General features: G+C 62.2%; 119 protein-coding genes and 1 pseudogene. 70 read left to right on the plus strand and 50 right to left on the minus strand.

Going from position 1 to position 109,321, the window contains the following annotated elements; translation table 11 throughout:
- Positions 1-188, plus strand: a pseudogene (locus tag ATY76_RS08775) (transposase); the annotation flags it as partial.
- Positions 189-287: 99 nt separating this feature from the next.
- Here the strand turns inward: ATY76_RS08775 and ATY76_RS08780 are convergent.
- The gene (locus tag ATY76_RS08780; protein WP_088674378.1) at positions 288-1,715 is read right to left on the minus strand and encodes an MFS transporter; all 1,428 of its coding nucleotides are present in this window, start codon (positions 1,713-1,715) and stop codon (positions 288-290) included.
- Positions 1,716-1,816: 101 nt separating this feature from the next.
- Between ATY76_RS08780 and ATY76_RS08785 the strand changes: the two genes are divergently transcribed.
- Positions 1,817-2,440 carry a MarR family transcriptional regulator gene (locus ATY76_RS08785; protein WP_088674379.1) on the plus strand — a complete coding sequence of 208 codons (624 nt, stop codon included), beginning with the start codon at positions 1,817-1,819 and terminating at the stop codon, positions 2,438-2,440.
- Positions 2,441-2,469: 29 nt separating this feature from the next.
- On the opposite strand, the gene ATY76_RS08790 is transcribed toward ATY76_RS08785, so the two are convergent.
- A complete protein-coding gene (locus tag ATY76_RS08790) occupies positions 2,470-3,681 on the minus strand; it encodes an MFS transporter (RefSeq protein ID WP_088674380.1) in 1,212 nt (403 codons plus the stop codon).
- A 523-nt stretch (positions 3,682-4,204) separates the two neighbouring features.
- Between ATY76_RS08790 and ATY76_RS08800 the strand changes: the two genes are divergently transcribed.
- Positions 4,205-5,212, plus strand: coding sequence for an asparaginase (locus ATY76_RS08800; RefSeq protein WP_088674382.1), 1,008 nt, complete (start codon positions 4,205-4,207; stop codon positions 5,210-5,212).
- Here the strand turns inward: ATY76_RS08800 and ATY76_RS08805 are convergent, their stop codons facing one another.
- Positions 5,213-5,968 (minus strand): DeoR/GlpR family DNA-binding transcription regulator, encoded by a 756-nt coding sequence (locus ATY76_RS08805; protein ID WP_088674383.1) that lies wholly within the window; start codon positions 5,966-5,968, stop codon positions 5,213-5,215.
- A gap of 128 nt (positions 5,969-6,096) precedes the next feature.
- Between ATY76_RS08805 and ATY76_RS08810 the strand changes: the two genes are divergently transcribed.
- Together ATY76_RS08810 and ATY76_RS08815 are read left to right on the plus strand one after the other, a co-directional pair.
- On the plus strand, positions 6,097-6,453 hold the full coding sequence (locus ATY76_RS08810; protein WP_088674561.1) for a DUF4406 domain-containing protein: 357 nt from the start codon (positions 6,097-6,099) through the stop codon (positions 6,451-6,453).
- A 181-nt stretch (positions 6,454-6,634) separates the two neighbouring features.
- Positions 6,635-7,255: a glutathione S-transferase family protein gene (locus tag ATY76_RS08815; RefSeq protein ID WP_088674384.1), complete on the plus strand. Its 621-nt coding sequence runs from the start codon at positions 6,635-6,637 to the stop codon at positions 7,253-7,255.
- Here the strand turns inward: ATY76_RS08815 and ATY76_RS08820 are convergent.
- On the minus strand, positions 7,246-7,605 hold the full coding sequence (locus ATY76_RS08820) for an MmcQ/YjbR family DNA-binding protein (protein ID WP_088674385.1): 360 nt from the start codon (positions 7,603-7,605) through the stop codon (positions 7,246-7,248). The genes ATY76_RS08815 and ATY76_RS08820 overlap by 10 nt on opposite strands.
- Positions 7,606-7,643: 38 nt before the next feature.
- Complete coding sequence (locus tag ATY76_RS08825; protein WP_088674386.1) at positions 7,644-7,841, minus strand: hypothetical protein; 198 nt, start codon at positions 7,839-7,841, stop codon at positions 7,644-7,646.
- Positions 7,842-7,973: 132 nt separating this feature from the next.
- Between ATY76_RS08825 and ATY76_RS08830 the strand changes: the two genes are divergently transcribed.
- A complete protein-coding gene (locus ATY76_RS08830; RefSeq protein WP_088674387.1) occupies positions 7,974-8,870 on the plus strand; it encodes a LysR substrate-binding domain-containing protein in 897 nt (298 codons plus the stop codon).
- A 1-nt stretch (position 8,871) separates the two neighbouring features.
- On the opposite strand, the gene ATY76_RS08835 is transcribed toward ATY76_RS08830, so the two are convergent.
- A complete protein-coding gene (locus ATY76_RS08835; protein ID WP_088674388.1) occupies positions 8,872-9,537 on the minus strand; it encodes a glutathione S-transferase family protein in 666 nt (221 codons plus the stop codon).
- Between the two features lie 215 nt (positions 9,538-9,752).
- Between ATY76_RS08835 and ATY76_RS08840 the strand changes: the two genes are divergently transcribed.
- Complete coding sequence (locus ATY76_RS08840; protein WP_088674389.1) at positions 9,753-9,992, plus strand: hypothetical protein; 240 nt, start codon at positions 9,753-9,755, stop codon at positions 9,990-9,992.
- A gap of 39 nt (positions 9,993-10,031) precedes the next feature.
- Here the strand turns inward: ATY76_RS08840 and ATY76_RS08845 are convergent, their stop codons facing one another.
- On the minus strand, positions 10,032-11,402 hold the full coding sequence (locus ATY76_RS08845) for a TIGR03808 family TAT-translocated repetitive protein (protein ID WP_088674562.1): 1,371 nt from the start codon (positions 11,400-11,402) through the stop codon (positions 10,032-10,034).
- A 248-nt stretch (positions 11,403-11,650) separates the two neighbouring features.
- Between ATY76_RS08845 and ATY76_RS08850 the strand changes: the two genes are divergently transcribed.
- Entirely contained in the window at positions 11,651-13,951 is a 2,301-nt protein-coding gene (locus ATY76_RS08850; RefSeq protein ID WP_088674390.1) for an EAL domain-containing protein, read from the plus strand.
- A 3-nt stretch (positions 13,952-13,954) separates the two neighbouring features.
- On the opposite strand, the gene ATY76_RS08855 is transcribed toward ATY76_RS08850, so the two are convergent.
- Positions 13,955-14,926 (minus strand): glycerophosphodiester phosphodiesterase family protein, encoded by a 972-nt coding sequence (locus ATY76_RS08855; protein WP_088674391.1) that lies wholly within the window; start codon positions 14,924-14,926, stop codon positions 13,955-13,957.
- A 121-nt stretch (positions 14,927-15,047) separates the two neighbouring features.
- Here ATY76_RS08855 and ATY76_RS08860 point away from each other — a divergent pair, with 121 nt between their 5' ends.
- The 11 genes from ATY76_RS08860 to ATY76_RS08910 all read left to right on the plus strand — a co-directional run bounded on the left by ATY76_RS08860 (position 15,048) and on the right by ATY76_RS08910 (position 23,755).
- Positions 15,048-15,854 (plus strand): alpha/beta hydrolase, encoded by an 807-nt coding sequence (locus ATY76_RS08860; RefSeq protein ID WP_088674392.1) that lies wholly within the window; start codon positions 15,048-15,050, stop codon positions 15,852-15,854.
- 46 nt (positions 15,855-15,900) lie between these two features.
- Positions 15,901-16,911 (plus strand): ligase-associated DNA damage response exonuclease, encoded by a 1,011-nt coding sequence (locus ATY76_RS08865; protein ID WP_088674393.1) that lies wholly within the window; start codon positions 15,901-15,903, stop codon positions 16,909-16,911.
- Positions 16,912-17,112: 201 nt separating this feature from the next.
- Positions 17,113-18,738 (plus strand): cisplatin damage response ATP-dependent DNA ligase, encoded by a 1,626-nt coding sequence (locus ATY76_RS08870; RefSeq protein WP_088674394.1) that lies wholly within the window; start codon positions 17,113-17,115, stop codon positions 18,736-18,738.
- 119 nt (positions 18,739-18,857) lie between these two features.
- Positions 18,858-19,781: an alpha/beta fold hydrolase gene (locus ATY76_RS08875; RefSeq protein ID WP_088674395.1), complete on the plus strand. Its 924-nt coding sequence runs from the start codon at positions 18,858-18,860 to the stop codon at positions 19,779-19,781.
- Between the two features lie 225 nt (positions 19,782-20,006).
- The gene (locus ATY76_RS08880) at positions 20,007-20,216 is read left to right on the plus strand and encodes a hypothetical protein (protein WP_088674396.1); all 210 of its coding nucleotides are present in this window, start codon (positions 20,007-20,009) and stop codon (positions 20,214-20,216) included.
- 113 nt (positions 20,217-20,329) lie between these two features.
- On the plus strand, positions 20,330-21,136 hold the full coding sequence (locus tag ATY76_RS08885) for a L,D-transpeptidase (RefSeq protein WP_088674397.1): 807 nt from the start codon (positions 20,330-20,332) through the stop codon (positions 21,134-21,136).
- 175 nt (positions 21,137-21,311) lie between these two features.
- The gene (locus ATY76_RS08890; RefSeq protein ID WP_088674398.1) at positions 21,312-22,046 is read left to right on the plus strand and encodes a L,D-transpeptidase; all 735 of its coding nucleotides are present in this window, start codon (positions 21,312-21,314) and stop codon (positions 22,044-22,046) included.
- Positions 22,047-22,287: 241 nt separating this feature from the next.
- Positions 22,288-22,497, plus strand: a complete 210-nt coding sequence (locus tag ATY76_RS08895) for a cold-shock protein (protein WP_011424508.1) — start codon at positions 22,288-22,290, stop codon at positions 22,495-22,497.
- 226 nt (positions 22,498-22,723) lie between these two features.
- The gene (locus tag ATY76_RS08900; RefSeq protein WP_088674399.1) at positions 22,724-23,011 is read left to right on the plus strand and encodes a cold-shock protein; all 288 of its coding nucleotides are present in this window, start codon (positions 22,724-22,726) and stop codon (positions 23,009-23,011) included.
- Between the two features lie 55 nt (positions 23,012-23,066).
- The gene (gene rpsU, locus ATY76_RS08905; RefSeq protein WP_088674400.1) at positions 23,067-23,303 is read left to right on the plus strand and encodes a 30S ribosomal protein S21; all 237 of its coding nucleotides are present in this window, start codon (positions 23,067-23,069) and stop codon (positions 23,301-23,303) included.
- 218 nt (positions 23,304-23,521) lie between these two features.
- Positions 23,522-23,755 carry a hypothetical protein gene (locus tag ATY76_RS08910; protein ID WP_088674401.1) on the plus strand — a complete coding sequence of 78 codons (234 nt, stop codon included), beginning with the start codon at positions 23,522-23,524 and terminating at the stop codon, positions 23,753-23,755.
- Between the two features lie 31 nt (positions 23,756-23,786).
- On the opposite strand, the gene ATY76_RS08915 is transcribed toward ATY76_RS08910, so the two are convergent.
- Positions 23,787-24,278, minus strand: a complete 492-nt coding sequence (locus tag ATY76_RS08915; RefSeq protein ID WP_088674402.1) for a MarR family transcriptional regulator — start codon at positions 24,276-24,278, stop codon at positions 23,787-23,789.
- A gap of 125 nt (positions 24,279-24,403) precedes the next feature.
- Between ATY76_RS08915 and ATY76_RS08920 the strand changes: the two genes are divergently transcribed.
- On the plus strand, positions 24,404-24,826 hold the full coding sequence (locus tag ATY76_RS08920) for an organic hydroperoxide resistance protein (protein WP_088674403.1): 423 nt from the start codon (positions 24,404-24,406) through the stop codon (positions 24,824-24,826).
- 263 nt (positions 24,827-25,089) lie between these two features.
- Here ATY76_RS08920 and ATY76_RS08925 read toward each other — a convergent pair whose 3' ends face one another.
- Positions 25,090-25,584 (minus strand): MarR family transcriptional regulator, encoded by a 495-nt coding sequence (locus ATY76_RS08925; RefSeq protein WP_088674563.1) that lies wholly within the window; start codon positions 25,582-25,584, stop codon positions 25,090-25,092.
- Between the two features lie 86 nt (positions 25,585-25,670).
- Here ATY76_RS08925 and ATY76_RS08930 point away from each other — a divergent pair, with 86 nt between their 5' ends.
- From ATY76_RS08930 to ATY76_RS08940, 3 genes are all read left to right on the plus strand, one after another.
- Positions 25,671-26,399 (plus strand): thioredoxin family protein, encoded by a 729-nt coding sequence (locus tag ATY76_RS08930; protein ID WP_088674404.1) that lies wholly within the window; start codon positions 25,671-25,673, stop codon positions 26,397-26,399.
- Between the two features lie 92 nt (positions 26,400-26,491).
- A complete protein-coding gene (locus ATY76_RS08935; RefSeq protein ID WP_088674405.1) occupies positions 26,492-26,959 on the plus strand; it encodes a DUF1579 domain-containing protein in 468 nt (155 codons plus the stop codon).
- Positions 26,960-26,995: 36 nt separating this feature from the next.
- Positions 26,996-27,775, plus strand: a complete 780-nt coding sequence (locus ATY76_RS08940; RefSeq protein ID WP_088674406.1) for a VOC family protein — start codon at positions 26,996-26,998, stop codon at positions 27,773-27,775.
- A gap of 78 nt (positions 27,776-27,853) precedes the next feature.
- Here the strand turns inward: ATY76_RS08940 and ATY76_RS08945 are convergent, their stop codons facing one another.
- The gene (locus tag ATY76_RS08945) at positions 27,854-29,374 is read right to left on the minus strand and encodes an ABC-F family ATP-binding cassette domain-containing protein (RefSeq protein ID WP_088674407.1); all 1,521 of its coding nucleotides are present in this window, start codon (positions 29,372-29,374) and stop codon (positions 27,854-27,856) included.
- A 378-nt stretch (positions 29,375-29,752) separates the two neighbouring features.
- On the opposite strand from ATY76_RS08945, the gene ATY76_RS08950 reads away from it, so the two are divergent.
- Entirely contained in the window at positions 29,753-30,250 is a 498-nt protein-coding gene (locus tag ATY76_RS08950; RefSeq protein ID WP_088674408.1) for a metal-dependent hydrolase, read from the plus strand.
- A 7-nt stretch (positions 30,251-30,257) separates the two neighbouring features.
- Here the strand turns inward: ATY76_RS08950 and ATY76_RS08955 are convergent, their stop codons facing one another.
- The 4 genes from ATY76_RS08955 to ATY76_RS08970 form a co-directional block, all read right to left on the minus strand.
- Positions 30,258-31,853: an ABC-F family ATP-binding cassette domain-containing protein gene (locus tag ATY76_RS08955; RefSeq protein ID WP_088674409.1), complete on the minus strand. Its 1,596-nt coding sequence runs from the start codon at positions 31,851-31,853 to the stop codon at positions 30,258-30,260.
- A 206-nt stretch (positions 31,854-32,059) separates the two neighbouring features.
- On the minus strand, positions 32,060-32,389 hold the full coding sequence (locus ATY76_RS08960; RefSeq protein ID WP_088674410.1) for an XRE family transcriptional regulator: 330 nt from the start codon (positions 32,387-32,389) through the stop codon (positions 32,060-32,062).
- The gene (locus ATY76_RS08965) at positions 32,379-32,738 is read right to left on the minus strand and encodes a type II toxin-antitoxin system RelE/ParE family toxin (RefSeq protein WP_088674411.1); all 360 of its coding nucleotides are present in this window, start codon (positions 32,736-32,738) and stop codon (positions 32,379-32,381) included. Before ATY76_RS08965 ends, ATY76_RS08960 begins: the two co-directional genes overlap by 11 nt.
- 145 nt (positions 32,739-32,883) lie before the next feature.
- A complete protein-coding gene (locus tag ATY76_RS08970; protein WP_088674412.1) occupies positions 32,884-34,449 on the minus strand; it encodes a helicase HerA-like C-terminal domain-containing protein in 1,566 nt (521 codons plus the stop codon).
- A 225-nt stretch (positions 34,450-34,674) separates the two neighbouring features.
- Here ATY76_RS08970 and ATY76_RS08975 point away from each other — a divergent pair, with 225 nt between their 5' ends.
- Positions 34,675-35,067, plus strand: coding sequence for a hypothetical protein (locus ATY76_RS08975; protein WP_088674413.1), 393 nt, complete (start codon positions 34,675-34,677; stop codon positions 35,065-35,067).
- 110 nt (positions 35,068-35,177) lie between these two features.
- Here ATY76_RS08975 and ATY76_RS08980 read toward each other — a convergent pair whose 3' ends face one another.
- Together ATY76_RS08980 and ATY76_RS08985 are read right to left on the minus strand one after the other, a co-directional pair.
- On the minus strand, positions 35,178-35,486 hold the full coding sequence (locus ATY76_RS08980; RefSeq protein ID WP_088674414.1) for a type II toxin-antitoxin system RelE/ParE family toxin: 309 nt from the start codon (positions 35,484-35,486) through the stop codon (positions 35,178-35,180).
- A 3-nt stretch (positions 35,487-35,489) separates the two neighbouring features.
- The gene (locus ATY76_RS08985; RefSeq protein ID WP_088674415.1) at positions 35,490-35,756 is read right to left on the minus strand and encodes a type II toxin-antitoxin system ParD family antitoxin; all 267 of its coding nucleotides are present in this window, start codon (positions 35,754-35,756) and stop codon (positions 35,490-35,492) included.
- A 123-nt stretch (positions 35,757-35,879) separates the two neighbouring features.
- On the opposite strand from ATY76_RS08985, the gene ATY76_RS08990 reads away from it, so the two are divergent.
- Entirely contained in the window at positions 35,880-36,335 is a 456-nt protein-coding gene (locus ATY76_RS08990; RefSeq protein WP_088674416.1) for an NUDIX domain-containing protein, read from the plus strand.
- Positions 36,336-36,467: 132 nt separating this feature from the next.
- Positions 36,468-36,791 carry a hypothetical protein gene (locus tag ATY76_RS08995; protein WP_088674417.1) on the plus strand — a complete coding sequence of 108 codons (324 nt, stop codon included), beginning with the start codon at positions 36,468-36,470 and terminating at the stop codon, positions 36,789-36,791.
- 22 nt (positions 36,792-36,813) lie between these two features.
- On the opposite strand, the gene zwf is transcribed toward ATY76_RS08995, so the two are convergent.
- The 5 genes from zwf to ATY76_RS09020 all read right to left on the minus strand — a co-directional run bounded on the left by zwf (position 36,814) and on the right by ATY76_RS09020 (position 42,542).
- Complete coding sequence (zwf, locus tag ATY76_RS09000) at positions 36,814-38,331, minus strand: glucose-6-phosphate dehydrogenase (RefSeq protein WP_088674418.1); 1,518 nt, start codon at positions 38,329-38,331, stop codon at positions 36,814-36,816.
- Positions 38,332-38,445: 114 nt separating this feature from the next.
- A complete protein-coding gene (tam, locus tag ATY76_RS09005) occupies positions 38,446-39,216 on the minus strand; it encodes a trans-aconitate 2-methyltransferase (RefSeq protein ID WP_088674419.1) in 771 nt (256 codons plus the stop codon).
- 103 nt (positions 39,217-39,319) lie between these two features.
- A complete protein-coding gene (locus ATY76_RS09010; RefSeq protein ID WP_088674420.1) occupies positions 39,320-40,594 on the minus strand; it encodes a hemolysin family protein in 1,275 nt (424 codons plus the stop codon).
- A gap of 177 nt (positions 40,595-40,771) precedes the next feature.
- On the minus strand, positions 40,772-41,251 hold the full coding sequence (locus ATY76_RS09015; RefSeq protein ID WP_088674421.1) for a cupin domain-containing protein: 480 nt from the start codon (positions 41,249-41,251) through the stop codon (positions 40,772-40,774).
- Positions 41,252-41,498: 247 nt separating this feature from the next.
- Positions 41,499-42,542, minus strand: coding sequence for a zinc-dependent alcohol dehydrogenase family protein (locus ATY76_RS09020; protein WP_088674422.1), 1,044 nt, complete (start codon positions 42,540-42,542; stop codon positions 41,499-41,501).
- Positions 42,543-42,791: 249 nt separating this feature from the next.
- On the opposite strand from ATY76_RS09020, the gene ATY76_RS09025 reads away from it, so the two are divergent.
- Positions 42,792-43,679 carry a branched-chain amino acid aminotransferase gene (locus ATY76_RS09025; protein ID WP_088674423.1) on the plus strand — a complete coding sequence of 296 codons (888 nt, stop codon included), beginning with the start codon at positions 42,792-42,794 and terminating at the stop codon, positions 43,677-43,679.
- Positions 43,680-44,011: 332 nt separating this feature from the next.
- Here ATY76_RS09025 and ATY76_RS09030 read toward each other — a convergent pair whose 3' ends face one another.
- Positions 44,012-44,914 (minus strand): LysR family transcriptional regulator, encoded by a 903-nt coding sequence (locus tag ATY76_RS09030; protein WP_088674424.1) that lies wholly within the window; start codon positions 44,912-44,914, stop codon positions 44,012-44,014.
- Between the two features lie 135 nt (positions 44,915-45,049).
- Between ATY76_RS09030 and ATY76_RS09035 the strand changes: the two genes are divergently transcribed.
- From ATY76_RS09035 to nadE, 4 genes are all read left to right on the plus strand, one after another.
- Positions 45,050-46,240 (plus strand): HlyD family secretion protein, encoded by a 1,191-nt coding sequence (locus ATY76_RS09035; RefSeq protein ID WP_088674425.1) that lies wholly within the window; start codon positions 45,050-45,052, stop codon positions 46,238-46,240.
- Between the two features lie 70 nt (positions 46,241-46,310).
- Positions 46,311-47,927: an MDR family MFS transporter gene (locus ATY76_RS09040; protein ID WP_088674426.1), complete on the plus strand. Its 1,617-nt coding sequence runs from the start codon at positions 46,311-46,313 to the stop codon at positions 47,925-47,927.
- Between the two features lie 27 nt (positions 47,928-47,954).
- On the plus strand, positions 47,955-49,160 hold the full coding sequence (locus ATY76_RS09045) for an adenylate/guanylate cyclase domain-containing protein (protein ID WP_088674427.1): 1,206 nt from the start codon (positions 47,955-47,957) through the stop codon (positions 49,158-49,160).
- A 125-nt stretch (positions 49,161-49,285) separates the two neighbouring features.
- A complete protein-coding gene (gene nadE, locus ATY76_RS09050; protein ID WP_088674428.1) occupies positions 49,286-50,119 on the plus strand; it encodes an ammonia-dependent NAD(+) synthetase in 834 nt (277 codons plus the stop codon).
- Positions 50,120-50,131: 12 nt separating this feature from the next.
- Here the strand turns inward: nadE and ATY76_RS09055 are convergent, their stop codons facing one another.
- On the minus strand, positions 50,132-50,815 hold the full coding sequence (locus tag ATY76_RS09055; RefSeq protein ID WP_088674564.1) for a glutathione binding-like protein: 684 nt from the start codon (positions 50,813-50,815) through the stop codon (positions 50,132-50,134).
- Positions 50,816-50,931: 116 nt separating this feature from the next.
- Between ATY76_RS09055 and ATY76_RS09060 the strand changes: the two genes are divergently transcribed.
- The gene (locus ATY76_RS09060) at positions 50,932-51,552 is read left to right on the plus strand and encodes a TetR/AcrR family transcriptional regulator (protein ID WP_088674429.1); all 621 of its coding nucleotides are present in this window, start codon (positions 50,932-50,934) and stop codon (positions 51,550-51,552) included.
- Between the two features lie 13 nt (positions 51,553-51,565).
- On the opposite strand, the gene ATY76_RS09065 is transcribed toward ATY76_RS09060, so the two are convergent.
- Complete coding sequence (locus ATY76_RS09065) at positions 51,566-52,798, minus strand: multidrug efflux MFS transporter (RefSeq protein WP_088674430.1); 1,233 nt, start codon at positions 52,796-52,798, stop codon at positions 51,566-51,568.
- A 117-nt stretch (positions 52,799-52,915) separates the two neighbouring features.
- On the opposite strand from ATY76_RS09065, the gene ATY76_RS09070 reads away from it, so the two are divergent.
- Positions 52,916-53,260, plus strand: coding sequence for a nuclear transport factor 2 family protein (locus ATY76_RS09070; RefSeq protein WP_088674431.1), 345 nt, complete (start codon positions 52,916-52,918; stop codon positions 53,258-53,260).
- 20 nt (positions 53,261-53,280) lie between these two features.
- On the opposite strand, the gene ATY76_RS09075 is transcribed toward ATY76_RS09070, so the two are convergent.
- From ATY76_RS09075 to ATY76_RS09085, 3 genes are all read right to left on the minus strand, one after another.
- The gene (locus tag ATY76_RS09075) at positions 53,281-54,012 is read right to left on the minus strand and encodes a sulfite exporter TauE/SafE family protein (RefSeq protein WP_088674432.1); all 732 of its coding nucleotides are present in this window, start codon (positions 54,010-54,012) and stop codon (positions 53,281-53,283) included.
- A 61-nt stretch (positions 54,013-54,073) separates the two neighbouring features.
- Positions 54,074-54,727, minus strand: coding sequence for a class I SAM-dependent methyltransferase (locus ATY76_RS09080; protein WP_088674433.1), 654 nt, complete (start codon positions 54,725-54,727; stop codon positions 54,074-54,076).
- Between the two features lie 195 nt (positions 54,728-54,922).
- Positions 54,923-55,249: a hypothetical protein gene (locus ATY76_RS09085; protein ID WP_088674434.1), complete on the minus strand. Its 327-nt coding sequence runs from the start codon at positions 55,247-55,249 to the stop codon at positions 54,923-54,925.
- A 211-nt stretch (positions 55,250-55,460) separates the two neighbouring features.
- Between ATY76_RS09085 and ATY76_RS09090 the strand changes: the two genes are divergently transcribed.
- From ATY76_RS09090 to ATY76_RS09100, 3 genes are all read left to right on the plus strand, one after another.
- On the plus strand, positions 55,461-56,063 hold the full coding sequence (locus ATY76_RS09090) for a superoxide dismutase (RefSeq protein ID WP_003569477.1): 603 nt from the start codon (positions 55,461-55,463) through the stop codon (positions 56,061-56,063).
- A 199-nt stretch (positions 56,064-56,262) separates the two neighbouring features.
- Complete coding sequence (locus ATY76_RS09095) at positions 56,263-56,940, plus strand: HAD family phosphatase (RefSeq protein WP_088674435.1); 678 nt, start codon at positions 56,263-56,265, stop codon at positions 56,938-56,940.
- Positions 56,941-57,048: 108 nt separating this feature from the next.
- Complete coding sequence (locus tag ATY76_RS09100) at positions 57,049-57,894, plus strand: metallophosphoesterase (protein ID WP_088674436.1); 846 nt, start codon at positions 57,049-57,051, stop codon at positions 57,892-57,894.
- Positions 57,895-57,900: 6 nt separating this feature from the next.
- Here the strand turns inward: ATY76_RS09100 and ATY76_RS09105 are convergent, their stop codons facing one another.
- Positions 57,901-58,596, minus strand: coding sequence for a YafY family protein (locus ATY76_RS09105; RefSeq protein WP_088674437.1), 696 nt, complete (start codon positions 58,594-58,596; stop codon positions 57,901-57,903).
- Positions 58,597-58,725: 129 nt separating this feature from the next.
- On the opposite strand from ATY76_RS09105, the gene ATY76_RS09110 reads away from it, so the two are divergent.
- The 3 genes from ATY76_RS09110 (at position 58,726) to ATY76_RS09120 (ending at position 61,048) form a co-directional block, all read left to right on the plus strand.
- A complete protein-coding gene (locus ATY76_RS09110) occupies positions 58,726-59,361 on the plus strand; it encodes a LysE family translocator (protein WP_088674438.1) in 636 nt (211 codons plus the stop codon).
- A gap of 186 nt (positions 59,362-59,547) precedes the next feature.
- Positions 59,548-59,988, plus strand: a complete 441-nt coding sequence (locus ATY76_RS09115) for a cytochrome c (RefSeq protein ID WP_088674439.1) — start codon at positions 59,548-59,550, stop codon at positions 59,986-59,988.
- Positions 59,989-60,133: 145 nt separating this feature from the next.
- Positions 60,134-61,048 (plus strand): cytochrome c, encoded by a 915-nt coding sequence (locus ATY76_RS09120; RefSeq protein ID WP_088674440.1) that lies wholly within the window; start codon positions 60,134-60,136, stop codon positions 61,046-61,048.
- Positions 61,049-61,116: 68 nt separating this feature from the next.
- Here ATY76_RS09120 and ATY76_RS09125 read toward each other — a convergent pair whose 3' ends face one another.
- Both ATY76_RS09125 and ATY76_RS09130 read right to left on the minus strand, forming a co-directional pair.
- Positions 61,117-61,746, minus strand: coding sequence for a glutathione S-transferase family protein (locus tag ATY76_RS09125; RefSeq protein WP_088674441.1), 630 nt, complete (start codon positions 61,744-61,746; stop codon positions 61,117-61,119).
- 165 nt (positions 61,747-61,911) lie between these two features.
- Positions 61,912-62,406: a GNAT family N-acetyltransferase gene (locus tag ATY76_RS09130; RefSeq protein WP_088674442.1), complete on the minus strand. Its 495-nt coding sequence runs from the start codon at positions 62,404-62,406 to the stop codon at positions 61,912-61,914.
- A 263-nt stretch (positions 62,407-62,669) separates the two neighbouring features.
- On the opposite strand from ATY76_RS09130, the gene dmeR reads away from it, so the two are divergent.
- From dmeR to bla, 3 genes are all read left to right on the plus strand, one after another.
- Entirely contained in the window at positions 62,670-62,942 is a 273-nt protein-coding gene (dmeR, locus tag ATY76_RS09135) for a Ni(II)/Co(II)-sensing transcriptional repressor DmeR (protein WP_088674443.1), read from the plus strand.
- A gap of 25 nt (positions 62,943-62,967) precedes the next feature.
- Positions 62,968-63,960 (plus strand): CDF family Co(II)/Ni(II) efflux transporter DmeF, encoded by a 993-nt coding sequence (gene dmeF / locus ATY76_RS09140; RefSeq protein WP_088674444.1) that lies wholly within the window; start codon positions 62,968-62,970, stop codon positions 63,958-63,960.
- A gap of 116 nt (positions 63,961-64,076) precedes the next feature.
- Positions 64,077-64,967 carry a class A beta-lactamase gene (gene bla / locus ATY76_RS09145; protein WP_088674445.1) on the plus strand — a complete coding sequence of 297 codons (891 nt, stop codon included), beginning with the start codon at positions 64,077-64,079 and terminating at the stop codon, positions 64,965-64,967.
- 57 nt (positions 64,968-65,024) lie between these two features.
- Here bla and ATY76_RS09150 read toward each other — a convergent pair whose 3' ends face one another.
- The 3 genes from ATY76_RS09150 to ATY76_RS09160 all read right to left on the minus strand — a co-directional run bounded on the left by ATY76_RS09150 (position 65,025) and on the right by ATY76_RS09160 (position 69,605).
- Complete coding sequence (locus ATY76_RS09150) at positions 65,025-65,489, minus strand: hypothetical protein (protein WP_088674446.1); 465 nt, start codon at positions 65,487-65,489, stop codon at positions 65,025-65,027.
- Positions 65,490-65,556: 67 nt separating this feature from the next.
- A complete protein-coding gene (locus tag ATY76_RS09155; protein WP_088674447.1) occupies positions 65,557-67,896 on the minus strand; it encodes a glucose/quinate/shikimate family membrane-bound PQQ-dependent dehydrogenase in 2,340 nt (779 codons plus the stop codon).
- A 206-nt stretch (positions 67,897-68,102) separates the two neighbouring features.
- Entirely contained in the window at positions 68,103-69,605 is a 1,503-nt protein-coding gene (locus ATY76_RS09160; RefSeq protein WP_088674448.1) for a protein adenylyltransferase SelO, read from the minus strand.
- Positions 69,606-69,860: 255 nt separating this feature from the next.
- Between ATY76_RS09160 and ATY76_RS09165 the strand changes: the two genes are divergently transcribed.
- A complete protein-coding gene (locus tag ATY76_RS09165; RefSeq protein WP_088674449.1) occupies positions 69,861-71,315 on the plus strand; it encodes an MFS transporter in 1,455 nt (484 codons plus the stop codon).
- 265 nt (positions 71,316-71,580) lie between these two features.
- On the opposite strand, the gene ATY76_RS09175 is transcribed toward ATY76_RS09165, so the two are convergent.
- Positions 71,581-72,528: a homocysteine S-methyltransferase family protein gene (locus tag ATY76_RS09175; protein ID WP_088674450.1), complete on the minus strand. Its 948-nt coding sequence runs from the start codon at positions 72,526-72,528 to the stop codon at positions 71,581-71,583.
- A 221-nt stretch (positions 72,529-72,749) separates the two neighbouring features.
- Here ATY76_RS09175 and ATY76_RS09180 point away from each other — a divergent pair, with 221 nt between their 5' ends.
- The gene (locus ATY76_RS09180; RefSeq protein ID WP_088674451.1) at positions 72,750-73,424 is read left to right on the plus strand and encodes a TetR/AcrR family transcriptional regulator; all 675 of its coding nucleotides are present in this window, start codon (positions 72,750-72,752) and stop codon (positions 73,422-73,424) included.
- On the opposite strand, the gene ATY76_RS09185 is transcribed toward ATY76_RS09180, so the two are convergent.
- Both ATY76_RS09185 and ATY76_RS09190 read right to left on the minus strand, forming a co-directional pair.
- Entirely contained in the window at positions 73,421-73,942 is a 522-nt protein-coding gene (locus tag ATY76_RS09185; RefSeq protein WP_088674452.1) for a DUF1697 domain-containing protein, read from the minus strand. The genes ATY76_RS09180 and ATY76_RS09185 overlap by 4 nt on opposite strands.
- A 202-nt stretch (positions 73,943-74,144) precedes the next feature.
- Complete coding sequence (locus ATY76_RS09190) at positions 74,145-76,253, minus strand: S9 family peptidase (RefSeq protein WP_088674453.1); 2,109 nt, start codon at positions 76,251-76,253, stop codon at positions 74,145-74,147.
- A 252-nt stretch (positions 76,254-76,505) separates the two neighbouring features.
- Here ATY76_RS09190 and ATY76_RS09195 point away from each other — a divergent pair, with 252 nt between their 5' ends.
- Together ATY76_RS09195 and ATY76_RS09200 are read left to right on the plus strand one after the other, a co-directional pair.
- On the plus strand, positions 76,506-76,895 hold the full coding sequence (locus ATY76_RS09195) for a DUF930 domain-containing protein (protein ID WP_088674454.1): 390 nt from the start codon (positions 76,506-76,508) through the stop codon (positions 76,893-76,895).
- 97 nt (positions 76,896-76,992) lie between these two features.
- A complete protein-coding gene (locus ATY76_RS09200; RefSeq protein WP_088674455.1) occupies positions 76,993-77,790 on the plus strand; it encodes a polysaccharide deacetylase family protein in 798 nt (265 codons plus the stop codon).
- A gap of 204 nt (positions 77,791-77,994) precedes the next feature.
- On the opposite strand, the gene ATY76_RS09205 is transcribed toward ATY76_RS09200, so the two are convergent.
- From ATY76_RS09205 to ATY76_RS09215, 3 genes are all read right to left on the minus strand, one after another.
- A complete protein-coding gene (locus ATY76_RS09205; protein WP_088674456.1) occupies positions 77,995-79,284 on the minus strand; it encodes an FAD-dependent oxidoreductase in 1,290 nt (429 codons plus the stop codon).
- An 18-nt stretch (positions 79,285-79,302) separates the two neighbouring features.
- Positions 79,303-80,469, minus strand: a complete 1,167-nt coding sequence (locus ATY76_RS09210) for an AI-2E family transporter (protein ID WP_088674457.1) — start codon at positions 80,467-80,469, stop codon at positions 79,303-79,305.
- Positions 80,470-80,612: 143 nt separating this feature from the next.
- Positions 80,613-81,473 (minus strand): VOC family protein, encoded by an 861-nt coding sequence (locus ATY76_RS09215; RefSeq protein WP_088674458.1) that lies wholly within the window; start codon positions 81,471-81,473, stop codon positions 80,613-80,615.
- A 295-nt stretch (positions 81,474-81,768) separates the two neighbouring features.
- Between ATY76_RS09215 and ATY76_RS09220 the strand changes: the two genes are divergently transcribed.
- The 4 genes from ATY76_RS09220 to ATY76_RS09235 all read left to right on the plus strand — a co-directional run bounded on the left by ATY76_RS09220 (position 81,769) and on the right by ATY76_RS09235 (position 84,502).
- Complete coding sequence (locus tag ATY76_RS09220; RefSeq protein ID WP_088674459.1) at positions 81,769-82,188, plus strand: universal stress protein; 420 nt, start codon at positions 81,769-81,771, stop codon at positions 82,186-82,188.
- Between the two features lie 174 nt (positions 82,189-82,362).
- Positions 82,363-83,031, plus strand: coding sequence for a hemolysin III family protein (locus ATY76_RS09225; RefSeq protein ID WP_088674460.1), 669 nt, complete (start codon positions 82,363-82,365; stop codon positions 83,029-83,031).
- 80 nt (positions 83,032-83,111) lie between these two features.
- Entirely contained in the window at positions 83,112-83,627 is a 516-nt protein-coding gene (locus ATY76_RS09230; RefSeq protein ID WP_088674461.1) for a GNAT family N-acetyltransferase, read from the plus strand.
- 173 nt (positions 83,628-83,800) lie between these two features.
- Positions 83,801-84,502: a pentapeptide repeat-containing protein gene (locus ATY76_RS09235; RefSeq protein ID WP_088674462.1), complete on the plus strand. Its 702-nt coding sequence runs from the start codon at positions 83,801-83,803 to the stop codon at positions 84,500-84,502.
- Positions 84,503-84,563: 61 nt separating this feature from the next.
- Here ATY76_RS09235 and msrB read toward each other — a convergent pair whose 3' ends face one another.
- Positions 84,564-84,977, minus strand: a complete 414-nt coding sequence (gene msrB / locus ATY76_RS09240) for a peptide-methionine (R)-S-oxide reductase MsrB (RefSeq protein WP_088674463.1) — start codon at positions 84,975-84,977, stop codon at positions 84,564-84,566.
- A 189-nt stretch (positions 84,978-85,166) separates the two neighbouring features.
- Between msrB and ATY76_RS09245 the strand changes: the two genes are divergently transcribed.
- The 9 genes from ATY76_RS09245 (at position 85,167) to ATY76_RS09290 (ending at position 92,500) form a co-directional block, all read left to right on the plus strand.
- Entirely contained in the window at positions 85,167-85,382 is a 216-nt protein-coding gene (locus ATY76_RS09245) for a hypothetical protein (RefSeq protein ID WP_088674464.1), read from the plus strand.
- Between the two features lie 128 nt (positions 85,383-85,510).
- The gene (locus ATY76_RS09250) at positions 85,511-87,877 is read left to right on the plus strand and encodes a putative monovalent cation/H+ antiporter subunit A (protein WP_088674465.1); all 2,367 of its coding nucleotides are present in this window, start codon (positions 85,511-85,513) and stop codon (positions 87,875-87,877) included.
- A gap of 4 nt (positions 87,878-87,881) precedes the next feature.
- Positions 87,882-88,301, plus strand: a complete 420-nt coding sequence (locus ATY76_RS09255; protein WP_088674466.1) for a Na(+)/H(+) antiporter subunit B — start codon at positions 87,882-87,884, stop codon at positions 88,299-88,301.
- Entirely contained in the window at positions 88,301-88,678 is a 378-nt protein-coding gene (locus tag ATY76_RS09260; RefSeq protein WP_088674467.1) for a Na+/H+ antiporter subunit C, read from the plus strand. Before ATY76_RS09255 ends, ATY76_RS09260 begins: the two co-directional genes overlap by 1 nt.
- Before the next feature lie 250 nt (positions 88,679-88,928).
- Complete coding sequence (locus tag ATY76_RS09270) at positions 88,929-90,476, plus strand: Na+/H+ antiporter subunit D (RefSeq protein WP_088674468.1); 1,548 nt, start codon at positions 88,929-88,931, stop codon at positions 90,474-90,476.
- Entirely contained in the window at positions 90,473-90,946 is a 474-nt protein-coding gene (locus ATY76_RS09275) for a Na+/H+ antiporter subunit E (RefSeq protein WP_088674469.1), read from the plus strand. Before ATY76_RS09270 ends, ATY76_RS09275 begins: the two co-directional genes overlap by 4 nt.
- Entirely contained in the window at positions 90,943-91,296 is a 354-nt protein-coding gene (locus ATY76_RS09280; protein WP_088674470.1) for a cation:proton antiporter, read from the plus strand. Before ATY76_RS09275 ends, ATY76_RS09280 begins: the two co-directional genes overlap by 4 nt.
- Positions 91,293-91,628 (plus strand): monovalent cation/H(+) antiporter subunit G, encoded by a 336-nt coding sequence (gene mnhG, locus ATY76_RS09285; protein WP_088674471.1) that lies wholly within the window; start codon positions 91,293-91,295, stop codon positions 91,626-91,628. The genes ATY76_RS09280 and mnhG overlap by 4 nt, the downstream gene beginning before the upstream one ends.
- Before the next feature lie 440 nt (positions 91,629-92,068).
- Positions 92,069-92,500, plus strand: coding sequence for a MucR family transcriptional regulator (locus ATY76_RS09290; RefSeq protein WP_008528845.1), 432 nt, complete (start codon positions 92,069-92,071; stop codon positions 92,498-92,500).
- Positions 92,501-92,768: 268 nt separating this feature from the next.
- On the opposite strand, the gene ATY76_RS09295 is transcribed toward ATY76_RS09290, so the two are convergent.
- Both ATY76_RS09295 and ATY76_RS09300 read right to left on the minus strand, forming a co-directional pair.
- Complete coding sequence (locus ATY76_RS09295) at positions 92,769-93,191, minus strand: SufE family protein (protein WP_088674472.1); 423 nt, start codon at positions 93,189-93,191, stop codon at positions 92,769-92,771.
- Positions 93,192-93,455: 264 nt separating this feature from the next.
- Positions 93,456-93,944, minus strand: a complete 489-nt coding sequence (locus tag ATY76_RS09300) for a DUF5330 domain-containing protein (protein ID WP_088674473.1) — start codon at positions 93,942-93,944, stop codon at positions 93,456-93,458.
- Between the two features lie 451 nt (positions 93,945-94,395).
- Between ATY76_RS09300 and ATY76_RS09305 the strand changes: the two genes are divergently transcribed.
- The 4 genes from ATY76_RS09305 (at position 94,396) to ATY76_RS09320 (ending at position 98,805) form a co-directional block, all read left to right on the plus strand.
- A complete protein-coding gene (locus tag ATY76_RS09305; protein WP_088674474.1) occupies positions 94,396-95,931 on the plus strand; it encodes a HAMP domain-containing sensor histidine kinase in 1,536 nt (511 codons plus the stop codon).
- Positions 95,903-96,823: a peptidoglycan-binding domain-containing protein gene (locus ATY76_RS09310; protein WP_088674475.1), complete on the plus strand. Its 921-nt coding sequence runs from the start codon at positions 95,903-95,905 to the stop codon at positions 96,821-96,823. The genes ATY76_RS09305 and ATY76_RS09310 overlap by 29 nt, the downstream gene beginning before the upstream one ends.
- A 123-nt stretch (positions 96,824-96,946) precedes the next feature.
- Positions 96,947-98,395, plus strand: a complete 1,449-nt coding sequence (locus ATY76_RS09315) for a methyl-accepting chemotaxis protein (protein ID WP_088674476.1) — start codon at positions 96,947-96,949, stop codon at positions 98,393-98,395.
- Between the two features lie 62 nt (positions 98,396-98,457).
- Positions 98,458-98,805, plus strand: coding sequence for a DUF1491 family protein (locus ATY76_RS09320; protein ID WP_088674565.1), 348 nt, complete (start codon positions 98,458-98,460; stop codon positions 98,803-98,805).
- 21 nt (positions 98,806-98,826) lie between these two features.
- Here the strand turns inward: ATY76_RS09320 and ATY76_RS09325 are convergent, their stop codons facing one another.
- Both ATY76_RS09325 and ATY76_RS09330 read right to left on the minus strand, forming a co-directional pair.
- Positions 98,827-99,876 (minus strand): DUF2336 domain-containing protein, encoded by a 1,050-nt coding sequence (locus ATY76_RS09325; protein ID WP_088674477.1) that lies wholly within the window; start codon positions 99,874-99,876, stop codon positions 98,827-98,829.
- 247 nt (positions 99,877-100,123) lie between these two features.
- Complete coding sequence (locus ATY76_RS09330) at positions 100,124-100,330, minus strand: hypothetical protein (RefSeq protein ID WP_088674566.1); 207 nt, start codon at positions 100,328-100,330, stop codon at positions 100,124-100,126.
- A gap of 539 nt (positions 100,331-100,869) precedes the next feature.
- On the opposite strand from ATY76_RS09330, the gene ATY76_RS33655 reads away from it, so the two are divergent.
- Positions 100,870-101,037 (plus strand): hypothetical protein, encoded by a 168-nt coding sequence (locus ATY76_RS33655; RefSeq protein ID WP_176538978.1) that lies wholly within the window; start codon positions 100,870-100,872, stop codon positions 101,035-101,037.
- 13 nt (positions 101,038-101,050) lie between these two features.
- Here ATY76_RS33655 and ATY76_RS09335 read toward each other — a convergent pair whose 3' ends face one another.
- The 3 genes from ATY76_RS09335 to ATY76_RS09345 all read right to left on the minus strand — a co-directional run bounded on the left by ATY76_RS09335 (position 101,051) and on the right by ATY76_RS09345 (position 104,552).
- Positions 101,051-101,599: a DUF1254 domain-containing protein gene (locus ATY76_RS09335; protein ID WP_088674478.1), complete on the minus strand. Its 549-nt coding sequence runs from the start codon at positions 101,597-101,599 to the stop codon at positions 101,051-101,053.
- On the minus strand, positions 101,592-102,179 hold the full coding sequence (locus ATY76_RS09340) for a DUF1214 domain-containing protein (RefSeq protein WP_088674479.1): 588 nt from the start codon (positions 102,177-102,179) through the stop codon (positions 101,592-101,594). The genes ATY76_RS09335 and ATY76_RS09340 overlap by 8 nt, the downstream gene beginning before the upstream one ends.
- A gap of 171 nt (positions 102,180-102,350) precedes the next feature.
- Positions 102,351-104,552, minus strand: a complete 2,202-nt coding sequence (locus tag ATY76_RS09345; RefSeq protein WP_245309773.1) for a transglycosylase domain-containing protein — start codon at positions 104,550-104,552, stop codon at positions 102,351-102,353.
- A 178-nt stretch (positions 104,553-104,730) separates the two neighbouring features.
- Between ATY76_RS09345 and ATY76_RS09350 the strand changes: the two genes are divergently transcribed.
- The 4 genes from ATY76_RS09350 to ATY76_RS09365 all read left to right on the plus strand — a co-directional run bounded on the left by ATY76_RS09350 (position 104,731) and on the right by ATY76_RS09365 (position 107,424).
- Positions 104,731-105,210 carry a YcgN family cysteine cluster protein gene (locus ATY76_RS09350; protein WP_088674480.1) on the plus strand — a complete coding sequence of 160 codons (480 nt, stop codon included), beginning with the start codon at positions 104,731-104,733 and terminating at the stop codon, positions 105,208-105,210.
- A gap of 232 nt (positions 105,211-105,442) precedes the next feature.
- Positions 105,443-106,438, plus strand: a complete 996-nt coding sequence (locus tag ATY76_RS09355; protein WP_088674481.1) for a TerC family protein — start codon at positions 105,443-105,445, stop codon at positions 106,436-106,438.
- A gap of 29 nt (positions 106,439-106,467) precedes the next feature.
- Positions 106,468-106,770: a hypothetical protein gene (locus ATY76_RS09360; RefSeq protein ID WP_088674482.1), complete on the plus strand. Its 303-nt coding sequence runs from the start codon at positions 106,468-106,470 to the stop codon at positions 106,768-106,770.
- A 27-nt stretch (positions 106,771-106,797) separates the two neighbouring features.
- Positions 106,798-107,424, plus strand: a complete 627-nt coding sequence (locus tag ATY76_RS09365; protein ID WP_088674568.1) for an exopolysaccharide biosynthesis protein — start codon at positions 106,798-106,800, stop codon at positions 107,422-107,424.
- A 16-nt stretch (positions 107,425-107,440) separates the two neighbouring features.
- Here the strand turns inward: ATY76_RS09365 and ATY76_RS09370 are convergent, their stop codons facing one another.
- Entirely contained in the window at positions 107,441-108,001 is a 561-nt protein-coding gene (locus tag ATY76_RS09370) for a TetR family transcriptional regulator (RefSeq protein ID WP_088674483.1), read from the minus strand.
- Positions 108,002-108,110: 109 nt separating this feature from the next.
- Between ATY76_RS09370 and ATY76_RS09375 the strand changes: the two genes are divergently transcribed.
- A complete protein-coding gene (locus ATY76_RS09375) occupies positions 108,111-109,025 on the plus strand; it encodes an SDR family oxidoreductase (protein ID WP_088674484.1) in 915 nt (304 codons plus the stop codon).
- A 94-nt stretch (positions 109,026-109,119) separates the two neighbouring features.
- Here ATY76_RS09375 and ATY76_RS33660 read toward each other — a convergent pair whose 3' ends face one another.
- On the minus strand, positions 109,120-109,266 hold the full coding sequence (locus tag ATY76_RS33660; protein ID WP_190233623.1) for a hypothetical protein: 147 nt from the start codon (positions 109,264-109,266) through the stop codon (positions 109,120-109,122).
- Between the last annotated feature and the right edge of the window lie 55 nt (positions 109,267-109,321).

The raw sequence follows: 109,321 nt of genomic DNA on the forward strand, positions 1-109,321 counted from the left end.
TTCCTGCCGCCCTACAGTCCCGACCTCAATCCAATCGAAATGGCATTCGCAAAGCTCAAGGCACATCTCAGAAAAGCCAAAGCCAGAACCTTCGATGCTCTCTGGAAAGCCATCGGCGATATCTGCATCTCTTCACCTCAACAGAATGCTGGAACTTCATCAAAGAGGCAGGATACGCGTACACTTAATCGTCCGATGCTCTAAAGCGTGGAAGCGATCTGAAAGATTCGCGGTATGCTTTTAGTATTTGATTTTGAAATAGGCGCCCCGCATCCGAGGCGTCTATTTCAATTTCGGCCGTCTCTCAGCGTCATCACCGCCGCAATCGCGACCATGCCGGGCAGCACCATCAGCAGATAAAGCCAGTGCGCCGCCGACGGTGCGCCCGATATGCCGCCCGGCTCGACGAGGCCAGCGCTGTTGGCGATGACGCCGGCAAATGCCGCACCGAAGGCGCCGCCGAGTGAACTCATGGTCGGAATTGCCGCCGACGCCTTGTCCTGTTCGTTGCTGGCAACGAGTTTCAGCACCATGGCGACGAGATGAGCCCAGCCGAGGCCGATGCCGAAGCCCATCATGAACATGGCGATCGCCGCCGGCACGAGAAGCAGCATATGCCCCTGCGGATTGTCCTTGGCGAGGAAGATTGCGAGCGAAGCGGTCGCGGCCGCCTCGATGAGCGCGCCGCCGACGATGACCAGATAGGCCCGTCTGCCGGTCAGCGAACTGCTGAGGAAGGCGGCGAACGTCCAGCCGACGGCGACCAGCGCAACGAGATAGCCCGACACCAGCGGCGTCACCCCATGCAGGGTCTGCAGGAAATAAGGAATGAAGACGTCGCTGACGAGCACGATGGTCATCGCAAGCATCGCCAGGTAGACGCGGGAAATCGGTTTGGAAAAGGTCACGGCGCCGGATGGCAGCAGCCGATTCCGGCTTCGCCGCTCGATGAGAAGCATGGCCGATACCGCGATGGCCGAGGCGGCGATTAGCGCGACTTTCACACCTGTCGTCTCGCTGGCGCCGGCCGCGCTGATCAACAGGACGGCGGCAAGAAGCAGCCCGATCTGCGCCACCGGGGTCTTCACCTGATCGCGGTCGTCCTTGACGTCAGGCAATAGCCGCGGCGCCAGCGCCGCCATCAGCAGGCCGAGCGGCACCAGCACGATGAAGGCGTAGCGCCAGCTGCTGCCCGATGAAAAGAAGCCGCCGAGCGTCGGCCCGATGACCGTGGAAATACCCCAGATCGCCGCATAGAGCGTCGAGGCCTTCGGCCACAGCGGCTCGGGATAGACGAAGCGGATGAAGGCATAGCCGAGCGCTGCCAGCGCGCCTGTTCCAAGGCCCTGCACGGCGCGGCCGATCAGCACCACCGGCATCGAGGGTGCGACTGCCGCAATCAGGCTGCCCACGCCGAAGACCAGAGCGGCGATCACATAGACGGCGCGAAGCCCGATCCCGCGCGGCCGCATGGCGACGAAGATGGAGCCGAGTATGGCGGCGGCCACGAAAAGGCTCGTGACCCAGGAAAACAGAGCCAGGCCGCCGATATCGCGGACGATCGAGGGCGCGATGGTGGCGGTGATGTAACTCTCGACCGCATAAAGCGTGACACCGCCGGCAAGCATCATCGTTGCTGCCAAATGCTTGGGCAGGAAGAGCCGGAAGACGGAACTCGCGTTCGGAAGGGCGATGGTCTGATCGATATCGGACATGGAATGGTCCTCGATGTTTTTGCTGGCGAGCGATTATTTTCCAAGTTATAAATTGGAAATTACACGTCGAAGCGATTAAAACAAGATATGACTTGGAAAATATGCGCCAGTCTCCAGCCAACCGGATTCTGATCCTGATAAAGACCGAAGGCCCGCAGCTTGCGGCCGCGATCGGCGATGCGCTCGGCATTTCGGGTGAGGCTGCCCGCCAGCAGCTGGCGAAGATGGCGGAGGAGGGGTTGGTCGAACCGGTCACCATCGCCGGCACCGGCAGAGGCCGGCCGCGTCAGCTCTGGCACATGACCGCCGCCGGCAATCGACAGTTTCCGGATGGTCATGCCGAGCTGACGGCAAACCTGCTCGGCACGCTGGTCGAACAGCTCGGGCCCGCAGCACTCGATGCCGTCATCTCTGCTCGCGAGTCCGAGACGCTGAAGCGTTATCGGGAAGAGCTGGAAAATACCGGTGATCTCGCAGCCCGCATCGAAGGCCTCGCCGCCATCCGCACCCGCGAAGGCTATATGGCCGACAGCTGGCAGCAGGATGACGGTTCGTTCATGCTGGTCGAGAACCACTGCCCGATCTGCGCGGCAGCGGCCGCCTGCGCCGGCTTCTGCCGCTCCGAACTCGAAACCTTCCGCGCCGCTCTCGGCGCGGAGGTCGAGCGCAGCGAACACATCCTCGCCGGCGCCCGCCGATGCGCCTACCGCATCACGCCGCATTGACGGATATCCGCGCGCAAGCAGCGCGCGCATCACGCCGGCTGTCGCGCCTGGCGTCTGCTGCTTTCGAGATAGAGCAAGGCCCCGATCGCCGCGACGCCCGCGGCCGCGCCGACGAAGGCCGTGCCGGAATAGTCGATGAGCGATGTGCCGAAGGCGAAGAGCCCGGCGGCGATGCCGGTGCCGATGAAACTGTTGAGCGAGATCAGCGAGCTTCCGAGCCCCGGCCGGTCTGCGATCAGGTCCTGCAGATAGGTGATCGGCACGCTGAGGATCGCCGCCGCCCCGCAGGCGTTCAGCAGCAGCAGCGCATAGACGTGCCAGCGCGCGGAGGCAAAGCCGAGCAGCATCAGATAGCTGCAATAGATCAGCGCGCCGAAGGCGAGCACATGCGCGGTCCGGAAGCGCCGCTGCGCCATGCCCCACATCACCATGAACGGCATTTCGAGAAAGGCTGTCAGTCCGGCCATGAAGCCCACATCGACCACGGTGCCGCCGGCCGCATGAGTGATGACCAGCGGCGAGAGCATGCCGTTCAGCCGCTGCAGTCCGAAGAGCAGCGATATGACGACGACGCGCGCCAGCACATAGGGCATGAAGATCCGTTTCAGCGAAGCGAAGAAGCCGGTTTGATCGGGGGCGGGACCGGCGGTGCCATTTCCGGGCGCGAAGAAGAAATAGAGGCAGAAGCAGATGAGGCTTGCGACGGCCGCGATCCCATAGGCCGGCGTCATCGATGGTGAATTGACGAGATAAAGTCCGATCAGCCCCGGCGCCAGCGCCCAGGAGCCGGAAAACAGCGCCCGCACCGTTGCCGTGATTGCCGCCGCCCGGCCGCGGTCCATCTGGTTGGTCCTGGCGCGCAGGCTGGCGAATAGCAGCGAATAGGTGGAATTGCTCATCGGCACCAGCAGAAGCGTCGAGAAGATGAAGACGGCGGGGCTGTGGATGACCGCAATCGAGCCGAAGCCGATAATACCGGCGACCGACAGCGCCAGCACCAGCGGCCGCCGTTCCTTCAGCCGGTCCGACCAGATGCCGAGCGTCAAGCTCGTGGTGACGTTGACGATCGCCGACAAGAACACCAGGGCTGAATAGGTGCCGTCGCTCAAGCCCAGTTCGTTGATGCCGATGATCGACTGATAGGGCACGGTCGAGGCATAGGTGAAGGCGAGCGCGACGAGTGTCACGGTGGGAATGCGGATCCTGTTGTCGCTGAGGATCAAGGCAAAACTGGATGACATCGGGCGGTTCCTGATGAACCACCTTTAGCCGGATCGGACATATCAGAGAAACGATAGTTTTCGATCGTTTCGGTCAATTCCTGTGATGATTGTTCGCTTCAGATTTGCGTCGTCAGATTGGCGAGCCAGAAATCGATCTGTCCAAGGGGAAGAAGGTTTCCGAGGAAACCGGTGAGAGCTGAGGCTATGGATATCAACAACAATCCCAGAAGCGCTCCCAGGATGATTCCAACGCTTGCCTTTTGGGGCTTGCGCGCCAGCCAGCACGCCAGGATGAGAGAGACGACCGTGAAAAAGACCCACAATATGGATTCTGAAATGGATAGGCCTGATTGCAAGATAATTCCCTGGAATGTGAACGCTGCTGCAGGATAGCGTCTCGATACGTCCGATCTCAAGGCCTTTCGCACCAGACGGATAAAGCCGGGCGCGATCCGAGCATGCGCCGTTCTTCATCAGCCGAGTTGGCTTTCGCGCCCCGACGCTGTATGCCTGCCGCATCCCAGCATCCGGATGAGGACCCATGACCAATCCCGTCACCGTCGAAGTCACCCGCGGCCTGCTCGTCGAAAGCCGCCATCGCGGCTCGGTTGCCGTCGTCGATGGTGATGGCAAGCTGGTCTTCTCGGCCGGAGATATCGAAGCCGTCGTCTTTCCGCGTTCCGCCTGCAAGCCAATGCAGGCGCTGCCGCTGATCGAAAGCGGTGCGGCCGATGCTTACGGCTTCGGCGATAAGGAGCTGGCGCTCGCCTGCGCTTCGCACAATGGCGAGGACGAGCATGTGGCGCTCGCCGCCTCGATGCTGGCGCGCGCCGGCCGCGATGCCGGAGCGCTGGAATGCGGCGCTCATTGGTCGATGAGCCAGAAGGTTCTGATCCATCAGGCCCGCACACTCGATGCGCCGACCGCGCTGCACAACAATTGCTCGGGAAAACATGCCGGCTTCATCTGCACCTGCTGCCATCAGGACGTCGATTCGAAAGGCTACGTTGGCTATGAGCACCCGCTGCAGGCCGAAATCCGGGCGGCGATGGAAAGCCTGACCGGCGCCGTGCTCGGCGCCGAGAGCTGCGGCACTGACGGCTGCTCCATTCCGACCTATGCCGTGCCGCTCCGGAGCCTTGCCCACGCCTTTGCCAAAATGGCGACCGGGACCGGCCTGGAGCCCTTGCGCGCCAAGGCATCCCGCCGCCTGATCGAAGCCTGCATGGCCGAACCCTTTTACGTTGCCGGGACCGGGCGTGCCTGCACGGCGCTGATGCAGATCGCCCCCAACCGCATCTTCGTCAAGACAGGCGCCGAGGGCGTCTTCTGCGCCGCGATCCCGGAAAAGGGCATCGCCATGGCGCTGAAATGCGAGGATGGCGCGACGCGCGCCGCCGAAGCCATGGTGGCTGCCACACTCGCCCGCTTCTTCGAAACGGAAGAGAAGGTGCATGCCGCCCTGACGGCCTTCGCCGCAACATCCATGCGCAACTGGAACGGCATCCATGTCGGCGATATCAGGGCCACGTCCGCGCTCGCCGAATGACTATGCCATGGCGATCGTACCGTTGAGATCGCGATAGGGTTTCAGCCGCTCGGCCGCCATCTCCGCCGGCACGATCAGCCCGGCCACCTCGGAAACTGCAAGCACCGGGCAGGGCGAGACCAAGTCGAACTTTTCCTCGGTCAGCAGGACGTGGGTCTCGGCTGAGCATCGGGCGATATGGCGCTTGATCGCCGCCTCCTCGAAATCGCCGGTGGAAAGCCCGTGCACTGGATGCGCCGCCGTAACGCCGAGGAAGAACAGATCGGGGCGCAGCTGTGAGATCGCCGCCATCGCCGCTGCTCCGACCGCCACCATTGAATGTTTGTAGATCCGTCCGCCGGTCAGGATCACCTCAGCCGTCGGGTGGTGCTCCAGTTCGGCGGCGATCGTCGGGCTGTGGGTCGCAACCGTCAGCGGCATGTCGCGGGGCAATTGCCGGGCGATCTCGGCGGTCGTCGTGCCGCCGTCGAGGAAGATCATCTGGCCGGGTTTGACCATCGCCGCCGCCTTCGCGCCGAGCCGTGCCTTGATCTCTGACGAGACACTGCGCCGCGCGGTGAAATCGGGCAATTCCGGCGCCAGCGGCATTGCCCCGCCATGTACGCGCTTCAGCAGCCCCTCCGCCGCCATTTCCCTGAGGTCGCGCCGGATCGTGTCTTCTGAAAGTGCGAATTCCTCGGCCACGCGCTTGGCGATCACCTGGCCGTCGCGACGCAGGATGTCGAGGATGAGGCTCTTGCGTTGTGTCGTCAGCATTATCTCTCCGCACGAAATTGAATGAGATGGCATGATGTTGCACGAATAGACTCGACATTCAAGAAATATCGTGCATTTTCACGATATCCCGTGCATGAGGCCGGGAATGCTCAGCGATGGAGTGGATCATGCTGATTTTGATTGCCGGCCCGTATCGGTCCGGAACGGGGGACGACCCGAAGAAGATGGCTGCCAACTTGAAGCGGCTGGAAGAACCTTCGCACAAACTGTTTGCCGCAGGCCACATGCCGATGATCGGTGAATGGGTGGCGCTGCCGATCTGGCATGCCGCCGGCGGTCGGTCGGTCGGCGACGCGCTCTACGAAGAAATCTTCCACCCGGTCGCCGGCCGGCTGCTGCAGCTTTGCGAGGGCGTGCTGCGTCTGCCGGGCGATTCCAAGGGTGCCGACAACGACGTGCGCATCGCCAGGGAACGCGGCATCCCCGTCTGGCACCGGCTTGAGGATGTGCCGGGCTGCGGCTGAGACATGTCGGGCGAAATGCGCATCGGTTTGCGACAACGGTATGTGAGCGCAACCCGCCAATCTGAAAGATCGCGAGGCGTTTAGGCGCAACGGAGGGGCCGGAATGCCGGCTCCTCCTCATCTCGCTGGTTACGGCTCATCTCTTCTTGGTATAAGAGCTGCCGAAAGGGAGTCGAGAACTATGCTTAAATTGTATTACGCGTCGGGAACCTGCGCGCTTGCAAGCCTGATCGCCCTGGAAGAATCTGGCCTCGCCTTCGAAACGAAGAAGCTCAGCTTCGCCAATGGCGAGCAGCGTTCGCCGGATTATCTGAAGATCAACCCCAAAGGACGCGTGCCGGCGCTGGTCACCGAGCACGGCGTGCTGACGGAAACGCCGGCGATCCTCGGCTTCATCGCTGAAAGCGCGCCGGCTGCCAAACTGGCGCCGCTCGGCGATGTTTTCGAGATGGCGCGGCTGCAGTCCTTCAACAGCTATCTCTGCTCGACCGTGCATGTAAACCATGCCCATCGCCCGCGCGGCTCCCGCTGGTCCGACGATCCCGCGGCAATCGAGGCGATGAAGGCGAAGGTGCCGCAGAATATGGCCGATTGTTTCACCCTGATTGAAGAGACGATGTTCAAAAGCCCGTGGGTGATGGGCGAGACCTATTCGCTCGCCGATCCCTATCTCTTCGTCATGACCGACTGGCTGCCCGCCGACGGCGTCGACCCCGCCCGCTTCGCAAAGGTCAGCGACCACCACGCCCGCATGCTGCAGCGCCCCGCCGTTCAGCGCGCGCTGGCCTACGATCAGGCCTGATCTCCGAAACGTACCGCAAGCTTCTTCGGCGCCCGGAAAAGCCAGGCGCCGATCAGCCGGAACCGCAATTCCTCGTCGCCGATCATCGCGGCCCGCAGGGGCAGATACGGCCAGCCGACATAATGATCGGTCTGGAAATAGATCTCGGGCGCCATTTCGAGCAGATGCTCCTTGTCGTCGATCGCGATCGAAATCACGATCGTCTCGGCATTCTTCACGGCAACGAAACTCTTGCCGCCTACCTTCAGCGCCGGATTGCCATAGGAGGTGCTTTCTTCGACGTCGGGCAGGCCGGCTTCCGCCGCCAGCCGCTTCAGCCGTTCGAAGATCGCATTGACATCGCCGGCCATTGCTTCGCCCTCTTCTTGGGGCGAAGCCTAGCATATTCTTAGGCGCATTTCGCCAAGGACGGATTGGCCTCGGCAGGAACGCCCGCCTGAATGCTAAGCGGCAGATCGGCGATTTCGCGCATCGACATGCGCTCGACCTCCGGATGCTGAAGCGGATCGCTCCTCCATGGGGGATCTGCAATGTCGGTATTGGCGAAGTTAAGGGCGGGCCTCAAGAAAAACTTCAGCAATGACATGGCATGCCTCGCTTTCTTCAACGGGATTTTGATCGCCTGTGGCCGGCGCCATCGAGCTTGCTTGTTGCAGTATCGGCCGGGGTGGTTCAATTTTCAATTGAGATTGACGCGGCGGCGTTATAGAAAAACTATATGAAGAACTTGAACTCCGTCCATCTCAACGGCCTGCGTGCGCTGGAAGCCGTCGGGCGCCTCGGCTCGCTGCAGGCGGCGGCCGAAGAGCTCGGCGTCTCGGTCGGCGCCGTCAGTCAGCAGGTCATCAAGGCGGAGGCGCAGCTCGGTCAGGTGATCTTCGAGCGCACCGCCAGGGGAATGATCGTGACCGAAGCGGCCCGGCCCGTGCTCTTCGCGCTCGACGAGGGTTTTGCCCGCCTTTCGGCCGCCGTCTCGATCGCCCAGCGTAAGGACGATACGATCCTGACAATCTCCGTGGCGCCGGTTTTTGCCGCCCGCTGGCTCGTCTGCCGGCTCGATCGCTTTGCCGAACGCCATCCCGACATCAAGCTGCGATTAGATGCGACGCACAATCTCGTCAATCCTGCTCTCTGCGATGTCGATATCGGCATTCGCGTCGGCGTCGGCAAATGGCCGGATGTGCGGGCGGAGCTGCTGCTGGAACAGGAGGTCTTTCCCGTCTGCTCTCCTGAGATGGCGGCGAGATTGAAGGAGCCTGCCGATATTCTGGAACTGCCCGCCGTCATCGACGGCCGCGCCATGTTCAGCTGGGAAGTCTGGATGCGCGAGGCGGGTCTGTCAGGCGCCACGCTTCCGACCCGCCATGTCTTCAACGATGCCTCGCTCTGCCTCGATGCGGCGATCGCCGGGCAGGGCGTGATGCTTGCCTGGCAGACCCTTGCCGCATTTTCGCTTGCCGAAGGGCGGCTGGTCGCTCCCTTCGGCATTCGCGCGCGAACTGGCTTCGGCCATTACTTCGTCACCGCGGAAGGCACGCGCGAGCCGAAGAAGGTGCGAGATTTCAAGGCGTGGATCCGGGAGGAAATGGCCGGCACTGTCGCCTTGTTTGGATAATTCAGACTTCGATCGGCTCCTTGCCGCGGGTCGCCTGCATTGCCTTATAGGCCGGGCGGGACTGGCAGCGTTCGATCCAGGCCTTGATGTTCGGATGGGCGTCGAACAGGGCCTCTTCGCTCTGGGCGTAGCGCAGCACTTCGGTGATGTTGAGATCGGCGACGGTGAAGCGGTCGCCGACGAGCCATTGCCTGCCGGCAAGGTGGCTTTCGAGCGCCGCAAGCGGTCTGCGCAGGGAACGGCAGGCCACCGCGATCGTCTGCTTGCCGCCCTCGCTGTTTTCGAGCCCGTTATCATAGGTGAGCACGATCCTCACCGTCTCGGGTTCGACCTGCGATGCCGCCCAGACCGTCCACATCGTCAATAATCCGTCCTCTTCGACGGTTTTACCGGAAAGCGGTCCGCCATGTTTGCGGGCGAGGTAGAGATTGATCGCCAGCGACTCGTGCATCACCACGTCGCCATCCTTGATGCTGGGGATCTGTCCCATCGGGTTCACCGCGAGAAAATCCGGCGAGTGGGTGTTGAGAGGCGCCTCGTCAGAAAGCGGGTTCGCCAGCCGTCTTGCCTGCAGCACTGGCACCGACTGGAACTGGAGCCCGAGCTCCTCCGCCATCCAGTAGACGCGCGACGCGCGCGATCGATAGACTCCGTAAATCGTCAGCATGGCAAGATCCCCCGGTGTTTCGGAGAAACCGTAAACGCCAGCTCGTCCTTGGAAAAGTCCTCGCCGCTGATGGGACGATGAAAGCTTTTGATGCTGTGGCGGTGTTCGGGGAACAATGGCGACGCCGGCAGGTTCGGCCAGGAGACCGGAGCCATGGAGGCTCCAAGGCGACCAGCCGTGTGCGAAGCACAGGTACCAGGGAAAGGAAGAATGTCATGGCGGGGAAGAAGACGCATGAACAGCAGCTTCGCGTGATGGAAAAGCGCGAGAAAACCGCAAATGCCGATGCGTCATTCGACGCTTCGGCCGACCTGCACCGGAACGAACAGGCGAGGGAAGCGCACCAAAAAGGAAGCGACCTGAAGGCCGGCCCGGACACTGGAAACGAGGATCGCAACATGGTGCGCGGCGTCAATCAGGAAAGCGAGCATAGGAAGGGAGGCGGTCGTCCGTAATCGCCGGCCGCGCAATCCCCAAAACGTTCCGGCTCTGCTTCAGGAAGTGCGGTTTCTCTCGACGGTGAGTTGCGCATAGGGCGAGCCGCCGCCTGCCATTTCGCCGGAAACTTTCTTCTCCCATTGAAAGCCGAGAACCGCGCCCTCTGGGATATCCTGGAACACATTGTCGGTGATGACGGCGGTTCCCGCGCCATCGGCGACCGAGACGGCGCAGCCGACCGGCGCCTTGCGCACCACATTGCCGTTGACAATGACGTTGCGGAGATAGGGACCCCAGCCGATCTGCAGACCCCAGCGCGGTGCGCCTTCGATCACATTGCCGGAAACCAGCGTGTCGGCCTCCGCCGCAATGCCGATGCCGAAGCCGACTTCATGCTGGTAAGGGCCCTTCAGCGTCAGGTTGCGCACGATATTGCCGGTGACGCTCGCGAGCCGCCCGCCTTCGTCGAAATTGGCGATCGAAATGCCGTTCGCGGCTCCATCGATCAGGTTGGCGGAGACGCCCGCGCCCTCGAAGGCGAATTCGACATAGATCGCCGTCTCGCCGGAGCGCCTGCATTGGTTGCTGCTGATCTGGATGTCCGAGGCCGAATTGGCGCGGATCGCCGTGAAAGCGCAGTCGGATATGTGGTTGTTCACCACCATCACGCCGTCGGCACGGAAGATATTGATGCCGTTGCCGTTCTGGCCGGTGCCGCCATCATTGGCGCGGATGTTGGAAATGCGGTTTCCTGAGACGATCGTGCCGTCCTCCGCGTTCTTCCAGCGATGCACGAGGATGCCGCCATTGCCGCAATCCGAGACCGTATTCGCAATGATCGAAAGACTGGCGGAATCGACCGCGTAAAGTCCGGATTGCGCAGCGCCGGAAATGCGGCTGCGCTCGATCCGCCCGCCGCAGCGCTCCAGTTGCAGGCCGTGCTTGCGGCTGCCGCCGATCTCGCAATTGTCGATCAGCACCTCGTCGACGCCGGTAAATTGGACGAGCCCGCCGGCATAATCGCCGAGCCAGCGGTTGCCGCCGTCGATGACGAGATTGGAAAGCTCGATGCGCCGCACGTTTTCGGCCGCAAAGAGGTGGCCCTCGCCAGTATAGACGATCCGCGAGGCGCCGGGCACGCCCGTGATGCGCGTATTGTCGGGCAGGGTGAGATTGGAGATCCGGTAGGTGCCGGGCGGCAGGAAAACGGGCACGTTCTCGCGCGCCGCCTGTTCGATCATCTGCTGCAGGTTGCGGGTCTTGCGATCGCCGCTTTCGGGAATGACGCGGTATTCGACGGCGTCGATCGCGCCGCGCAGATCCGGCTCGGCGGCCGCCGTCAGCGGCGAGGCGAGGGCGCGCGGCGCCGTCCATCCGGCAACAGCCGAGGCGGGGAGAAGCAGAAGCATGTCACGGCGTGAAGGCATCCCGATATCTCTTGTCATGGCGCGCCCGAAGCAGGAAATATGCCAGTCCGGCATGTATCCTTTTGGCACAAGCGGCCGGTGTTGCAGTTGCCGCCGCAGACAAAGGCAGGAAATCGCCGCGGATATTGGCGTCTCATTCACCCTTTCATTTAAGCAAGCCGAAGGAAATGCCGAATACTCTGAAACGGAGAGTTTCGCTGAGGGATATTGCGGGGATACGGCCTTCGGCCGCCGGGGAGAATGGGCTCATGCCTGAAGTGAGTGCCAGGCGATGGGAATCAGCCGATGCCCTGACCACTGAAACGCGCCGTATCGTCGCCGCGACGGAGGCAATGATGGCATCGACCGCCCACCATCTCTCCGAAGGCATCGAGAACCTGCGCCTGAAGGCGATCGTCCACGAACTTCCCGACTTTCTCTACGTCAAGGACCGCGATAGCCGTTTCGTCTTCGCCAACGCCGTCACGGCGAGTTCCCTCGGCCTGGAAAATGCCGAAAAGCTGACCGGCAAGCGCGATTTCGACCTGTTCGACTTTGAGACGGCCCGCCGCCACTTCGATATCGAACAGCAGATCATGGCGACCGGGCAAGCCTGTATCGACATGGAAGAAACGGTTGTGCTGCCCGGCGGCGCCAAGCCGATCGTCCGGCTGACCTCGAAGATACCGCTGCGCAACGATCGCGGCGAGATCATCGGCCTGATCGGCGTTTCCCGCGATATCACCGAACGCAAGCTGCAGGAGGATCTCTATCGCGGCCAGGCGAACCTGCTCGAGATGATCGCCCGCAACGAGCCCTTGCCGATGATCCTCGAAGCGCTGGTGCTGATGATCGAGGCGCAGCTGACCGGTATCGACGGCTCCGTCCTGCTGCTCGACAGCGAGGGCACCCGGCTCTATCACGGCGCGGCTCCCAACCTGCCCGGCGGCTACAGCCGTCTGATCGATGGCGTCTCGATCGGCCCGAAAGTCGGCTCCTGCGGCACCGCCGCCTGGCGCGGCCAGACGGTGATCGTCGAGGACGTGATGAGCGACCCGCTCTGGGAGGACTTCCGCGCGCTGGTTGCCCCGTTCGGTTTTCGCTCCTGCTGGTCGACGCCGATTGCCACCTCGCAGAACAATGTGCTCGGCACTTTCGCGCTTTATTCCAGGGAAGTGCGCAGGCCGACCGAACGCGAGATGAAGCTGGTGGCGCTCGCCACCCACATCGCCGGCATCGCCATCGAGCGCAAGCGTGTCGATGACCGCATCCATTTCATGGCTCATCATGACGATCTGACGGGCCTGCCGAACCGTGCCTTCCTGAAGGAACGGCTGGCTAATATCCTCGACCAGGCCCGGCGCAACAATCGTAAGGTAACCGTCGCCTATATCGACCTCGACAACTTCAAGGACATTAACGACGGCCGCGGTCATGCCGCCGGCGACGAAGTGCTGAAGGAAATCGCCGTCCGCATGGTCAACAGCGTGCGGGCTTCGGATATGGTGGTGCGTCTCGGCGGAGACGAATTCCTCGTGGTTCTCGTCCACCAGTCGAGCCATGATGCCGGCATCATGCGCCGCCTGCGCGAATTGCAGAAGGCGATCAACCGGCCGGTCCGCGACGAGGACGGCGAGTTCGCCGTCACCTCGAGCATCGGCGTCGCCTCCTTCCCCTTCGATGGCGCGACGTCGGAAGAGCTTCTCGCCAATGCCGATCGCGCCATGTACCGTGCCAAGGAACTCGGCCGCAGCACGCTGCAATATCACGATGGCGTCGGCAGCACGCCCGTCGGAATGCCGCTCAGCGAACGCGAGGAATTGCATCAGGCGATCGTCGGCGATCAGCTTTTCCTGGAGTACCAGCCGCAGGTCGATGTCGCGACCGGCCGCATCACCGGCCTCGAGGCGCTGGTGCGCTGGAACCACCCGGCAAAGGGCAGGGTGCCGCCGGTCAATTTCATTCCGCTTGCAGAAGAGACGGGCCTCATCGTTCACCTCGGCCTCTGGGTATTGAACGAGGCGTGCCGCCAGGCCCGCCACTGGCAGGACATGGGCCTGACCCCGATGACGATCGCCGTCAACGTCTCCGCCAAGCAGTTTGCCGATCCGGACTTCGCAAAACATGTCGCCGAAGCGCTCGAACGCCACGACCTGAAGTCCCATTGGCTGGAGTTGGAAGTCACCGAGAGCGTGGTGATGCAGGATGCCGAACGCGCGCTCGCCATGATGGAATCGCTGCGTGCGCTTGGGGTGCGCCTGTCGATCGACGATTTCGGCTCCGGCTATTCCAGCCTGGCGGCGCTGAAGACCTTCCCCTTCGACCGCCTGAAGATGGACCGTTCGCTGGTCGAAGCCCTGCCGGCCGACAAGACCGCCGTCGCCATCGTCTCGGCCGTCATTTCGCTGGCGCGGACGCTAAAGCTGTCGGTTCTCGCCGAGGGCGTGGAAACCGACGCCCAGCTGGATTTCCTGCGCCAGGCCGGCTGCGACGAGGCGCAGGGTTACCGCTTCTCGAAGCCGGTCTCTCTCGACGGGATCGCCGCATTGCTGCAGGCCGGCAGCCTCTGAGCTTCATTTCACGAGCTTGCCGATCGCCTCGATCTCGTTCGTCCATATGCCACCCGCATAGTTCTGCGGCAGCCGCGCCAGTTGCGCGGGATCGTCGATGCCGGTGGAAAAATCGCCGCCGCGATAGGGGCCGAGCACGAAGACATCGGTCCCGGCATCCTTCATCCGATTGAGGAAACGGTCCGGCCAGCCCCAGAGCCACGGCGCGATATTCACCGGCACCAGCATCATTCCGTGTTTGCAGGCGTTCGGCAGCAGACCGGTCCAGCCATAGGCGATATAGCCGGTGAGGCAGCCCTTCAGGCTCTTGCGCGAGGCGGTCCTGATATCGGGTGCGCGCCGGCGCAGGACGTCGATCGGCTCGTCCCCGCCATAGACGATGATCTCTGCCCGGCGCTCGGCGGAAAGCCCGTTGAGCAGGGCGGCGAGCTTTTCGCCTTCGGAAGGGTCGCGGCTCTTGACGTTGATGAGGAAGCGCCGGTCCGGAAAGGTCGAAAGCACCTGCGTCAGCGTCGGCATCATGCCGATGCCCCGGCCGCGGAAAGGAAAGCTCTTGCCGCCATCGGCGGTGTAGCCATAGCCGATGTCGAGCTTCTTCATTTCCGCCATCGAATGTTCGCGCGTCACACCGCGCCCGTCGGTGCGGCAGTCGAGCGTCCAGTCGTGAAAGACGGCGAACTCGCCGTCCGTCGTCGGATGCACGTCGATCTCGACGATATCGGCACCGGCTGCAAAACCTGCCTGCATCGACGGAATGGTGTTTTCCAGATAGTCGTGTTTGGGCGGCAGCATGCGGCTCGCCGTGCAGGTGTCATTTTTCAGATCAGTCTCGTCGAAGCGCTGGGCGATGCCGCGATGGGCTAGCAGCACCGGCTTTCCCGGCCGATGTTCGGCAAGCAGGTTTGTATTGTTGAGATAGATGCCAACAGCGGCGAGCGCGATCGCCGCCGCGCCATAGAAAAGCTTCCTGCCCATCCTGCTCTCCCTGATTGCATCGAACGAGGCAACAGCTAGAAAGCGATTCTGGTTGTTCTTGGGCTGTTTTCCGGCTTTTCTATGCGCGCAGTTTATTCCCCGGAAAAGGAGCGGCATCGCCATGGAAGCACAGGACGACGAACTCATCCGTTTCGAAGAACAGGGCGCCGCGCCGTTGCCGCCGGCCGCCGTCGAGGGCCATATCGGACGCGCTGGCGCGCGCATCTGGTATGCGAGCTATGGGAGCGGCCCTGCCGTCATTCTGCTGCATGGCGGCCTCGGCCATAGCGGCAATTGGGGCTATCAGGTCGCGTCGCTGCTCGACAGCGGCCGCCGTGTCGTGCTGATCGACAGCCGCGGCCATGGCCGCAGCACCCGCGATTCCCGTCCCTATACTTATGAGCTGATGGCATCAGACGTGCTCGCGGTCATGGACGAACTGCGCCTGGAAAAAGCGGCCGTCATCGGCTGGAGCGACGGCGCCTGTATCGCTCTTGTCCTCGCGATGACGGTGCCCTCTCGCATCGAGGGCGTCTTCTTCTTCGCCTGCAACATGGATCCGAGCGGCACGCTGGAATTCGTTCCGACGCCGGTCATCGACCGCTGTTTCGGCAGGCACGGCAAGGACTATGCGGCATTGTCGGCGACACCAGACGATTTCAAAGGTTTCGTCGATGCGGTCAGCCTGATGATGAGGACCGAACCGAACTATGATGCCGCCGATCTCGCTGAGATCCGTGTGCCGGTGGCGATCGTGCTCGGTGAGCATGACGAGTTCATCAAGCCAGACCATGCCGAATATCTCGCTCGCAGTATTCCGGACGCTCAGATGATCTATCTCAATGGCGTCAGCCATTTTGCGCCGCTGCAGCGGCCGGCCGAGTTCAACGCCGCAGTGTTGTCCTTCCTCGACGGGCTCCCGTCTTGAAGCGCTCCCTCTAGCCTCGCGTTCATTTCTCGCTATCTCTAGTTTCATGAGAGCTGATGCGCTGCTTTATCCCGCCCCGGAGGGTCTCTACTGCCCGGAAGGCGGCTTTTATATCGATCCTGTGCGTCCCGTCGAGCGGGCGCTCATCACCCACGGTCATTCGGATCATGCCCGGCCGGGCCATGTGAACGTGCTCGCCACCCGCCAGACGCTGGATATCATGCGGCTGCGCTATGGCGACGGTTTCTGCGCCAGCGAGCAGGCTGTTTCCTTCGCCGAGGAACTGTGGGTGAACGGCGTCAAGGTGAGCTTCCATCCCGCCGGCCATGTGCTCGGTTCGGCCCAGATCGCCATCGAAAAGAACGGCACGCGCATCGTCGTCTCCGGCGATTACAAGCGCCGCCCCGACCCGACCTGCGCGGCCTATGTGCCTGTCGCCTGCGACGTGTTCATCACCGAGGCGACCTTTGGGCTGCCGGTTTTCCATCATCCCGATCCGATGGATGAGACCGGCAAGCTGCTGGCCTCGCTCCGGCAGTTTCCCGAGCGCACCCATCTCGTCGGCGCCTATGCGCTCGGCAAGGCCCAGCGCGTCATCCGGTTGCTGCGCGATGCCGGTTATGCCGAACCGATCTATATCCACGGCGCCATGGAGAAACTCTGCGACTATTATATCGGGCAGGGCGTCGATCTCGGCGAACTGCTGCCGGCCACGATCGAAAGCCGCGACAAATCCGCCTTCAAGGGCGCCGTCGTCATCGGTCCGTCATCGGCCTTCGCCGACCGCTGGGCCCGCCGCTTCAACGAGCCGCTGCCGTCCTTCGCCTCCGGCTGGATGATGGTGCGCCAGCGCGCAAAACAGCTCGGCGTCGAATTGCCGCTCGTCATCTCCGACCATTGCGACTGGCCGGAGCTGACGGAAACAATCCGGGAGCTGCATCCGGCAGAGGTGTGGGTGACGCATGGCCGCGAGGAAGCCTTGGTGCGCTGGTGCCAGCTGCAAGGTATCAAAGCGAAACCGCTGCATCTGGTGGGTTATGAGGATGAGGGGGATTGAGATGAGCTGCGTGCTGCAGGAAAACCCCTCCCCAACCCCTCCCCACAAGGGGGAGGGGCTTAACCTGCCGCATCGCCTCGCCAAAGGACCGTCGCCAAGAACGCCGAGGTCGAAGGACGGCAGGGCAGTGCCGCGGGTTAGCCCCTCCCACCTGTGGGGAGGGGTTGGGGAGGGGTCTTTCCCTAGCATGGGGAGGCGCCCATGAAAGCCTTCGCCGATCTCCTCGACCGCCTGGTGCTGACCCCTAGCCGTAACGGCAAGCTGAAGCTGCTCACCGACTATTTCCGCGATACGCCCGATCCGGATCGCGGCTATGGCCTCGCTGCCATCGCCGGCACGCTGGAGGTGCGCAACGTCAAGCCCGCCATGCTGCGCGAGCTGGTGCTGGAGCGCATGGACGAGGTGCTGTTTCGCTATTCCTACGACTATGTCGGCGATCTCGCCGAAACCATTTCGCTCGTCTGGGACAATGAGAGGGATATCGATCGCTCGGCGCTTGCTCAGCCACGTCTCGGCGAGGTCGTCAGCCGCATGAACGCGCTCGGCCGCACCGAAGTGCGCGGCTACGTCCGCGACCTGCTCGACCGGCTGGATTCCTCCGGCCGTTTTGCCTTCATCAAGCTTGCGACCGGCGCCATGCGTATCGGCGTTTCGGCGCGCCTCGCCAAGCAGGCGCTCGCCGATCTCGGGGCCAAGGACGTCACCGAGATCGAAACCCTGTGGCACGGGCTGCAGCCGCCTTACGAGACATTGTTCGAATGGCTGGCGGGCGGCGGGGAAAAACCGGTGCTGGCGACGCCGGCGATCTTCCATTCCGTCATGCTGGCCAATGCGGTGGAGGAGGGCGATCTCGACGGTCTCGATCCGGCCGACTATGCCGCCGAATGGAAATGGGATGGCATCCGTGTCCAGCTCTCCCGCTCCGGCGATAGGCGCAAGATCTATTCCCGTTCCGGCGACGACATTTCAGGCGCCTTTCCCGATATTCTCGAAGCGATCGATTTTTCCGGCGTCATCGATGGCGAACTTTTGGTCGGCGGCACAGCGCGCTCCAACAGCCCGACCCGTACCTTCTCCGATCTGCAACAGCGCCTGAACCGCAAGACGGTGACGGCGAAGATGCTCGACGACTACCCGGCCTTCATCCGCGCCTACGACGTGCTCTTCGATGGTGAGGAAGACATCCGTGGCCGCACCTATGTCGATCGCCGCGACCGCTTGGCCGAAATCATCGAGCGCGCACCCCATGACCGTTTCGATCTGTCGCCGCTTGTCTCATTTTCATCCTGGGCAGAGCTCGACGATCTGCGCGCCGCCCCGCCCGATCCTGTCATCGAGGGGGTGATGATCAAGCGTCGCGACAGCATCTATCAGGCCGGCCGCATGAAGGGGCCTTGGTTCAAGTGGAAGCGCAATCCTTATAATGTCGATGCGGTGCTGATGTATGCCCAGCGCGGGCACGGCAAGCGCTCCAGCTATTATTCCGATTTCACCTTCGGAGTCTGGGCCGATGATGAGGATGGCGAACAACTGGTTCCCGTCGGCAAGGCCTATTTCGGTTTCACCGATGCCGAACTCGAGGTGCTCGACAAGTTCGTGCGCAACAACACCACCGATCGCTTCGGCCCGGTGCGCGCAGTACGCGCCGACAAGGATTTCGGCTTCGTCGTCGAGGTGGCCTTCGAGGGCATCAACCGCTCGACGCGGCACAAATCCGGCGTGGCGATGCGCTTTCCACGCATTGCCCGCCTTCGCCCCGACAAGCCTTCCTATGAGGCCGACAGGCTGCGTACGCTGATCGCCATGATCGACGCGAAGGTGGAGTAAATTTCAGTTCCCTGCGCAACAATGACGCAGGACGATATTTTCAACACGATGTGTATTGGCGGCAACGCGGTTTCCGGTGCAAATCTTGTGTGCGGGGGAATTGATTTGGGTGTTGCGTCATGAGTTCGCATGAACAAAATTCTTTTTTCCGCCACCGCCGCGCCGTGCTGGCGGGGCTCGCCGGTGCGCTTGTCCTGCCGCGCATGGCCGCCGCCTTCGACGTTCCGGACGAGCCGCGCCTTGCCAAGCACGACTATGCCGCCGTCCGCCGCCATTTCCGCACGAAACTGCTGAAAAAGGGTCCGGCGCCCGATAAATACGAACCGCTAAACGCGCCTGCTGACGCCGACAAGATCTTCTATCGTTCCGGCTATGGCGGCGAGCTGGAACTCGCGGCCTGGGTTTCGAAATACAAGCGGGAGCACACCGCCAAGCCCGCCGTGCTTTTCCTCCACGGCGGCAATGCCATGGGCATTGGCCACTGGCAGCTGATGAAGCCCTATATGGATGCCGGTTACGTCGTGATGATGCCGTCGCTGCGCGGCGAAAACGGACAGATGGGCAATTTCTCGGGCTTTTACGACGAAGTGGATGACGTCCTTGCCGCAACCGAACGCCTGGCACACTTGCCGGGCGTCGATCCCCAGCGCCTTTTTATCGCCGGCCACAGCATCGGCGGCACGCTGACCATGCTGACCGCAATGAGCACGCATAAATTCCGCGCCGCCGCGCCGATCTCGGGCAATCCCAATGCCTTCCGCTTCTTCAGCCGCTATCCCGAGGACATCCGCTTCGACGACAGCAATGCGCATGAATTCGAGGTGCGCTCGGCGCTGTGTTACGCTCATAGCTTCAAATGCCCCGTCCGTGTCGTCCACGGCACGGAAGAGTCCCATTTCAACGACCGCGCCGATCTGCTCGCCCGCCGCGCCCGTGCCGCCGGCACGCACATCGAGACGGATACCGTCACCGGTAATCATACCTCAGCGCTGCCCGCCGAGATCGAGCAGAGCATACGCTTCTTCCACGGCGTGGCGGCTTGAGTTCGCCGCTGCTGCTTTGGCATACAGTGGTCAGTCCGATTTGCTGGAGCAAGGACTGACCGCGCGAACACCTTCGACAAGTTGAAGTCGCTCGTTTGGAATCGCGATCGTGTCGGCGCCGTGCTTTCTGCCGAGGCGTCGTGTTACCTCGGGAACTGCGTCCTTTTCATTTGCTGATTTCCGGCTATAAACCGCTTATCTCGCACGCAAAGGTAGTGCCTAATCATGATTGGCAAGTTATTCTTCGTCGCGGCCGCCATGACTTTTATAATTGTGTTCTGGCTCTTGCTTCGGCTCATCACGAGCGGTCGCGATTTGATGAAGCTAACGCCGGCCGAGCATGGTTGGTATGCAAAGCGGATTTTTCCTCTGATGCTGTTGGCGGCTGCCTTTGCCACCGCAGGAAGTCTGGCTGCGAAGTGGGGCTGGCTCTGATGGCTTAGACGGCATCGACTTTCCGCCACCCTGACGCCAGCTTCGCGCCAGCCGCGAATGCCATCGTTCAAGCAGATGTCACTGTCTTGCCGATCGTTGATAAGGGTGGTTCCATGAATTTTCTGCGCCGGGTTTTCCCGATTGCCGGGCTTGTAACGGCCGCCGCGTCGCTGAGTGGCTGCAACATCCTCATTCCCGACGTCGCCGCCGATTCGCCGGCCCGCTTCGTGCAGGAAACCTCGCCGGTCTTCTATCAGCCGCCCGGCGTCGATCCGCGCCGGGTGCGGCCCATCCCCGATCAGCCGGTGCCGCAGACGCGCGAACTCTACAGGACACAGTTCAATCAGACCTACGGCCTGCCGGTCAGCAATCCGGTGAATATGACGATGTACGGCGAACTGCGTGACGAGGATTTCACCCTGCCGTCGATCCCGGTCAGCCGCATACAGCCGCAGTTCCTGCGCCAGGAAGTCGAATATCAGACGCTCGAGCGTCCCGGCACTGTTGTCATCGATACCAAGTCGCGCTTTCTCTATTTCGTCGAGGGCAACGGCAAGGCGATGCGCTACGGCGTCGGCCTCGGCCGCGACGGCTATGCCTGGTCCGGCCGCGGCGTCATTCAATGGAAGCAGAAATGGCCGCGTTGGACGCCGCCGGTCGAAATGGTCTCCCGCCAGCCTGAGGTTCGCCCCTTTGCCGCGGAAAACGGCGGCATGAATCCTGGCCTTCAAAATCCGCTCGGCGCCCGCGCCATGTATATCTTCAAGGACGGGCAGGATACGCTCTATCGCATCCACGGCACCCCCGACTGGCAGTCGATCGGCAAGGCCACCTCGTCGGGCTGCGTGCGCATGCTCAACCAGGATGTCATCGATCTCTACAGCCGCGTCCTCGCAAAGGCCGAGATCGTTGTGATGTAGCGCTGCAACAGCGCTACCCATTCGTCCGCTCGCGGCCGGACACGTCTGCGTGAAGCTATGGTTTATTTGGCGCAAGCCGATAGATTTTCTCATGTCGTTATCGGCAATGGACGAATCATCGGTTATCAGGTGCCTCGTTCGGCTTCCCGCATCAAAAGGAACTCAGTCCCGCGTCATGAGCTTCGATAGACATCTTTCCCGCCGCAACTTTCTTTCCTTATCGGCACTGACCGCAGCTTCCGCGCTCACCGGTTGCGCCTCCTCGGCCAACACGGTGACGGCAGGCGATACGAGGATCATCTACCGTTCGCCCGTTCGCCTGTTCCAGTCCATGGGAACGTCGAGCGTGCCGAGCGACGCCGAGCTTGCCGTCATGTATGGTCCCATTGAGGACGGCGGCTTCCTCATTCCCGCCGTGCCCTACGAGCAAATCGATCCGCGCTACTACCGCCAGCGCGTCGTCGATCCCACGGGCCAGCCGCCCGGCACCATCGTCGTCGATACGCCGTCGCGCTTCCTTTATCTGGTCCAGGCTGACGGCATGGCGATGCGTTACGGCGTCGGCATCGGCCGCGAAGGTTTCGCCTGGCAGGGCTCGGGCGTCATTCAGTGGCGTCAGAAGTGGCCGCGCTGGAAGCCGCCGAACGAGATGGTCGCGCGCCAGCCGGAACTCGTCAAATATTCGATCGAGAACGGCGGCATGGAGCCGGGCCTGAAGAACCCGCTCGGCGCCCGCGCCCTCTATATTTTCTCGAATGGCGAGGATACGCTCTATCGCCTGCACGGCAATCCCGATTGGCGCTCGATCGGCAAGGCCGTTTCGTCAGGCTGCGTAAGGCTGATGAATCAAGACATTATCGATCTCTACGATCGCGTTCCGACGAAGGCGCCGATCGTCGTTTGGCAGTAATGCGCCGGGCGGCCGTCATCCGGCCGCCCCCGCTTTCCGGCCGGCTTTGACTCGCCGGGAAAGGTTTTATTTTCGATTTAGCATTGCTTAATTCGATAAAAAGCCTACATGGTGTCTATCGAATATTGCTTGTGACCTTTGTCCATGCGCGCCCGCGCTTCGTCAGATCTCCTCTCAGCATCGATATTGCCCGCGGATATCCTTCCCCGGGTGCACTCAAACGGTTGAAAAGGAAATCGTTATGAATTCAGGCGTGGTTAAGTGGTTCAATGGCACCAAGGGTTTTGGTTTCATTCAGCCGGATGATGGTTCCACGGACGTTTTCGTCCATATTTCGGCAGTCGAACGCGCTGGCATGCGCGAACTGACCGAAGGTCAGAAGGTTCGCTACGATCTCGTCCGCGACAAGCGTTCGGGCAAGAATTCGGCCGACAATCTTCAGGCCGCATGATTTGTCATTCGCCCCGCAGCGCCGCGCGTCTTCTTAGACGGGTGAATGGCGCTGTGGCATCCTGACTGGCCATGAATGGGACAGCGCGTTGACCACGGATGTACTGGCAGCGCGCTGATCGAACTGGCAGCGGAAGGGCTGAGTGACAGGAAGAGGTCGGGTTCGTGCCCGGCCTTTTTGCTTTGATCGACCTATTGAACAGCCGAAGAGTTGAAGGGACACTGCGATGGGCAGACCAAACTACAAAGTCGGCGATGTGATCGTGCTGAAATCCGGCCTTACCCGCACCGCGGCGGCCGAGAAGCGATGCAGGATCGCCGGCATCCTGCCCAACGACCACGGTCATGTGCAATATCGCGTCCAGTTCGACGCGGAGAATTTCGAGCGCCGGATTACCGAGGCCGACATCGATACCGGGAGATCGCCATGCGAGGCTTCGCCCGAAGCGGTGGCCAAATTATCGGACGGCGCCGGGTCCTGGCTGAAGCCTTCGAGCATCAGGGTTGGGAAGTAATCGCAGGTTTTATTGTGGACAGTGCGGCCTTGCCGCCGAAGAAAGGATATCGTCTTTGCAGGTACTCGTCAGGGATAACAATGTCGACCAGGCACTGCGCGTGCTCAAGAAAAAGATGCAGCGGGAAGGCCTGTTCCGGGAAATGAAAGCGCGTAGCGCCTTCGAGAAGCCCTCTGAGAAGCGCGCCCGCGAGAAGGCCGAGGCTATTCGCCGTCAGCGCAAGCTTGCCCGCAAGAAACTGCAGCGCGAAGGCCTGCTGCCGGCGCCGAAGAAGCTTCTGCGCACCCGCTAGAACAGGATGATTTTAGGCCCGGTTGGCCTAAAATCTGAATCCTGTTCTAAATTAAAGAGTTAGAGCATGATATCGTCCGAAAACCGCTCACACTTTCGGCATCATGCTCTAGTCCGGCTGCGGGAACGGGGCCACTGCGGGATCGCGGTTCCCCACGGCATCATGGTTTGCACTGTGGAGCCGCGCTCCAACACCGTCATCACCTGAGAGAGGGGCACATGACCGCCACCAAGGGAGAATTCTTCAATCCCGCCAAGCTTTCGCCTCGCGACAAGGCGGAAGCCACCGATCACACGGCGCGCGCCATCATCGAGGCTGAAGCCTCGGCCCGCGAGAAGAAGACCGAGAAGCTCAGGGCGCTGCGCCTGCAACAGGCTGCCGAAGCCGAACCCGAGGCGGCGCCTGCAAAAAAGCGCCGGTCCCCGGTCAAATCCGCTTCGCGGCGAGGCTGATCGCCGATAGATTTCTCTTCGGCGCCTGCGTTCAGTCGCCGTCGCCTAAGCCGGCCCGCCCGAGATTATTCCGCAGCCGGTGCAGCATGTCGCGCATCTCGGCCATTTCCTCCAGCGTACAGCCCACAGCTTGCCCGATCGCCGTCATGATCGTGTCGATTTCTCCCTTCATCGCCTGACCTTTCGGTGTCAGCGACACGATCACCTGCCGCTCGTCACGCAGGTCGCGCATGCGCTTGATGAGCCCGCTTTGCTCCAGCCGTTTGAGGAGCGGCGACAGCGTGCCGGAATCGAGGTCCAACTGCTCGCCGATCGTCTTCACCGGCAGTTCGCTGCGTTCCCACAGCACCAGCATCACAAGATATTGCGGATAGGTAAGGCCGACCCTCTCCAGAATTGGCTTATAGGCGCGGGTGAAAGCATGCGCCGTGGCATAGACTGCAAAGCACAACTGCTTCTCCAGCCGCTTCTCCTCCTGCGGTATCTCCATCGTCTTCGTCGTCTGCGCTTTCATATCTATCATCCCTAAGGCGCCGATTGTCCTCTTTTCAAATTCCGAATGCAATTTGCAAAATTCACTTGCGTACGATTTAATTGTGCGATATCAAAAATCCAACCCGATCGAAGGGCCAATCAAAGGAGATCGTCATGCCTATTCTCTATACGACCAATGCCTCTGCTACCGGCGGCCGCGCAGGCCGCGCCGTTTCCGACAACGGCGTTCTGGACGTAACGCTGACCGTTCCGAAGGAACTCGGCGGCGACGGCGCGACCGGCACCAATCCCGAGCAGCTCTTCGCGGCCGGCTATTCCGCCTGCTTCCTTGGTGCCCTGAAATTTGTCGCGGGCCAGCAGAAGGTCAAGATTCCCGAGGACACGACGGTTTCCGCCAAGGTCGGCATCGGCCCGCGCGAGGACGGCACCGGCTTCGGCATCGAAGTGGCGCTGACGGTCAATATTCCGGGTCTCGACCGCGAAACGGCTGAAAAGCTTGCAGCCGCAGCCCACATCGTCTGCCCCTACAGCCACGCCATGCGCACCTCGACCGAAGTTCCGGTCGCGGTTGCCTGATTGGAGTAACAGCTGGAAGATCGGCGAGGCGGCCCCTCATCCGCCTGCCCGCACCTTCTCCCCGTAAACGGGGCGAAGGGAGCAAGCGGCGAACTCTCCGTTCCCCACAGACCTCTCGCAGGGCACGTCCCCTCTCCCCGTTAGAACGGGGAGAGGGCTAGGGTGAGGGACAGCTGTTTGGCGCAAACGGAACGGCTGCAGACATGCTCGAACAGTGGCGGAGTGACGTTCGGCTCGCTCTATTCGCCGATTGCCCGTGCGCCCTAACGTGGCCGGCGCGACCCGGCCGGCTTCGGCGTCTCATCCGTCATCCCCGACACCGTCTGCAGATCCTGCCGCAGCCGCCCGGAACTTCCATCCGGAAGCTTTTGGTCGAGCGCCGCATGCGTCTCTTTCCAAATCGGTAGCGCTCTTGCCAGCACCGCCTTGCCTTCGCCGGTCAGGGCAAGCAGCCGGCCGCGCCGGTCCTTCGGATTTTCCATCACGCTCACCCAGCCCTTGCGTTGCAGTGGCTTCAGGGCCGCCGTCAGCGTCGTCTGGTCCATGGCGAGCAGGCTTGCGACCGGCCCCATCGGCGGCGGCTCCGGCCGGTTCAGTGACATCATCAGCGAAAACTGTCCGTTGGTCAGCCCCGCGGGCCGCAATGCGTCATCGAACAGGCGGGCGAGTGCCCGTGCCGCTCGTTGCGCATGCAGGCAGAGGCAGGTGTCGCGCACCAGCAGCGTTGTAGAGAAGGGAATTTCAACCGAATTTGACATGACCATTTTATATTGATATCAATCTTTTTAGTCAAGGAGAAGGAGATGGGCCGGCTCGCCGGCAGCGCCGGAGGAGGGCGCATCCGATGCAGAACGAGGTTGTTTCCCGCGAGCAATGGCTCGAGGCCCGCCGTGCCCTGCTCTTGAAGGAAAAGGAGGCGACGAAGCTGCGCGACAGCATCAATGCCGAGCGTCTGGCGCTGCCCTGGGTGAAGGTGGACAAGGATTATGTCTTCGAAACGCCGGAGGGCAGGAAGTCGCTCGCCGACCTCTTCGACGGCCGCAGCCAGTTGCTGATCTACCATTTCATGCTCGGTCCGGATTGGGATGCCGGCTGCACCGGTTGCTCCTTCCTGGCGGATCATGTGGATGGGGCCTTGCCGCATCTCAACCACCACGACGTCACCTGGGTCGCCGTTTCACGCGCGCCGCTCGATAAGATCACCGCCTATAAAAGGCGCATGGGATGGAAATTTCCCTGGGTCTCCTCCTTCGGAAGCGATTTTAATTTCGATTATCACGTTTCTTTCAGCCCCGAGGATCTTGCCAAAGACAAGGTCTTCTACAATTTCACTGCCATGGAGCCGGTCGACGCCCACGACGAACTGCCGGGCCTCAGCGCTTTCTACCGCAATGAAAAGGGCGAGCTCTTCCATACCTATTCGAGTTATGCCCGCGGGCCGGAAGAGCTGATCGGCACGCTGATGATCCTCGACCGCGCGCCGAAGGGCCGCAATGAGGATAGCACGATGAACTTCGTGCGCCGTCATGATGAGTATCCGGAGGCTCCGAAGGCGCCATCCTGCTGTCACTGAGCCGGAGCATGATGCCGAACAATATGCAGCAGTTTGCATCGTGCTCTTCGCAATGCGGAAGAACCAATGCCAACATCACCCAAGGGAGAAGGATGATGAAGACTGCAGAAGTGCTGAAGGAACATTCCTTCCTGGAAAGACTCGTCGGCAAGTGGAACGTCACCGCACCCGAGATGGGTGGCAGCGACGATTGGACGGAGACCGTCCGTTCATTGCACGGCATCTGGTTCGTTGCGGAAGGGACCGGCCGCATGCCCGACGGCAAGGAGGCGACTACCGTCATGACGCTCGGCTACAACGCCGAAAAAGGCAAGTATGTCGGCAGCTGGATCGGCAGCATGATGGACTTTATGTGGGTCTATGAAGGCGAGGTCGATGCATCGGGCAACGTGCTCGACCTTTATACCACCGGCCCCGATTTCAATGGCGAAGGGCTTGCCAATTACCGCGAGCGGATCACCTTCGTCGATGCCGATCACCGCACGTTCACCTCCAGTGCCAAACAGCCCGATGGCTCGTGGAAACAGTTCATGGAAGCACATTACGCCCGCAAGACCTGACATTGTCGCGCCAAACGTCGAAAAAGGGAGAGTTTGATGTCTGAGACGCATGGAAAATTCATCTGGTGCGAGCTGATGACCCCCGACACTTCAGCCGCCGCGAAATTCTATAGCTCGGTCGTCGGTTGGACGACCTCCGAAATGACGGTGGAAGGCATGCCCACCTATACGGTTTTCGAGGCCAACGGCATCGGCGTCGCCGGGCTGATGAAATTTCCGGCTGAATTGGAAGGGCAGGGCATTCCGCCGAACTGGACGGGTTATGTCGGCGTCGACGACGTCGACCAGTCGGCGAAGGATTTCGCCGCCAATGGCGGTTCGGTCCGCCGCCCGCCGGATGACATCCCGACCATCGGCCGCTTCGCCGTCGTCGCCGATCCGCACGGCGCGGTGCTCTGCATCATGACGCCGGCGCCGATGGAGCAAACATGGCCGGAACTGGCCTTCGACGCACCCGGCAATATCGGCTGGCGTGAACTCTACGCCGGCAATGGCGAAGAGGCGATGGCCTTTTACTCTAAGCTGTTCGGCTGGAAGAAGGACAGCGATTTCGACATGGGCCCGATGGGCGTCTACCATCTCTTCTCGCATGGCGGCCGGCAGATCGGCGGCATGATGACCAAGCCGGCGGATATGCCGATGACCTTCTGGTGCTACTATTTCATCGTACCGGCCATCGATGCCGCGATCGAACGCGTCACCTCAGGCGGCGGCAAGGTCGTCAACGGCCCGATGGAAGTTCCCGGCGGCAGCTGGATTATCCAGGCCACCGACCCCCAGGGCGCCTTCTTCTGCCTGGTGGCGCCGAAGCGGTAGTGTCTTGACCATTGTTGGCGGCGTGCCGTGAGGCCTCTCTCGGCACGCCGCCGGCCATTTCCCTTCACCAACCATCCATCACCCCGCAACCGACGCAAAGAACCCTTCCGGGCTCTCCACCTCCAGCAGCCGCTTCTTTTCAATCAGCCAGAAGCGGTTTCCCACCGCCCGCACGAAGCTGCGGTCGTGCGAGACCAGCAGGCAGCTCGCCTGGTGCGCCATCAACTCGCTTTCGAGCGCTTCCTGGCCCTCGATATCGAGATGGTTGGTCGGCTCGTCGAGCAGGTAGAAGTTCGGTTCCGTCAGCCTGAGCACCAGCATGCCGAGCCGCGCCTTCTGCCCGCCGGAAAGCTGGCCGATCGGTTTCGCCTGCATGTCGATCGTCATGCCGGCACCAGCAAGCAAAGCCCGCGCCCGCTGATCGCCGACATCGAAGCGGCGGATGATCGTGCCGATCGGCGTATCCTTGTCGGCAAGATCGGCGAGCGCCTGATCGCCATACCCGAGGACGACCGAAGGCGTCGCCTTGATGGCGTCTGCTCCGGCATCCGATCTTCCGATCGCCTGCTTCAGCATTGAGACCAGCCGCGATTTGCCGGCGCCGTTGAGGCCGAGGAGCACGATGCGGTCGCCCTGGCAGATGAACTGCCGGCCGGTCCGGAAGAGCAGGGTCCCATCGGGCGTCGTCACCGCCGCATCTTCCAGCGTCACCAGCACCTTGGCATGCGTACCGCGGTTGGAAAGCCGGATGGCGCCGGCCGAGCATTCGAGATGCGCGGGCTTTGCCGCGTCTTCCAGCTTCTCCGCCCGCTGCTTCAGCTGCTTCGTCTTGACGACCAGCAGATCGCTGCCGGAATTGATGCCGATATTGTTGAGCTTGGCCGCCTGCCTGCGCAACTGCTCCGCCGCCTTCATGTCGCGCTCGTAGCGCCGGGCCTCGGAGGCGTCGACCTCATCGAGGGCGGCGCGCGCCCTCGTATAGGGGAGGGCAAAGACCGGCGATTGCTCCGGCCTTAGGAACAGCGTCCGGTTGGTCGTTGCGTCCAGAAAGGCGCGGTCATGGCTGGAGAGGATGACCGGAACGTCGCGCGGCAGGGCGTTCAGCCAGCCCTCCAGCTGTGCGATCTTTTCGAGGTCGAGATGGTTGGTCGGCTCGTCGAGCAGAAGCACGTCGGGCTCGCAGACCCAGGTGCGGGCCAGCAAGGCCAGCCGCTGCCATCCGCCGCTCAGCTGCTTGAGCGGCCGGCGGCGCATTTCCCCCGGCACTTCGAGCGACTCCAGCACCACATCGACGCGCCAGGCCTCGCTTTCGGCTTGATCGGCCGGCAGCGCCTGCAGCACGGCATCGTAGAAGGGCGCGTCGAAAAGGGCTTCCGGCACATTCTGGGCAACATGGCCGACGGTGAGCCCGCGCGCCTTGGTGATCTCGCCCTCGCTCGGTTCGAGCGCGCCGGTGATGCAGGCAAGCAGGGTGGATTTCCCCCGGCCGTTGGCAGCGACGAGGCCGATGCGGTCACCGGCATTGACGACAAGATTGAGGTTGGAAAACAGCCGATTGCCCAGCGTCACGCCGAGATTGCGGATATTGATGAGGGTCATGATCGTTCTCTGGTCTTGACCGGGGACGCGATCCGGGGCGTTCAGCCATCACGGGATTACGCGTATCGGACCCGGAAGTTACAGGAATGGGCGCGAACCTTGGGATACTGCGCCGCATTGGCCACGAAGGGCAGACCAGGAAGAGATGTCGAGAAACGGTCTCTGGTCAGCCCTGCAAACGCATTTGCAGGGCGTTGACGGGACCACGCTGGCGATGATGCCGGAAATAATATTGCATAGCGTGATCCTCCTTTCTCGAACGGTTGCAGAATTGAGATAGCATTGCTCGTAAAAAGAGGCAAGGAGCCGGAAGCAGCCGATTTCTAGCCATAAATCGTTCCTAGAGGATTCTCGGGGTCATCGGGAGGACCAGACAGGATGCTCATCGCTCATTTGCCGGCAGGCTACCTCCTGGGAAGCGCTGCGCGACGGCGATCCGCCGCACCCGGCATCATGACCGCGGCCCTGATCGGCAGCGTGCTGCCGGATTTCGATATGGTCTATTTCTTCGTGACCGGCGGAAGGGTTCATCACCACGACTTCATCTCCCACTGGCCGCTGTTCTGGCTGGCTCTCGCCGCCATGGTTCTGCCCGCGATCGGCCGGTTGGCGCCGGGACGGTTCCTGATGGCCGCCGTCTTTTTCGCTGCCGTCATGCTCCATATGGTCATGGATACCGTCGCTGCGCCGATGCTCTGGCTGGCGCCGTTCGACTGGTCCAAATTCGAGCTGACCACGGTGCCGGCAACCTACAGCAATTGGGTGGTAAGCTTCATGCTGCATTGGACCTTCGGTCTGGAGCTCCTGATCTGCGCCGCGGCGCTGGCGGTCGCCGTCTGCCGGGCCCGCAGCCTTCGCAGTCGCCAGCAGGCGTGAGCCTGAGCTATATGCCCGCGCCGACAGCGGTCAGTTCCAGCCGCCGCCTTATCCCGATGTTTTCGAGAAACGTTTCGTCGTGGCTGACGACGAGCAGCGCGCCATCATAGGCGCGCAGTCCCGCCTCGACCGCCGATATCGAGTCGATATCGAGATGGTTGGTCGGCTCATCGAGGATCAGCAGTGGCGGCGGAGCAGCACCGAGAACGCAGGCAAGGCCGGCGCGCAACAATTGCCCGCCGCTCAGCGTCGAAACGGTCTGCAACGCCGCATCGGCCCGGAACATGAAGCGGGCAAGCGCGGCGCGGCAGCTATTTTCGTCGGCTTGCGGATTGATCCGGCGGAAATTATCTCGGATCGAGTCCGACGGATGGAGAAGGCTCACCGTCTGATCGAGCATTGCAAAAGCGGTCATGACGCCGACCGTGCCGGTCCAGGGCTTCAACGCGCCGGTGACAAGCGAAAGCAGCGTCGTCTTACCGGAGCCGTTCGGCCCGGTGATGGCGATGCGTTCCGGTCCTGTCATCTCGAAGGAGAGATCGCGGATGACGGGATCGCCCGGCCGATAGCCAACTGTGACACCATCGATCATCAGCACGATCTTGGTGGCGGGCAGTCCCGTCGCGGGCAAAGTGACCGACAGCGGCCGAAGAATCTCGATCTTTTCGCGCGCTGCCTTTGCGTCTTCGGCCGCCTGGGTCCGCCGGCGCTCGGCAAGACGGGCATTGTCACCGCCCGTCGTTTCGCTGCGTTCTTTCATGCCGCCGAGCAGGATACGCGGGATGCCGCCCTTGGCAGCCATCTTCCGGCCGGCGCTATCCCTGCGTGCCTGCCGCTCCACTGTCGCCTGAGCTTTTCTGGCAACCTCGGCAACACGCTTTTCAGCATCGGCAAGCTCGTGTTGGACGGCGGCAAGTTCGAGTGCCTTGCGCTCGCGATAATGGCTCCAGTTGCCGCCGTAGCGCGTTGCGCCGAGCCCTGTTAGCTCGACGATCGCATCGACGCTTTCGAGCAGCTCCCGGTCGTGGCTGACGATGATTGCTCCCGCCCGCCAGCCTGATATCAGCGCGATCACGGCTTCGCGGCCGTCGCGGTCGAGATTGTTGGTCGGCTCGTCGAGCAGCAGGAAATCCGGTTCGCCGAAAACCAGTGCGGCCAGCCCCGCGCGCGTGCGCTGCCCGCCGGAAAGCGCGGCAAGCGGCGTCTGCGGCTCCGCCTCGAGCCCGGTACGATTGAGCGCCGCCGCGATGCGCGTCTCCAGCATCCAGTCGGCGGATGCGAGCTCCTCGGCACTCGCTTCGCCGGCTTCGGCACGGCTGAGAACGGCAAGCGCCTCGGCCACGCCGAAGAGATCGGCGATGGTTTCGTCAGCCGCGATCTGAACGCTTTGACGCAGCACGCCGAGACTGCCGCTGACGGAGATCGTCCCCGATTGCGGCCGGATATCGCCGGAGACGAGCTTCAGCAGCGTCGTCTTGCCGACGCCGTTGCGACCGACAAGGCCGGTGCGTTCCGCACCGAAACTTAGGTCGAGATCGGAAAAAAGCGGCCGTCCGTCAGGCGCGGCCCAAGAGATGTGAGAAAGGGTGATGGATGCAGGCATGAATCTGGATTTCCCCGTTGGCAAGGCGAATTGGCGTTGCGATCGAGTTGAAATCCATTGCGGCACACATCCTGTTAAAATGGTCGATGGCGAGGAATTTAGGGAATGAATGCTTGCGGTTCAAGGCAGGGAACGATCTGCGCTAACGTTTCGAGCTTCCAATATCCGCGCACCAGAAGCAGAGCTACCCATCCGAGTGCCTGCCGCTAGACGATCTGCTTCACATAAATCTCAGGATCAAAGTCGACGCGCCTCGCTTTCCCGTCGGGTGTTTTCAAGACAAGCTCGACCCCGCCTCCGAGCGAATGCATATACCGCACGACGGACGATAGCAGGACATCGTCGGCGCTTTCGATTTTCGAAACAGTGTTTTGCGTCATCGCGGCGCGCGTAGCGACATCCTGCTGCGTTGCCTGCATCGCCTTGCGGACTTCCGCCAAGGCCTTGCCCAGACGGCGCTCTTGCCGTTTCATGTCGAGCCGAGTGCGAACATCTTCTGGAAGTTCGGCGCGTAAAGTCTTCCACTCAGTACTCATTTTTCTTCTCCATCAGCCAAGCACCGAACCGCGTGTCAGCTTTGTTGATCAGCTTTCTGTAAAAAAGCGCTTCATTTATGCCTTGCTTGTCGCCTCCACAAAGAACGATGGCTCTTTGAGCAGGATCGAAGGCGAAGGCAAAACGCCACACCTGCTTTCCAAACCTGACTCTGATCTCCTTCATATTCGCATAATCCGAACCGGAAAGCGTATCGACGTCAGGGCGACCTAAGGAGGGACCGTCGTCTTCGAGGTGATCGAGCACCTCACCGACCAATTCCTTCAATCCCATCTCCAGTGCTTTCCATTCGGGAACGAAATCAGGATGAAACTGCACCTTATAGGTCATCGGCTACCTTAAAATATATATTTAAAGATATTAAAATCAAGGCCGGCGTGATGGCGAGATGGCACTCCGCTTAAGGTCCCGGTCAACCGACCGGGCCTAGCCAAGTCGCGCGCCATCCTTCTGATCCCCGAGAGCAGGAAGAATCCTACCGCTTCAAGCTCCCCAGGATGCCGCGCACCAGCGCCCGGCCGACTTGGGTGGCAACGGTGCGCGCCACGCTCTTCATCGCGGCTTCCATCACCGTCTCGCGCTGATAGCCGGAAGCCCGGCCGCGGGATTGTCCGCGGCCCTGCTGGCTGTCGTCATCACCGCCGAAGCCCGGTATTGTCCAGCCTGAATTCGTGCTGCCCGGCTGCTCCTGTGCCGCCTCTTCCTGCGCCCGCTTGGCGGCATCGGCTTCCGCCGCCTTCTTCGCCCGTGCCGCCAGCATCTCGAAGGCGGATTCGCGGTCGACGTCTTCGTCGTAGACGCCGAGAACCGGGCTCCTGTCCATCACCTGCTGACGCTCGCCATCCGTCAGCGGGCCGACGCGGCCGGACGGCGGGCGGATCAACGTGCGCTCGACGATCGAGGGCGCGCCCTTGGCTTCCAGCGTCGAGACCAGCGCCTCGCCGGTGCCGAGATTGGTAATGACGGTGGCGCAATCGAAGGCCGGGTTCGGGCGGAAGGTGTCGGCGGCCGTCTTCACGGCCTTCTGCTCGCGCGGGGAATAGGCGCGCAGCGCGTGCTGGGCGCGGTTGCCGAGCTGGGCGAGCACCGTTTCCGGCACGTCGAGCGGGTTCTGCGTCACGAAATAGACGCCCACGCCTTTGGAGCGGATCAGCCGCACCACCTGCTCGACACGTTCGACCAGCACCTTCGGCGCGTCGTTGAAGAGTAGATGCGCTTCGTCAAAGAAGAAGACGAGCTTTGGTTTTTCGGGGTCGCCAACTTCCGGCAATTCTTCGAAGAGCTCGGACAGCAGCCAGAGCAGGAAGGTGGCGTAGAGGCGCGGGTTCATCATCAGCTTGTCGGCGGCAAGCACCGAGATCTGGCCGCAGCCGTTATTGCTGGTGCGCATGATGTCGGTGATCTTCAGCGCCGGCTCGCCGAAGAAGTATTCCGCGCCCTGCTGTTCGAGAACGAGCAGCGCGCGCTGGATCGAGCCGACCGAAGCCTTGGAGATCAGGCCGTATTGGTTGGAAAGCTCGGTGGCGTTCTCGCCCATATAGTTGAGGAGCGAGGTGAAATCCTTGAGGTCTAGGAGCGGCAGTCCGGCCTGGTCGGCGATCTTGAAGGCGATGTTGATGACGCCTTCCTGCGGCTCGGAAGCATCCATCAGCCGGGCGAGCAGCAGCGGCCCCATCTCGGCGACCGTGGTGCGCACCCGATGGCCCTTTTGGCCGAACAGATCCCAGAATATGACTGGAAACTGATCGAATTCATAATCGGCAAAGCCGATCTGCTCGGCCCGCTTGGTCAGAAAATCCTTGGCCTCTCCCTTGGCGGCGATGCCGGAAAGATCGCCCTTGATGTCGGCCGCAAAGACCGGAACGCCGGCGCGGGAAAAGCCTTCGGCCAGGACCTGCAGCGTCACCGTTTTGCCGGTGCCGGTGGCGCCGGTGACCAGACCGTGACGGTTGCCGAACTTCAGGTCGAGATATTCCGGCTTGTTGATGCTGTCATCGGGATTGCGGCTTGCGCCGATGAAAATCTTACCTTCCTCGAGCATTCGGAGTATCTCCCTTCGGCGTGGCGCCGTTTGTGTCGGAAGGCATGGGTTCTCCCGCCGCCTTCATCGAACCATCGTTTCCCTGTTATAAGCAGGGAGGAGGATGCGAACAACTGGTTGCATTGAAAGCGAAACCGGACAAAGTGCCGGCAGGAGAGGGCCGCTTGAGTTGCGGCCGAATTTCGATTAACGTTGACGTTAACGTCAAAAAATAGGAGGCTGACGATGAATGAAGTTGTGACCCAGATCGCCGATCGCGTGGGTATTGCGCCGGATCTGGCGGAAAAGGCGCTCGGCATGATGCTTGGCTTCCTGCAGCGCGAGGCCGCCGATGGTCCGGTCGCCCGGATGATCGAAGCGATCCCCGGCGGCGCCGATCTCGTCGCCCAGTTCAACGGTGCCGGCGCCGGCGGCGGTGGCCTGCTCGGCGGGCTGATGAGCTCGCTTGGCGGCGGCGGCATCATGGGCCTCGGCCAGCAACTGATGGGTGAGGGCCTCGGCATGGGCGAAATCACCACGCTCGCCAAGGAAACCATCGCAGTCGCCAAGCAATATGCCGGCGAAGAAGTCGTCGACGAGGTCGTTGCCTCCGTCCCCGGCCTCAGCCAGTTCGTCTGAGGGACGCATACAACAGAAGGGCCTCGCGGTATTCGCTGCGGGGCTCGATAGCGTGGCGAAGTGAACGGAGACGCTATGGCTGAGCATCTATTCGCCGCGTCGCGTTACCGCTATCGTGCTTCCAGGAGCTCGTCGGTGATATCACGGCCGCGCGCAAAGACGCCCAGTATATTGACGTCATCGCCATTGACCGAGAACGCAACGCTGACACTGCGGCGGTAGCCGATGACTCTGAGGCCAGGAATTCGACTTTCCCGAACGGTGCCGCGTTCCGGGAAGGTCTTCAGGTCCTCGATGAAGGCGATCACTGCGTGGACAAAGTCGCCGGCGATGCCGGTCCCCGCCTCGACGGCGATATCGGCATAGAGCTTGTCGAGTTCGGCTTCGGCCTTCGGATGGTAGATGATGCGGTAGCTCACGGCCTATTTGGCCTTCGCAGCATCATTCCGTCGTTTGGTTTCGAAGCGAGCGCGCACCGTTTCGGCCGGGATGCCGATGCCCGGGTTGTTCATGAGGTCCTCGTAGCGTGTGGGAATCTCCTCGTTGAGCCACCGCTCTCGGGCAGCCTCGTGATCCTCGAGCAGCCGCAGCCCCGCGCGGACGACCTCGCTGGCATTGTTGTAACGGCCGGACTCCAGCTGCTTCCGGACAAATTCCTCATAGTGGTTGCCGAGCGCGACGTTGGGCATGATGATCCTTTCGTTGCTATCAATATGAGACAGCCGAACCGCTATAGCAATAGATGTCAATTATGGACCTAACCACGGCGCTGAGATTGAACGACTGGCCCCACATCGAACAAGGAAATCCGCATGACCGTCTGGCGCCCGCCGCAGCAGATCAGAGTGAAAGTGATCGGCCTTGCCTGGCGAGGGGACCGGCTGCTCGCCGGGGAAGTGGAAGATGACAGTGGGCGCATCAAGGGCGTCCGGCCGCTCGGCGGCTCGATCGAATTCGGCGAAACGCGTGAAGAGGCGCTGCATCGCGAAATCAGGGAGGAGCTGGAGACGGAAATCCGCATCGTCGGCCCATGGCACCTTCTCGAAAACATCTTCGAGCATCACGGCGCCATCGGTCACGAGTTCATCTTCGCCGCCGAGATAGAGCTGGTCGATTCATCGCTCTATCAGCGTGATGAAATCCACTATTCCGAGCAGGATGAGACGGCGGCGACGGCGCGCTGGTTCGGCCGCGACATGCTGCGGGATGCCGGCATGGAGCTCTATCCAACTGGTCTCGCAAAGATGTTGTCGCGATGGGAATGCTGAGCCGCAAGAGGCACTCTCGCAAGGCCCATATTCTGATCGCCAAACTTTGATCGTCGACCCCCGTTCAAGCGGAACAAGGACGATCGAATTTCTGTTATTATCGGCATCGCTCAAACCAGAAGGAACAGCATCATGCGCAGGCTTATTGCAGCAACTTCGATCGCTTTCCTCAGCCTCGCCGCCCCGGTTCTTGCCCAGTCGAACATGGGCATGGACGCCAGCGGCCGATTCGACGGCACGCCGCCGCTCGGCACTGCGCCGGGAGCCGAGACGCAAAGCGGACTGACGATCCCGCTCGACTCGATCGAAACGGGCAGCATCGACAATGGTGTCCCGAGCGGTCCCGTGGATTGGGCGCGATGCCCGCCACGCAAACCGCGCGGCGCGCTCGCCACTGAGGGCGGCAATAGCGGTGCCTCCACCAACCCTGCCTGCCGCGACAACAGCGGAAACTAAACGGGAGCAGGGGAGGACGGCGCTATTTGCCGTTCTTCCCGTCCGGGTGCATCAGGACGCCAAGTTCATGCCATTGCCGCCCGTCGCGCTCGATGAGGCGGTCGGCGCATGCAGGTCCCATGCTTCCCGGCGCGTAGGCATCCGGTACGCTCTCGTCCCCAGCCCAAAGATCAAGGAAGGGCTGCACCGCCGCCCAGCCGGCCTCGATGCCGTCGGCGCGCTGGAACAGCGTCTGATCGCCGATGAAGAGATCGTAGAGCAGTGATTCATAACCCGTCGTCTTGCTGATATCGAACTTGTCGGCATAGCGGAAATCGAGTGAGACGGGCGTGGTATCGACTGAAAGCCCCGGCGACTTGATCGAGATTTCCATGCTCATGCCCTCGTCCGGCTGCACCTGGATCACCAGCCGGTTCGGCGGCAGGCGGCGGTTGACCTCCGTCTCGCGGAACTGCGCGAAGGGCACTGGCTGGAAGGTGATGACGATCTCGGTATCGCGCGCCGTCAGCGCCTTGCCGGTCCTCAAGTAAAAGGGCACGCCGGCCCAGCGCCAGGTATCGGCATAGAGCTTCAGCGCCACGAAGGTTTCCGTCCTGCTGTCGGGCGAGACGTCCTTGGTATCGCGATAGGCCGGGAGCTCGGCGCCGTTGAGCGGGCCTGCCGCGTATGCGCCGCGTACGCCGTGCGTCTTCGCCTCTTCGGGCGTGTAGATGCGCAGCGCCTTCAGCACCTTGCTCTTCTCGTTGCGGATCGCTTCGGCGTCGAAGCTGTTCGGAGGCTCCATGGCGATCATCGCGAGCAGTTGGAAGAGATGGTTCGGCACCATGTCGCGCAGCGCGCCTGTCGTGTCGTAGAATTTGCCGCGGCTGCCGACATCGACGATTTCGGCAGCGGTGATCTGCACATGGTCGATGTAGCGGCTGTTCCATAAGGACTCGATGATCATATTGGCGAAACGCGCCGTCATCAGGTTCTGCACCGTCTCCTTGCCGAGGAAATGGTCGAGCCGGTAGACTTGGCTTTCGTCGATCTGGGCGAGGATCTGCGCATTGAGCGCCCGCGCCGAGGCGAGATCGGTGCCGAACGGCTTCTCGATCGCGACGCGGCGGAAGGTGCCGTCCTTTTCATCGGTCAGCCCATGGGCCGCGAGCTTTTCGACGATCGTGCCGAAGAAGGATGGCGGCACCGCGAGATAGAAGGCGGCATTGGCATCCGGCCCCAGCCGCCTGCCGATCTCGAGGAAGATATCCTCCTTGGTGAAGTCGCCCGCCATATAGGAAATGCGCCGGCGCAGGCTCTCCCAGGCCTCGTCCTCCACCGCCTGCTCCTCGCCGTGCAGATGGTGCAGGAACTCGTCGAGCCGCTTGCGCAGGAATTCGTCGTCGCCCGGTTCGATGCCGACACCGAGAATGTGGAGATCCTCGCCGACGAGACGGCTGCGGGTGAGATTGATGATCGCCGGCACCAGCAGGCGGCGCGTCAGGTCTCCCGTGGCGCCGAAGATGACGAGGGTAACCGGCGGGGTAGGGGCAGTGTCCATGATGTCATCTCCCTGAGATTTTCCGGCCGACTATAATGCCCGCCGTTTTTGCCGCAACATATGGGGCGAGGGATAACAGGCATTTGACAGCATGTGGAACGTCTTGGGTGCTGCTTACCCCTTCACCGCCACCATGAAGATGCGGGGGAAGCGCAGCAGCACCCGCCCGTCCGACATCTTCGGATAAGCCTTTTCCACCCGTGCGAGATAATCCGCCAGAAATGCCTCGCGATGCTCTTCACCGGCATGGGTGAGATAGGGCATCAGCCCGGTGCCCTTCACCCATTCGACGATATCAGCCGCATCCGCCATCGGATGGTTGTAGATCGTGTGCCAGATATCGATGCGAGAGGCCTTGGCGATCAGTCTGGAGTAGTAGGTCGAGGGCGCCGGCAGTCCCTTGCGGCGTACGCTCTTTTCCTCGAAGGCGGCTTTCCAGGGGCCGGCATGCGCCGTCTCCTCCATCAGCAGATGGGTGGGCTCGCCGAGATTGTCCGGCATTTGCACCGCCAGCGCTCCGCCAGGGGAAAGCCCGTCCATCAGCCGGTCGAATATGTCGAGATGATCCGGCAGCCATTGGAACACCGCATTGGCAAAGAGCAGGTCGACCGGTTCCCGAGGCTGCCAGCTGGCGAGATCGGCCTCGACGAAAGCGGTGCCGGGAAGCCGCTTTCGGGCCGCCTCCAGCATGTTCAAATCGCTGTCCAGGCCCGAGACGCCCTCTGCCCCGTAGCGGTCGATGATGAGTTCGGTCGAATTGCCCGGTCCGCAGCCGAGATCGACGGCGCGGCGGATGCTCTGCAGCGGCACCTGCGCCAGAAGATCGCGGGCCGGCCGCGTGCGCTCGTCCTCGAATTTCACATATTGGTGGGCGGACCATGCCATGGCGTTCACTCCTGCTGTCGGACCACATCTTCCATGTGGCGGATTCGGATCTTGTCGGTCTTGCCGCTGCCGCGCCTGACGGGCGAGGAACGCACCCGCAGGTTCACTCCGCAGACACGAGTATTTTGTCCACGCGCCTCCCGTCGAGATCGATGACTTCGAAGCGCCATCCGTCTCTCGTGAAGCTCTCGCCCAGTTCTGGCAGATGTTTCAGCTCTTCCAGCACCAGGCCGGCTACGGTCTGATATTCGAGGTCGTCATCGAGCTTGAGATTTAAGAACTCGGCGAATTCGTCGATCGGCGTCCAGCCGGACACCAGGTAGGACCCGTCGTCCCTGCGAACGATCGCCTGTTCGTCGACCGGTCCCTCCTGGAGAGCCCCCATGATCGCTTCGAGAATGTCGCCCGACGAAACAATCCCCTCGAAATGGCCGTACTCGTCAAAGACCAGCACCATGTGGACCGGCGATTTTCTGATTGCTTCAATCACATGAATGGCGGTTGAAAGGTCTGAAACCACCGGCACGTCCTGCGTCAGGGCCTGGATATCGGCGCTGCCGTGTTCGGACATCGAATCGTAGAAATCCTTGACCGGGAGAATGCCGATCACCTCGTCCGAACTGCCTTTGCGGACGGGCAGCCGGGACCGCTTCGTCCGGTGCAGCTGAGCGCGAATTTCGTCAAGGCTGTCGTCGATATCGATGATTTCGACGTCCCGCCGCGGCGTCATAAGCGCTCGGGCGGTGCGGTCCGCCAGCCGCATGACGCCTGATATCATCGCGGACTCTTCGCTTTCGATCACGCCGGCCGACTGCGCCTCGGCCAGAACGGTTTTGATTTCTTCGTCGGAGACGTTATCGCCGCCTTTTCCTGTCTGGCCCAGCAGCTTGAGAACAAGATTGCCGGAGGCGTTCAGAAGCCAGACGAGGGGCAGCGCAATTTTCGAAAGCACCGCCATGGCGGGCGCGACCTTCGCCGCGACTGCTTCCGGCTCTCGCAACGCGATCTGCTTTGGAACAAGCTCGCCGACGATCAGAGAAAGATAGGTGATCGCGACGACGACCGAACCGACGCCGACGGCGTCAGCGGCCGTCGAAGACATCCCCTGTGTTTCCAGCCACCCCGCCAGGCGGCCCCCGAGCGTGGCCCCTGAGAAGGCGCCCGAGAGGACGCCGACCAGCGTGATGCCGATCTGAACCGTGGAGAGAAAGCGGCCGGGATTTTCGGCAAGTCTGATTGCCTGAGCCGCACCCTTGCTCCCATTGTCGGAGAGAACCTTCAGGCGGGCTGTCCGAGAAGACACGACGGCCAACTCCGACATGGCGAGCACACCATTGAGGATGGTGAGAAGCGCCACAATTCCAATTTCCAGAAACACAGGGACCCTATTCGTTGAGGTTTTGATGCTGCGTCGAGTGGTGACGCGAAGCGTTCGAAGAGACGCTATATAAACGCATCACCCATCGTCTTTCCATCATCGTCTTAACATCAGCGTAGGTTCCATCAGCCTCTGGAATTTCTGGGGTGGCAAGACCGCCCCAGGCGGAGGGGCGCATCAGGCCGCGAGGATCGTAATCCCGTAGGCATTGGCGGCCGCGGTCATGCGGGCGATGGTCTCCGGCGAGGGGCTGGCCTTGGGCGGCTCCGTCGCGCCTTCCGCTTCGATGAATTGGGCCATGTCGCGGCCGACGATCGCCGAAAAGACCGCGGGGACGGTGCCGCGATTGGCGTAGCCGTGCACCATGAAGGGTGCGATGCTGACGATGTCGCCGGCGCCCGCCTCGATCTCTTCGGGGCCGCTGTCGGTCAGCCGCCAGATCGTCAGGCGACCTTCCAGAATGCGGAATACCTCCGGGCTCGCATGCGCATGTCTAGGCGTCCGACTGCCTGATGGTACGGTGACGTCAAAGATATTGAGCCAGTTTCCGCGGATCCGAAGCCGCCGCTCGATCCGCTCGCCGAGGACGAAGAAGCGTTTCGTCCTATCACCGGTTTCGTCACCGGCATGCATGTTCACAAATGAGTTGGACATCATGTCTCTTTCTTTTTCTTGCAGGCTTTTCTTGTTGGCCTTTCTTCGGCCGCAGCCGTTAGACCCTTGCGCCATCTTTGGCAACCACCGCGATCCAGGCGGCGGTAAGCCGATTGCCCCGATATCGGTGCGGCGGACAGGTTCCGCAAGGCCTGTCCGGCTGCGGCAAATATGCGCCGGCCGCACCGTGTCGGAACGCTCTGCGCCTATTTAGCGTGGCTGAATAAGGCTGGCGGCCTGTGCCGCCGCCTTATGAGAACCGTGTGATCACGCTGATGCCCGTCGCTTCCGCCTTGTCGAGCGCCATCAGCGCCGGCACAGCTTCTTCCAGGCTGACGTGGCGTCCGATCAGCTTCTGCGGGGCGATCTTACCGGCGGCAAGCATCGACAGCATGGCGTCGTAGCGCCAGGCCTGCATGCCGTGGCTGCCGTAGATCTCAAGTTCGTGGCCGATTACCTGTGCCATCGGGATCTGCGGCGCGGCATGTTCGCCGAGCATCAGCCCCACTTGCACATGTCGGCCGCGTCGGCGCAGATTCTTGATCGAATTAAAGCAGGTGGCGGGATGGCCGAGCGCGTCGATCGAGACATGCGCACCGCCCTTGGTGATCTCGCGCACGGCCTCCGCGACGTCCGCGACACCGGATGCGTTGACCGTCGCCACCGCCCCGCATTCGCGCGCGAAGGCGAGCTTCTCCTCCGAGATGTCGATGCCGATCGCATTGGCCCCGAGTGCGGTGGCGATCATGATCGCCGACAGGCCGACGCCGCCACAGCCATGCACGGCAATCCATTCACCGGGCCCGGTGCGGGCCTGGTCGGCGACGGCGCGAAACGAAGTGGCGAATCGGCAGCCGAGGCTTGCCGCTGTCGCATCGTCGATCGTATCGGGCAGGTGCACCAGATTGGTGTCGGCATAGTCAATCGCCACATATTCGGCGAAGGAGCCCCAATGGGTGAAGCCCGGCTGGAACTGGTTGGGGCAGACCTGCTGATTGCCGGAATGGCATTCGCTGCAATGGCCGCAGCCGGAAACGAAGGGCACGGTCACCCGGTCGCCCACCTTGAAACGCATCACGCCGCGGCCGGTGGCGACGACCCGCCCGGCAAGTTCGTGGCCCGGCACATGCGGCAGGCGGATATCCGGATCATGCCCCATCCAGCCGTGCCAGTCGCTGCGGCAGAGCCCGCTGGCGCCGACCGCAATGACGACGCCGTCCTCGGCAGGCGTGGGGTCGGGCAGGGTGCGAATCTCGGGCGCCTTTTCGAAGGCTTCGTAGTACATGGCTCTCATCGGTGTTTTCCCTTGCTGCTCCCTGCGACTGCTCCATGATGCCATGCGGCCGACCGCCGTTCCAACCATCCATTCCATCACTTTTGCTGATGCACCCATCGCTTCAGCGCGTGCTGCTGCGCAGGAATATTGCGGCCTGACGCCGTCCTCCGGCATTTTCTTGCTTCCGCATTTTGTGGCCGGATTTCTTCTTGACCCGGCTTGCCGCGGCGGTTTTGCTTTTTCCAGCTTTAAAAAAGGGAGGGCAACATGGCCGTCGATACATCACCCCGCTCAACCACCTGGACGCATGTCGACGGAGAGTGGCTTCCCGGCAATCCGCCGCTGATCGGGCCGACGTCGCATGCCATGTGGCTGGGCTCCTCGGTCTTCGACGGAGCCCGCTGGTTCGACGGCATCGCGCCGGACCTCGAGCTGCACTGCCAGCGTGTCAACCGCTCGGCGCTTGCCATGGGCTTGAAACCGGTGAAATCGGCCGAGGAGATCGCAGCGCTCGCCTGGGAAGGCGTTGAGAAATTCGATGGCGCGACGGCGATCTACATCAAGCCGATGTATTGGGGCGAGCACGGTTCGCCGGGCAGCGTCGTCTCCGTCGACGCCGAATCGACCCGCTTTGCGCTGTGCCTGTTCGAGGCGGCGATGGGTGGCCATGGCGGCACCAGCCTCACCGTCTCGCCCTATCGCCGGCCATCACCGGAAACCGCGATGACCGAGGCGAAGACCGGCTCGCTCTATCCGAACAGCGGCCGCATGATCGCCGAGGCCCGCAGCCGCGGCTTCGACAATGCGCTGGTGCGCGATCTGAACGGCAATGTCGTCGAGACCGCCTCGTCCAACGTCTTCCTGGTGCGCGACGGCGTGGTAATGACGCCCGCCGCCAACCGCACCTTCCTTGCCGGCATCACCCGCGCCCGGATCATCGGCCTCTTGCGGAAGGCCGGTTTCGATGTCGTCGAGACGACGCTCTCCGTCGAGGATTTCATGCAGGCCGACGAGATCTTCACCACCGGCAACTATTCCAAGGTCGTCGGCGTCACCCGCCTCGACGGCCGCGATTTTCAGGAAGGCCCGGTCACCCGCAAGGCGCTGGACCTCTACATGGACTGGGCCCACGGCAGAAGCGAGAGCGAGGAGTGAGCAGCGGTTCGGCGAAGCCGAAGCAATCGATCCAGTGAATCGATTGCAGTGGCGAACGCCCGGAGCGCAAGTGCAGGGCCGGCGCGGTCTAGTCGGCAGAATTGAGATCAGGACACCCCCCCTCTGCCCTGCCGGGCCCGGGCTCGAGCCACGGGTCTCGACCCGTCCTTCGGACCCCCACAAGGAGGGATATCGGATGGGCGCGATGGCTTCCCCAAACAACAGGCCGTCACATGAACCGTAGTTCGGGGCGAGGGATGGCTTCCTGCCAATCTCCCCCTTGTGGGTGAGATGCCCGGCAGGGCAGGAGGGCAATCCCCACCCGCACCCCCTCACGTCATCCACTTGCGATGCTCCGCAAATCTCTCCGCCAGGAGATCAATGAACAAACGCACCTTGGTCGCCAGATGGCTGCGGTTGGGGTAGACGGCGTTGATGTTGAATTCGACCGGCCTGTAGTCCGGCATGATCTTCACCAGCCGTCCTTCGGCGATGTCGTCGAAGACCACGAAGCTCGGCGCCAGGAAGATGCCCTGGCCATTCAGCGTCAGGAAACGCAGCATCTCGGCGCTGTTGGAGACGACATTGCCGGCGATCTTGACGCTTTCCTGCCGGCCTTCGCCATCCTCGAAGCGCCATTCCTCGCCATAGGGGTAATAGGCATATTGCAGGCAATTGTGATCGGCGACCTCGGCCGGCCTTTGCGGCATCGGGTGGCTGTCGAAATAGGCCGGCGAACAGACGAGCATATGGCGCCAGGGTGTCAGCTTGCGCGCGACGAGCGAGGAATCCGGCGGCGGCACGGTGCGGATCACCAGATCGTAGCCGTCCTCGATCATGTCGACCATTCGTTCGCCGACGCTGAAATCGAGCGCGATGGATGGGTAGAGTTCCATATATTCGCTGACGACGGGCAGCAGGAAGCGCACGATGGCGCTGCTGGTGTAGACCTTCAGCGTGCCGCGCGGCGTGGTGCTCAGCGCGCCCGCCGTCCGGTCGGCCTCTTCGAGCTCGGCAAGGATCTGCGAGGAGCGTTCATAATAATATTTGCCGGTTTCCGTCAGGCTCACCTTGCGTGTGGTGCGGTTGAGCAGCCTGACGCCGAGCCGATCTTCCAGCGATTGCACGTGATTGCCGACCATGGTGACGGACATGTTGAGCCGGCGCGCGGCGGCGGAGAAGCCGCCGCATTCCACTACGCGGCCAAAGACTGTGAGGCTTGTCAGCCGATCCATATTGCCCTCGGATTATCCGCTGAGAGTTGATGATCCTTCCCGATATAAGCAGATTATCACGGTGAACGGCAGGGTGCATTTTCTTCGCAACGAACAGGACCTCGTACCGAGGGGCTGGATTGAAGGAGAAGCACGATGGTTGAGTTACCGCGCAAGGATGTTTTCGACACCGCACGGCAGGCCGATTCCGCGCCTGTTGCCGAGGTGCCTGTCGTCGAAGCGCCGGCTGCGGAAGCACCGAAGAAAACCGGCCGCAGGGCGGTCAAGCGCGCGGTCATCGCCGCTGCGCTGCTTGCGGGCGTCGCCTTGTCAGGCGATTTCGGCTACCGCTACTGGACGGTTGGCCGCTTCATCGAATCCACGGACAATGCCTATGTGAAGGCCGATTACACGACGGTGGCCCCGAAGGTCGCGGGATACATCAAGGAAGTGCTCGTCAACGACAATGACCCGGTCAAGGCCGGTCAGGTTCTTGCCCGCATCGACGACCGCGACTTCCAGGCCGCCCTTTCGCAGGCACGAGCCGATGTGAAGGCGGCTGAAGCCGCCATTGCCAATATAGATGCCCGGATCGCCCTGCAGCAGTCGGTCATCGGACAGGCCAAGGCGACGATCGAGGCCTCGCAGGCCTCGCTGGATTTTGCCGTTTCCGATGCGGCGCGCTCGGCCCGGCTGATCACCAGCGGCGCCGGCACGCAGTCCCGCGCCGAACAAAGCCAGTCGGCCCGCGACCAGGCCGCAGCCGCCGTCGAGCGCGACCGGGCGGCTCTCGTCGCGGCTGAGAACAAAGTGCCGGTGCTTGAGACGGAGCGCCAGCAGGCGGTTGCGGAGCGCGACCGGGCGGCGGCTGCCGCGCGTCAGGCTGAGCTTAACCTGTCCTATACCGATATCGTCGCCGCCGTCGACGGCACACTCGGCGCCCGTTCGATCCGCGTCGGCCAATATGTCACTTCCGGCACGCAGCTGATGGCCGTCGTGCCGTTGCATACCGTTTATGTCGTCGCCAACTTCAAGGAAACGCAGCTGACCTACGTCCGCCCCGGCCAGCCAGTCGAGATCAGGGTCGACAGTTTTCCCGGCGCGACGATCAAGGGCCATGTCGACAGCGTTTCGCCGGCGAGCGGCCTCGAATTATCGCTGCTGCCGCCTGACAACGCCACCGGCAACTTCACCAAGATCGTCCAGCGCATTCCGGTCAAGATCGTCATCGACGACGAGGCTCTGCGCGGCCTGTTGCGCTCAGGCATGTCTGTCGAGCCTGAAATCGATACCAAAGCCGCGCAGACCTCCGCGGCCGAGGAGGGATTATTCAGCTCGGCTGGATAATCCCGATCCCGAATACCGCCCGAACCCCGTCATGAGAAGGTTTTCCGTGAGAACCGGAAAGAGATCAGCCATGGCCACTCTTCAGATCGCCGCAAACAGCAATTCGGCTGCGCGTCCCGCCGCGGTGCCCGCCCAACCCGCTGCCATCAGCCCGCTCCGCATGTGGATGGCCGTCGTCGGCTCCACGCTCGGCGCCTTCATGGCGGTCCTCAACATCCAGATCGTCAACGCCTCGCTTGCCGATATCCAGGGTGCCATCGGCGCCGGCACGGATGACGGCGGCTGGATTTCGACTTCCTACCTGATCGCCGAGATTGTCGTCATTCCCTTGAGCGGCTGGCTGACGCGGGTCTTCTCACTGCGCAACTATCTGCTCGTCAACGCCATCCTCTTCCTGATCTTCTCCGTCGCCTGCGCCTTTGCGGCCAATCTGCAGCAGATGATCATCCTGCGGGCCATTCAGGGCTTTTCCGGCGGCGTGCTGATCCCCATGGCCTTCACCATCATCATCACACTGCTGCCCAAGGCGAGGCAGCCGGTCGGTCTCGCACTTTTTGCCCTTTCGGCCACCTTCGCACCGGCGATCGGCCCGACGATCGGCGGTTATCTTACCGAGAACTGGGGCTGGGAATATATTTTCTACGTCAACCTAGTGCCTGGCGCGCTGATGATCGGCCTGCTCTTTGCTTCACTGGAGCGGGCGCCGATGAACCTGAAGCTGCTCGCCAGGGGTGACTGGCCGGGCATCGTCACTATGGCGATCGGGCTGGCAGCCCTGCAGACCGTGCTGGAAGAGGGCAACAAGGAAGACTGGTTCGGCTCCGATTTCATCCTCCGCCTGGCTGTTGTCGCCACCGTCTCGCTGACGCTGTTCATCGTCATCGAGCTGAAGACCGCCCACCCGCTCCTGAACCTGCGTCTGCTGTTGCGGCGCAATTTCGGCTTCGGCATCGTCGCCAACTTCCTGCTCGGCATCGCGCTCTATGGTTCGGTTTTCGTGCTGCCGATCTATCTCGCCCGTATCCAGGGCTATAATTCCGAACAGATCGGTATGGTCCTCGCATGGACCGGCATCCCGCAACTGCTGCTGATTCCGCTGGTGCCGCGCCTGATGAAGCGTTTCGACGTGCGGCTGCTGATCGTCGTCGGCTTTGCCCTCTTTGCCGCCTCGAACTTCATGAACATTCATATGACCGGCGATTATGCGAGCGACCAGCTCTTCTGGCCGAATATCGTGCGCGCCATAGGCCAGGCGCTCGTCTTTACCCCGCTGTCGGCCATCGCCACATCAGGTATCGAGCAGGAGAATGCCGGAACGGCATCGTCGCTCTTCAACATGATGCGCAATCTCGGCGGCGCGGTCGGCATTGCCTCGCTGCAGACCTTCCTGTCGAAGCGCGAGCAGTTCCACTCGAACATCCTGACCAACTCGGTCTCGGTCTTCGAGGAAGCCACGCGCGATCGCGTTGCAAGGCTGACAGCCTATTTCATGAACCACGGCGTCAGCGATCAGGCTCTCGCCGGCCACAAGGCCGTCGTCGCCATCGCGCTCAAAATACGCAGGCAGGCCAATATCATGGCCTTCAGCGACACCTTCTTCCTGCTTGGTGTCGCCCTCGTCGTCGCCCTGCTGGCAAGCCTGCTGCTCAGCAAGCCCGGTCAACTCTCCGGCGGCGGCGCTCACTAGCACCGTGCCCTCAAGGAGGAGAAAGCCATGACATCAGCGATCCATGCTCCCGATCTCGACCGGTCTCCGCCGAAGGCCACCGGCAACGCCGTCAGCACGGGCGCGCTGCTCTCGATCATCGAATGGCTCTCCGGCGACGAATGCCACGCGCTCGACGAAGCGGGCCTGGTGTCCGGTCTCGGCCGCAGGCTTCAGGCGCTTGGCCTGCCGGTCGACCGGCTGACCCTGCATCTGATGACGCTGCATCCCGAGTTCATCGGCCGCACTATCGCCTGGGCGCCGGGCGAGCCGGTCGAGATCCATGACCGCGAACACGGCGCCCGCGTCGCGATCGCCAATACGCCGCTGCGCAAGGTCATGGACACCCGCGAACCGCTGGTCGTCGGCGCCGGTGAAAGCGCCCACGGTCGCTGGCAGCATATCGATGTCTTTGCCGATCGCGGCCTGATGCAGCTCGTCATCGCGCCGCTCTGCAATGGCGAAGGCCCGGTCAGCGCCGCCGTGTTCGGTACCAGACGGCCGGGCGGCTTCACCGCTTCCGAGCGGCAGCTGATCGAACGTATCCTGCCGGCGCTGCGAAACACCAGCGAGTTGCGCACTCTTCGCCAGGTCGAACTCAGCCTCCTCGATACATATATCGGCCCGCTGACGGCCAGCCGGATCCTGGCCGGCCGCATCCGCCAAGGCGAGATCGAATCCATGCAGGCGGCCCTGCTGCTCTGCGATCTGCGCGGCTTTACCGAGCTGTCGAACCAGCTGCCCGGCAGCACCGTGCTCGGTCTGCTCAATGCCTATTTCGACAAGATCGTGCCGGCGATCACCCGCGAGGGCGGCGAATTGCTGAAATTCATGGGTGACGCTGTCCTCGCCTTCTTCCCGGGTTACGACGCCGCCCAATCCTGCGGTGCCGCCCTGGCATCGGCCGGCGCCGTCCTCGATGAGATCGATGATTTCCGATACGAAGGCGTCGGCGTAAAGGCCGGCATCGCGCTTCATTACGGCGAGGTCAGCTATGGCAATGTCGGCTCCGGCCGCCGCCTCGATTTCACCCTTATCGGCCGCGACGTCAATCTGGTCAGCCGCATCCAGACCGCCTGCAGCGAGCTCGGAGAGACCCTGTTGATGTCGAACCCATTCAGCCAGGAGGCGGGGGAGGAAAACGCGGTCTCTGTCGGGGCACATCAGCTGAAGGGTTTTGCAGAGCCGGTGGAGCTGTTTACGATTGTGCGGTAGGCGTGCTGCGGACCGCCCTGCCGACAGAAGATAGACGGGTTGCCCGATGAACAGGGTACCACACGTCTTTCTTTCCCCTATCTTCGCCGGGATTATGCATAGACTTCACAATGAGGAAAAGACCCATGACCGTGCTGTCCGACGAACAAGGCGAGATCATCCGCGAACTGGGCGTTGCCGCCGAGATCGATCCTGAGCACGAGATCGACCGCCGCACCGCTTTTCTCAAGGATTACCTCGTTGCGTCGGGCATGCGCAGCTATGTCCTCGGCATCAGCGGCGGTGTCGATTCGCTGACGGCGGCCCTGCTGGCCCAGAAGGCTGTGCGCGAGCTGCGTGACAGCGGCCATACGGCGGAATTCATCGCCGTGCGGCTTCCCTACGGTGTCCAGGCGGATGAGGCCGATGCTGCCAGGGCGCTGGAAACGATCGGCGCTGACCGCAATATGGTGGTGAATATCAAGGCGGCCGCCGATGCGATGCTTGCAGCCGCTCAGGGCGGCGGCCTTGCCTTTACCGATGCCGGCCGGCAGGATTTCATCCTCGGCAACATCAAGGCCCGCCAGCGCATGATCGCCCAGTTCGCCCTTGCCGGCGCGCTTGGCGGCCTCGTCATCGGCACGGATCATGCGGCCGAGGCGGTCATGGGCTTCTTCACCAAGTTCGGCGACGGTGCGGCCGATATCCTGCCGCTCGCCGGCCTCAACAAGCGCCGCGTCCGCCTCTTGGCAAAGCGACTTGGCGCACCTGACGAGCTGGTCTTCAAAGTCCCGACCGCCGATCTCGAGGATCAGCGGCCGCTGCGCCCCGACGAGGAGGCCTATGGCGTCACCTATGACGAGATCGACGATTTCCTCGAAGGCAAGCCGGTCGGCGAGATCTCCCGCCGCCGGATTCTTGCCGCCTATCGCGCGACTGCTCACAAGCGGGCGCTGCCGGTCGCCGTGAACGCTCTCTGATGACCGCCGCCGTCACGGCCGCACCGGTGAGCCGCTGCGTCCGGCCGAGGCGAGATAGGCATGCGGTGCGAAATAGACGCCATCGGCATCGAAGGCCTCCAGCTCTTCTATCTGCAGCGCCTGACGCACCTTTGGGCGCGCCGCAACACGGGCCATGAAGCCGTGCAGCGTCGGCCACTGCTTGAGATCGATGCCGGTCCAGGGCGACCAGTTCAGGCAGACAAAGAGATAGGCATCCGCTACCGTGAAGGCATCGCCGGTGAGATAAGGGCCGGCAAGACGGCCGTTCAGCCAAGCGAGCCGCTTCGATATCAGCCGGCGGATCTCCTCATGCACGCTCGAATAAAGCGGATTGAAGAGCAGCACCATCGGCTTGTGCAGTTCGGCGGTGATGAAGTTGAGATAGGATTGGATTTCGTTGCGGCGGAAGTCGCCGGCCGGCGGCAGCATGGCTGCTCCATCGGGCGTGCTGTCGGCAAGGAACTGCGCGATCGCCGGTCCTTCCGTCAGCACCTTGCCGTCGTCGAGCACCAGCGCCGGCACATAACCGTTGCCGTTGATGGCGAGAAAATCCTGGCCGTCGCTCGTTCTATGGGTTTCCCGATTGACCTGCACCAGTTCGATGTCGAGCCCCAGTTCGCGGCAGATGATGTGCGGCGAAAGCGAGCAGGCTGCGGCGTGCATATAAAGTTTCATGGCGGATCTCCTCTCCGATGCAGGCGCTTCATGCCGCCCGCCGATGGCGTTGAACATTTGTACTGTTTCGCATAAAATGACCTTCGTCAAGAATTTAATGCGGAACGGTACAGAATATGAAGGATGAGAAGAAGCGCGGCCGGCCGAGAGGTTTCGACGCGAAGACAGCGATCGCCAAGGCCCGGGAGGTCTTTTGGGACCGGGGCTTTGCGGCCGCTTCGCTCGATAATCTCAGTGCGGCGACCAACTTGAACCGCCCGAGCCTTTACGGCGCTTTCGGCGACAAGGAGGATCTCTATCTCGATACGCTGGAGGCCTATCGGCAGGACGGCATGGATGTGCTTGCCGAAGCGCTCGACCCGTCATTGCCGCTCTGCGACAATCTTGCCCGCGTCTATAGCGGCGCGCTTGATATCTATCTGCACGGGGAAATCGCCGCCCGCGGCTGTTTCCTGATCGGCACGGCGACGGCCGAGGCGATCCAGCATGAGCGCGTTCGCGAGGTGCTCGGCCGCAGCCTCAACGATTTCGACGGCGAGATCGAAAAGCGCATGCATCTGGCTGTGGAAAGGGGCGAGCTGCCCGGGGACGCCGATCCGCAGACGCTCGCAAGGCTTGCCTCCGCCATCATGCATTCGCTCGCCGTCCGCGCTCGCGCCGGCGACAGCCGCGAGACGCTGGAAGCGATCGCCCGCTCAGGCGTCGAGCTGATTTGCGCGAGCGCCGCGCGACGCTGATAAGACATCGTCCTCAGGCGGCTGCGGTTTCCGTTTCCCTCGGTCGCACCAGCCACGCATAGGCGGCGCCGGCGAGAAGCAGCACGGAGGTGCCGAGGAAGACCGCCTGCATGCCAATATGCCCGCCGATGAAGCCGCCGAGGATGGGGCCGGCCACCTGGCCGACATATTGCGAGGAGATGGAAAGACCGAGAATACTGCCGGCGGCGCTATCGGGCACGCTGTGGCGGATGACGGCCGCGATGCAGGGCAGGAGCCCGCCGAGCGCTGCGCCCATCAGGAAACGCAGGAGGATGAGCTGCCAGGAGCTGGTGACGAAGGCCTGGGGGATCAGCAGCAGTCCGGCGACGGCGAGCGCGCCTGCGATGACAGGCCAATGGCCGATCCGGTCGGCAAGCTTTCCGAGCCACGAGGCGGAAAGGATGCTGCCGAGCGCTGCGGCTGACATGACGAGGCCTGAAATCATCGTCACTCGGCTTTGCTCGGGCACGATCTGCGCGACATAGACGGTGATGATCGGCTCGATCGACATGTTGGCGAACATCAGGAGCATGCCGGTCGCCAGCATGGCGATGACAGGCCGCCTGTCGGCAACGGATTTCCAGCCGCCGCTTGCTTTTGCGGCCTGTTTGCGGGCCGGGGACTTTTCCTCCTTGATCAAAAACGCCGTCGCGAGAAAGGCGAGGAAGATCATGCCGCCGGCGGCGAGAAATGTGCCGCGGATGCCGATGATGGGCGGCAGCGCCCCGCCGACCAGAGGGCCGACGAGATTGCCGGCCATGATGCCGGAAGACAGAACGCCGAGCGCCCAGGCCGAACGATCCTTCGGCGTCTGCGTCGCCACCAGCACCATCGAGCCGGAGGCATAGCCGCCGGCAAGCCCGACGAAGAGGCGCAGCGCCACCAGCTGCCAGACATTGCCGGCCATGCCCATCAGCGAGATCGCCAGCGTCATGCCGAGGCTTGCGCGCACCAGCATCAGCTTGCGGCCGTAGATATCGCCGAGCCGCCCCCAGAGCGGCGCGACGAGGGCTGCGGCGAAGAAGGTGGCGCCATAGGCGATGCCCGACCATTGCACGATCGCCGCATGGTCGCTGACGCCGAGTTCCTCGACATAGAGCGGCAGGAACGGAAGCAGCAGCGTCATCGCCACGATCGTGGTGAAGGAGCCGATCAGCGAGATGGCCAGATTGCGCTTCCAGTAAATCGAGCCGGACCTTGCGGCGTCCCATTGCGTGTCTGTCATTCCTTGCCTCGGCATCGAACCTGTGGCGCAGTTGCGCCGCAACCTGGATCATCTCAAATAAAAGTGCTAGAACATAACCGATTGCGATACGCAATCGGTTAATCGGAGGACATCGCCTTGGACGCCATGGACTCATCCCGCGAGCGGATCGTCCGCGATCTTTACGCCGCCTATCTCGGCGACCGCAAGGATCTCGTCGGCGCCATGCTGACCGAGGACTTTACTTTCTCCAGTCCGCGCGACGACCATATCGACCGGGCTGCCTATTTCGACCGTTGCTGGCCGAAGGAACCGCTCTTCCGCGATATCGTGATCGAGTTCCTGGCGGTTGGCGGCGATGAGGCGGTGGTCCGCTACCGCGCCGAGAAACTCGAGGGTGGCAGTTTCCACAACATGGAGAGCTTGCGCTTCCGCGGCGAGAAGATCGCGTCGGTTGAGGTCTATTTCGGCCGGAATCTGTAACCGGGCAAGGCGGCCACGCGTTACAGGAGCCGGATCGCCGAAGTCGCGATGATGATCATCGAAACCGCCACCATCAGCGGCCGCACCGGCAGCCGTTTGACGAGGATGGCGCCGAAAGGGGCGGCGATGACGCCGCCGATGATGAGGCCGATCGCCGAATTGAGTTCCGACCAGCCGAGGGTCACGACGAAGGTCACGGAAATCGTCAGCGTCACCGCGAATTCGGTGAAATTGGTCGAACCGATCACCCGCTTCAGGTCGTGGCCGCGGCCGACGAGCGTGCTGGTGACAATCGGGCCCCATCCGCCGCCGCCGATCGCATCGAGCACGCCGCCGCAAAGCCCGACCGGCGGCACGGCCCAGTCACGCACCTCGCGCTGCAGCGGCGGGCGGAAGGCCTTGTAGAGGATCAGCAGTCCGATCGCGACCAGGTAGGCCGACACGTAGGGTTCGATCGTCTTGCCGTCGATATTGACGAGCAGATAGGCGCCGATCGCCCCGCCGATCATGCCGGCCGGCGCAAGCCGCGCCACCAGACGCCAGTCGACGTTGCGATGGTAGGCATGCGAGAGCCCTGACGCGGCGGTCGTGAACATTTCCGTCACATGCGTCATGGCGCTGGCATTGGCCGCCGGCACACCGAAGGCGAGAAGGCTCGTCGTAGAAAGCACGCCGAAGGCCATGCCCAGTGCGCCGTCGACGATCTGTGCGCAGAAACCCACGACGATGAAGAAGAAGAAATCCGATGTCATGCAGTCCCCTCGGACGAACGGTAGCATCAGAACATGCGACGCGGGAAGAGAAGTTTCGGTCTCAGGCGGCAAATCCGCGCTGCTTCAGCCGGACGATCTTGAAGAAGCCGTTCGGAAAGACCGGCAGGATATCGGCAGCAGCAAAATCGCCGCGGCGTTCGGCCCACGCAAGGATGCGGTGGATGCGAAAGGCGGAGGACCAGCCGATATGGCGCACCAGCGGCGCCACCGCCGCCTCGATCCTGCCCTGCAGGCCGGCGCCGTCGCCGAGCTTGCTTGCAAGAATGATCTCGCCGCCCGGCCGCAGCACCCTTGCGCATTCGTCCAGCGCCCGCTCGGGGTCGGGGATGAGGGTGATGACGAAAGGCAGGCAGACCGCATCGAAGGACCGGTCGGCAAAGGCGAGCGCATGTGCGTCCATCACCTCCAGCGCCTGCACATGCTGCAGGTTTTCACGCCTGGCTTTTTCGCGGGCGCGGGCGATCATGTGTTCGGAAATGTCGATGCCGGTCACCCGGCAGCGGCTGGGATAGTGCCCGAGCGTCAGGCCGGTGCCGACGCCGATCTCCAATATGTCGGTGCCGGCATCAGCGGCGAGTGCGGCAAGCTTGCGGTGGCCGTCGCGCAATATGCCGCGATAGACGCGGTCATAGACAGGTGCCCAGCGCTGATAGATTTTCTGCTGATCTTCCGCGCTGTTGCGAAGCTCTGACATCCGGCACCTCCCTACCGCATAACCCCGAAAGTCCGAATCGGTATCCGGAAGTTACGCGCCATTTCAAGCAAATTAGAGTGCCTCGTGCGGCCGGCCACAACGTCCGGCGCTCTAAAGCCCAATCTTCAACTCCTAAGAGTGGGTTTCGGTTCCGTCAGTACATGACGCAACGGCATCAAACCGGTGCGGCGGCTGCTATTTTGCCGGTGTGAACCCAAGCTTCCCGGCGTCCAGCTCGCTGCCGATCTCGACGGTCTTCTTTTGCTTGTCGTACACACAGATCTGGGCGACCAGCCCCTTGGCGCCTTTCGGCTTGCCGGTCAGCAGGGCGAGCCCGTAATGGGACGTGCCGAAAGGATCGACGGCAGCGACGGGTTTCTCGATTGCGACCGCCGCCTTCTTGCATTTGGCTTCCACGTCGGCGGCAAGCTGCTGCCAGGCCTCGTCGGAGGAGGCGTGCGCGGCGCCGGCAGCAGAAAGAAGCGTGGCCGCGGCCAGAAGCTGGATTATATTCCTGTTCATCTCGGTTCTCCATTTATTGAGCAGCTGACGAAACCATTTCGCGGCGGGTATGTCAGGCGATTTGCAGGCGCAATTCCAACCCTGCAACTGAGGCAAATTTTCCTCCGGTTGATCGTTTTTTGATATTTCGCCGGTTGCCTCTCCCACGTTCCCCTCCTATGTTCCGGCTCACCTGCCGATGACGCAATCTATTGCCAAGAGGAGACCTGACATGGCTTTCGAATTGCCTGAACTTCCCTATGATTACGAAGCGCTTGCTCCCTTCATGTCGAAGGAAACGCTGGAGTTTCACCACGACAAGCACCATAAGGCCTATGTCGACAACGGCAACAAGCTCGCCGCCGAAGCCGGCCTTTCGGATCTCTCGCTCGAAGACGTCGTGAAGAAGTCTTTCGGCACCAATGCCGGCCTCTTCAACAATGCCGCCCAGCACTACAACCACATCCATTTCTGGAAGTGGATGAAGAAGGGCGGCGGCGGCAACAAGCTGCCCGGCAAGCTCGAAGCAGCCTTCGCCTCCGATCTCGGCGGCTATGACAAGTTCAAGGCCGATTTCGCCAACGCCGGCGCCACCCAGTTCGGCTCCGGCTGGGCCTGGGTTTCCGTCAAGAACGGCAAGCTCGAAATCTCCAAGACCCCGAACGGCGAAAACCCGCTCGTTCATGGCGCCACCCCGATCCTCGGCGTCGACGTCTGGGAACACTCCTATTACATCGACTATCGCAACGCCCGCCCGAAATATCTCGAGGCCTTCGTCGATAGCCTGATCAACTGGGACTACGTCCTGGAACGCTACGAAGAAGCCACGAAGTAAGCGGCACCTGCTTTTGAGTTCTGCACCCGGCGCCCAAACGCCGGGTGTTTAGTTTTTTGCGCCTGTCGCGAAATCTTTAAGTTTTGAGCGTCCAAAGATGGATCATCTGATACGCGCGAATTTCCGATTTTGGTGACAGCTGTGCTCCTGTTTCACCTTTCCACACGGCTTTGTTATGCCTCTGTCGTATCGTCAACGGATGAAGCAGCTTCCATTCAAGCCTGAAGCCGTCCTGTTCGACATGGACGGCTTAATTTTCGATACCGAAGCTTTGTATCGGGACGCAGTTATCAAGGCCGCTGAGGAAGAAGGGTTTAACATCCCAGTGTCCGTCTATCTGGAAACGATTGGATTACCCAGCACGTCGGCCAGAGCGCTTTTGGCCATGCACATTGGCGGAGAATTTCCCATTGAGGACTTGTGGAAACAAGCCTCAGATCGGTTCCGGACGATGGTCGCAACAGAGCTGCGCCTCAAGCCTGGGGTCATTGAAATATTGGACTGGCTGGAAAAAACTCAACTTCCATGGGCCATCGTCACCTCCTCAGACCACGACACAGTGCTTAGCCATCTGCTGGCGGTGAATCTGAAGGATCGCTTCATGCACATCATTGCCCACGGAGACTACACCGCGCCGAAGCCTCATCCAGAGCCGTATCTGAAAGCCGCAAGCCGATTAGGGGTGAACCCGAGCCGGTGTGTTGCACTTGAGGATTCTCGTAACGGTGTTCTTTCGGCGTCCAGTGCCGGTCTGATGACCATAATGGTGCCCGACCTCGTTCAACCAACGCTGGATATTCAAAGTCTCTGTGCATATGTCGCACCAGATTTACATGATGTTCTTGCTGTCTTGATCGATAGGCTTCAGGCAAAATGAGCACGTCGGATCTGCCATCAACGTCGGCGATCTCGGCAGCTGACGCAGTTCGATCATGCGTTGGGACACCGTCACATCCCTGTCACCGGCCGCTCCTAATCACGCCTCATGTCTTCTTCCGCTCTTCCCCTGTTCCGTTTCGGTATCATCGCCGACCCACAATATGCGGCAGCCGCGCCACATGCGGCGATGGACCGCTATTACGCCAACAGTCTCGCCAAGGTCGCCGAAGCGATCGAGGTCTTCAACGGCTGCGAATTGAGTTTCGTCATGACGCTCGGCGATGTCATCGACCGCAGCTTCGCAAGCTTTGACGATATTCTTCCGGTCTATGGAAATTTGAGGCACGAGGCGCTGTTCCTGCTCGGCAACCACGATTTCTCGGTTTCCGAAGGGCATCTCTCCGAAGTCTCCGCGCGCTTGGGCATGCCGTCGCCCTATTACAGCTTCTCGCGTCATGGCTGGCGTTTCGTCGTGCTCGACGGCAACCAGGTCAGCATTTTCGCTCCGCCCGAAGGCCATCACCACCGTGCCCTTGCCGCGCAGATGCTGGCGGAGCTGCAGGCCAGGGGCGCCCGCAATGCTCACCGCTGGAACGCGGCGCTGAGCGACGAGCAGTTCGCCTGGCTTGGCGATCAAATCGCAAGCGCGGCGGCGGCCGGGGAAAAGGTGATCGTCATGAATCACTATCCGGTCTATCCGCCCGGCGAGCATGGCATGTGGGACAGCGAGCGCATCGTCGCGCTGCTCGCCTCGCAGGGCAATGTCGTCGCCTATCTCAACGGCCATGACCATGTCGGCAATTATGGCGTGGCCGGCGCCTGTCACTTCGTCAATTTCAAGGGCGTGGTCGACACCGAGAAGCAAAACGCTTTCGCGATCGTCGAAGTCCACGCCGACCGCATCGAAATCCGCGGCTTCGGCCGTGAGGAGAGCCGGACGCTGTCCTACTAAGCCGCATCACACCGGCACGGCCTTTTCCATCCAGCCGCTGGTCCAGAGTTCCCGCAGCCTGTCGCCGTCGCCTTTGAAGAAATCCTCGGCTGCCGCGCAACGCTCCACCCGGTCGCTGCGGAAATTGCGGATCGCCTGGCGCAGCTCGCACCAGGCGACGATGTTGGCGGTCTCAGAATAGTAGATCAGCGCGATCGGTCGGATCGTCCTTTCGGTCGCACGGCCGAGTTCGTCACGGTAGCCGAGCTCGAGCTTGCGTTCGTCGCGGATCGCGCGCCGCACGATTGCAAGATCGAGCCCGACAGGCGGCTGGGCGATCGTGCCCCAGGCATAGAGCGCTTTATTGTCCATCGCCTGGCGCAGCGGTGCCGGCACGGCCCCGGCGATCTTTTGATTGACGCGGCGGGCGGCCTGCTTGAGTTCCTCGTCGGCGGTGCGTTCGAGCAGCGCCAGCGACAGCACGATCGCCTCCATCTCCTCGATCGAAAACATCAGCGGCGGCAGATCGAAGCCCGGCCGCATGATGTAACCGATGCCGCGCCCGCCTTCGATCGGCACCCGCATCGCTTGAAGGGCCGCGATGTCGCGGTAGATCGAGCGAACGGTCACCTCCAGCGCCTCGGCCATCGCTGCCGCCGTCATCGGCTTTCTCGCCAGCCTGAGGATCTGAATGATCTCGAAAAGCCGTGAGGCCTTGCGCATTTTCCTGACTCCGCTCCCAACGCTCCTGACAATACACTGTCAGTTGGGTTTCGCTATAGAGCCGCCTATCGAATTGAAATCAATCACAGTCTTTCAAAGATCCAGAAAGACGCAGGGCGGACAACTGACATGAACTACCATGAAAACCTCTGGCTCTTCTTCACCCTTCTCTTCGGCATCATCATCGTGCCTGGAATGGACATGCTCTTCGTGCTGGCCAATTCGCTGACCGGCGGTATCAAGCGCGGCCTGGCGGCGACCGGCGGCATCATGGCGGGCGGCGCCGTCCATTCGGCCTATGGCGCGGCCGGCGTCGGCATGCTCGTCACCATGCTGCCACAGCTTTTCAACGTTCTGCTTTTTGTCGGCGTCGCCTACATGATCTGGATCGGCATTTCGCTGATCCGCAGCTCGATCACCGTCGAGGCGATCGGTCCGGGAACGGCACATTCCAGCTGGCGCGCCTTCCGCCAGGGTGCAGTCACCTGTCTCGTCAATCCGAAGGCTTATATTTTCATGTTTGCGGTTTACCCGCAGTTCCTGAGGCCGGAATACGGTCCGGTCTGGATGCAGGGCCTGATCATGGGCGCCATGACTGTCGCCACCCAGTTCGCGATCTACGGCACACTCGCAATGACGGCCGGGCGCAGCCGTGACCTCTTGGTCGCAAATCCCGACGCCACGGCTCTTGTCGGACGTTGCGCCGGATTGCTTCTGGTTGCAGTCTCCGCGCTTAGCCTCTGGCAGGGCTGGAAGAGCGCCTGAGCCTTGTTGCCTGTCATCGGAAAGCGCGTCGCATGAAGCAAATTCGACGCGGCGCACTTTCGCTGCTTATCACATTGTTTTTATGGTCATCCGGCAAAACGTGACCACCTGGACGCATGGATTTTGTCATGCTCCCGGTGCAGATTGGCCACCGGCCGTCCCGGCCGAGGAAAATGGAGAGGAAATATGAATTGGAAAGCAGTAGCTGCCGCCGCAGCGATGGCCGGCATAGCCTTGGGTGCGGTGAACGCCGCCGACGGCACCCATGATTCGCGTGTGGCGCTGATGAAGCAGATCGGCGGCTCGACCGGTGCGCTTGCAGCGATCGCAAAAGGCGAAAAGCCCTACGACGCCGAGGCGGTGAAAATGGCGCTGACGAAGATTGCCGCTACATCCAAAGTCTTCCCCGACCAATTCAAGCCGGATAGCGACAAGAGCGATCCCGGGGTGAGCCCGAAGGTCTGGGAAAACATGGACGACTTCAAGGCTCGCGCTGAAAAGCTCTCCACCGATGCCGAAACGGCGCTTGCCCAGCTCCCGGCGGATGCCGCTGCCGTCGGCGCCACCCTCAATACGCTCGGCGCCAATTGCGGCGGCTGTCACAAGGCCTATCGTCTCAGCAAGTGAGCGATAGGCCGACCGAGCAATTCCAGCGGAAATGCTGCGGATAACCGATCCGCGCCGGCCTTGCCGCCGGCGCGGTTCACTTTATCTCCGCGCACGCGTCGCGGAATTGACCGGCGGGAATTGTCATTAAAGGGGGAGGCGGTGCATGGTCCGCAGGTTCATCCGAGTTCTGCTCTGTCTGATTGGCGTCGCTGTCCTCGGCGGTGGCGCCTTCTATCTCGTCACGGCTCCCGATCCTCTGCCGGAGAGCCATTGGACTGGTCTCGGCGCGCCGGACACGGCAAATGGCGAGATTGTCTTCTGGGCGGGCGGCTGCGTCAGCTGCCATGCCGCGCCCGGCTCGGAAGGTGATGCCAAGCTGACGCTTTCAGGCGGGCTGGCGCTGAAGAGCCCCTTCGGCACCTTCCACGTGCCGAACATCTCGCCGGATGAAAAAGCCGGCATCGGCGCCTGGACGCTTGCCCAGTTCGGCAATGCGATGAAGCGCGGCGTTGGTCCCGATGGCCAGCATCTCTACCCGTCTTTTCCCTATGGCTCCTATGCCCGCATGAGCGACAAGGACGTCAACGATCTCTTCGCTTTCATGAAAACCCTGCCGAAGAGCGCAAACGTCACACCGCCGCATGAACTGCCATTCCCCTTCAACATCCGGCTCGCGCTCGGCGGCTGGAAGTTCCTCTATTTCAACGATCAGCCGCGCGTGGCGCTGGCAAGGAGCGACGACAAGGTCAAACGCGGGCAATATCTCGTCGAAGGCCCGGGCCATTGCGGCGAGTGCCATACGCCGCGCGATGCGCTCGGCGGCTTCGAGGCCAATATGTGGTTGGCCGGCGCGCCGAATCCGGAAGGCGAGGGCCGCATACCCGATATCACACCGGCCTCCAAGAGCATAGGCAGCTGGAGCGAAGCCGATATCGCGAGCTACCTCGAAACCGGCTTCACGCCGGATTTCGATAGCGTCGGCGGCTCGATGGTCGACGTGCAACAGAACATCGCCCATCTGCCGGCCGCCGACCGCGAGGCGATCGCGGCCTATCTGAAGGCTGTGCCGGGGAAGTAGGGCTTATCGCGGCAAATTGTGCAGCGGTTCTGCGGCCGCTTCATTCCGGAAGTCGATCTCGATCCTGTTTAGAGGGACGTGGGACCAGGCATGAGATCATAGGGGTGGCGCCAGCCGGGCATGCTGCTGATACGATCTTTCCAGGCTGCGATAGCCGGAAAGGCGCTGTGATCAATTCCGGTATTCTCCGGCATGAAGACGTAACCCGCCAAAGAGAGATCTGCGATCGTCAGCCGGTCGCCGACCATAAAGGCCCGATGGGCTAGGTGTTCATCAACAATCGCATAGGCAGCTTTGGCTCTCATCCTCAAAAACTCGACGACGGGCGTCTCGCCGCTCTTCTGGAGGCCATACATGAACCGCAGCGTCGCGTAATAGCTGGTGAATTTATGATTGTCGAAGAGGATCCAACGCATGATGTCGCGTCGTTCTTCGGCTGTCTGCGCCCCAAAATGGCCTGTCACCTCTGACAGATAATCCAAGATAATCCCCGATTGGCTGATCTTCGTTTGCCCATGTTCGAGCACCGGCGCTTCGCCCTGTTCGTTGACAGTTTTTCGCCATTCTTCATTTCGCGTCTCGCCGCCCAGATAATCGACGAAGATGCTTTCCCATTCGATGCCGGCAAGTGCAAAAAAGAGCGCGACCTTGTAACAGTTTCCAGAGAGAGCGAAGCAATGAAGTTTGAAATCAGGCATGAAAGCTCCTTAGGCGATTGAATAAAGTGTCAGCAGTACCGAAGCGAGCTCAGGCCGACTCGACCGGAACCGTAGAAATCTGAGATATGCCGCGCTTGAGCTGGCAAGGATAACAGACAGCTCCCCCTATCGAGCCAGGCAAGCAGACCTTCGATGCATTCAACCCTAAGCGATCGACTGCATGTAACGCATGCCCGTCACGGGGCGCGGCGTGAAATCCATTTGTTCGTAGAATCGATGTGCCAGCACGTTTCCGGTCGCTGCGCTGACGGAAAGGTAGCCGCAGCCGGCATTGCGCGCGGTCTCGCGGGCGCGGTCGACGAGCAGCTGGCCGGTGCCGTGGCCGCGATGGCCGTCGCGCACGAAGAGATGATGTAGGTCCATGCCGCGCTTGCCTTCCTGCGCCCTGTAAAGCGGCACGAGAATGGCGTAGCCGATCAGCCCTTCGCTGGTTTCCGCGACCAGCGCATGGATCCAGGGCAGGGGGCCGAACAGATCGCGCTCCAACTGCTCCGGTGTCGTGCCTGAGGGGTCGCCGTGATGGGCGGCCAGCAGGGCGATCATCTCGTTGAGCTCGGGCAGGTCGCGCGGCTTGGCGGCACGGATCGTCACCACCGACGGGCGCATCAGTGAAATTTCGCTGTCTTCGATTTCGGTCATGGTCTTCGCGTCCTTTGATATTCTGCCGTCAGGACGCTGCCGATACAACAAAGCCGCCTGACGGCGGCTTGTTGACAATATGATCTGTCCAGCCGCCCTTTACAGGTACATCCAAAAATACGAGCGGCTCTGGTGCGCGTTCTTGATCATGGGTCATCAATCGTCGCAAACGCGGCTTTTGTCAATGGCGGATCAACATGCAAAGGCATCGCCCCAATTTTTCCGCTTGATAATATACCCCCCTATCCTATAGGAAGCCGGCCATGTCTCACACCACCCTGCAGAAGAAGAAGCTCATCGCCCGCATCAACCGCCTCAAGGGGCAGATGGAAGCGGTCGAGCGCGCACTCGAGGCCGAGCGCCCATGCGGCGAAATCCTTCAGCTCCTCGCATCGGTGCGCGGCGCCTTGACGGGGCTGACCGGCGAGGTGCTGGACGACCACCTTCGCGAACATGTGCTGAATGCCGAAAACGATGCGGCCAGGGCGGAAGCGGTTGAGGAAATATCGGAAGTGCTGAGAACCTATATCCGCTGAGTGTTTCGCGTAGAAGGAGCCTGCAATGAGTGCCGTGATCGAGAAGGCTGGAATGGAAGCTCTGGAACATGATCATGTTTTCCTCGGCGCCGATCACGCGGCGAACGAGCGGCGTATCTGGCTGGTGATCGCCCTGACGGCTGCGATGATGGTGGCCGAAATTGCCGCCGGCACCGTCTACGGCTCCATGGCGCTCGTCGCCGACGGCTGGCATATGTCCACCCATGCCAGTGCCCTGCTGATTTCGGCGCTCGCCTATCTCTTCGCCCGAAAGCAGGCGCGCAATCCGCGTTTCACCTTCGGCACCGGCAAACTCGGCGATCTCGCCGGCTTCGCCAGCGCCATCGTTCTGGCGTTGATTGCCTTGTTGATGGCCTGGGAAAGCGTGCTCCGCCTGACAAATCCCGTGCCGATCGGTTTTGCCCAGGCGATCGCCGTGGCGGTCATCGGCCTTGCCGTCAATCTTGCCAGCGCCTGGTTGCTTGCCGGCGGTGGCCACGCCCATGGTCATCATGCGCATCACCAAGGCCACCACCATCACGCTCATAGCGGCCACGATCACCACGGCCACAGCCACGAGCATCACGGAAAGACCGGCGACAACAATATCCGCGCCGCCTATCTGCACGTCATCGCCGATGCTTTGACTTCGGTTCTAGCCATTGCCGCGCTGACGCTTGGCAGCCTCTATGGCTGGCTGTGGCTCGATCCCATCATGGGAATCGTCGGCGGTTTGGTGATCGCCAATTGGTCCTGGAGCCTGATGAAAGCTTCGGGCGGCGTCCTTCTCGACGTCATGCCCGAAGGCGAGACGCTGCCGGCGGAAATCCGCGAGGCCATCGAGACGGAGGATGACAAGATCACCGATCTGCATGTCTGGCAGGTCGGCCCCGGCCATCATGCCGCCATCGTCGCCGTCATCACCCCGCAGCCGCGCGATCCGACCTTCTACAAGGGCAGGCTGTCGGCGCTCGAGGAGTTGTCGCATGTGACGGTCGAGGTCACGCGCGCCGCGTGACAGGTGCGGCGGACGGCAGGCTTGCGGTGGTCGGATGAAAAGACGAAGTCGCCGCGTCGACGAGATCCCGCCGCAATCGCGCCTTAGCTCTGTCCGCCTCACCGCCGGAGGATTTCATGGATCTCAACCTTACCCGCCGCATGCTGATCGGCTCGGCCTTCTGCCTGCCTGCGCTTGCCCTTCCTGTCAGGGCTCAGGAAACGAGCGAGGGGGGTGACGACAATGTCGAGCGCCGCCTTGCCGCGCTGGAGAAACGCACCGGCGGCCGGCTCGGCGTGTCGGTCCTCGACACCCAGACGAGCATCACCTTCGGCTATCGCGGCAGCGAGGCCTTTCCGATGTGCAGCACCTTCAAGGCGCTGGCTGCAGGCTTCGTCCTTGCCCGCGTCGACAAGGGCGATGAGAGCCTCGAGCGGCGGGTGAGCTACGGCAAGGAGAAGCTCGTCGACTATTCTCCGATCAGCGAAAAACACGCAGGCGCGGACGGCATGACGATCGCCGAACTCTGCGAGGCGGCGGTGACGGTCAGCGACAACACGGCCGGCAACCTGCTGCTCGAAAGCTTCGGCGGACCGCCTGGTTTGACCGACTGGCTGCGCTCGATCGGTGACGGCACGACGCGTCTCGACCGCACCGAGCCCACTTTGAACGAGGGCAGGAAAGGCGACCCACGCGATACGACAACACCGGATGCCATGCTCGACACGCTCGGCAATCTGACGCTCGGCTCGGTCCTCACGGAAACCTCCTGCAGCAGGTTGATCGCCTGGCTGGTGGCAAGCACCACAGGCAAGGAGCGGCTCAGGGCCGGTCTGCCTCAGGATTGGAAAGTCGGCGACAAGACCGGCACTGGCCAGAACGGCTCGCTCGGCGATATCGCCGTCATCTGGCCGCCGGATCGCGGCCCGATCGTCGCCGCGGTTTATATCGCCGAAGCGACCGCGCCGGCGAAGGATCTCAATCCGATCTTCGCCGAGGTCGGGCGGATGATTGTCGAGATGGTTTGAATAAAAAAATGCGGCGGAGAGAGCCTTCCGCCGCATGTGAAGTTCGGTTTCTCCCGATCAGGTCGCGGGAACGTCCTCTGCCGTCTCGGTGCCGTCATCTTCGACACCTGCCATCTCGCGCTTGATCTGCTCCGCGATTTCTTTCTCGATCGCAGCGCGCTGATCGGCGGGCATTGCGGCGAGATCGGCTTCGGTGAGATCGTGCTGCTCGAGATAGCGGGCGCGGATATATTCCGCCGGCGTCATGTTGCCCCATTTGGAGAATTCGTCGACCAGTGAGTCGTGAGCAGCCTTCGCTGCCGCTTCTTCGTCCGAAGGCGGATTGATGTAAGGGCCTTCGCTGCTTTGAAGGGCCCAGATGGTATTGGCGATCGACGGCGGCGTGCTGCTCGGTTCGAGTGCCGGTCCGCCACCCCGCGCCGTCGAGGCGAATTCGGTGGTCTGCTGATTCCTGGATTTGGCCGGCTGATCGAAAAGACCGCCCACTCCGTAATAGTTGCGAAGACTGCTGCTGATTTCCATGAAAAATCTCCCCGAAAACGGGGAGATCATGGCGCCGCAACCCTGCCTAGAACTTGTGGGATGCCTTTCAAGGAAGCGTATAGGCGATCACATAATCGCCGGGCTTCGTGCCGACCGACCCGTGGCCGCCGGCGACCATGACGACATATTGCTTGTTGTCATCGGTCGTATAGGTCATCGGCGTCGCCTGGCCGCCGGCGGGAAGCCGTGCTTCCCAGAGCTGCCGGCCATTCGTCACATCGTAAGCGCGCAGGTAATTGTCGACCGCGGCTCCGAGGAAGGCGACGCCGCCCTTGGTCAGCATCGGCCCGCCGATGCCGGGCACGCCGACTTTGAAGGGCAGGGGCAATGGCGTCATGTCGCGCACGGTGCCGTTCTTGTGCATATAGGCGATCTTGCCGGTGCGCAGGTCGACGCCGGCGACATAGCCCCATGGCGGCGCCTGGCAGGGGATCTTGAGCAGCCCGAGGAACGGCCCCATGAAGACGCCATAGGGTGCGCCGTCATTGCGGTTGAGCCCCTGTTCGCTGCCCTTCTCGTCCTGGCCCTTCGGCGGAATCTCGGCGGCCGGCACCAGGCGGGAGGTGAAGGCGAGGTAGGTCGGCATGCCGAACATGATCTGCCGCTCCGGATCGACCGCGACGCTGCCCCAGTTGAAGGTGCCGAAATTGCCGGGAAAGACGATGGTCCCTTCAAGCGAAGGCGGCGTGTAGCGGCCCTCGTAACGGTAACGATGGAAATCGATGCGGCAGGCGAGCTGATCGAACAGCGACACGCCCCACATGTCCTTCTCCTTGAGCGGCTCGGGCGAGAAGGTGAGATCGGAGATCGGCTGCGTCGGCGACGTATGATCGCCGGAGATTGCTCCGCCGGGTGCTGCGATTTCCTTGACCGGAATGATCGGCTCGCCGGTGCGCCGGTCGAGCACATAAATATCGCCCTGCTTGGTCGGCCCGACGAGGGCGGGGACGACGGTGCCGTCCTGCTTCGTCAGGTCGATGAGCGCCGGCTGGGCCGGAACGTCCATGTCCCAGAGATCGTGATGCACTGTCTGGCGCACCCAGCGCAGCTGACCGGTGGCGATATCGAGCGCGACGATCGAGGACGAGAACTTCTCGACATTTTCGCTGCGGTTGACCCCGAGCTGGTCGGGCACCTGGTTGCCGAGCGGGATGTAGACCATGCCGAGGCTCTCGTCGACGCTGAGGACCGACCAGCTGTTCGGCGAGTTGGTCGTATAGGTTTGGCCCTCGGCAAGCGGCGTCGTCACATCAGGATTGCCGGAATCCCAGTTCCAGATCAGCGCGCCGCTATTGATATCGAAGGCGCGTATGACGCCGGACTGCTCCTCAGTCGAATAATTGTCGTTCACCGCCCCGCCGATGACGATCTTGCCGGCCACCGCGACCGGCGGCGAGGTGGAATAATAATAGCCGGCCGGATTGTAGCGCATGCCGGCTTCGAGATGCAGCACCCCTTGGTCGGCAAAGCCGGTGCAGACCTTCCCGTCCGCAGCATCGAGCGCAATCAGCCGGGCGTCGGAGGTCGGCAGATAGACGCGCTCGGCGCAGGGCTGGCCGGGGGCGGCTGCAGGATCGGCATAATAGGTGACGCCGCGGCAGGTCTGGTGCTGCCGGTTGGGGTTCATCCCGGAATTGGAATCATATTTCCATTTCTCCTTGCCGGTCTTGGCGTCGAGCGCGATCGCCCAGTTATGCGGCGTGCAGAGATAGAGCGTGTCCTTCACCTTGAGCGGCGTCACCTGATAGGTTGTCTCGCTGATATCCTCCGGCCGCTTGACGTCGCCGGTCTGGTATCGCCACGCCTCCTTGAGGGTGGAGACGTTATCGACGTTGATCTGGTCGAGCGGCGAATAGCGCTGGCCGAAGGGGGTGCGGCCGTACTGATGCCATTCTCCATCGGGGACGCCGCCGCCGAAGCCGGGATTGGCCGCGACCTGATCCTTCGGCAGATCGCCGGCGAGATCGTGCGGGTCCGTCGTCATCGAATAGAGAGCGACGAGGATGGCTAGGATCACGGGCAGGGCGAGCGGCCAGGGATTGGCGCCATAGGTGATGCCCGTCGGGCTGCGAAAGCCAAGGGGCCGGCGGATCCATGGCGTCAGCAGCCAGATTCCGAGCAGGATGATCACACCGCCGCGCGGGCCGAGCTGCCACCAGTCGAAACCGACCTCCCACACCGCCCAGACAAGTGCCGCGACCACAAGCACCGCATAGACCCAAAGCGCCACCGCCTTGCGCATCAGCAGCAGTCCGGCGGTGATAAGGAACATCAGGCCTGCGAACAGATAAAAGAAGCTGCCGCCGAGCGTGACGAGCCAGAGCCCGCCGCCACCGAGCGTAAGCCCAATGATGATGAAGAAGATCGAGGTGATGACGATCGCCATAAGGCTGTCTCCCGAAAAGGTTTAGCCGGGGTGGAGGAACGGCGGAAAATCCCCGCCGATCAGGCAGGTAGCGCAAGAGAGACGCCTTTCAACCGCCGCGTTTGCCGCAGGTTGGCGCCAGGTTCGGATGCATGGAATCGAACCGTCTTGCCGGAGGCAAACAGTTATCGCGGCCATATGCCCAATGATGCAGGCGAAACCGTCCGTTATGTTCCGCAGAAGGTCGCAAGCACCCGTTCGTGCGGCTGTGGCGGTTCGCTATAGGCGGCGGAATCCGGCTGGTGGTCATAGGGCTTGGCGAGGACTTTCAGCAGCGCCTCGAACAGCGAGAAATCGCCGTTTTCAACCGCGGCATCGATCGCCTGTTCGACCCGGTGGTTGCGCGGAATGAAGGCCGGATTGACGCTGCGCATCGCAGCGGCGCGCTCGGTCGCGGTTTGCGGATCGTGTGACAGTCTCTCCCGCCACCGCGCCAGCCATTCGCGGGAGGCATCCGGTTCCCGAAAGCTTGCCGTGAACGCGGGTTCGGCGGCGTTATCGCCCGCAAGATCCGACAGCCGCCGGAAGGTCAGCGTGAAATCCGCTGCTTGCGCCTGCATCAGCGCCAGCAGCGCCTGGACCAGTTCGAGATCGCCGTCCTCTTCGCCGGCAAGCCCGATCTTTGCGCGCATTCCCTTCAGCCAGTGCGCCTGGAACCGTTCGCCATAGGCGCGGATCACCACATTCGCCTTGTCGACCGCGCCGTCCTGGTCGGTGTCGATCAGCGGCAGCAGCGTTTCGCCGAGCCTTGCGAGGTTCCATTGGCCGATCGCGGGCTGATTGGCGTAGGCATAGCGTCCATGCTGGTCGATCGACGAGAAGACGGTGGCGGGATTGTAGCTATCCATGAAGGCGCAGGGCCCGAAATCGATCGTCTCGCCGGAGACGGTCATATTGTCCGTGTTCATGACGCCATGGATGAAGCCGACATGCAGCCAGCGGGCGATCAGCGCCGCCTGGCGCTCCGAGACGGCTTCGAACAGCGCGAGATAGGGATTTTCCGTTTCTTTCAATTCCGGATAATGCCGCTCGATCACATAGTCGGCCAGAGCGCGCACGCCGTCGATATCACCTCTTGCCGCAAAGAACTGAAAGGTACCGACCCTGATATGGCTTGCCGCCACGCGGGTGAAGACGGCGCCGGGCAGCACCTCTTCGCGATAGACTGGCTCGCCCGTCGTCACGGCCGCGAGAGCCCGCGTTGCCGGAATACCGAGCGCAAACATTGCCTCGCTGATGATATATTCCCGCAGCACCGGCCCGAGCGCTGCCCGCCCATCGCCGCGGCGGGAAAACGGCGTCTGCCCGGCGCCCTTCAGCTGAATATCGTAGCGCTTGCCGTTGCGGTCGACGACCTCGCCGAGCAGGATCGCTCGCCCGTCGCCGAGCACCGGCGAAAAGCCGCCGAATTGGTGCCCGGCGTAAGCCATGGCCAGCGGCTCGGCTCCTTCGGGAACGAGGTTGCCGGAGAAGATTGCCGCCCCGTCGCGGCGCAATGCCTCGACGTCGAGCCCGAGCTCTCCCGCCAGCGGCTCATTGAGCTTGATCAGCCAAGGTTCGGTAACCGGCGTTGGCGTTTGCGGCGCAAAGAAGCGCTGGGGCAGGCCGGCATAGCTGTTGTCGAACGGAAAGGCCGCGCCGGGCCGGTTTTTCTCAAGGGCGGAGGTCATCGTTCATAGGTAGGGCCGGGGTGCCTGCGGTGCAAGCCGGTTCTGCTCAAGCGGAAAGCTTCACGAAGATCGGGCCGGTGCAAGGAATCGTGATCTACCTTTCCCTCTCGTCAAAGCTGCTTTGCCATAAAGGACATAGCGCCGCCACGATCGCAGGCGTATAGCAGATCGTCTCCCCTTGGCCTTGCGCCATATCATCCCCGCGGCCTTGCTGCCTTCTGTGCTCCGCCGCGCCACCGCGAGTGATCCCGGACGATGTCGGATCAGATTTACCAGGCGCCGATGGTTCGGCGCGCCGCGCCCAATTTCCGGGTGATCGCGATGATTATCGCGAGCGCGATGCTGATGGAAAACATCGACGCCACAGTGCTGGCGACCGCGCTGCCCACCATGGCGCGCGATTTCGGGGTCAGCGCCCCGGCCATGTCGATCGCGCTGACCTCCTATCTCCTCAGTCTTGCGATCTTCATTCCGGCAAGCGGCCGCATGGCCGACAGTTTCGGCTCGCGCACCGTGTTCCGCGCGGCCATCGCGGTCTTCGTCGCCGGCTCCGTCCTCTGCGCGCTCGCGCCGACGCTGTCGTTCCTGGTGCTGGCGCGGCTGCTTCAGGGCTTGGGCGGCGCGATGATGATGCCGGTCGGGCGCCTCGTGCTGATGCGCAGCGTCGCCCGCAAGGATATGGTCAGCGCCATGTCCTGGCTGCTCGTGCCGGCCTTGATCGGTCCCATCATCGGCCCGCCACTCGGCGGCTTCATCGTCACCTATCTCGACTGGCGCTGGATCTTCTACATCAACGTGCCGATCGGCATCATCGGCATGATCTTCGTCTCGATCTATATCGAAGAGGTGAAGGGCAAGGCGAGCGGCCCGTTCGATACGATCGGCTTCATCCTGTCGGGCATCTCGCTCGGTTCTCTGCTCTTCGGCTTCGAAATGTCGAGCCATCAAGGCGAGGCCGCCTTCTCGATCTTCCTCATCGCTCTCGGCCTGATCTTCGGTATCGGCTACCTCAGGCATGCCCGTAAGCACCCGTCGCCGATCATGGATTTCTCGCTGATGAAGGTGCCGAGCTTCGGCACCTCGGTCATCGCCGGTTCGCTGACGCGCATCACCCAGGGCGCGCAGCCCTTCCTGCTGCCGCTGCTCTTCCAGATCGGCTTCGGACTGTCGGCCGCTGCGGCCGGCCAGATCGTCATCGCGACCGCGCTTGGCGCTCTCGCCATGAAGCCGATGGCGAAATTCGTCTTCAGCAGATTGGGTTTCCGCCGCAGCCTCGTCCTCAACGGCATTCTCGGCACAGCGGGTTATGGCCTCTGCGCCGCCTTCCGGCCGGACTGGCCGATGCCGCTCATCTTCATCGTTCTGGTGCTCAGCGCCTTCTTCCTGTCGTTCCAGTTCACGGCCTACAACACCATCGCCTATGACGAGATCGACAAGGAGCGGATGAGCTCGGCGACGAGCTTCTACACCACCTTTCAGCAGCTCATGCTGTCGCTCGGCATCTGCATCGGGGCCTTGGCGCTGCACGGCTCCATGGCCTTGTCAGGTGCGCAAATGCCCACGCTCGACGATTTCTCCGCCGCCTTTGCCGTCGTCACCATCATCTCGATCACCGCGACCGTCTGGAACCTGCGCTTCTCGCCGACCGCCGGCGAGGAGATCAGCGGCTATAAGGCCAAACGGACGAAAGGCGCCGCCGCCGAAGGCTGACGCCGCCTTTCCTCTCGTTAGAAGCCGACAGGCCCCCCGCGGCGGCTTGCGTCGCAATCGCCTGCCCTCGTGCCGGTCGGCCTCGAGTCCGTAGGCGGCCGGCCCGCCGAAGGCCGCAAGATCGATATCCCGCAACGCGACCTCCACCATAGCCTCGGGCTCGGCGCGTCCGCGCCGCCCCGTAATCGCAAGCCACAGACCGCGCCAGCCTTGCCGGCGCGACATCGCCCCCACCACCGTCATCGTCCCGTCCTCCCTTTTGGGCTCATGCCGCCTGCGGCAGGCACGCCTCGCAGATTGCCGCGACGTGACGATGATCGGTGCCACAGCAGCCGCCGAGCACCCGCAGTTCAGGCATGCGATCGAGAAGCTTGCGGTATCGCCGTCCAAGATCTTCGGGATCGCCGGCATCGAGCGTCTCGCTGTTATCGAGCTGCTCGTGGCTCATGGTCGAGGCATTGGCGCGGATGCCGGAAATGCGCTTCACCCATGCGCTGCCATGATCGAGAGCGCCTTCGAAATGCGTCGGATGCGCACAATTGATCATGTAGTAAACAGGTGCTCCGCCGGTTGCCATGTCGGTCGTCTCGATGGCGTCCTGAATGCTGCGACCCGTCACCAGCCTGCCGTCCGTCTCCAGCGTGAAAGAGATGGCGCAGGGCATGGCGAACGACTTCGCCGCGCGCGCCACGCCGATCGCCTCGTCGATATTCGTCAGCGTGAAGGCGCTCACCATATCCGCTTCGGTGCCGGCGAAGGCCTCGATCTGGAAGGCGTGGTAATCCTCCGCTTCGTTGGCGCTCATCATGCCCGCCTTGTAGCCGTCGCCGCGCGGGCCGATCGCGCCGCTGATGACGATCGGCTGCCCCGGCTGCTCATAGCTGCTGCGCAAGCCGGCCAGCAATTCGACGGCTTCTTCGTTTGCCGCCTTCAGCGCTTCGCTCGTGTAACCGAGCTTTCGCCCCCAGTCGGGGTTAGCCCGCCATGTGGCCGTGTCCAGCACGAAGCCCGTGCCGTGCCGCCGTGCGATATCGAGATAGCGGCGATAGTAATTCCGCGTGCGGTTCCGGCCGTCTTCGGAAGCCAGCAATACGAAAGCGGCGAAATGCGGAAGCGCGATCCCTTCCTGGAAGATCATCGTCGTTTCCATGCCACCATCGGTCAGGAAGGTGCCGCCTTTGAGTTGCGGCAAATCATGTCTGTACTTTCCCATTGTTGTGGTCTCTCCCGTTGCGGCGCCTGAAATGGCGGCCGTCGATGAGTAATGTTCTGCCGCTTAATCGGCTGCCAAACTAGGCGACTTGAGGTATACTGGCGGAAGTTTCGATTTTAGCGGATTGAAATCAATCGCTTGGCTCAGCCGATGCTGCCGGGAACCGAAGCGGGTGCGGACCTTCGGCGCTCGAAACTGTACCGCCGGTACAGGAGGGAGAGATGCGAAAGGGAGAGGAAACGCGGACCCGCATCCTCGATGTGGCCGAAGCGGCGGTATTGCAGAAGGGTTTCGGCGGCACCTCCATCGAGGAACTGATCGCCGAGACCGGCATCACCAAGAGCGGTTTCTTCTATCACTTCAAGGATAAGAACGAGCTCGCCAAGGCGCTGCTCAACCGCTACATCGAAAACGACGAGCGCATTTATGACGAGATATTCGGCCGTGCCCGCGACCTCATGGACGATCCGCTGCAAGCCTTCCTGCTCGGCCTGAAGCTGCTTTCCGAACTTCTCTCCGATCTGCCAAACGGCCATCCCGGCTGCCTCGTGGCGACCGTCTGCTATTACGAGCGGCTGTTCGACCGGGAGATACAGGAGACCAACCGGAACGCGGTGCTTGCCTGGCGTCGCCGCTTCGGCCGCATGCTCAGGGAAATCATGGACGTCTATCCGCCGCGCGAACCCGTTGATGTCGATCAGCTTGCCGACATGGTTTCCTCCGTCCTCGAAGGCGGCATCGTCCTGTCGAAGACGCTGAAGGAGCCGAATACGCTGGCCGAGCAGGTGCTGATGCTGCGGACTTTCGTGCGCCTGCTCTTTCTGCCGGCTGTCGAGCAGCCGCTTGCCGTCGTCAGGCAAGGCCAGGCCTTTGGCGCCGCCGGCGGCCAGCCTTAGCCGGCCTCGATGTCGGCCGCCATTTCGGCGAGCTTGCGCATAGTGTTGAGGTTGCGGGACGTTCCGGGCTTCAGCGCCGGCAGCTTCAGCTTCGACCGGCCGGAGCCATTGGGATAGTGCACATAGATTTCCCGCCCGGCGAGCTTCACCTCCTCGCCGTCGGGCGCCACCATCTTGTCCAGCGCATCGCCGGGCGCCTTTTCGGGCAGAAGATAGACGAGCAGGAAGTTCGGCTTGGCGTCGGGGAAGGGGGCGCTGGCGACGATGTCGCTGAGTTCCTTGCGGGTCCTCACCATCACGCCCGGCCGCTTGCCCATCTTCTGCCCAAGGGCTTTGTCGAGCTTCTCCTCGACTGCTTTTTCGGATTCATCCGAGCGGAAAAGCACATTGCCGCTCTGGATATAGGTCTTCACATCCGCAAAGCCGAGACCTTCGCAGATCGCCTTCAGCTCGGCCATCGGCAGCGAACCGGTGCCGCCGACGTTCACGGCGCGGAGGAGGGCGATGTAGACGGGCATTTCTCTCTCCTCTTGGAGCATGTGCCGTGTGACACCCCCCTCTGCCCTGCCCGGCATCTCCCCCACAGGTGGGGAGATTACAACGCTTCGCCGTGCTGAAACGCGAGTTGTTGAGCAAGTCGGTGCGCCTAGCCAATCTCCTCCTTGTGGGGGAGATGCCCGGCAGGGCAGAGGGGGGTGCAACATGATACACCCTAACCTCTCACATCTTCCCCGCCACCTTGATCGCAAACGCATATTCGAACGCGGTTTCCTCCAGTCGCTGGAAGCGGCCGGAGGCGCCGCCGTGGCCGGCGTCCATGTTCGTCTTGAGCAGGATCGGAGCACTGCCGGTCGTCTTGTCGCGCAGCTTCGCGACCCACTTGGCGGGCTCCCAATAGGTGACGCGCGGGTCAGTCAAGCCGCCGAGCGCCAGGATCGGCGGGTAGGCCTTGGCGCCGACATTGTCATAGGGCGAGTAGGAGGCGATCTGCTCGTATTCTTCCTTGCTTTCGATCGGGTTGCCCCATTCCGGCCATTCCGGCGGGGTCAGCGGCAGCGTGTCGTCGAGCATGGTGTTGAGCACATCGACGAAGGGAACGGCGGCGATGAGGCCGGCGAATTTTTCCGGCGCCATGTTGGCAACGGCGCCCATCAGCATGCCGCCGGCCGATCCGCCCTCGGCGATGATCTTCGCGTAAGAGGTGAACTTCTGTTGATTCAGATAGTCGGCCGCGGCGATGAAGTCCTTGAAGGTATTTGTCTTCTTCTCCATCTTGCCGTCTTCGTACCAGGCGAAGCCCTTGTCTTTGCCGCCGCGGATATGGGCGATGGCGTAGACGAAGCCGCGGTCGGCAAGCGACAGGCAGTTGGTGTTGAAGCCGGCCGGAATGGTTATGCCGTAGGCGCCGTAACCGTAGAGCAGGCAGGGTGCCGAGCCGTCGAGCGGCGTATCCTTGCGGTAGAGCAGTGTGACCGGCACCGTCTCGCCATCCCAGGCCGGCGCGAAGACGCGGCGGGTAACGTAGTCGTCGGGATTGTGGCCCGACGGCACGTCCTGGGTCTTGAGCAGCGTGCGCTCGCGCGTCACCATGTTGTAGTCGTAGAGCTGCGACGGCGTCGTCATCGAGGAATAGGAAAAGCGGATGACATCCGTGTCGTATTCCGCCGCGCCCGAAAGCCCCAGCGAATAGGCTTCCTCGGCAAAGGCGATCGCATGTTCCTCGCCGGTCCGTCGGTCGCGGATCATGATCCGCGGCAGCCCGTCCTTGCGCTCCAGCCATAGGAGATGGCGGGCATAGGCCATGTGGCTGATAATAAGCGTGCCCGGCTTGTGCGGCACCACTTCGCGCCAGTTTTCCTTGCCCGGTCTGTCAACCGGCGTTTCCATGATCTTGAAATCCTTGGCGCCGCCGTCATTGGTGAGGATGTAGAAGACGTCGCCGCCCTCGGTCAGCGAATATTCGATGCCTTCCTCGCGCTGTGCCACCAGTTTCGGCTCGGCGGTGAGGTCCTTGGTCGACAGCAGCCGGTATTCGCTCGTCTCATGGTCGTGAATGTCGATGTAGATGAAATCGTCGAGCAATGAGCCGCCGACGCCCATGAAGAAGCCGGCATCCTCCTCCTCATAGACCAGCCGGTCTTCGGACTGCGGCTGGCCGAGAATATGATGAAACACCTTCGAGGGCCGGTGGTTCTCGTCGAGCGCCGAATAGAAGAAGCTCTTGCCGTCGGGCGCCCAGACGCCACCACCACCGGTATTCTCGATCCGGTCATCGAGGTCTTCCCCGGTCGAGAGGTCGCGCACCTTCAGCGTGAAGAATTCCGATCCCTTGTCGTCGTAGCCCCAGATGCCGCGGCTGTGGTCGGTCGTGTGATCGAGGCCGGCGAGACGGAAATAGGCCTTGCCGGATGCCTCCTTGTCGCCGTCGAGCAGCACGCTGCGGATCGTCTCGTCGGCGACGTTGCCGTCGCGCGGAATGCGAAAGTAACGCGGCTGTTCGCCGCCGGTCACATAAAATGTGCCGTAGGCGTAGGCGCCGTCCTTCATCGGCACGGAACTGTCGTCTTCTTTGATGCGGCCGCGCATCTCGGCAAACAGCACCTTCTGCAGCGGCTTGGTATCCTCCATCGCCGCGTTCATATAGGTGTTTTCGGCTTCGAGATGCCGGCGGATCTCCGGATCGAGGATCGACGGATCCTTGAACATCGCCTGCCAATTGTCGGCGCGCAGCCAGGCATAGTCGTCCGTTCGGGTAATGCCATGGCGCGTATTGGAGATCGGCTTTTTCGGTGCGGCGGGCGGTGTCGGCAGGCTCTTGAAGACGGACAAGGAATGGCTCCGGGTCGATAGGTCGGGATAGGAAGAGATAGAGGCGCGCCGACGCCGGATCAAGCGGCAAGGCTGCGCCAAAGACCGAGATGACCTTCCACAGACAAGGAGGCGGCTGTGTCCGCGCTGCCTTGATGTCACCACAATGTTTAAGAAAGTCCGCTATCTCCGCGAATTTGCACGTTGCCAAGCCTCCGGCAAGCTGCCGGCGGCAGAGTGAAGATTGCATAGCAGTAAGGGATTTTCTTCGACATGCCGAAACGTCTGCTCCTGTTTGTATCCCTCGCCGGCCTCGCTGCCCCCGCCTTTGCCGTCGATCCCGCCATCAAGAAGCAGCTGGAAAAACTCGACCCCTCGACCCGCCTGGAGCAGAGCTGCGATACCGAGGCAATGAGCCGCATCAACAGCGACAGCACCGGCTTCAAGCCCGACAAGGTCATCGCCTATACATTCAAGGATCCGATCCCGGGCGACAACTCGCTGAAGGCGCCGGGCGCCGTCTTCCGCAGCAAGGGCGATTGGTATCATCTCTCCTACACCTGCATCACCGGCCCGCAGCACATCAACGTGCGCCAGCTCGACTATCAGATCGGCGAAAAGGTGCCACGCGAGAAGTGGGACAAGTATTATCTCTATGATTGATGCCTTTGTCTGCGCAGTTGCGGTGACATCCGGCCACATGGCGCCGGACGACCGCCATCGGTAGAATCCACGGATCGAAACATAGAATTCGCGCGATATGAAACGCATCCTGCTCGCTTCGGCGCTCCTTTTGACCGTCACCGTCAACGCATTCGCGACTGACGCGCCGTCAGCATCGGCAGTGCCGCCCATGGCCGCCGTCGCTCCGACTCCAAAGACACCAAAGCTCGTCGAACCGCATCTCCATATCGCCCGCTCCAACGTTGCCGGCCATGCGCGTATCGCGTTGACCTTCGACGCCTGCATGGGGCAGGCGGACGAGCGCATCCTTTCCACCCTGGTGCGGGAGCGCATTCCGGCGACGATCTTCGTCACCGCCCGCTGGTTGAAGCGCAATCCCGCCGCGGTTGCCGTATTCCTGCAGCATCCGGATCTCTTCGAGCTCGAAAACCACGGCGAGAACCATATCCCGGCCGTCGACACGCCGGCGCTGATCTATGGCATCGCCTCGGCCGGTTCGCCGCAGGCGGTCAGGCAGGAGGTCGAAGGCGGTGCCGCCGCCATGGTCGCGGCCGGCATCCCGGCGCCCCATTGGTTTCGCGGCTCGACCGCCAAATATGATCTCTCCGCCATCGGCGAGATCCGTGCCATGGGCTATCGCATCGCCGGTTATTCGGTGAATGGTGACGGCGGCTCGCTGCTGGGGGCGGTTATCACCGAAAAGCGCATCGCCTCCGCTAGGGATGGCGATGTCGTCATCTCCCACATCAACCAGCCCACCCATGCGGCGGGCGAGGGGGTGGTCAAGGCACTGGTCGATCTGAAGGCCAAGGGTGTTGAATTCGTTCGCCTGGAGGACGTCGAGGATATGGGCGACGAGAGGACGACGGAGTAGTTTGTAGGACGTGCCGTGTGGCACCCCCCTCTGCCCTGCCGGGCATCTCCCCCACAAGGGGGGAGATCGACTCGCGGATAGCATCTCCCCAAACAATTGATGTAGAGCGAGCGGGTCCGCCCAGCCGATCTCCCCACCTGTGGGGGAGATGCCCGGCAGGGCAGAGGGGGGTATCCCACGGCAAGACAGCCAATATGCGACGGCTTACCTCAACTCCTCGCCAGCCCGCACCACGTCCTCTCCAAAGCCCCGCACCCCCGGTCCTTCCCGATCGAGCGCGAAATCCTCGAACCAGTCGCGATGGATCCCGGCGATCATCGCGCCGATCATCTGCGCTGCCAGATAGGAAAACGTGATGCCGTTGCCGCCATAGCCATAGGCGGCGAGCACATGCGGCATGCCGGGCACCGGGCCGATAAGCGGTAGGCCGTCAACGGTCTCGCCGAAGGTGCCGCACCAGGCATGGGCGACACGCGTATCCGCCTTCGGCCATAGGCGTTTCATCTTTTCCAGGATCGCGGCTGTTTTCGCCGGCAGCTTCCGGTCGCGCGCTTCGGCATCGATCGTCTCATCGTCCTCGCCGCCGACAACGATGCGATTGTCCGGTGTCGTGCGCATGTAGAGATAGGGGTGGCTGGCTTCCCAGATCAGCGCCCTGTCGCGCCAGAACTGCGCTGGATTCTGGATCACGGTTGCAAGCGCCCAGCTCGAAGTCGTCCGGTGCAGTTTCGGCATGTCGATGCCAGGCATCGAATAGCCGGTCGCCAGCACGGCATGCCGGGCCTCGACGACCCGGCCATTGGCATCCGCCGACACGTGATTGCCTTCGATATGAAGCGCAGTCACGGAAGCGCTGACCAGCCGCGCGCCGCGCCGGACGGCCATCTCGATCAATGCCCAGGTCAGCAGCAGCGGGTCGGCCTCGGCCGAACCCGGCGAATAGATTGCGCCGTCCCGGTCGAGCTCGAATTGAGTGAAGAGATCCGGATGTTCCAGATAGACGCCGGGCAGGCCGGCCCGGCGACGAAGCTGCCGCTCCTCCATGAGATCGCGCGCGCCTTCGCGATTTGCGGCGAGGTAGAGCGTGTTGCGCGGCCGGAAGCCGCAGGCAATGCCGTTTGCCGCGATCAGCTTGGACAGGCCGGCGACCGACGCGGCGCTGCGGCGGTAGATGCCGGCGGCGCGCTCGAAGCCGTAATAGGCCTCTAGTTCGCCGAGCGTGCTGTCGATTTCCCATTGCAGCATGGCCGTGCTGGCTGCCGTGCTTCCGAAGCCCGGCTCTTCCCTGTCGATGATCGCCACGGAAAAGCCGCGCGCCGTGAGATGTTCCGCAACCAGCGCGCCGGTGATGCCGCCGCCGATGACGACGACATCTGTGGAGAAGCTCTGCTCGATTGGCTGCCACGCGGGTCTTATACCGCTTTTTCCCCAAAGCGACCGGCCGCTCGTCATCTGGCCGTGATCGGATTCGCCAAGGTCGAGATCGGATGCCACGAGCGTCTCCCGTTCTGTCTATTTCGGCAATTGCGGCTGCGGTTTTTCCTCGATCAGCAATTCCTCGATAACAGTCATGACGATCAACGAAAGCGGCAGCGCCAGCATCGCGCCGACCGCGCCCCACATCCACGTCCAGAACAGGATGGCGAGGAAGACGATGAAGGGATTGATTTCCAGCCGCCGTCCCATCACCGCCGGGAAGATCAGGTTCTCCATGACGAGATGCACGGTGAAGAAGGCGACTGCCGGCATCAGGCCGACGACGATGCCGTCATGCGTCAGGATGCCGGCGATCGCGACGGAAAGCGTCATCAGCGTGATGCCGAGATAGGGGATGAAGCTCGATACGAAGGCGAAGAAGCCCCAGAGCACCGGTGCGGCCAGCCCACCCGCATAGGCGATGAACGTCATGACGACGCCGAGCCCGATATAGATCAGCGAGGCCGTGGCAAAATAGAAGCCGAGCACCTGCTCGACCGCATTGATGACGCGGATCGCAGCCAGACGCTGCGTGCGGGTGCGGAAGGTCATGATGACCGTCTTGCGCAGGTTCACTCGGCTGGCGAGGAAGAGCAGCAGGGCTGCGAAGAAAATCAGCCCCTGGACCAGCGCCGGCGTCAGGTTTGTTGTCACCACGTGCAGCACGTTACCGGTGTTTTCGAGCAGCGCGCCGATCGACATTGGCCCGCTTTCGAATGTCGCCGGCGTGATATGCAGCCACTCGATGCGTTCGAGATAGGGCATGATGCGGTTGATGCTTCGCTCGATGAAAGCCGGTGCTTCGTTGACAAGCACCATCAACGGGTCGGCGAGCGAGTTGACCAGCAGGAAGATCACCAGCGCCACGGCGCTCGACAGGAGGACGGCATTGGCCAGCCGCGGCACGCCCATCTTGCTCAGATTTTCCGCAACCATGCCGAGGATCATGCCGACGACGACGGCAAGCGTGATCGGGATGAGGATCAGCGACATCATGTAGACGGCGGCGAGGCCGAGTATGGCGAAGATGCCGATGATCGCCCAGGCCATGCTGATATCGAGCCCGTCCTTCTCCAGCCGATGGAGCGGCGGAGGCGGCAGCTCTTCCGCCGCTTCCCGCAGCGTTTGCGCCCAGGCGCTGGTGCGGCGTTCGCCGATCACGATCTTCTTTGCTTGTTTGCGGATGCCGTTGGCGATGCCCATGCGGAGGAGGTCCCCGAAGCCCCATTGCTTCGCGACGGAAACGCACTGGCGCGGTTCCGGTTCCCTTGGGACCTGGCGGCTTGGAAGAGACCGTCCGATAAGGCGTCACCAGGGCGGTTTCGCGCGCATCGCCCGGCGGAAAATTACGCCGAAAGCGTCAGGCCGATGCCCCACGGATCCTTCAGAAACACGCCGCCGTCGCGCTTCTCGCTCTTGATTTCGAGGTCGTCGAGCTTGGCGACGGCCTTGCTCAGCGTTTCGGCGTCGTTGAAACGGATCGTATAGTCGGAGAGCCCGGTCATATTCTCGGCGCGCGCGGCAGCGCCCCGGCTGTTCCAGATATTGGCGCCGAGATGGTGATGGTAGCCGCCGCTCGCAAAGAAGCTGGCGCCGGGATAACGCGCCATCAGCTTGAGGCCGAGCACGTCGCGGTAGAAGGCGTCGGCCTGGGGGATGTCGCCGACCTGCAGATGCAGGTGGCCGATCGCCGTCCCGTCAGCCATCCCGCCCCAGCGGTCTTCGGGGGCGCTGTCATAGAGCGCCTGCAGGTCGAGTCGCTGTGTTGCCATCTGCACCATGCCGTCCGGCTGGAACTTCCATTGCTCGTGCGGCCTGTCGGCATAGATCTCGATGCCGTTGCCTTCGGGATCGGAGAGATAGATTGCCTCGCTGACCAAGTGGTCCGAAGCGCCGTCGAGCACAACGTTGTTGTGAGCGGCATGGCGCAGCCAGCGCGCCAGTTCGGTACGGTCGGGCATCAGGAAGGCGGTGTGGAAAAGGCCGGCGGCATTGCGCGGCGCGACGCGGGCATTGCTGGCTGTCGTAAGCGTTAGCAATGGCAGATCGCCCGCACCCAGCACTTCGCCGCTTGCCGTCTTCTCGATAACCTTCAGACCGAGCATCGATTGATAGAAGCCGGAAACGAGACCGAGATCGGTGACGATGAGATGCGAACGGTCGATATAGGCGGGCCGCGTCAGCGCATAGGAAGTTTCGGTTGTCACGGATTTTTCTCCTGCCTCTGAATTGGCCCTTGAAAGGGAAGGCGTACCGACGGTGGCGCCAAGAATGCCGCCTGTAGCAAGTCCGAGAAAGTTTCGCCGGTTCATTCGCCTCTGATGTCCTCTCGGATGCTGTACTTGATCGCTATATGGCGGATTCCGATTGTTCACAGAAGATCTGTTTTTGAGGATGAAGCGTTGAGCAGACGTTGACGATCTCTTGCGTCCACTTGATCGCGGTCAATGCGCTCATATCTTCTTTTAAGGAACTTACGCATGCATCGTCATGGAGGGCAGCATGTATAGGAAAATCATAGTAGCGATCGCGCTCGGCGGCATCGACAAGGGTGAATTAATCCTGCGCAAGGCGGCGTCCCTGCTGGACGAGGGCGGTGAGATCGTCACGCTCAACGTCATCGAGGACGTGCCGACCTATGTCGCGGTCGAACTGCCGGCCAATATCGTCGAGGACGCGATGAAGGAGGGCCGCGACAAGTTGGGAGCCTTGGTCGCCCGAACCGGCATTCCGGCAACGATCGAGATTCGCAACGGGCCACCCGCCAAAGCCATCATCTCGACCGCCGAAAGCCTGGGCGCCGATCTCATTATCGTCGCTTCGCACATCCCGGACTTTTCCAACTACTTCATCGGCGCCACGGCCGACCGCGTCGTGCGCCATGCCAAATGCTCGGTGCTGGTCGACCGGCAGAAGGTTTGATGTCGCGCAGTTGGATTTTTTCGGACTGCCGCCGGTTTCATGCCGGCCCGCTGTCGAAGGCGCGCCGGCTTGCGGCCTGTCACGAAGATTTACCGGCCGCGCGGTTCGCCGCAGTTGCGCCTCTCACCGTTCGATGAGACGATCTCCATCGAATTGTGAGACGGATGGGCGTGCATGGGCGAGTTCAACGGCATTCGCTGGGCTTACGATAGATATGAACTGATCGCCGACGGTATCGTGCACGGTGTCGGCCTCGTGCTGGCGCTGATCGGGGCGACCGCGCTGATCTTCTACGCGACCGTCTGGAGTTCCCAAGGTGCGCTCGCCGCTGCCTGGATCTACAGCGTCGGGCTGGTGCTGACGCTTGCCATTTCGTTTTCCTACAATGCCTGGCCTGTCTCGCGCACGAAATGGTATCTGCGCCGTCTCGATCATTCGGCGATCTTCATCCTGATCGCCGCCACCTATACGCCGTTCCTCGAACGCGGGGCGGACGATCCGCTGCTGATGTTCATGCTGGTGGCGATCTGGCTCTTCGCCGCCGCCGGCATCTTCGTCAAATGCGTCTTTCCCGGGCGCTATGACCGTCTCGCCATTCTGCTCTATCTCGCCATGGGCTGGAGCGGCGTGCTGGTTGCCGAGCCGGTGGCTTCGCGCATTCCCTTCGCCTCTATGTTGCTGATCGTTATCGGCGGCCTCATCTATTCCCTCGGCGTCGTCTTCCATGTCTGGGAGAAGCTGCGCTTCCAGAACGCCATCTGGCATGGTTTCGTCGTGACCGCCGCGGCGGTGCATTATTCGGCAGTCTTCACCTGTTTCAGCTCCCCCGCACCTGGTCTCTGAGCTCCTTTTTCGCATCCGGCGTTTACATCTTTCGAGGCGAGGCGTATGCCGCCTTCGCAGACAATACGAGCCGGGCAATCATGACAGACGCCGTCCTCCTCCGCGACGCCACCGAAGCCGACCTATCCGCCATCCGCGATATCTACAATCACGCCGTCGAGCACACGACGGCGATCTGGAACGATACGCTGGTCGATCTCGACAACCGGCTGGAATGGTTCAAGGCGCGTAAAGCGCGGGGCTTTCCCGTCATCGTCGCCGAAATGTCGGGCAAGGTCGCGGGCTACGCCTCCTATGGCGACTGGCGCGCCTTCGACGGCTACCGCCACACGGTCGAGCATTCCGTCTATGTCGACAAGGACTGCCGGGGTGCAGGCATCGGCGAACGCCTGATGCGGGAACTGATCGCGCGGGCCGCCGCCGGCAATATCCATGTGATGATCGCCGGCATCGAGGCGGAAAACACGGCCTCGATCAGGCTTCACGAAAAGCTCGGTTTCCGCGTCGCCGGCAGATTTTCCGAGGTCGGCACCAAATTCGGCCGCTGGCTGGACCTCACCTGCATGGAGCTTCGGCTGCCGGTCAAGGCGGAGTAACCGCCTGACTGGGCAAGGCGGATGAACCGTCTGCCCGGGGTAAGATGTTGCTCCGGCAAATCCATTCCGAACGGGCGCTCGCCATCTTTTTATTGTATTCTGAGCTGTGTAGAAAAGTGAGGCAGCCTGCTTCGCAGATGCGGCCTGGGAGCATCATGGAGGTGAATATATCAATGGCAATGCACAGATCGCCGCTCGGCCTCCTTGCCTTCGCCTTTCTCGCCTTTGCCCCGATCTCCACGCGTGCCGCCGATTGCGGCAGCACGGCCTCGCCAAAGCTCGACTGGCAGGAATGCACCAAGAAGAACCTGATGCTGCAAGGCAGTGATCTGGAAGGCGCCAATCTCTTCGGCACCGATTTTTCGCTGACCGATCTCGCCGGCGCCAACGTCAAGTCCGCCAATCTCGAAAAGGCGACGCTGGTGCGCGCCTCGCTCGAAGGCGCACAAGCCGGCGGCGCCAATTTCGCGAAGATCGAGGCCTACCGCTCCAGCTTTGCCAAGATCGTTGCCGAGGGCGCGTCCTTTGCCGGGGCCGAATTGCAGCGCGCCAATTTTGCCGGCGCCAAGCTGACCGGCGCGAGCTTCGAGAAGGCCGAACTCGGCCGCGCCGATTTCGACGAGGCGGTGCTGACCGGAACGAAATTCTCTTTCGCCAACCTCTCTCGCGCCGATCTCTCCAACGCCACCTTCGAAGGCCCGGCGATGTTTGACCGCGCCTTCATGTTCCTCACCCGCATCGAAGGCCTGGATCTTTCGGCCGCCACCGGGCTCGAGCAGGCGCAGATCGACCTTGCCTGCGGAGATGCCTCGACCAAACTGCCGTCAGGCCTCGCCGCGCCGGCAACCTGGCCATGCCCGGCCGAGCACGAGTGATCGCGCCAACGGCGTATCGTCGAGTTGCAGGCCTGGGTTTATTGCAATAGCTGCAGCGGACTTACTTCCCCGGCTCGAACACCATGGCGTGGCCATTGATGCAGTAGCGCAGGCCGGTCGGCGGCGGGCCGTCGGGAAAGACGTGGCCGAGATGAGCTTCGCAGGTGCCGCAGCGGATTTCGGTGCGCACCATGCCGTAGGTCGTATCGCGATGTTCGGTCACGGCATCGGGCGACACCGCTTCGAAATAGCTCGGCCAGCCGCAGCCGGCGTCGAATTTCGTGTCCGAGCGGAAAAGCGGCGCGTTGCAACCGACGCAGCGGTAAAGCCCGGTCTCGAAAGAATCCCAGTAGGGGCCGGTGAAAGCGCGCTCCGTGCCGTGCTGGCGCGTGATGCGATATTGCTCGGGAGTGAGCTGCTCCTTCCATTCGTCATCGGTCTTGTGGATCTTGGCGGTGGTTGCAGTTTCGGACATGACGTGCTCCTTTTGCCGAGGGGCGGTTCCGTTTCGCAAGAAAATGTGGTGCCTCGTCCTGGCTTCATCAAGTCTGCGGCGCCGCGCCAGGAGATTCGCGGCATACCGCAATTGGGGGAAGACGCTTGGTTTTACATCCGTTAAGAATTTTCCGTTAGGGTTAATGTTACGTGCATTGAGGAATCACTGGTGTTTGAAGCCGCAATCTTCCTGCTCTATGGCCTGGTGGCCGCGGCCGCCATGGCGGTCACGATGTTGGAAGGCTGGGCCAACCACGACGGATTGACGCTGCATCGTCTCGCCGGGCTTCTCGCTTGCCTCGTCTGGCCGCTGACGCTCCTGCTCTTCATCCTGCACGGCTGTATTGCGCGGCTGCTGACGCGCCGTTCCCGATCAATGGCCTGAACGGCCGCGATAGACTGACGCAATTTCACCTTGCGCTCGAAATTGCTTGAGAGGCCCTACCATTTCGCCTAAGTCAGAGGACGGGCCGGTTTGATCGGCCTTCGTCTATTGCCGGTAGAGGAGGAGACATGGCCGATGTCACGGCTCTGACATTTCTGGCCTTGTGTCTGCCGCTCGCCGGCGCTCTTGCTGCTCCCTTCGTCATTCGCATCTTCGGCGCAAACGGTGCCTGGCTGCTGGCGGTTGCCCCCTTTCTCGCCTTCCTGCATTTCCTGCGTTTCGTGCCTGTCGTCGCGCGCGGCGAGGTGGTTACCGGCGGCTATCCATGGGTCCCGAGCTACCATCTTTCCTTCTCCTGGTTCCTCGACGGTCTATCGCTGGCTTTTGCGCTTCTGATCACCGGCATCGGCACCCTGATCGTGCTCTATGCAGGCGGCTACCTGAGAGGCCACAGGGATCAGGGACGCTTCTTCTCCTTCGTCTTCCTCTTCATGGGAGCGATGCTCGGCGTCGTCGTCTCCGACAGCTTCCTGATGTTCTTCATCTTCTGGGAGCTGACATCGATCACCTCCTTCCTGCTGATCGGCTTCGACCATGAGCGCGAGGCGGCTCGTCGCGCCGCCCTGCAGGCGCTTGTTGTCACCGGCGGGGGAGGGCTCTGCCTGCTGGCCGGTCTGCTGCTTCTCTGGAATATGTCGGGCGTCACGGAGATGTCGCGGCTGATCCGGTTCGGCGATGCCGTGCGCGAAAGCCCGCTCTATCTCGCTGCCCTCATCCTGGTGCTGGGCGGCGCCTTCACCAAGTCCGCGCAGTTTCCCTTTCATTTCTGGCTGCCGAACGCCATGGAGGCGCCGACGCCTGTCTCTGCCTATCTGCACTCGGCCACCATGGTGAAAGCAGGCGTCTATCTGCTGATGCGGCTCAATCCGGTCATGGGGGCAACGCCTGCCTGGGAATTCCTTCTGCCTTTTTTCGGCGGGCTGACGCTGGTCGCCGGCACCGCGCTCGCCATCCGCCAGACCGATCTCAAGCTCAAGCTCGCCTATACCACCGTCTCTTCGCTCGGCCTGCTCGTCATGCTTATCGGCTTCGGCGCGGATTATGCGGTGGAGGCGGCGGCGCTGTACCTTGTGGCGCATTCCCTGTTCAAGGGCGCTCTCTTCATGGTCGCCGGCATCATCGATCACGAGACCGGCACGCGCGATATCACCAGGCTCCGCGGCCTGCGGCGGGCGATGCCGCTGACCTGGATCACAGCGCTTGCGGCGGCGTTTTCGATGGCCGGCTTGCCGCCGTTCTTCGGATTTCTCGCCAAGGAGGAGATCTATACGGCGCTTGCCGGCGGCGATATCCGCGCGCTCACCTTTGTTTCGATCGCCGTGTTCGGCAATGCGCTGATGTTCGCCATCGCCTTTGCGGTGGCGCTGAAACCCTTCCTCGGCCGGCCGATGGAAACGCCGAAACATCCGCATGAGGCCCCCGCGCTGCTTTGGCTCGGCCCCGCCATTCTCGCCGGCCTCGGCCTGCTCGCCGCGATCTTTTCGGCCGACACCCACGCCGCCATATCCTCGCCGATATCAGCCGCCATCCGCCAGTCACCTGTCCATATCGACATTTCGCTCGCGCCGCATATCGGCGTGCCGTTGGCGCTTTCCATCCTGACCGTGCTGCTCGGCATCGGCGTCTATTGGCAGCTGGATCGCGCCCGCTTCCTGATGGCCGCTTTTCTGCGTGCGGCCGGTCCCGGGCCGGATCGTGGCTTCGACGTCGCCCTATCGGGCTTGGTCCGCTTCGCAGGCCGCGTGATGCGTATCCTTCAGCCGGGGCGACTCGAGATCTATATCACCTGCGCCTTCCTCTGCGTCGCAGCCATCCTCATCGTTCCCCTCGTCCTTTATGATGAAATGCCGCGTCTTCCTGCTTGGCCTGCCGATGTCAGGCTGCATGAATGGGCGGTCTTCCTGATCGCTGTCCTGGGCCTTGCCGCCGTGCTCGTCGCCCGCGACAGGCTGACGGCAGTGGTTTCGCTCGGCATCCAGGGTTTCGCCGTCGCCATCATCTTCCTGTTGTTCGGCGCCCCGGATCTCTCCTTCACCCAATTCATGGTCGAGACCCTGTCGGTCGTCATCCTCGCTCTCGTCATGACAAGGCTTCGGCTTTCCCCGGCCGATCGACGCCCGCGCAAAGGCAGGCTGTTCGACGGCGCGCTTGCACTTGCCTGCGGCCTCGGTTTCACGCTTCTGCTGATGCGGGCGACGCAAGTACCCTTCGACAGCGCGTTGACGGATTTCTTCAATGCCTATTCCAAATCGATTGCCCATGGCGCTAACGTCGTCAACGTGATCATCGTCGATTTCCGCGGCACCGACACGCTCGGCGAAATCGCCGTCGTCGCGGTCACCGGCCTTGCCATCCTGGCGCTGATCCGCATCCGCGCCGGCACCGAGCGCAAGCTTGCCGCCAATGATCCCGATGCAATGGAAGCGGAGGGATGATCGCGTGAACACCCTCATCTTCCGCACCGTTGCCCCGTTTCTTACCGCGCTGATGCTGCTTTTTTCGGTCTTCGTGCTGCTGCGCGGCCATAACGAGCCGGGCGGCGGCTTCATCGGCGGCCTGATCGCCGCCTCGGGACTGGCGATTTACGGCATTGCCCGCGGTGTTGCCGCCGTTCGCCGCGCGCTGTTCTTTCATCCGTTGACGATCGCCGGCGCCGGCTTGCTGCTGTCGACGGTGGCGGGCCTTCTCTCCATCCTCTTTGCCGTTCCCTTCATGACCGGCCTCTGGATCTATCCGAGCCTTTTGGGCACGGAGGTGCCGCTGTCGAGTGTGCTGCTCTTCGATATCGGCGTCTATCTCGTCGTGCTCGGCGCCATCACCTCGATCGCGCTGGCTTTGGAAGAAAAGGAGGTGGAATGATGGAGCAGCTTCTGGCGATCCTCGTCGGCCTGTTCTTCGCCGCCGCCATCTATCTGATGCTGTCGAAATTCTCGATCCGCATCATGCTCGGTATCGCCATCCTCGGCAACGCCGTCAACCTGCTGCTCTTCACCGGCGGCCGGCTGACGCGCGAGGTGCCGCCGATCATCCCGGCGGGTCTCGACGCCTTGCCGCCGGGCACGGCGAACCCGTTGCCGCAGGCGCTTATCCTCACGGCGATCGTCATTTCCTTCTCCTTCCTCGCCTTCCTGCTGGTGCTGACCTACCGCGCCTATCAGGACCTCGGCACCGACGACACCAGCGAAATGCGCGCCGCCGAGCCCGACGACCGGCCGTTGCCGCCTTTGGGGTATTGATGCTGATGTCGGTGCGGATATTCACCTCCCTCTGCCCTGCCGGGCAGCTCCCCCGCAAGGGGCGAGATCGGCAAGACGCACCCGCTTGCCGACAGATTAATTTCACGTCGGGCCGCTTCGCCCATCCGAGACATTTGATTGGGGCGAGCCTTCACTCCCAGCCGATCTCCCCCCTTGTGGGGGAGATGCCCGGCAGGGCAGAGGGGGGTAACCCACGGTACGCCCCCACCCATCCCGGAGGCCACCTCTGATGGCCGCCCCATCCATCGATCTCTCCGCCGCTCTGGTCACCGCCCCGGTGCCTGTCGAGAATTGGCTCGTCATCCTGCCGGTTGCCCATTGCATCACGCTCGGCGCTATCCTCCTGATGGTGCGGGCACATCTGCGTCTGCAGGCCTGGCTTGCCATATCGGGTCTGGTGCTTCTGGCCCTCATGGACGCGGCGCTGCTTGCCAAGGTCGCGACCGAGGGACCGCTGACCATGGTCATGGGGCGCTGGCTGCCGCCTTTCGGAATCGCCTTCACCGTCGATCTGCTCGGCGCGCTGATGGCGTTCACGGCAACCCTCGCCGCGCTCGCCGGCGGCCTCTATGCGCTGGCCGATATCGGCGAAAGCGGCCGGCGATACGGTTTCTTCCCGCTGCTCCTGCTGCTGATGGCGGGCGTCACCGGCGCCTTTCTCACCGGCGACATCTTCAATCTCTACGTCTGGTTCGAGGTGCTGCTGATCTCCTCATTCGGGCTGATCATTCTCGGCTCCGAGCGCGAACAGATCGACGGGGCGCTGAGATATGCGGTGCTCAATCTCATCGCAACGACGCTATTCCTCATCGGCGTCGGCATTCTCTATGCCGTCTTCGGCACGCTCAACATGGCCGATATTGCGGCGAACGTCGCGGACTTGCGCGGCACGGCGCCGCTGATGACGTTGGCGAGCTTGTTTCTGCTCGCCTTCGGCATGAAGGCTGCGGCCTTTCCGGTCAATTTCTGGCTGCCCGCCGCCTATCATACGCCGCGCATCGTCGTCTCGGCGCTGTTTGCCGGCCTGCTCACCAAGGTCGGCATCTACGCCCTGATCCGGGTGATGGTCATGCTGTTGCCGGTGGAGCGCGAGGAACTGAGCCTCGTTATCGCGCTTGCCGCCATGGCAACCATTCTGGTCGGCGCCTTCGGCGCGCTCGCCGAAAACGATATCCGCAGGCTGTTCGGCTATGTCGTCATATCGGGCATCGGCAACATGCTGGCCGGCGTCGCGCTCGGCAGCCCCGGCGGCATCAGCGGCGCGGTCTTCTACGCGCTTCATTCCATCGTGCTGATGACCGCGCTTTACCTTGCCGCCGGGGAGATCGCCCGGCGGGGCGGCGGTTTTTCGCTGTCGGGCCTCGGTGGGCTCTATCGGCAAAGCGGCGGTTTTGCCGCGCTTTCCCTCGTGCTCTTCCTGGCTGCCTGCGGCCTTCCGCCCTTTGCCGGATTCTGGCCGAAGGTCATGCTCGTCAAAGCCTCGCTCGATGCCGGCGCCTGGTGGCTGGCGGCTTCGATCCTCGCGGGAGGGTTTCTGATGACGATCGCCTTCGGCCGCCTTTTCCTGCTCGCCTATTGGCGTCCCGCACCGATGGCGCTCCTCCCGTCGAAAGCATGCTGGCGCATCGGCCTGTCGCTTGCCGCACTGACGGCGCTCACCATCGGCTTCGGCATCCTGCCGGAACAATTGCTGAAACTGTCGCAATCGGCTGCTGCCGGCATTGCTGATCCGCAGGCCTATCTTCACTCGGTTTTCCCGGAGGCAGGCCCGCCGTGACCGTCTTTCTTTTCAACCTGCTGCTTGCCATTGCCTGGGTTGCCGTCACCGGCAGCGCCTCGCTGCTCAATCTCGTCTTCGGTTTCCTGCTGGGCACCCTGGCGCTCATCATCATCCGCGAACCTTTCGGCAGCACAGGATATCTGCGTCGCGTCCGTCTTGTGCTGTCGCTTGCCGCCTTGTTCCTGAAGGAATTGTCGCTGTCGGCCTGGAAGGTCACGGTCACCGTTCTCTCGCCTGACATGAAGCTGAAGCCCGGCATTTTCGCCTTTCCGCTGACGGTAACGACCGATTTCGAGATCACCTTGCTGGCAAACCTCATCACCCTGACGCCGGGAACTCTTTCGATCGATGTCTCGCCCGATCGCCGCACGCTCTATGTCCATGCGCTCGACTGCTCCGATCCGGAAGCGACGAAGCGGGACATCGCCAACGGGTTCGAACGCAAGATCATGGAGGCCTTCCGGTGATTACGCCCGCCGCCATCATCGCGGCCGCATCTTCGGCCGCGCTCGTCATCCTCGGTCTGGCGCTGCTTCTGACCGTCTGGCGCGTCGTCGTAGGGCCGACCTTGCCGGACCGCATTCTTGCTCTCGACATGCTGACCGGGATCGCCATCGGTTTCATCGCCGTCATTGCGGTCAAAACGGGCTTTTCGCTCTATATCGATATCGCCATTGCGCTCGGCCTCGTCGGCTTCCTCGCGACCGTCGCCTTCGCCCGCTTCGTGCTGGCGCGCGGCAGCATCAAATCTGCGCCTTCTCCAACTGCGGCAAAAGCTGGCGCGAAGATCCGCCGGGCAGGGAGGAAGCGCAAATGATCGATTCCATCGTCGCTGCCATCACCGCTTTGCTGCTGATATCAGGCGCGCTGTTTGCTCTTTCGGCGGCGATCGGCCTGATCAGGCTGCCCGATCTTTATACGCGCATGCACTCCGCCTCGAAGGCGGGCACTGTCGGCTCCGGCCTGCTGCTCTTTGCCGCCGGCCTCTATTCGCAGGATCCGGCGATTCTTCTCCGCGCCATTGCCGGCTTCGTCTTCTTCCTGCTGACGGCGCCTGTTTCCGCCCATCTGCTCGCGCGCGCCGCTCACCGCTCGGGATATGATCTCGGCGGTGTCTCGGTACGGGACGATATGCGCGATGGCGGCTGAAAATATATCCTCTTCGGCGCCTTGATCAGTTTTACGCGAACTTATGCACAGGATGGAACGAGTAAACCTTGCCGCAGGCCTGTTCAATTCTTCATTGGCCATTTTTTCTCAAGAAAAACGACAAATAATAATTGGCGTTTCGGCCAAACGATGGTATTTGAAAATGTAAGTAGAGTTCTGATTGTGAATGACAATCGTACTGCTTCCAAGTCCCTCAGTTTTGATTTTTCATGTCTAACTGGGGCCATCGCCTGGGGCATGACGTAGTGGTTTTCCGTCAGGCAGTATAAGAACAGGTCTCGCTCTTCGGAATCTAGGGGTGGATTTCGCGTTTTTCGGAACAGAAGGTCGCTTCCTGTGCTTTTGCTGTTCGCTTCTACGAGGCGGGTCTTTGACGAGTCAGTCATAGACCGTTTGTGCATGCTAACAGGAGAAAGAGTATGACGGATATAGCGACCGGCAATGGGCCGGAGCTGCTTGTGGAACTGACGGCCGACATCGTCGCGGCTTATGTCAGCAACCATGTTGTGCCGGTCAGCGACCTGGCCAACCTGATTTCCGACGTCCATTCGGCATTGAGCAACACGTCCGTACCGCAGCCCGCTGCGGCGATCGTCGAAAAGCAGAAGCCTGCAGTTTCTGTCCGCAAGTCCGTGCAGGACGAGCAGATCACGTGCCTGGAATGCGGCGGCAATTTCAAATCCCTCAAGCGTCACCTGATGACGCACCACAGCCTCTCGCCGGAAGAGTACCGCGAGAAGTGGGACCTGCCGACCGATTACCCGATGGTAGCGCCCGCTTATGCCGAAGCGCGTTCGCGCCTCGCAAAGGAGATGGGCCTCGGGCAGCGCCGCAAGCGCGGCCGCGGCTGAGCTTTTCCGAAAGCAACCAACGACAAAAGCCGGGTCCTGTGCCCGGCTTTTTTTGTATGCATTCAGGACGAGGAAAATAATCTCTCCAGTATTTCGAGCCCTTCGCAGATGATTCGTCTGCACGGCGAGATATTATGAGAGCGCCAGCCTTATGCTTGCGTGAGGGCGTAGAATGTATTCCCATACTATCAGCAAGTGTTAATATACTGGATTCGCGGCTGCATTTCCGAATCGATGGGTCTGTAAATGCTTGCGAAATCAGTCGCGTTCAGGCCGCAGCCCGAACCCTTGCCTCTTCCCGGATTCTGTTCACCATCGACCGCAGCCCGTTCGAACGCTGCGACGATAGGTTCTCGACCAGGCCGATCCTCGAGAATATCTCGAAGGCATCGAGGCCGGCAATTTCGGATGCCGCCTTGCCGGAATAGGTGGCAAGCACGATGGCGACGAGCCCGCGCACGATATGGGCGTCCGAATCACCCTCGAAACTCATGATGGGATTGTCGGGATCACCCGCCGTATGCGTGACCAGCCAGACCTGGCTGGCGCAGCCCATCACCTTGTTCTCCGAGGTGCGCTTTTCCTCGGCCAGTTCAGGCAGCGCCTTGCCGAGCTCGATGACATAGCGGTAGCGGTCTTCCCAATCATCCAGGAAGGTGAAGTCGTCGATGATCTGGTCGAGGGATGCCATGCGAGAGCCTTTCACTATTAAGAGTGCATATAGGTGAAAGACCGGCGAATTTGAACCGTTAAAAAGAAACGCCGTGAGGGATGGGCATCCTCACGGCGCAGCAATATGCTGAATTGAACAGGGCAGGCACGTCAGGCATGGGGCATTTCCGCGTCATGCGGACCACCGATGCAAGCTCGAACAATTCCGGCAATGGCGTGAAGCGGTTTGGGCTCGGAATTGTGTAAAAAAGAAATGCTGTGCGGAAGACCCGCGGAAATTTCGTCAGATCGCCGGCTTCGGCGTCGGCAGCGGGATCGCGCCGGTCACCACCGTCTCGGCCGTCTCATCATCCTCGACCGGCGGGCGGTAAGGCATCGGCTGGTTGAGCGCGGCCTTCGCCTCGCGCACCTTTTCCTGGAGCGAGGGCGAGGCGAGGGAGGGCAGGGCCGCCGGGGCTGTCGGTTCGGCAAGCTTTGCGGTCGCCGGCGCCTCGTCCTGGAACTGGCTGTCCAGCAGTTCATAGGCAACGCGGGCGCCTTCGCGGGCCCGGTAGCCGAGTGCGGTGAAGGTCTCTGCGCCCTTGACGCAGACTTCGGGCTTTTCCGAGCACATGCCTGTGAGATAGTCATAGGCGCCGCTGGCCGCCGTGAACGCGTCGGAAAGCTGCAGTTGCGGGCCGTTGGCGTGCTTGTCGGAACCTTCCGTGCTGAAGACGGAAAGAAGCACGAGCACAAGGCCAAACCAGAAGGATCCTTTGATCAGAAACCACATTGTCGTTGCCCATCCTGTTGTCCCCGTTCGGTCTTGTCGCCGAATCAGGCCGGTTGTCCGGTGTGTTTTCACCCTACCGGCAAGTTGCGAATGCCGCTTTTCGAAACTCACGCGCATTTGCGGCAAATTTAGTTCAAATTTTAGCGACCGGTATTTGAGCCGCATTTTAGTCGAATGCGAGCGATCGCCGTTAAGCATCAGGGCAGCACCTCCTTGCAATTGCAGGGCTTTTGCGAGCTCGCCTTGCCACAGGAGTTAACGCTATGCTGAAATATGAGGAAAATCCGTCGCTTACCTGCTATTAACCACAAAAGGCAAAGAGCCTGCCAGATGCCTCAAAACGGGATTTTCGGCTCTTTCCAGCTGTGAAGAGGGCTTTTGCCTTATCCTTTCTTTAAGCCGCCAAGGCCTATTGTCCGGATCAACAGACAGCCTTTTCGGCGGGTATTGCGTGCGTGTATTGGGTGACATTGGCGGCTGGATAACGGCCCTCGTAGACCGGGCGGCGACAAGCTGGCTTTCCCGGACGGGAGGCGGCGAAGCCGTGCGCCAACGCGAACTCGCAATCCTGCGCCGCCTCGTCCTGCTCTCTTCGGCCGCCCTCGTCGCCGCTCCGATCGGCCTTTCGACCGTCACCAGCCCGGCCGTCGCCCTGCCGGCGGGCGTCGCCATGGTTTGCGCCGCTTTTCTCTTTTCCGCCGTCGGCAGCATCGCGCTCGCCCGTCAGGGTTCGCCGGCTGGCATTGCCAATCAGTCGGCCGAGGATTTCTTCCTCGCGGTTACACCAGGCCTCGTCTTCTTCCTCGACGCGCACGGCAGCGTGGCGACCTTCGGTGGCCGCGACCGCTGCGATTTCCTCGCCTGGATGCGCGATCCCAAGGGCAGAGGCTTCATTGAACAGGTGCATGTCTCCGACCGCATCCTTTTCCTGCAGGCGCTCGATGAGCTGCGCCGGGGCGAGGAGACGGCGAGCGTCGATCTGCGGCTCGACCGGCCCCCGGTCGGGCGCGGCCAACGCCAGTTCGCGCATCTGAGGATGGATATGACCGCTCGGCGCGACGCCGACGGCGAACTTGCCGCCGTCATCGCCCAGTTGCGCGATGTCTCCGTCGAGCAGCAGCTGCGTGACGAAGCCCAGAACCGCGCGGCCGATGCCGAATCCGCAAACGACGCCAAATCGCGCTTCCTTGCCGCGGTCAGCCATGAGCTGCGCACGCCGCTGAACGCCATCCTCGGTTTTTCCGACATCCTGATCGGCGAATATTTCGGCAAGTTCGAAAACGATCGCCAGCGTGAATATGTCGGCCTGGTCCGCGAATCCGGCGCGCATCTGCTGTCGGTCGTCAACACCATGCTCGACATGAGCAAGATCGAAGCCGGCCGCTACGAGCTGATCCTGGAACCCTTCGATATAGGGGGCTCCGTCAAATCCTGCGAATCGATGCTGGCATTGCAGGCCAAGACCAAGGGCGTCACCCTGACGAGCCGCATCCAGCGCGGCATCGGCGAGATCGTTGCCGATCAGCGCGCCATCCAGCAGATCCTCATCAATCTTGTCGGCAATGCCGTGAAGTTCACGGAAGCCGGCGGCGTCGTCTCCCTCGATGCGGCGGTGCGTGACGGCATCCTGAAGCTGACGGTCAGCGATACCGGCATCGGCATCCCGGCCGACAAGCTGGCACTGCTCGGCCAGCCCTTCGTCCAGATTCAGAACGATTACACCCGCCGGTTCGAAGGCACCGGCCTCGGCCTTTCGCTGGTCAAGGGACTGGTATCGCTGCATGGCGGAAACTTTGCCATCGCCAGCCAGCCGGGCGAGGGCACGATCATCACCATCGAGATCGCAGCCGACGGCTCGGGCGCCACGTGCACCGACGATGCCGGCCATGGCGCAACTGTCGAGTTTCCGCCGCGGCTGAAGGGCGCGGTCAATACCGGCGTAGAAGAGGGGCATTTCGATGGCCGCGCGCAAGCGAAAATCGCCTAAGGGAAAGAGGGGACGGCAGCAGCCGGGCCTTTTGATGACGGGTGCAGCTGCCCTCGGCGGCCTCAGCCTGCAGGGCGCGTCCGTGCTCGGCGGCGTCATCGGCCGCAATCCGTCCGTTGCCGGCGGCACCATCGCCTTCGTCGTCATCTTCTCTTTTGTCGCCGCCAATGCGCTCTGGTATCAGCCGGGCCTACATCCGCACCCGATTTTCCGCACCCGCGATCCGCAATCTCCGAATGTGCTCGGCGCCCGCCGCCCGGCCGAGGAGCAGCAGGGCGACGTCACCACCTTCCGGATCGAACGGCCTGAGGATGCAACCGCCACCAACGCGACGCCGGCTGCGGCCGCAGCCGGTCAGCAGTCGAGCCAGCTCGTTATGGATATCCAGCAGCAGCTGGTTCGCCGGGGCCTCTATAACGGCACGCCCGACGGCATCATCGGGCCTCGCACCAGCGCGGCTATCCTTTTCTTCGAAGAAACCGTCGGCATGGCCCAGAGCGGCGATGCGACGCCGGAGGTTCTGGCGGCGCTGAAGACCGATGCCGCCGGCCCCTCGACCGTGCCTGCCGAAAAGCCGCTCGAGGATGTGAGCTCGAAAGCCTCGTCGGAAGATCCGGTCGCAGCGGCGATCCGCAGCGCCGAGAAGACGATCAAAACGGCTCCCGCTGCCGCAAAGCAGGTTCCATCAAGCGAAATCTCCAATGTCGATCTGGTGCTGAAAATCCAGAAAGGCCTTTCCAACATGGCCTACGCCAATGTCGGCGTTGACGGCGTTGCCGGCGAGCAGACCCGTGCGGCCATCCGCCATTTCCAGAAGCACTATAATCTGCCCGAAAACGGCGAGCCCAACGAGGCGGTGCTGAAGAAGCTCAGGGAAATCGGCGCGATCTAAGCGAAGTGTGCGCCGTTGCGCTTTGTGTCGTCCTGCAACCTTAGTCTAAGGCGCAGGCACCGTTTGCAACTTATTAACCATGTTGCCTGAAGCTTTTCTGATTGGGGCGGGGGAGCGTCGGTCATGCATGCGCTGAGGGCGGTAGACGATCTGGCCGGTGAAGCGCCAGACGAAGCGGAGGGTCTTGATCGCGAGGCCTTGCGCCATATCCTCCGGCGCCTTGCCGAAGAGGCCTCCACTCTTGGCATCGATCTTGTCGACATTGCCGGCGCGATCCAGGACATGGCGGCAATGTCGGCCCGACATGCTTCTTCCTTCGATCATGTTACCCGCACAGCACTTTCGATTGCCGAGACCAACCGCGCTGTCGCCGTCTCGCTCAGAGAGACCGACCGCACGGCGACCGAGGCCCGCCACATGCTGAAGGAATCGGCCGACCGCCTGTCCGGTTCGGTCGCCGAGATCGGTCACATGGTCCAGTCCTCCAACGAGATCGGCACCGAAATCGCCGGTTTTTCGAAATCGCTTGCTGATGTCGACAAGATCGCAGAGGAGATCAGCACCATTGCCCGCCAGACGAACCTGCTGGCGCTGAACGCCGCGATTGAGGCCGCACGCGCCGGCGATGCCGGCAAGGGTTTTGCGGTGGTCGCCGCCGAAGTGCGCGCGCTCTCGCTGCAGACGTCGAAGGCGACCGGCTCCATCCAGGACACGCTGGACGAATTGCGCGTGAAGATCGACCGGCTGTCGGTGGTCGGCAGCGATGCGCGCAAGAGCGCCGCCGGCGTGCGCGACAAGTCGGAGGCGATGAGGGGAGCCTTCGACAGCATGGAAAATGTCATTACCCGCATCCTCGACAGTTCGACGGTGATGGCAAACACCACCGAGGCGGTCGATCAGCAATGCGCCGGCTTCGTCGAAAAACTCAGCGAAATGTCGTCCGAGGTCGCCGGCTCGAATGTCAGGCTGCAGCAGGCTGCCAAACGCGTCGATAGCGTCGTCGGCCTCTCCGAAACCCTGATTCAGTTAACAGCGAGCGCCGGCGTCAAGACCGCCGACAGCCATTGGATCGAAGAAGCGCAATCGGTCGCAAGGCAGATCTCCGGCGCCTTCGAACGCGCCGTCGCCGAAGGGCAGATCGGGCTCGACGCTCTCTTCGACCGGCGCTATCGCCCGGTTGCAGGCAGCGATCCGGCCCAGGTCATGGCCGCCTTCACCGAACTCACAGACCGCCTGCTGCCGCCGATCCAGGAACCGATCGTCGCGTCCGACGAGCGCATCGCCTTCTGCGCGGCGATCGACGAGAACGGTTATCTCCCGACCCACAACCGAAAATTCTCCCAGCCGCAGCGCCCCGGCGATGCCGTCTGGAACACCGCCAATTGCCGCAACCGCCGCATCTTCGCCGATCGAGTCGGCCTTGCCGCCGGCCGCAGCACCGCGCCCTTTCTCGTCCAGACCTACAGGCGCGACATGGGCGGCGGCAATTTCGTGATGATGAAGGATATTTCGGCCCCGATCACCGTCCGGGGGCGGCATTGGGGAGGGTTGCGGCTGGCGGTCAAGGTCTGAATTCGACGGTCGAGATTTCACCCCGCATTGTCGCCGCCCGCGCGCCGGTCTATATCGCGCCGATGAGATTGCGCGCCGACATTTTCGTTTCCGCCCTCCTGCGCCGTGTCTTTGCCAGCGGCGATTTCGCCGCTGTGGAGAAGAAAGGCGCGGAGGAGGCGGGCGCGATCTTCATCCGCCAGCACTTCCGCGATGGTCTGGAGACGCTTTACGCGCCTGCGCCGCAGACCGCCTTCGATGACGGACAGGCCGGCGACCGCCTGTTCGAGATCCGCCTGTCGCGCAGCGAGCCGGAAGCGGTGCGCGCGATGCTGGAGCGCGAACGCAGGTTCGACTCCGATCTCTGGATCGTCGAGCTGGAAATGGAGGAAGTGGGCGACCTGATCCCGCTTGCGCGGGATTTCGGCTGACTGCCGAAGACGCCTGTCGGTTCAGCGGGACCGCCGCCCCATGACGCGCATGTCACGCTGTTGCGGCGCCTGGCGGATGAAGCGATAACCGGGTGTTTCCTGAAGCGCGGGGGCAGCGGGCGCCTCGGGCTTGTAGGTGTAGCGATCGGCGCGCCGCCAGGCTTCCACGCGGTCGTGGCATTCCTCCGGGTCGAGCGCATCAAGCACCATCCAGGCGCGGGTGACGCTGTGCTGCTGTTCGGCAAGATGCGGATAGAGCTTTTCGAGCACGAAGACGGCATCGAGAAAGCCCATGCCGAGGCTGGTCAGCGTCGTGGCGAGCTGCTGGCCGGACAGATCGAGCATGATTCGCTCGGCAAGCCAGCGGCTGGCGGAAAGCGCATCGGCAAGCGCGGTCGCGAACTGCGTCGCTTCGCGCGAGCGGGCAAAACGCACCAGCAGCGCCTCCTGAATGTCGGTAAGCGTGCGCAGGCCGAGCCTGTCCTCATCGCTGCGGCCGAGATGGCCGGCAAGGCCGAGGATGCGCTCGCGCAATGCCTCTTCATTGGCAATCCGCTGTTCCTCCAGCGCATCCGCCTCGGTGGTCTCCACCGGTATCGGTGCAAGCGGCACGGTGGGTGGCTCGATGTGCTGAGCCACCGTGGCCGCCGCCCGCGGACCGGCCTGGCGCAACGCCACCAATGCATCGATGACCTTGGGCGAGAGGCAATCGCGGCTGACGATCGCCTTGACGTGGTCCTTCCCCTGGGTGCGGGCGATGATGATCAGCGTTTCGTCGGCGATCGCCTTGGAGGCCGCGAGAAAAGGCGCGGCGATATCGATCGGCTGGCTGCCGATGAACAGCGCCACGGCTGCCGGTATGTGATCGCATTGAGACAGGGCGGCGACCGCCTGGCGCTTGGCCTCTTCGGAGGAAGCCTGGAACAGCGGCGTGAAAAGCTCGGCGAACTGGCGCAGCTCGGATCGTGTCGGATGCGACAGATTCTCGAAACTGCTGACGGTCGCCATCAATACCACGTCCTTTTTCCTGACGGCCAACGGGCCTTCTAGGTCTCGAAACCGGTCACGCACACGAACACCCTGAAAACGCACGACAAGGGGAACCGCGGGTCGATATGCGCTGGCGGAACGCATGTCAGGCCATACGGTTATGAACAAATCCTACACCGGTACGGTTAATGCATGCTGAAGATTTTATTAAAATGCGACACAAATTTACTCGCGTAACGTGCTGCGGATGGCTGGTCCGCAGTTGAATGCGTTTGTCCGGAAAGGGGATGATGACGGCGTTCCGCCGGCTGCCTGACGGTGGAAACGGCTAGGCGGCCCTGTGATCACGCAGCGCGTGCAGAAGCTTTTCGCGGCTGTCGTAGCCTTCCTGATAGAGGTCGAGCGCCGTGGACGCCGCAGACTGGGCCTCGACGCTGACGATGTCGATATGCCGCTCGGCGCACCATGCGTCCAGTGCGCTGCACAGCACGTCGAAATCCTGGGATGAGAAAGACGCATTCACGAGCAAAGACACCGTCTGCCCTCCGCATTTCCGGCAGGAGCGTGGATGATCCCCGATCGATCGGAGCCGGAAACGTTTGATCGACATGGCGAACATACGCTCATCCACTTGGGCCGCAATGAATATTTTCGTGACGTATATTTGCAACATCTGCCCTTGGCGGGGCGCGTTGGCTGCTGCATTATAGCCAACTATATGAATCTCTTCTAATTTTATGCTTCACCTCCGCACCGCATTTTTGCGCGGGCGGCGTGAAACCAAAACAACTATCCGGACGTTACAAGCAAATGACGTGAACTGTGTTTGGCCTCGGCCGAATATTAGGAATCTGTTAACTGTCATGTGTCTCAATTCGGATAGGAACGACGCGATTTGAGTATCTGGATCGTTGAAACTCCGCATCACGGTATTTCAGTCAGGTGCCGTGGGAAAGGCGCGAATGCCCTCGGTCCGGTCATCCCGGCGCCGCAGGACGCGCCGGCCCGCAGATTGGCGGGCAGGGTGAAATCCTTCGCAAGTTCATCCGTCTCGGGCAGTGCATGGAGACGAGAATGGCAATAGTAGTCGCATTGGCGGATCGGCGGCCGCGGGCGCCGCGTCGCCTGGACAAGGAACCCCGCGAAGCCAAGATTCTTTGGTTCACCGGCGTCCGCTATGAGCGGCTGGCCGAGAGCCCGAAACGGCGTCCGGCGCCTGCGCCGCGCGTCAATAAAAAGTAACGCGCTTTCAACTTCAGCGTGTGTCGAACTGTTCGCAGCCAGCTTCCGTCAAGAAGTTGCGCGCAGCTTCATCGAAACTCGCCTGCGGCGCCAGCGTGCGCAGCACGGCATAACCGTCTGGCCGCGCCATCTCCACCAGGATCGTCTGCTGCAGCTCCTGCGGCAGGTTCTTGCGCAGGTCCGTCAGCTGGATCGGACCGCCCGCCAGCACATCGAGCGCGCCGCCGACCGATGTCCGGTCGTTCATGCTGAAGATCTCGTTGGAGGCGCTGTCATAGATCGCGATCGACCAGAAGGGCACGTTGCCTCTCGCCGTAAAGTGCATCGGCGCATCCTCGACGTCGAAGGAGCAGACGGCGGTGCGCACAAAGGGGTCGCCATTGGCAAGGCCTGCCTCGTCATACTGGTCGTTCAGCAGGTAGAAATTGTTGAGGTCGCCTTCAGCCGCGACGCGGGTCGCCGCATCCCGGCCGGTGAAGTGCGGCAGCGACAGGATGATGACGAGATGCAGCAGCGCTGCGCCGAAAAGGCCGGTGAGAACGGCGAATATTATTCTAAGCATTGCCGCATCCGGTCTTGGTGAGCTTCGGCATGGCGAGATCGATCACGCCGGAACTGCCGGCCGTCGGCGTGTCGAACAGCGTCAGCACGAGCCGGAAGGTGCCGGCTTGCGGTAGCGCCAGCCAGTTGCCCGGCTGCGCGACGGCGGAGATCTCGATCGAGAAGCTGCTGTCGGGCTGGCGCAGCACCGTCCAGGAATTCAGGGCCGAGGGAAGCCCGTTTTTCACCGCCGCCGGATTGCCGCCATTGTCGGCGGTGAAGAGGGTCCAGAGGCGGGCAGGCGGCGTCTGCCCGCTGATGCGGTAGCGGCAGCCGGCATTCAGCCGCGTGCCCTCGTCGTCGACGCTCGCCGTGAAGGTCAGGCCCTCGGCGCTGCCATAGAGCAGTTTGCCGGCGCGCGCCCGGTGCGACTTGGCGTAAGGGTCGGCGTCAACCGTCTGCAATGCCGGAAAGGCTTCCCAGGCGCCGAGCTTGATGGCGCCGAAACCCTGTGTCGCATCCAGCGCATAGAGCGTGATCATGATGCCGCCGCCGAAGGCGACGATCAGCGTGATCAGGATGAAAAGGGGAAACCGAAACACGTCATGACCTTGGAAACCACATTGGATGAAAGGGTTACCACTGATTCTGGCAGGGTGGAATGCCGCGCCGTGACACGAGAGGCGATCTATCCACGGTTCATGCCGCATTCGCAGCGGCAAACCGGACCGGCGATCCATCGATGTCAGGATCTCGGCATGATTGCGGTCGAGCTATTCGGCGCTCGCCACCTTCTGCGGCGCCAGCGGCGCGGCGTCTTTCAGCTTCTCGCCGAGATCCTTGAGGATGCCGGTCGATTGAACCGAAAGCATGCGCGGCCGGATGAGCTGCGGCAATCCGTCCTGCGGCTTGGCGGCTGCGGTCTTGGCGACGTCCTCTGCCGAGGGCAGGGGGTTTTCGATGCCGGGAATGGCGCGCAGCGTCACACCCTGGTGGGCGTAGTCCATGGCGCGCTTGAAGGTCATCGCCGGCAGCGAGCCGCCGGTCATGTTGTTGGTCGAGGTATAGTCGTCATTGCCGAACCAGACGGCGCAGGTGTAGTTGCCGGTGAAGCCGACGAACCAGGCGTCGCGATAGGCCTGGGTCGTGCCGGTCTTGCCGGCTGTCACGATGCCGTTGTCGAGTGCTGCCTTGCGTGCCGTGCCGACATAGGGAACGCGTGACAGCATCTGGTTCATATAAGCGTCTGCCTGTTGGGACAGTACGCGTTTGGCCGCCGGCTCGTCGCGGTCGAAATCGTAGAGCACGTCGCCGTCGTAGTCGAGGATCTGGGTAATGCCGTGGCGGCGCGACTGGTAGCCGCCGGCCGGGAAGGTGGCATAGGCGGTCGCCTGGTCGAGCACCGTCACCTCCGACGTGCCGATCGGAATGGTGACGTCGTCGCGGATCGGCGTCTCGACACCGAGGTTCTTCGCCATCGCCCGGATCGGCTGGATGCCGAGCTTCTCCTTGGCGAGCCGCACCGGGATCGTATTGATCGACTGGGCGATGGCGGTCTCGAGCGTTATGCGGCCGACATAGCGGTTTGCATAATTGTGCGGGCTCCAGTTGCCCCAGTAGATCGGTGCGTCGACGACCGTCGTCTGCGGTGTCATCCCGCTCTCCATCGCCACCGCATAGGTGTAGACCTTGAAGGAGGAGCCCGGCTGGCGCAGCGCCTTGGTGGCGCGGTTGAACTGGCTTTCGCCATAATCCCGCCCGCCGACCATGGCGCGCACGGCGCCGCCGTTTTCGATCATGACCAAGGCGCCCTGCTTGGCGTGATAGGCCTCGCCATATTCACGCAGCGAGGTCTCGACCGAATCCTCGGCCGCCTTCTGGATCCCCATATCGATCGTCGTGCGCACGATCAGCGAATGCTGGTGGAAGCGCGGCGAAAGCCGCTGCACCTCGTCGAAAGCCCAATCGAGGAAGAAATCAGGCGCTTCCATCTCGTTGCGGTCGACGACGGTCGCCGGGCTGCGCCTGGCGGCGATCACCTGGCCTTCGGTCATCAGCCCGCTCTGCACGAGATTGGTCAGCACCTCGTTGGCGCGCGCACGCGCGGCCGGCAGGTTGACATGCGGCGCATATTTCGCCGGCGCCTTGAAGAGGCCGGCGAGCATGGCGGATTCGGCAAGGTTCACATCGGTGATGTTCTTGCCGAAATAGAACTGGGCGGCCGCCGCGGCGCCGAAAGTGCCGCCGCCCATATAGGCGCGGTCGAGATAGGTGGAGAGGATTTCCTTCTTCGAAAGGTTCGCCTCGAGCCACAGGGCCAGGAAAGCTTCGGTGACCTTGCGGTCGATCGAGCGCTCGTTGGAAAGGAAGAGGTTCTTGGCGAGCTGCTGGGTCAGCGTCGAGCCGCCCTGGACGACTTCGCCGGCGCGCGCATTCTCGCTCATGGCGCGGAAGAGGCCGATGAAATCGATGCCGAAGTGCTCGAAGAAGCGGCGGTCTTCCGTGGCGAGCACCGATTTGATCAGGGAATCGGGCAGCTCGTCGATCGGCACGGAATTCTGGTGGATGACGCCGCGATGGCCGATGACATTGCCATAGCGGTCGGTGAAAGTGACGGCGAAATCGCCGCGATTGCGCCAGTCTTCCTTGGTTGCCTCGAAGGCCGGCTGGGCAAGCACGAGCATCAGCACGGAGCCGGCCGCGCCGAGCGTCAGCCCTTCGCCGGCAAGTTCGAAGACCATGCGTTTCCAGCCGCGCACGCGGAAGCGGCGGAAGAAGATGGTGGTGTCTTCCCAGATCTCGGCGGCGCGGAAGCCGGCGTTCCAGACGGTCGAATCGATCCATGAATCGATGCGCAGAAGGATGTGACGTCTCTTCGCCGGCCGCTTGCCTGGCGCGTCCCCTGTCTCTTTTCCTGGCCCGTTTTCTGGCTTGTCCGGATCCTGCACGTCCTGTATTCCCGCCTGATCGCGCATCGGTCGTTCCGGCGGCCGGAAGGTGATGAAAGCGCGAGGCCCGCATGGGGCCGAAAAGCTCTCCGGTATCTCCGATACCAGGAGTATGCTGAAGAATTGATTGATTTCTCAGTCGATAACAAGAGAGATACGTCGGCGGTCACGTGAATTTGCGGGCGGCTGTTGCAAGAAACGAACGATGGACGATCTAACCTTCTGGAAGAGCAAGACTCTTGCCGAAATGACCGCCGCCGAGTGGGAAAGCCTCTGTGACGGCTGCGGCCTCTGTTGCCTCAACAAGATCGAGGAATGGGATAGCGGCGATATTTATTTCACCTCGGTCAGCTGCAAGCTGCTCGACGGCGAAAGCTGTCGTTGCTCCAGCTATCGGAACCGCTGGGATTTCGTGCCCGACTGTGTGCAGCTGACGAAGGAGAACGTGCCTGATATCGCTTGGCTACCGCCCACTTGCGGCTACCGACTGGTCAACGAGGGGCGCGATCTCTATTGGTGGCATCCCCTGGTTTCCGGCGATCCCGAAACCGTCCATGCCGCCGGTATTTCCGCGCGGGGCCGCACGATCAACGAAAACGAGATCGATATAGAAGATCTCGAGGACTACGTCGTCGACTGGCCGCTGACCGTCGGCGAGGATAAGGACGATCCGCAAGACGGATAGGGCGGCGTCTGCATGCGCCGCAAGCCGGCTTTCCCACGGGGAGCGAGGCGTTCGGGCTGGGACACTCAAAGCCCCGCCACATGAGAAATTGCTATCGGCCGCTGCTTGAATCCTGAAAAGCGAGATCCCATCTGGGGTGCGACCCGCTGGTCCGGGCCCCTCTGGCGAGAGCTTCGGCACTCTTGCGATGTCGGACCTTTTTCCGACAACCCGTGCCGATAGGGGACCATCTTTGGATTTCTCTTTTTTGTTCGTCGAGTGGCTGGGAACGCCGCTCTGGATGTGGTTGAGCTTTTTCGTCCTCGTCCTCGCCATCCTGTCGTTCGACCTTGGTATTCTTCATAAGCAGAACAAGGAAATCGGCGTCCGGGAAAGCGTCAAGCTTTCCGCTCTCTATATCACGCTCGGCCTCGCCTTCGGCGGCTGGGTGTGGTGGTATCTCGGCTCGGAGCCCGGCCTTGCTTATCTGACGGGCTTTGTCGTCGAAAAGACGCTCGCCCTCGACAACGTCTTCGTCATCGCCCTGATCTTCTCCTTCTTTGCCGTGCCGCGCATCTATCAACACCGCGTGCTCTTCTGGGGCATTCTCGGCGTCATCGTGCTGCGCGCCATCATGATCGGCGTCGGCGCGACGCTGGTCGCCGAATTCGCCTGGGTTCTTTATATCTTCGCAGCCTTCCTGATCGCGACCGGCATCAAGATGCTTGTCGTCAAGGAAGCTGAGCCCGATGTCTCGAAGAACGTGCTCGTTCGCTTCATGCGCAACCGCTTCAACGTCACCGAGGAGCATCACGGCGAGCGGTTTTTCGTCAAAAAGGCGCATCCGGCGACGGGCAAGACGACCTGGTTCATCACGCCGCTCTTCATGGCGCTGGTGATGGTCGAAGTGGCCGATGTCATCTTCGCCGTGGATTCGGTTCCAGCGATCTTCGCGATCACCACCGATCCGTTCATCGTCTACACCTCGAACATCTTCGCGATCCTTGGTCTTCGCGCGCTCTATTTCGCGCTCGCGGCGATGATCCATCGCTTCCGCTACCTGAAGCCCGCACTTGCCATCGTGCTGGTCTTCATCGGCTCGAAGATCTTCCTCGCCGATCTGCTGGGCCTGGAAAAATTCCCGGCTGCTCTCTCGCTTGGGATCACCTTCGCGATCATTGCCTCGGGCGTGGTCTGGAGTCTCATCAAGACGAGGGATCCGCAGCAGCCGTCTGAGCAGACGCTGTAGAGAAACGTTAGCGAAGGAAGGAAACAGATATGATCTCGGATTTCATCGGCTGGATTTTTGCCCTCTTCGTCGTCGATCCCTTGCACGCCCAGATACAGGAACAGGTTGAGCGTGCCCGGCTTCCCGCCGCGATCGTCAGCCAGTCCCAGGCCTGCCTGACATCTCAGGGGCCGCAGCTCATCAAGCGCGCAGCTGACGATTATGGCTGGGCGGCGGCGACCGTCGTCAGCATGGCGATCGGCCACACCTCGCCGGCCGAGCTTCTCGATGCGAGGGATCCGCAATGCGCAACTCTGATTGGCGTCTTGAAGGGGGCCGATGGAGATGCGTGACGGCCACCCGCTGGAATGGGCTTTTTGATGTCTGATCGAAATGGAAGTGCACGGCCATCCCAAGGGATGGCCACCGCGCGGCTCCGGGAGATGCTGGAGCTCGCCCGGGAGAAAGGCGGCCTCTCCATCGGCGAGGCGCTGGAGACGATGGGCAGGACCAGCATCGCCTTCACCATCCTCTTCCTGGCAATCCCGGCGCTGACGCCGATTCCCGGCCCGTTCGGAATGGTGTTCGGCACCGCGCTTGCGCTGGTCTCCCTCCAGATCGTCGCGGGTGGCCGGAAGGTGTGGCTGCCCGCCGTCATCCGGAATCGCCAGGTCTCCCTGGTAGCGCTCGACCTTGTCGTGCGTCACGCGGTTCCCGTCATTGCCCGGGTGGAGAAGGTGGTCCGCTCCGGCCGGCTGAAGGCGCTCACAGGCCCGACGGTGCAGGTGCTTCTCGGCATTCCCGTCTTCCTGCTCGCGGTGGTGATCGCGCTACCGATCCCTTTCGGCAATATCCTGCCGGTATTCTCGCTGGTGGTCCTGGCTGTCGCCTTGATGGAGCGCGACGGGCTCGTCACCCTGATTGGACTGCTGCTGACAACGGTGACGATCGGCGTGACCGCCGCCCTGCTTTATTTTATCCAGGCCATGATCGTCACAGCCTATTAGGCGGAGCACGGCAGGTTCAGGGTTTCACCACGGCGAGGAAGCGCCGCAGCTCGGTCTCCACATAGGCGTCCACTGGTTCTTCCGAGCCGAAACCCCACCAGGTGAGCGAGCCCTGCCACTGCGACAGCATCAGCCGGGCGATGGTCTCGGGCGCTTTCTCCGATCCGAAACAGCGGGCAATCGCCGCCGTCAGAGCCGTTCCCCAGGCCGCACCCCGCGCACGCAGCACCGGATCGCGAAAATCCTCGCGAAGCACCAGCAGTCCCTCGCCATAGGCAGCGGCATTGTCGCCATAATCCTGCGACAGGCCGACAAGCAGTGCGACGGCGCCCTCGGGGGTCTTCGGAACGGCCTCGGCAAGCCGTGCCGTTTCCGCGTCCAGCCTGTCCCAGGCATGGAGCAGTGCCGCGCGCAGCATCGCTGCCTTCGTCGCAAACCGCTGCACCAGCGTCGAGCCGGAAAGGCCGCTGGCTTTCGCCACCGCCGCAAAGGTCGCCGCATCCGGCCCCTCGGCGTGGATCAGAGCCAGCACCATGGCGAGAAGCTGCTCATCGGAAAGCGTGCGGTGGCGCGGCATGAAATTCCTCTTGCATTCGTGATAAATATGAACGAACGTTCGTTTATATTCAATAGGGCGTGAGTCATGGTCTGGCCCTTCCAGCCGTTCTAGCGTGGAGGATAAAGAAGTGACAGCAGACTTGCGGGATAAAGTGGCTTTGGTCGCAGGCGCGACGCGTGGTGCGGGCCGCGGCATTGCGGTGGAACTCGGCGCGGCCGGCGCGACCGTTTACGTCACGGGGCGCACGACACGCGCCCGGCAATCCGAATATCAGCGACCGGAGACGATCGAGGAGACCGCCGAACTGGTCACATCGGCGGGCGGCAGGGGCATTGCGGTGCGCGTGGATCACCTCGTCAAGCAGGAGGTCGAGGCGCTGGTCGCCCGCATTTGCCGCGAGGCCGGCCGGCTCGATATCCTCGTCAACGACATCTGGGGCTGCGAAAAACTGTTCGAATGGGACAAGTCCGTCTGGGAGCATTCGCTGGACAAGGGCCTGCGCATGCTGCAACTCGGCATCGAAACGCATCTGATCACTGCCCATTACGCCCTGCCGCTGATGATCGAACGGCCAGGCGGCTTGCTGGTGGAGGTGACCGACGGCACCACCGAATACAATGCCACCCATTACCGGCTTTCGCCTTTCTATGATCTCGTCAAGACGAGCGTCACCCGCATGGCCTGGGCGCATGCGCAGGATTTGGCGAAACACGGCGCCGCTGCCGTTTCGATCACGCCCGGCTGGCTGCGCTCCGAAATGATGCTGGAAGCTTATGGTGTGCGCGAGGACAACTGGCGCGACGCGACCAAGGCACAGCCGCACTTCGCCATTTCCGAAACGCCGCGCTTCCTCGGCCGCGCCGTCGCGGCGATCGCCGCCGATCCCGATCGCGCCCGCTGGAACGGTCAGTCGCTGTCGAGCGGCGCAATGGCCAAGGCCTATGGCTTCGACGACGTCGACGGTTCGCGGCCGGATTGCTGGCGCTACCTGACCGAGGTCCAGGAGGCGGGCAAGCCGGCCGATGTGACGGGTTATCGATGACACAGCCGCTTGCGCGTGTCGCCCCTAAGGCGATTTTGGGGCGACATGCAAGACCGAGGCTTAAACTGCTTCGATGATCAGGTTCGGAATCCCGCTATTTCTTCGGCGCACTGCTTCCGTGCGGAGCGGTTTCGGCCGCCGTCTTCATCTGGCTTGCGAATGTTCCTGCCGTCTTCGGCGCCAGCTTGTCTTTCTTCGGTTTCCGAACCTCGCGATTGCTTCTCAGCTGTCCTTTGGCCATGGATCGATCTCCTCTGTTCAGACGAAATTATGAGCTGCGGTCTGCGCCGTGTTCG

The organism is Rhizobium sp. R339 (assembly GCF_002211395.1).
GTDB lineage: Bacteria > Pseudomonadota > Alphaproteobacteria > Rhizobiales > Rhizobiaceae > Rhizobium.

Bases quoted from the DNA above. Each gene is read 5' to 3' on its own strand.
- ATY76_RS08780 (WP_088674378.1), bottom strand. From the start codon at position 1,715: ATGTCCGATATCGATCAGACCATCGCCCTTCCGAACGCGAGTTCCGTC.
- ATY76_RS08785 (WP_088674379.1), top strand. From the start codon at position 1,817: ATGCGCCAGTCTCCAGCCAACCGGATTCTGATCCTGATAAAGACCGAA.
- ATY76_RS08790 (WP_088674380.1), bottom strand. From the start codon at position 3,681: ATGTCATCCAGTTTTGCCTTGATCCTCAGCGACAACAGGATCCGCATT.
- ATY76_RS08800 (WP_088674382.1), top strand. From the start codon at position 4,205: ATGACCAATCCCGTCACCGTCGAAGTCACCCGCGGCCTGCTCGTCGAA.
- ATY76_RS08805 (WP_088674383.1), bottom strand. From the start codon at position 5,968: ATGCTGACGACACAACGCAAGAGCCTCATCCTCGACATCCTGCGTCGC.
- ATY76_RS08810 (WP_088674561.1), top strand. From the start codon at position 6,097: ATGCTGATTTTGATTGCCGGCCCGTATCGGTCCGGAACGGGGGACGAC.
- ATY76_RS08815 (WP_088674384.1), top strand. From the start codon at position 6,635: ATGCTTAAATTGTATTACGCGTCGGGAACCTGCGCGCTTGCAAGCCTG.
- ATY76_RS08820 (WP_088674385.1), bottom strand. From the start codon at position 7,605: ATGGCCGGCGATGTCAATGCGATCTTCGAACGGCTGAAGCGGCTGGCG.
- ATY76_RS08825 (WP_088674386.1), bottom strand. From the start codon at position 7,841: ATGTCATTGCTGAAGTTTTTCTTGAGGCCCGCCCTTAACTTCGCCAAT.
- ATY76_RS08830 (WP_088674387.1), top strand. From the start codon at position 7,974: ATGAAGAACTTGAACTCCGTCCATCTCAACGGCCTGCGTGCGCTGGAA.
- ATY76_RS08835 (WP_088674388.1), bottom strand. From the start codon at position 9,537: ATGCTGACGATTTACGGAGTCTATCGATCGCGCGCGTCGCGCGTCTAC.
- ATY76_RS08840 (WP_088674389.1), top strand. From the start codon at position 9,753: ATGGCGGGGAAGAAGACGCATGAACAGCAGCTTCGCGTGATGGAAAAG.
- ATY76_RS08845 (WP_088674562.1), bottom strand. From the start codon at position 11,402: ATGCCTTCACGCCGTGACATGCTTCTGCTTCTCCCCGCCTCGGCTGTT.
- ATY76_RS08850 (WP_088674390.1), top strand. From the start codon at position 11,651: ATGCCTGAAGTGAGTGCCAGGCGATGGGAATCAGCCGATGCCCTGACC.
- ATY76_RS08855 (WP_088674391.1), bottom strand. From the start codon at position 14,926: ATGGGCAGGAAGCTTTTCTATGGCGCGGCGGCGATCGCGCTCGCCGCT.
- ATY76_RS08860 (WP_088674392.1), top strand. From the start codon at position 15,048: ATGGAAGCACAGGACGACGAACTCATCCGTTTCGAAGAACAGGGCGCC.
- ATY76_RS08865 (WP_088674393.1), top strand. From the start codon at position 15,901: ATGAGAGCTGATGCGCTGCTTTATCCCGCCCCGGAGGGTCTCTACTGC.
- ATY76_RS08870 (WP_088674394.1), top strand. From the start codon at position 17,113: ATGAAAGCCTTCGCCGATCTCCTCGACCGCCTGGTGCTGACCCCTAGC.
- ATY76_RS08875 (WP_088674395.1), top strand. From the start codon at position 18,858: ATGAGTTCGCATGAACAAAATTCTTTTTTCCGCCACCGCCGCGCCGTG.
- ATY76_RS08880 (WP_088674396.1), top strand. From the start codon at position 20,007: ATGATTGGCAAGTTATTCTTCGTCGCGGCCGCCATGACTTTTATAATT.
- ATY76_RS08885 (WP_088674397.1), top strand. From the start codon at position 20,330: ATGAATTTTCTGCGCCGGGTTTTCCCGATTGCCGGGCTTGTAACGGCC.
- ATY76_RS08890 (WP_088674398.1), top strand. From the start codon at position 21,312: ATGAGCTTCGATAGACATCTTTCCCGCCGCAACTTTCTTTCCTTATCG.
- ATY76_RS08895 (WP_011424508.1), top strand. From the start codon at position 22,288: ATGAATTCAGGCGTGGTTAAGTGGTTCAATGGCACCAAGGGTTTTGGT.
- ATY76_RS08900 (WP_088674399.1), top strand. From the start codon at position 22,724: ATGGGCAGACCAAACTACAAAGTCGGCGATGTGATCGTGCTGAAATCC.
- ATY76_RS08910 (WP_088674401.1), top strand. From the start codon at position 23,522: ATGACCGCCACCAAGGGAGAATTCTTCAATCCCGCCAAGCTTTCGCCT.
- ATY76_RS08915 (WP_088674402.1), bottom strand. From the start codon at position 24,278: ATGATAGATATGAAAGCGCAGACGACGAAGACGATGGAGATACCGCAG.
- ATY76_RS08920 (WP_088674403.1), top strand. From the start codon at position 24,404: ATGCCTATTCTCTATACGACCAATGCCTCTGCTACCGGCGGCCGCGCA.
- ATY76_RS08925 (WP_088674563.1), bottom strand. From the start codon at position 25,584: ATGTCAAATTCGGTTGAAATTCCCTTCTCTACAACGCTGCTGGTGCGC.
- ATY76_RS08930 (WP_088674404.1), top strand. From the start codon at position 25,671: ATGCAGAACGAGGTTGTTTCCCGCGAGCAATGGCTCGAGGCCCGCCGT.
- ATY76_RS08935 (WP_088674405.1), top strand. From the start codon at position 26,492: ATGATGAAGACTGCAGAAGTGCTGAAGGAACATTCCTTCCTGGAAAGA.
- ATY76_RS08940 (WP_088674406.1), top strand. From the start codon at position 26,996: ATGTCTGAGACGCATGGAAAATTCATCTGGTGCGAGCTGATGACCCCC.
- ATY76_RS08945 (WP_088674407.1), bottom strand. From the start codon at position 29,374: ATGACCCTCATCAATATCCGCAATCTCGGCGTGACGCTGGGCAATCGG.
- ATY76_RS08950 (WP_088674408.1), top strand. From the start codon at position 29,753: ATGCTCATCGCTCATTTGCCGGCAGGCTACCTCCTGGGAAGCGCTGCG.
- ATY76_RS08955 (WP_088674409.1), bottom strand. From the start codon at position 31,853: ATGCCTGCATCCATCACCCTTTCTCACATCTCTTGGGCCGCGCCTGAC.
- ATY76_RS08960 (WP_088674410.1), bottom strand. From the start codon at position 32,389: ATGAGTACTGAGTGGAAGACTTTACGCGCCGAACTTCCAGAAGATGTT.
- ATY76_RS08965 (WP_088674411.1), bottom strand. From the start codon at position 32,738: ATGACCTATAAGGTGCAGTTTCATCCTGATTTCGTTCCCGAATGGAAA.
- ATY76_RS08970 (WP_088674412.1), bottom strand. From the start codon at position 34,449: ATGCTCGAGGAAGGTAAGATTTTCATCGGCGCAAGCCGCAATCCCGAT.
- ATY76_RS08975 (WP_088674413.1), top strand. From the start codon at position 34,675: ATGAATGAAGTTGTGACCCAGATCGCCGATCGCGTGGGTATTGCGCCG.
- ATY76_RS08985 (WP_088674415.1), bottom strand. From the start codon at position 35,756: ATGCCCAACGTCGCGCTCGGCAACCACTATGAGGAATTTGTCCGGAAG.
- ATY76_RS08990 (WP_088674416.1), top strand. From the start codon at position 35,880: ATGACCGTCTGGCGCCCGCCGCAGCAGATCAGAGTGAAAGTGATCGGC.
- ATY76_RS08995 (WP_088674417.1), top strand. From the start codon at position 36,468: ATGCGCAGGCTTATTGCAGCAACTTCGATCGCTTTCCTCAGCCTCGCC.
- zwf (WP_088674418.1), bottom strand. From the start codon at position 38,331: ATGGACACTGCCCCTACCCCGCCGGTTACCCTCGTCATCTTCGGCGCC.
- tam (WP_088674419.1), bottom strand. From the start codon at position 39,216: ATGGCATGGTCCGCCCACCAATATGTGAAATTCGAGGACGAGCGCACG.
- ATY76_RS09015 (WP_088674421.1), bottom strand. From the start codon at position 41,251: ATGATGTCCAACTCATTTGTGAACATGCATGCCGGTGACGAAACCGGT.
- ATY76_RS09020 (WP_088674422.1), bottom strand. From the start codon at position 42,542: ATGAGAGCCATGTACTACGAAGCCTTCGAAAAGGCGCCCGAGATTCGC.
- ATY76_RS09025 (WP_088674423.1), top strand. From the start codon at position 42,792: ATGGCCGTCGATACATCACCCCGCTCAACCACCTGGACGCATGTCGAC.
- ATY76_RS09030 (WP_088674424.1), bottom strand. From the start codon at position 44,914: ATGGATCGGCTGACAAGCCTCACAGTCTTTGGCCGCGTAGTGGAATGC.
- ATY76_RS09035 (WP_088674425.1), top strand. From the start codon at position 45,050: ATGGTTGAGTTACCGCGCAAGGATGTTTTCGACACCGCACGGCAGGCC.
- ATY76_RS09040 (WP_088674426.1), top strand. From the start codon at position 46,311: ATGGCCACTCTTCAGATCGCCGCAAACAGCAATTCGGCTGCGCGTCCC.
- ATY76_RS09045 (WP_088674427.1), top strand. From the start codon at position 47,955: ATGACATCAGCGATCCATGCTCCCGATCTCGACCGGTCTCCGCCGAAG.
- nadE (WP_088674428.1), top strand. From the start codon at position 49,286: ATGACCGTGCTGTCCGACGAACAAGGCGAGATCATCCGCGAACTGGGC.
- ATY76_RS09055 (WP_088674564.1), bottom strand. From the start codon at position 50,815: ATGAAACTTTATATGCACGCCGCAGCCTGCTCGCTTTCGCCGCACATC.
- ATY76_RS09060 (WP_088674429.1), top strand. From the start codon at position 50,932: ATGAAGGATGAGAAGAAGCGCGGCCGGCCGAGAGGTTTCGACGCGAAG.
- ATY76_RS09065 (WP_088674430.1), bottom strand. From the start codon at position 52,798: ATGACAGACACGCAATGGGACGCCGCAAGGTCCGGCTCGATTTACTGG.
- ATY76_RS09075 (WP_088674432.1), bottom strand. From the start codon at position 54,012: ATGACATCGGATTTCTTCTTCTTCATCGTCGTGGGTTTCTGCGCACAG.
- ATY76_RS09080 (WP_088674433.1), bottom strand. From the start codon at position 54,727: ATGTCAGAGCTTCGCAACAGCGCGGAAGATCAGCAGAAAATCTATCAG.
- ATY76_RS09085 (WP_088674434.1), bottom strand. From the start codon at position 55,249: ATGAACAGGAATATAATCCAGCTTCTGGCCGCGGCCACGCTTCTTTCT.
- ATY76_RS09090 (WP_003569477.1), top strand. From the start codon at position 55,461: ATGGCTTTCGAATTGCCTGAACTTCCCTATGATTACGAAGCGCTTGCT.
- ATY76_RS09095 (WP_088674435.1), top strand. From the start codon at position 56,263: ATGAAGCAGCTTCCATTCAAGCCTGAAGCCGTCCTGTTCGACATGGAC.
- ATY76_RS09100 (WP_088674436.1), top strand. From the start codon at position 57,049: ATGTCTTCTTCCGCTCTTCCCCTGTTCCGTTTCGGTATCATCGCCGAC.
- ATY76_RS09105 (WP_088674437.1), bottom strand. From the start codon at position 58,596: ATGCGCAAGGCCTCACGGCTTTTCGAGATCATTCAGATCCTCAGGCTG.
- ATY76_RS09110 (WP_088674438.1), top strand. From the start codon at position 58,726: ATGAACTACCATGAAAACCTCTGGCTCTTCTTCACCCTTCTCTTCGGC.
- ATY76_RS09115 (WP_088674439.1), top strand. From the start codon at position 59,548: ATGAATTGGAAAGCAGTAGCTGCCGCCGCAGCGATGGCCGGCATAGCC.
- ATY76_RS09120 (WP_088674440.1), top strand. From the start codon at position 60,134: ATGGTCCGCAGGTTCATCCGAGTTCTGCTCTGTCTGATTGGCGTCGCT.
- ATY76_RS09125 (WP_088674441.1), bottom strand. From the start codon at position 61,746: ATGCCTGATTTCAAACTTCATTGCTTCGCTCTCTCTGGAAACTGTTAC.
- ATY76_RS09130 (WP_088674442.1), bottom strand. From the start codon at position 62,406: ATGACCGAAATCGAAGACAGCGAAATTTCACTGATGCGCCCGTCGGTG.
- dmeR (WP_088674443.1), top strand. From the start codon at position 62,670: ATGTCTCACACCACCCTGCAGAAGAAGAAGCTCATCGCCCGCATCAAC.
- dmeF (WP_088674444.1), top strand. From the start codon at position 62,968: ATGAGTGCCGTGATCGAGAAGGCTGGAATGGAAGCTCTGGAACATGAT.
- bla (WP_088674445.1), top strand. From the start codon at position 64,077: ATGGATCTCAACCTTACCCGCCGCATGCTGATCGGCTCGGCCTTCTGC.
- ATY76_RS09150 (WP_088674446.1), bottom strand. From the start codon at position 65,489: ATGGAAATCAGCAGCAGTCTTCGCAACTATTACGGAGTGGGCGGTCTT.
- ATY76_RS09155 (WP_088674447.1), bottom strand. From the start codon at position 67,896: ATGGCGATCGTCATCACCTCGATCTTCTTCATCATCATTGGGCTTACG.
- ATY76_RS09160 (WP_088674448.1), bottom strand. From the start codon at position 69,605: ATGACCTCCGCCCTTGAGAAAAACCGGCCCGGCGCGGCCTTTCCGTTC.
- ATY76_RS09165 (WP_088674449.1), top strand. From the start codon at position 69,861: ATGTCGGATCAGATTTACCAGGCGCCGATGGTTCGGCGCGCCGCGCCC.
- ATY76_RS09175 (WP_088674450.1), bottom strand. From the start codon at position 72,528: ATGGGAAAGTACAGACATGATTTGCCGCAACTCAAAGGCGGCACCTTC.
- ATY76_RS09180 (WP_088674451.1), top strand. From the start codon at position 72,750: ATGCGAAAGGGAGAGGAAACGCGGACCCGCATCCTCGATGTGGCCGAA.
- ATY76_RS09185 (WP_088674452.1), bottom strand. From the start codon at position 73,942: ATGCCCGTCTACATCGCCCTCCTCCGCGCCGTGAACGTCGGCGGCACC.
- ATY76_RS09195 (WP_088674454.1), top strand. From the start codon at position 76,506: ATGCCGAAACGTCTGCTCCTGTTTGTATCCCTCGCCGGCCTCGCTGCC.
- ATY76_RS09200 (WP_088674455.1), top strand. From the start codon at position 76,993: ATGAAACGCATCCTGCTCGCTTCGGCGCTCCTTTTGACCGTCACCGTC.
- ATY76_RS09210 (WP_088674457.1), bottom strand. From the start codon at position 80,469: ATGGGCATCGCCAACGGCATCCGCAAACAAGCAAAGAAGATCGTGATC.
- ATY76_RS09220 (WP_088674459.1), top strand. From the start codon at position 81,769: ATGTATAGGAAAATCATAGTAGCGATCGCGCTCGGCGGCATCGACAAG.
- ATY76_RS09225 (WP_088674460.1), top strand. From the start codon at position 82,363: ATGGGCGAGTTCAACGGCATTCGCTGGGCTTACGATAGATATGAACTG.
- ATY76_RS09230 (WP_088674461.1), top strand. From the start codon at position 83,112: ATGACAGACGCCGTCCTCCTCCGCGACGCCACCGAAGCCGACCTATCC.
- ATY76_RS09235 (WP_088674462.1), top strand. From the start codon at position 83,801: ATGGCAATGCACAGATCGCCGCTCGGCCTCCTTGCCTTCGCCTTTCTC.
- msrB (WP_088674463.1), bottom strand. From the start codon at position 84,977: ATGTCCGAAACTGCAACCACCGCCAAGATCCACAAGACCGATGACGAA.
- ATY76_RS09250 (WP_088674465.1), top strand. From the start codon at position 85,511: ATGGCCGATGTCACGGCTCTGACATTTCTGGCCTTGTGTCTGCCGCTC.
- ATY76_RS09260 (WP_088674467.1), top strand. From the start codon at position 88,301: ATGGAGCAGCTTCTGGCGATCCTCGTCGGCCTGTTCTTCGCCGCCGCC.
- ATY76_RS09270 (WP_088674468.1), top strand. From the start codon at position 88,929: ATGGCCGCCCCATCCATCGATCTCTCCGCCGCTCTGGTCACCGCCCCG.
- mnhG (WP_088674471.1), top strand. From the start codon at position 91,293: ATGATCGATTCCATCGTCGCTGCCATCACCGCTTTGCTGCTGATATCA.
- ATY76_RS09290 (WP_008528845.1), top strand. From the start codon at position 92,069: ATGACGGATATAGCGACCGGCAATGGGCCGGAGCTGCTTGTGGAACTG.
- ATY76_RS09295 (WP_088674472.1), bottom strand. From the start codon at position 93,191: ATGGCATCCCTCGACCAGATCATCGACGACTTCACCTTCCTGGATGAT.
- ATY76_RS09300 (WP_088674473.1), bottom strand. From the start codon at position 93,944: ATGTGGTTTCTGATCAAAGGATCCTTCTGGTTTGGCCTTGTGCTCGTG.
- ATY76_RS09310 (WP_088674475.1), top strand. From the start codon at position 95,903: ATGGCCGCGCGCAAGCGAAAATCGCCTAAGGGAAAGAGGGGACGGCAG.
- ATY76_RS09315 (WP_088674476.1), top strand. From the start codon at position 96,947: ATGCATGCGCTGAGGGCGGTAGACGATCTGGCCGGTGAAGCGCCAGAC.
- ATY76_RS09320 (WP_088674565.1), top strand. From the start codon at position 98,458: ATGAGATTGCGCGCCGACATTTTCGTTTCCGCCCTCCTGCGCCGTGTC.
- ATY76_RS33655 (WP_176538978.1), top strand. From the start codon at position 100,870: ATGGCAATAGTAGTCGCATTGGCGGATCGGCGGCCGCGGGCGCCGCGT.
- ATY76_RS09335 (WP_088674478.1), bottom strand. From the start codon at position 101,599: ATGCTTAGAATAATATTCGCCGTTCTCACCGGCCTTTTCGGCGCAGCG.
- ATY76_RS09345 (WP_245309773.1), bottom strand. From the start codon at position 104,552: ATGCGCGATCAGGCGGGAATACAGGACGTGCAGGATCCGGACAAGCCA.
- ATY76_RS09350 (WP_088674480.1), top strand. From the start codon at position 104,731: ATGGACGATCTAACCTTCTGGAAGAGCAAGACTCTTGCCGAAATGACC.
- ATY76_RS09360 (WP_088674482.1), top strand. From the start codon at position 106,468: ATGATCTCGGATTTCATCGGCTGGATTTTTGCCCTCTTCGTCGTCGAT.
- ATY76_RS09365 (WP_088674568.1), top strand. From the start codon at position 106,798: ATGTCTGATCGAAATGGAAGTGCACGGCCATCCCAAGGGATGGCCACC.
- ATY76_RS09370 (WP_088674483.1), bottom strand. From the start codon at position 108,001: ATGCCGCGCCACCGCACGCTTTCCGATGAGCAGCTTCTCGCCATGGTG.
- ATY76_RS33660 (WP_190233623.1), bottom strand. From the start codon at position 109,266: ATGGCCAAAGGACAGCTGAGAAGCAATCGCGAGGTTCGGAAACCGAAG.